Annotated in this window: 95 protein-coding genes and 2 pseudogenes (1 of these 97 cut by a window edge); 67 read left to right on the top strand and 30 right to left on the bottom strand. The window is 50.3% G+C overall.

Annotated features, from left to right (window positions below; all coding sequences use genetic code 11):
* The first annotated feature begins 232 nt into the window (after positions 1-232).
* The 14 genes and pseudogenes from Abor_RS08005 (at position 233) to Abor_RS07940 (ending at position 12,023) form a co-directional block, all read left to right on the top strand.
* Positions 233-1,135 carry a LysR family transcriptional regulator gene (locus Abor_RS08005; RefSeq protein ID WP_048841309.1) on the top strand — a complete coding sequence of 301 codons (903 nt, stop codon included), beginning with the start codon at positions 233-235 and terminating at the stop codon, positions 1,133-1,135.
* Positions 1,136-1,252: 117 nt separating this feature from the next.
* Entirely contained in the window at positions 1,253-2,035 is a 783-nt protein-coding gene (locus Abor_RS08000) for a class I SAM-dependent methyltransferase (protein ID WP_048841308.1), read from the top strand.
* A 17-nt stretch (positions 2,036-2,052) separates the two neighbouring features.
* Positions 2,053-2,799 carry an SDR family oxidoreductase gene (locus tag Abor_RS07995; protein WP_048841307.1) on the top strand — a complete coding sequence of 249 codons (747 nt, stop codon included), beginning with the start codon at positions 2,053-2,055 and terminating at the stop codon, positions 2,797-2,799.
* A 346-nt stretch (positions 2,800-3,145) separates the two neighbouring features.
* Positions 3,146-4,348 carry an MFS transporter gene (locus tag Abor_RS07990; RefSeq protein ID WP_048841306.1) on the top strand — a complete coding sequence of 401 codons (1,203 nt, stop codon included), beginning with the start codon at positions 3,146-3,148 and terminating at the stop codon, positions 4,346-4,348.
* Between the two features lie 72 nt (positions 4,349-4,420).
* A complete protein-coding gene (locus tag Abor_RS07985; RefSeq protein ID WP_048841305.1) occupies positions 4,421-4,816 on the top strand; it encodes a (R)-mandelonitrile lyase in 396 nt (131 codons plus the stop codon).
* Positions 4,817-5,078: 262 nt separating this feature from the next.
* Positions 5,079-5,903 carry an urease accessory protein UreD gene (locus Abor_RS07980; protein ID WP_048841304.1) on the top strand — a complete coding sequence of 275 codons (825 nt, stop codon included), beginning with the start codon at positions 5,079-5,081 and terminating at the stop codon, positions 5,901-5,903.
* Positions 5,904-5,938: 35 nt separating this feature from the next.
* On the top strand, positions 5,939-6,241 hold the full coding sequence (locus Abor_RS07975; protein ID WP_048841303.1) for an urease subunit gamma: 303 nt from the start codon (positions 5,939-5,941) through the stop codon (positions 6,239-6,241).
* Positions 6,225-6,569, top strand: a complete 345-nt coding sequence (locus tag Abor_RS07970; RefSeq protein ID WP_048841302.1) for an urease subunit beta — start codon at positions 6,225-6,227, stop codon at positions 6,567-6,569. Before Abor_RS07975 ends, Abor_RS07970 begins: the two co-directional genes overlap by 17 nt.
* Entirely contained in the window at positions 6,566-8,272 is a 1,707-nt protein-coding gene (gene ureC / locus Abor_RS07965) for an urease subunit alpha (protein WP_048841301.1), read from the top strand. The genes Abor_RS07970 and ureC overlap by 4 nt, the downstream gene beginning before the upstream one ends.
* Positions 8,272-8,778 (top strand): annotated as a pseudogene (locus Abor_RS07960) (urease accessory protein UreE); the annotation flags it as partial. The gene ureC and the pseudogene Abor_RS07960, both read left to right, overlap by 1 nt.
* 73 nt (positions 8,779-8,851) lie before the next feature.
* Complete coding sequence (locus Abor_RS07955; protein WP_084594434.1) at positions 8,852-9,559, top strand: urease accessory protein UreF; 708 nt, start codon at positions 8,852-8,854, stop codon at positions 9,557-9,559.
* Positions 9,556-10,170 carry an urease accessory protein UreG gene (gene ureG / locus Abor_RS07950; RefSeq protein ID WP_048841299.1) on the top strand — a complete coding sequence of 205 codons (615 nt, stop codon included), beginning with the start codon at positions 9,556-9,558 and terminating at the stop codon, positions 10,168-10,170. Before Abor_RS07955 ends, ureG begins: the two co-directional genes overlap by 4 nt.
* Positions 10,171-10,314: 144 nt before the next feature.
* Positions 10,315-11,514 carry a porin gene (locus Abor_RS07945; RefSeq protein ID WP_232015131.1) on the top strand — a complete coding sequence of 400 codons (1,200 nt, stop codon included), beginning with the start codon at positions 10,315-10,317 and terminating at the stop codon, positions 11,512-11,514.
* Between the two features lie 65 nt (positions 11,515-11,579).
* Complete coding sequence (locus tag Abor_RS07940; RefSeq protein WP_048841298.1) at positions 11,580-12,023, top strand: hypothetical protein; 444 nt, start codon at positions 11,580-11,582, stop codon at positions 12,021-12,023.
* Positions 12,024-12,026: 3 nt separating this feature from the next.
* Here Abor_RS07940 and Abor_RS07935 read toward each other — a convergent pair whose 3' ends face one another.
* Together Abor_RS07935 and Abor_RS07930 are read right to left on the bottom strand one after the other, a co-directional pair.
* Complete coding sequence (locus Abor_RS07935; protein WP_048841297.1) at positions 12,027-12,914, bottom strand: response regulator transcription factor; 888 nt, start codon at positions 12,912-12,914, stop codon at positions 12,027-12,029.
* Positions 12,911-16,237, bottom strand: coding sequence for a hybrid sensor histidine kinase/response regulator (locus Abor_RS07930; RefSeq protein ID WP_048841296.1), 3,327 nt, complete (start codon positions 16,235-16,237; stop codon positions 12,911-12,913). The genes Abor_RS07935 and Abor_RS07930 overlap by 4 nt, the downstream gene beginning before the upstream one ends.
* A 140-nt stretch (positions 16,238-16,377) precedes the next feature.
* Between Abor_RS07930 and urtA the strand changes: the two genes are divergently transcribed.
* The 6 genes from urtA to Abor_RS07900 are packed head-to-tail and all read left to right on the top strand — an operon-like array spanning position 16,378 to position 22,973.
* A complete protein-coding gene (gene urtA / locus Abor_RS07925; protein ID WP_048841295.1) occupies positions 16,378-17,718 on the top strand; it encodes an urea ABC transporter substrate-binding protein in 1,341 nt (446 codons plus the stop codon).
* Positions 17,711-19,312, top strand: coding sequence for an urea ABC transporter permease subunit UrtB (urtB, locus tag Abor_RS07920; protein ID WP_048841294.1), 1,602 nt, complete (start codon positions 17,711-17,713; stop codon positions 19,310-19,312). Before urtA ends, urtB begins: the two co-directional genes overlap by 8 nt.
* Complete coding sequence (urtC, locus tag Abor_RS07915) at positions 19,309-20,448, top strand: urea ABC transporter permease subunit UrtC (protein ID WP_048841293.1); 1,140 nt, start codon at positions 19,309-19,311, stop codon at positions 20,446-20,448. The genes urtB and urtC overlap by 4 nt, the downstream gene beginning before the upstream one ends.
* The gene (urtD, locus tag Abor_RS07910; protein ID WP_048841292.1) at positions 20,445-21,185 is read left to right on the top strand and encodes an urea ABC transporter ATP-binding protein UrtD; all 741 of its coding nucleotides are present in this window, start codon (positions 20,445-20,447) and stop codon (positions 21,183-21,185) included. Before urtC ends, urtD begins: the two co-directional genes overlap by 4 nt.
* A 35-nt stretch (positions 21,186-21,220) precedes the next feature.
* Positions 21,221-21,916 carry an urea ABC transporter ATP-binding subunit UrtE gene (gene urtE, locus Abor_RS07905; protein WP_048841291.1) on the top strand — a complete coding sequence of 232 codons (696 nt, stop codon included), beginning with the start codon at positions 21,221-21,223 and terminating at the stop codon, positions 21,914-21,916.
* A gap of 40 nt (positions 21,917-21,956) precedes the next feature.
* Positions 21,957-22,973 carry a HoxN/HupN/NixA family nickel/cobalt transporter gene (locus Abor_RS07900; protein WP_084594433.1) on the top strand — a complete coding sequence of 339 codons (1,017 nt, stop codon included), beginning with the start codon at positions 21,957-21,959 and terminating at the stop codon, positions 22,971-22,973.
* Between the two features lie 49 nt (positions 22,974-23,022).
* On the opposite strand, the gene Abor_RS07895 is transcribed toward Abor_RS07900, so the two are convergent.
* Complete coding sequence (locus Abor_RS07895) at positions 23,023-23,370, bottom strand: metal-sensitive transcriptional regulator (RefSeq protein ID WP_048841290.1); 348 nt, start codon at positions 23,368-23,370, stop codon at positions 23,023-23,025.
* Between the two features lie 224 nt (positions 23,371-23,594).
* Between Abor_RS07895 and Abor_RS07890 the strand changes: the two genes are divergently transcribed.
* The gene (locus Abor_RS07890) at positions 23,595-25,973 is read left to right on the top strand and encodes a heavy metal translocating P-type ATPase (protein ID WP_048841289.1); all 2,379 of its coding nucleotides are present in this window, start codon (positions 23,595-23,597) and stop codon (positions 25,971-25,973) included.
* Positions 25,974-26,578: 605 nt separating this feature from the next.
* A complete protein-coding gene (locus Abor_RS07885) occupies positions 26,579-29,710 on the top strand; it encodes an EAL domain-containing protein (RefSeq protein ID WP_084594432.1) in 3,132 nt (1,043 codons plus the stop codon).
* A gap of 33 nt (positions 29,711-29,743) precedes the next feature.
* Here the strand turns inward: Abor_RS07885 and Abor_RS07880 are convergent, their stop codons facing one another.
* Positions 29,744-31,081, bottom strand: coding sequence for a GGDEF domain-containing protein (locus Abor_RS07880; protein ID WP_048841287.1), 1,338 nt, complete (start codon positions 31,079-31,081; stop codon positions 29,744-29,746).
* A gap of 391 nt (positions 31,082-31,472) precedes the next feature.
* Between Abor_RS07880 and Abor_RS07875 the strand changes: the two genes are divergently transcribed.
* The 3 genes from Abor_RS07875 (at position 31,473) to Abor_RS07865 (ending at position 34,207) form a co-directional block, all read left to right on the top strand.
* Entirely contained in the window at positions 31,473-32,114 is a 642-nt protein-coding gene (locus Abor_RS07875) for an HD-GYP domain-containing protein (protein ID WP_048841286.1), read from the top strand.
* A gap of 139 nt (positions 32,115-32,253) precedes the next feature.
* Positions 32,254-32,667, top strand: a complete 414-nt coding sequence (locus Abor_RS07870; protein WP_084594431.1) for a flagellar biosynthesis regulator FlaF — start codon at positions 32,254-32,256, stop codon at positions 32,665-32,667.
* A gap of 28 nt (positions 32,668-32,695) precedes the next feature.
* Positions 32,696-34,207 (top strand): protoglobin domain-containing protein, encoded by a 1,512-nt coding sequence (locus tag Abor_RS07865; RefSeq protein WP_048841285.1) that lies wholly within the window; start codon positions 32,696-32,698, stop codon positions 34,205-34,207.
* Between the two features lie 88 nt (positions 34,208-34,295).
* Here Abor_RS07865 and Abor_RS07860 read toward each other — a convergent pair whose 3' ends face one another.
* The 6 genes from Abor_RS07860 to Abor_RS07835 form a co-directional block, all read right to left on the bottom strand.
* A complete protein-coding gene (locus Abor_RS07860) occupies positions 34,296-35,642 on the bottom strand; it encodes a flagellar hook-basal body complex protein (protein ID WP_048841284.1) in 1,347 nt (448 codons plus the stop codon).
* A gap of 243 nt (positions 35,643-35,885) precedes the next feature.
* Positions 35,886-36,965 carry an EscU/YscU/HrcU family type III secretion system export apparatus switch protein gene (locus Abor_RS07855; protein ID WP_048841283.1) on the bottom strand — a complete coding sequence of 360 codons (1,080 nt, stop codon included), beginning with the start codon at positions 36,963-36,965 and terminating at the stop codon, positions 35,886-35,888.
* A gap of 15 nt (positions 36,966-36,980) precedes the next feature.
* A complete protein-coding gene (locus Abor_RS07850; protein WP_232015130.1) occupies positions 36,981-37,832 on the bottom strand; it encodes a flagellar biosynthetic protein FliR in 852 nt (283 codons plus the stop codon).
* Complete coding sequence (locus Abor_RS07845) at positions 37,822-38,097, bottom strand: flagellar biosynthetic protein FliQ (protein ID WP_048841281.1); 276 nt, start codon at positions 38,095-38,097, stop codon at positions 37,822-37,824. The genes Abor_RS07850 and Abor_RS07845 overlap by 11 nt, the downstream gene beginning before the upstream one ends.
* 9 nt (positions 38,098-38,106) lie before the next feature.
* On the bottom strand, positions 38,107-38,442 hold the full coding sequence (locus Abor_RS07840; RefSeq protein ID WP_048841280.1) for a flagellar hook-basal body complex protein FliE: 336 nt from the start codon (positions 38,440-38,442) through the stop codon (positions 38,107-38,109).
* Positions 38,443-38,602: 160 nt separating this feature from the next.
* Positions 38,603-39,403 carry a response regulator transcription factor gene (locus Abor_RS07835; protein ID WP_048841279.1) on the bottom strand — a complete coding sequence of 267 codons (801 nt, stop codon included), beginning with the start codon at positions 39,401-39,403 and terminating at the stop codon, positions 38,603-38,605.
* A 207-nt stretch (positions 39,404-39,610) separates the two neighbouring features.
* On the opposite strand from Abor_RS07835, the gene Abor_RS07830 reads away from it, so the two are divergent.
* Together Abor_RS07830 and Abor_RS07825 are read left to right on the top strand one after the other, a co-directional pair.
* The gene (locus tag Abor_RS07830) at positions 39,611-39,859 is read left to right on the top strand and encodes a hypothetical protein (protein WP_048841278.1); all 249 of its coding nucleotides are present in this window, start codon (positions 39,611-39,613) and stop codon (positions 39,857-39,859) included.
* Between the two features lie 291 nt (positions 39,860-40,150).
* Positions 40,151-42,715, top strand: a complete 2,565-nt coding sequence (locus tag Abor_RS07825) for a tetratricopeptide repeat protein (protein ID WP_126621115.1) — start codon at positions 40,151-40,153, stop codon at positions 42,713-42,715.
* A 6-nt stretch (positions 42,716-42,721) separates the two neighbouring features.
* On the opposite strand, the gene Abor_RS07820 is transcribed toward Abor_RS07825, so the two are convergent.
* Positions 42,722-43,393, bottom strand: a complete 672-nt coding sequence (locus Abor_RS07820) for a hypothetical protein (RefSeq protein ID WP_146855160.1) — start codon at positions 43,391-43,393, stop codon at positions 42,722-42,724.
* 365 nt (positions 43,394-43,758) lie between these two features.
* Between Abor_RS07820 and Abor_RS07815 the strand changes: the two genes are divergently transcribed.
* Positions 43,759-44,172: a flagellar basal body rod protein FlgB gene (locus tag Abor_RS07815; protein ID WP_048841274.1), complete on the top strand. Its 414-nt coding sequence runs from the start codon at positions 43,759-43,761 to the stop codon at positions 44,170-44,172.
* 15 nt (positions 44,173-44,187) lie between these two features.
* Positions 44,188-44,595 carry a flagellar basal body rod protein FlgC gene (gene flgC / locus Abor_RS07810; RefSeq protein WP_048841273.1) on the top strand — a complete coding sequence of 136 codons (408 nt, stop codon included), beginning with the start codon at positions 44,188-44,190 and terminating at the stop codon, positions 44,593-44,595.
* 398 nt (positions 44,596-44,993) lie between these two features.
* Here flgC and Abor_RS07805 read toward each other — a convergent pair whose 3' ends face one another.
* The 12 genes from Abor_RS07805 to flgF form a co-directional block, all read right to left on the bottom strand.
* Entirely contained in the window at positions 44,994-45,938 is a 945-nt protein-coding gene (locus Abor_RS07805; protein ID WP_048841272.1) for a flagellin N-terminal helical domain-containing protein, read from the bottom strand.
* 241 nt (positions 45,939-46,179) lie between these two features.
* Complete coding sequence (locus Abor_RS07800) at positions 46,180-46,830, bottom strand: DUF6468 domain-containing protein (RefSeq protein ID WP_052946394.1); 651 nt, start codon at positions 46,828-46,830, stop codon at positions 46,180-46,182.
* Entirely contained in the window at positions 46,802-48,106 is a 1,305-nt protein-coding gene (gene fliM / locus Abor_RS07795; protein ID WP_084594430.1) for a flagellar motor switch protein FliM, read from the bottom strand. Before fliM ends, Abor_RS07800 begins: the two co-directional genes overlap by 29 nt.
* 61 nt (positions 48,107-48,167) lie before the next feature.
* The gene (locus Abor_RS07790) at positions 48,168-48,716 is read right to left on the bottom strand and encodes a flagellar basal body-associated FliL family protein (protein WP_052946393.1); all 549 of its coding nucleotides are present in this window, start codon (positions 48,714-48,716) and stop codon (positions 48,168-48,170) included.
* A 142-nt stretch (positions 48,717-48,858) separates the two neighbouring features.
* Entirely contained in the window at positions 48,859-49,245 is a 387-nt protein-coding gene (locus tag Abor_RS07785; protein WP_048841271.1) for a hypothetical protein, read from the bottom strand.
* Between the two features lie 156 nt (positions 49,246-49,401).
* On the bottom strand, positions 49,402-50,448 hold the full coding sequence (locus tag Abor_RS07780; protein WP_232015127.1) for a flagellar motor switch protein FliG: 1,047 nt from the start codon (positions 50,446-50,448) through the stop codon (positions 49,402-49,404).
* The gene (locus tag Abor_RS07775; RefSeq protein ID WP_052946395.1) at positions 50,441-51,916 is read right to left on the bottom strand and encodes a tetratricopeptide repeat protein; all 1,476 of its coding nucleotides are present in this window, start codon (positions 51,914-51,916) and stop codon (positions 50,441-50,443) included. The genes Abor_RS07780 and Abor_RS07775 overlap by 8 nt, the downstream gene beginning before the upstream one ends.
* Before the next feature lie 93 nt (positions 51,917-52,009).
* The gene (locus Abor_RS07770; protein WP_052946392.1) at positions 52,010-53,056 is read right to left on the bottom strand and encodes a L,D-transpeptidase; all 1,047 of its coding nucleotides are present in this window, start codon (positions 53,054-53,056) and stop codon (positions 52,010-52,012) included.
* Between the two features lie 32 nt (positions 53,057-53,088).
* Complete coding sequence (locus Abor_RS07765) at positions 53,089-53,445, bottom strand: hypothetical protein (RefSeq protein ID WP_126621113.1); 357 nt, start codon at positions 53,443-53,445, stop codon at positions 53,089-53,091.
* Positions 53,446-53,562: 117 nt separating this feature from the next.
* A complete protein-coding gene (locus Abor_RS07760; RefSeq protein ID WP_048841269.1) occupies positions 53,563-54,669 on the bottom strand; it encodes a flagellin in 1,107 nt (368 codons plus the stop codon).
* A gap of 21 nt (positions 54,670-54,690) precedes the next feature.
* Complete coding sequence (flgK, locus tag Abor_RS07755) at positions 54,691-56,268, bottom strand: flagellar hook-associated protein FlgK (RefSeq protein ID WP_306310235.1); 1,578 nt, start codon at positions 56,266-56,268, stop codon at positions 54,691-54,693.
* Between the two features lie 138 nt (positions 56,269-56,406).
* The gene (flgF, locus tag Abor_RS07750) at positions 56,407-57,150 is read right to left on the bottom strand and encodes a flagellar basal-body rod protein FlgF (RefSeq protein WP_048841267.1); all 744 of its coding nucleotides are present in this window, start codon (positions 57,148-57,150) and stop codon (positions 56,407-56,409) included.
* 274 nt (positions 57,151-57,424) lie between these two features.
* Here flgF and flgG point away from each other — a divergent pair, with 274 nt between their 5' ends.
* The 21 genes from flgG to Abor_RS07645 all read left to right on the top strand — a co-directional run bounded on the left by flgG (position 57,425) and on the right by Abor_RS07645 (position 74,893).
* A complete protein-coding gene (gene flgG, locus Abor_RS07745; RefSeq protein WP_179193339.1) occupies positions 57,425-58,210 on the top strand; it encodes a flagellar basal-body rod protein FlgG in 786 nt (261 codons plus the stop codon).
* Between the two features lie 6 nt (positions 58,211-58,216).
* Positions 58,217-59,236: a flagellar basal body P-ring formation chaperone FlgA gene (flgA, locus tag Abor_RS07740; protein ID WP_232015123.1), complete on the top strand. Its 1,020-nt coding sequence runs from the start codon at positions 58,217-58,219 to the stop codon at positions 59,234-59,236.
* A 24-nt stretch (positions 59,237-59,260) separates the two neighbouring features.
* Positions 59,261-59,992: a flagellar basal body L-ring protein FlgH gene (gene flgH / locus Abor_RS07735; protein ID WP_086551529.1), complete on the top strand. Its 732-nt coding sequence runs from the start codon at positions 59,261-59,263 to the stop codon at positions 59,990-59,992.
* A 214-nt stretch (positions 59,993-60,206) separates the two neighbouring features.
* Positions 60,207-60,782, top strand: a complete 576-nt coding sequence (locus Abor_RS07730) for a bactofilin family protein (protein ID WP_126621112.1) — start codon at positions 60,207-60,209, stop codon at positions 60,780-60,782.
* A 129-nt stretch (positions 60,783-60,911) separates the two neighbouring features.
* Entirely contained in the window at positions 60,912-61,901 is a 990-nt protein-coding gene (locus Abor_RS07725; RefSeq protein WP_126621111.1) for a MotE family protein, read from the top strand.
* 20 nt (positions 61,902-61,921) lie between these two features.
* Positions 61,922-62,260 (top strand): hypothetical protein, encoded by a 339-nt coding sequence (locus tag Abor_RS07720; RefSeq protein WP_232015122.1) that lies wholly within the window; start codon positions 61,922-61,924, stop codon positions 62,258-62,260.
* A 198-nt stretch (positions 62,261-62,458) separates the two neighbouring features.
* Entirely contained in the window at positions 62,459-64,111 is a 1,653-nt protein-coding gene (gene fliF / locus Abor_RS07715) for a flagellar basal-body MS-ring/collar protein FliF (protein WP_048841262.1), read from the top strand.
* Between the two features lie 3 nt (positions 64,112-64,114).
* Positions 64,115-64,819 (top strand): FliH/SctL family protein, encoded by a 705-nt coding sequence (locus Abor_RS07710; RefSeq protein ID WP_048841261.1) that lies wholly within the window; start codon positions 64,115-64,117, stop codon positions 64,817-64,819.
* A complete protein-coding gene (gene fliN / locus Abor_RS07705; RefSeq protein WP_048841260.1) occupies positions 64,816-65,190 on the top strand; it encodes a flagellar motor switch protein FliN in 375 nt (124 codons plus the stop codon). The genes Abor_RS07710 and fliN overlap by 4 nt, the downstream gene beginning before the upstream one ends.
* 11 nt (positions 65,191-65,201) lie before the next feature.
* Positions 65,202-65,555 carry a flagellar biosynthetic protein FliO gene (locus Abor_RS07700; protein WP_126621110.1) on the top strand — a complete coding sequence of 118 codons (354 nt, stop codon included), beginning with the start codon at positions 65,202-65,204 and terminating at the stop codon, positions 65,553-65,555.
* A 13-nt stretch (positions 65,556-65,568) separates the two neighbouring features.
* Positions 65,569-66,345 carry a flagellar type III secretion system pore protein FliP gene (gene fliP, locus Abor_RS07695; RefSeq protein WP_048841331.1) on the top strand — a complete coding sequence of 259 codons (777 nt, stop codon included), beginning with the start codon at positions 65,569-65,571 and terminating at the stop codon, positions 66,343-66,345.
* Positions 66,346-66,654: 309 nt separating this feature from the next.
* Positions 66,655-68,085, top strand: a complete 1,431-nt coding sequence (locus Abor_RS07690; RefSeq protein WP_232015121.1) for a methyl-accepting chemotaxis protein — start codon at positions 66,655-66,657, stop codon at positions 68,083-68,085.
* Positions 68,085-68,387: an STAS domain-containing protein gene (locus tag Abor_RS07685; protein WP_048841258.1), complete on the top strand. Its 303-nt coding sequence runs from the start codon at positions 68,085-68,087 to the stop codon at positions 68,385-68,387. Before Abor_RS07690 ends, Abor_RS07685 begins: the two co-directional genes overlap by 1 nt.
* Before the next feature lies 1 nt (position 68,388).
* Complete coding sequence (locus Abor_RS07680) at positions 68,389-68,772, top strand: response regulator (protein ID WP_048841257.1); 384 nt, start codon at positions 68,389-68,391, stop codon at positions 68,770-68,772.
* Positions 68,773-68,787: 15 nt separating this feature from the next.
* Entirely contained in the window at positions 68,788-71,115 is a 2,328-nt protein-coding gene (locus Abor_RS07675) for a chemotaxis protein CheA (protein WP_048841256.1), read from the top strand.
* A 50-nt stretch (positions 71,116-71,165) separates the two neighbouring features.
* Complete coding sequence (locus Abor_RS07670) at positions 71,166-71,627, top strand: chemotaxis protein CheW (protein ID WP_048841255.1); 462 nt, start codon at positions 71,166-71,168, stop codon at positions 71,625-71,627.
* Complete coding sequence (locus tag Abor_RS07665; RefSeq protein WP_048841254.1) at positions 71,624-72,466, top strand: CheR family methyltransferase; 843 nt, start codon at positions 71,624-71,626, stop codon at positions 72,464-72,466. Before Abor_RS07670 ends, Abor_RS07665 begins: the two co-directional genes overlap by 4 nt.
* A 3-nt stretch (positions 72,467-72,469) precedes the next feature.
* Positions 72,470-73,501 carry a protein-glutamate methylesterase/protein-glutamine glutaminase gene (locus tag Abor_RS07660; RefSeq protein WP_048841253.1) on the top strand — a complete coding sequence of 344 codons (1,032 nt, stop codon included), beginning with the start codon at positions 72,470-72,472 and terminating at the stop codon, positions 73,499-73,501.
* An 86-nt stretch (positions 73,502-73,587) separates the two neighbouring features.
* Entirely contained in the window at positions 73,588-73,977 is a 390-nt protein-coding gene (locus Abor_RS07655; protein ID WP_048841252.1) for a response regulator, read from the top strand.
* Positions 73,974-74,501, top strand: coding sequence for a chemotaxis protein CheD (locus Abor_RS07650; RefSeq protein WP_084594428.1), 528 nt, complete (start codon positions 73,974-73,976; stop codon positions 74,499-74,501). Before Abor_RS07655 ends, Abor_RS07650 begins: the two co-directional genes overlap by 4 nt.
* Before the next feature lie 26 nt (positions 74,502-74,527).
* Complete coding sequence (locus Abor_RS07645; protein ID WP_048841251.1) at positions 74,528-74,893, top strand: hypothetical protein; 366 nt, start codon at positions 74,528-74,530, stop codon at positions 74,891-74,893.
* Between the two features lie 9 nt (positions 74,894-74,902).
* On the opposite strand, the gene Abor_RS07640 is transcribed toward Abor_RS07645, so the two are convergent.
* Entirely contained in the window at positions 74,903-75,697 is a 795-nt protein-coding gene (locus Abor_RS07640; protein WP_048841250.1) for a P-loop NTPase family protein, read from the bottom strand.
* Between the two features lie 35 nt (positions 75,698-75,732).
* Positions 75,733-77,807 (bottom strand): annotated as a pseudogene (gene flhA, locus Abor_RS07635) (flagellar biosynthesis protein FlhA).
* A gap of 350 nt (positions 77,808-78,157) precedes the next feature.
* Between flhA and Abor_RS07630 the strand changes: the two are divergent.
* Positions 78,158-79,762 (top strand): tetratricopeptide repeat-containing glycosyltransferase family protein, encoded by a 1,605-nt coding sequence (locus Abor_RS07630; RefSeq protein ID WP_048841249.1) that lies wholly within the window; start codon positions 78,158-78,160, stop codon positions 79,760-79,762.
* 171 nt (positions 79,763-79,933) lie between these two features.
* Here Abor_RS07630 and Abor_RS07625 read toward each other — a convergent pair whose 3' ends face one another.
* A complete protein-coding gene (locus Abor_RS07625) occupies positions 79,934-80,839 on the bottom strand; it encodes a lysozyme family protein (RefSeq protein WP_232015120.1) in 906 nt (301 codons plus the stop codon).
* 49 nt (positions 80,840-80,888) lie between these two features.
* Between Abor_RS07625 and Abor_RS07620 the strand changes: the two genes are divergently transcribed.
* Genes Abor_RS07620 through Abor_RS07605 form a run of 4 tightly spaced genes read left to right on the top strand, consistent with a single transcriptional unit; the run spans position 80,889 to position 83,097 of the window.
* A complete protein-coding gene (locus Abor_RS07620) occupies positions 80,889-81,098 on the top strand; it encodes a hypothetical protein (protein ID WP_126621106.1) in 210 nt (69 codons plus the stop codon).
* Positions 81,099-81,102: 4 nt separating this feature from the next.
* On the top strand, positions 81,103-82,329 hold the full coding sequence (locus tag Abor_RS07615) for a flagellar basal body P-ring protein FlgI (RefSeq protein WP_084594438.1): 1,227 nt from the start codon (positions 81,103-81,105) through the stop codon (positions 82,327-82,329).
* Positions 82,330-82,339: 10 nt separating this feature from the next.
* Positions 82,340-82,702 (top strand): rod-binding protein, encoded by a 363-nt coding sequence (locus Abor_RS07610; protein WP_084594426.1) that lies wholly within the window; start codon positions 82,340-82,342, stop codon positions 82,700-82,702.
* Positions 82,699-83,097, top strand: coding sequence for a hypothetical protein (locus tag Abor_RS07605; RefSeq protein ID WP_048841247.1), 399 nt, complete (start codon positions 82,699-82,701; stop codon positions 83,095-83,097). Before Abor_RS07610 ends, Abor_RS07605 begins: the two co-directional genes overlap by 4 nt.
* A 44-nt stretch (positions 83,098-83,141) precedes the next feature.
* Here the strand turns inward: Abor_RS07605 and Abor_RS07600 are convergent, their stop codons facing one another.
* On the bottom strand, positions 83,142-83,642 hold the full coding sequence (locus Abor_RS07600; RefSeq protein WP_052946389.1) for a hypothetical protein: 501 nt from the start codon (positions 83,640-83,642) through the stop codon (positions 83,142-83,144).
* Between the two features lie 257 nt (positions 83,643-83,899).
* Between Abor_RS07600 and Abor_RS07595 the strand changes: the two genes are divergently transcribed.
* From Abor_RS07595 to Abor_RS07560, 8 genes are all read left to right on the top strand, one after another.
* The gene (locus tag Abor_RS07595) at positions 83,900-84,718 is read left to right on the top strand and encodes a DUF1217 domain-containing protein (protein ID WP_048841245.1); all 819 of its coding nucleotides are present in this window, start codon (positions 83,900-83,902) and stop codon (positions 84,716-84,718) included.
* 102 nt (positions 84,719-84,820) lie between these two features.
* Entirely contained in the window at positions 84,821-86,179 is a 1,359-nt protein-coding gene (gene fliI / locus Abor_RS07590) for a flagellar protein export ATPase FliI (protein WP_126621518.1), read from the top strand.
* Between the two features lie 9 nt (positions 86,180-86,188).
* Entirely contained in the window at positions 86,189-86,626 is a 438-nt protein-coding gene (locus Abor_RS07585) for a flagellar FliJ family protein (RefSeq protein WP_048841244.1), read from the top strand.
* 222 nt (positions 86,627-86,848) lie between these two features.
* Positions 86,849-87,493, top strand: a complete 645-nt coding sequence (locus Abor_RS07580; RefSeq protein WP_232015118.1) for a hypothetical protein — start codon at positions 86,849-86,851, stop codon at positions 87,491-87,493.
* 22 nt (positions 87,494-87,515) lie between these two features.
* The gene (locus Abor_RS07575) at positions 87,516-88,607 is read left to right on the top strand and encodes a flagellar motor protein MotB (protein ID WP_052946388.1); all 1,092 of its coding nucleotides are present in this window, start codon (positions 87,516-87,518) and stop codon (positions 88,605-88,607) included.
* Positions 88,608-88,681: 74 nt separating this feature from the next.
* Positions 88,682-89,554, top strand: coding sequence for a flagellar motor stator protein MotA (gene motA / locus Abor_RS07570; protein ID WP_048841242.1), 873 nt, complete (start codon positions 88,682-88,684; stop codon positions 89,552-89,554).
* A 48-nt stretch (positions 89,555-89,602) separates the two neighbouring features.
* The gene (locus Abor_RS07565) at positions 89,603-91,444 is read left to right on the top strand and encodes a hypothetical protein (protein ID WP_126621103.1); all 1,842 of its coding nucleotides are present in this window, start codon (positions 89,603-89,605) and stop codon (positions 91,442-91,444) included.
* A 39-nt stretch (positions 91,445-91,483) separates the two neighbouring features.
* The gene (locus Abor_RS07560) at positions 91,484-92,239 is read left to right on the top strand and encodes a flagellar hook assembly protein FlgD (protein ID WP_048841240.1); all 756 of its coding nucleotides are present in this window, start codon (positions 91,484-91,486) and stop codon (positions 92,237-92,239) included.
* Positions 92,240-92,427: 188 nt separating this feature from the next.
* Here Abor_RS07560 and Abor_RS07555 read toward each other — a convergent pair whose 3' ends face one another.
* Complete coding sequence (locus tag Abor_RS07555) at positions 92,428-93,807, bottom strand: Nramp family divalent metal transporter (protein WP_048841239.1); 1,380 nt, start codon at positions 93,805-93,807, stop codon at positions 92,428-92,430.
* Between the two features lie 191 nt (positions 93,808-93,998).
* On the bottom strand, positions 93,999-95,096 hold the full coding sequence (locus Abor_RS07550) for a purine-nucleoside phosphorylase (RefSeq protein ID WP_084594425.1): 1,098 nt from the start codon (positions 95,094-95,096) through the stop codon (positions 93,999-94,001).
* A gap of 371 nt (positions 95,097-95,467) precedes the next feature.
* Between Abor_RS07550 and Abor_RS07545 the strand changes: the two genes are divergently transcribed.
* The 4 genes from Abor_RS07545 (at position 95,468) to Abor_RS07530 (ending at position 99,882) form a co-directional block, all read left to right on the top strand.
* Entirely contained in the window at positions 95,468-96,727 is a 1,260-nt protein-coding gene (locus Abor_RS07545) for a dicarboxylate/amino acid:cation symporter (RefSeq protein WP_048841238.1), read from the top strand.
* Between the two features lie 10 nt (positions 96,728-96,737).
* Positions 96,738-97,889: an asparaginase gene (locus tag Abor_RS07540; RefSeq protein ID WP_232015116.1), complete on the top strand. Its 1,152-nt coding sequence runs from the start codon at positions 96,738-96,740 to the stop codon at positions 97,887-97,889.
* A gap of 48 nt (positions 97,890-97,937) precedes the next feature.
* Positions 97,938-99,293, top strand: a complete 1,356-nt coding sequence (locus Abor_RS07535; RefSeq protein ID WP_048841237.1) for an NCS2 family permease — start codon at positions 97,938-97,940, stop codon at positions 99,291-99,293.
* A gap of 121 nt (positions 99,294-99,414) precedes the next feature.
* On the top strand, positions 99,415-99,882 hold the full coding sequence (locus Abor_RS07530; RefSeq protein ID WP_048841236.1) for a c-type cytochrome: 468 nt from the start codon (positions 99,415-99,417) through the stop codon (positions 99,880-99,882).
* Positions 99,883-99,992: 110 nt separating this feature from the next.
* On the opposite strand, the gene Abor_RS07525 is transcribed toward Abor_RS07530, so the two are convergent.
* Positions 99,993-101,703: the 3' portion of an HWE histidine kinase domain-containing protein gene (locus Abor_RS07525; RefSeq protein ID WP_084594423.1), read on the bottom strand. The gene runs 848 nt beyond the window's last position; only the last 1,711 of its 2,559 coding nucleotides appear in the window; its start codon lies off the right edge, out of view; its stop codon occupies positions 99,993-99,995.

Below are 101,703 nucleotides of genomic sequence, written 5' to 3'. Positions count from 1 at the left end.
TCCTCCGAGAGTTTTACTCTCCGGTAAACCCGGGGCAGTTCAGTCAGTCGCTTGCTCTCATATCCTCCAAGACATTGGGGGGAGGCATGGTATGGCTGCGCTATTGCATTGAACGCAGCACGAAAGCTGGATGATACTATGAATGGTAGGAGCGCTGGGGAAAGCTAAATCTCGACGGCGAGCAGAGCTGTGCCTAAAATAATATGAGCATATTTATAAAAAGGGCTCATATATGTCTCGCGAGAATTTTAATGACCTGATCGCGTTTCTGGCTGTGGCGCGTGAGAAGAGCTTTACGCGGGCCGCTGCAAAAATGGGTGTGTCCCAGTCGGCATTGAGCCATACGGTTCGTCTTCTGGAAGAACGTCTGGGCCTACGATTGCTGACACGGACGACGCGGAGTGTGACACCCACAAATGCAGGTGACTATCTTATTCGCAACATTGGACCGCATTTTGATCAGATTGAAAGTCAGATTGCCTCTCTGGGTGAGCTGCGGGATGTGCCGAGTGGGCTGATCCGTGTCACTGCAACGGACGATGTCATTGCCTATATCCTCAGACCGAGGATTGAGCAGTTCCTTAAAAAATATCCTGACGTCAAAGTCGAGATCAATGCGGATCTCAAGCTGGTGGATATCGTAGCCGAGCGTTTCGATGCCGGAGTTAGGCTGGGAGAACAGGTAACCAAGGAGATGACTTCGGTGCCTCTCACGCCAGATATTCGGTTTGTCGTTGTGGGCACGAAATCCTATTTCAGGAAAAATGCCAAACCGAAGGTTCCGCATGACCTTCTGAAGCATCAATGCATCACCATGCGTCTGCCAACACACGGTGGGATTTACGCTTGGGAATTTGAAAAGAACGGTCGAGACGTCAAGGTACGCGTTGATGGCCCTTTGATATTTAACAGCATTTTTCCTGTACGGGATGCCTGTCTGGATGGGCTCGGTCTGGCACATATGCCGGAAATGGTCGCGGAGAAATATATTGCCGATGGTCGTTTGGTCAAAGTTCTTCAAGACTGGTGTCCCTATTGGACTGGATACCATCTCTGCTTTCCTCACCACCACCAGAATACCATGCCTTTTTCGCTTTTTGTCGAGGCAATGCGTTATGAACCGGTAGAATCTTAGCATTCATGAGTAAAATCGAAGATCGTTAGCATCAAAAAGGGACTAATAGAGTCGGTAGGTAGCTCCTACATGAAGAAACATGGTCACATGGCGATCAAATAGGAACGGGAAAGTATCATGAAGGTAATTTATCCAATTGTATGTGCTCTTGCCATGACCGTGGCAGGGCAAGCCATGGCAGCACCAACGCTGGAACAGGCTGTTCACTCCTCCACGCGGGATGCCCGATTTGTTGCGCGTGACCCGATCCGGCACCCTTTGGAGGAATTGCAGTTTTTTGGCTTGCGGCCGGACGCTAGTGTTGTCGAAATCTGGCCGGGTGGGGGCTACTGGACGCAGATTCTTAGTCCATATTTGCGAGACAAAGGCGTCTATACTTTGGCTCTTGGTTCTGAAGATGGAGCGGGTTCAGCCTTCAGCAAGATGGTGGCGTCTCATCCTGAACTCAAGGAAACGTTCAGGACAACACAGTTTGACGGCGATCATCTCGATTTTGCTGCGCCTGACAGTGTCGACTTCGTTCTGACTTTTCGTAACCTGCATAACTGGATGGAAGCCGGTAACGCACCGCAGATGCTTGCGGCCATCCATCGAGTTCTGAAGCCGGGTGGTATATTCGGTGTTGAAGACCATCGTGGCCACACAAATGCCCCGCAGGATCCTCGTGCGGAGAATGGGTATGTCCGTCAGTCTTATGCAATTTCCCTCATTGAAAAAGCAGGCTTCAAGCTTGTTGGTTCATCAGAAATCAACGCCAATCCGCGTGATACGGCCAACTGGCCGAAGGGCGTTTGGACACTGCCTCCGACTTTTGCCTTGGGAGACAAGGATCACGCCAAATATGCGGCAATCGGGGAGGGCGATAACTTCGTCCTTAAATTCCAGAAAATCGACCGTTAAAATTACGGAGACTATCCATGAACAATAATGTTGCGGATAAGATTGTTATCATAACGGGCGCCAGCAGTGGACTGGGGGCGGAAGCTGCGCGACATCTGGCTGCACTGGGTGCGACCGTTGTTCTGGGTGCGCGGCGCGAAGACCGGATCAAGACGCTTGCTGAAAATATTACTGCCAAAGGTGGCAAGGCTTTGGCGATTGAAACGGATGTGACGGATCGCACTTCGGTTCAGAACCTCGTTGATACGGCGGTCAAGACTTATGGCCGCATTGACGTGCTGCTCAACAATGCGGGCGTTATGCCTCTGTCGCCACTTGAAAACCTGCGTGTTGATGAGTGGGATCTGATGATCGACGTCAACATCAAGGGTGTTTTGTATGGTATTGCAGCCGCCCTTCCGCATATGAAAGCGCAGAAAAGCGGTCAGATCATCAACGTGTCTTCCGTTGCGGGTCATCGTGTTCTGGAAAACAGCGCAGTTTACTCGGCCACAAAATTCGCCGTTCGTGCGCTGTCCGAGGGATTACGGGCTGAAGTGAAGCCGTACAACCTGCGCACAACGGTCATTTCGCCAGGGGCAGTTCAGTCGGAACTGCTCAATGGCGTGCATGATGAGGCGACTGCGGAACAGCTCAGGAATTTTGTGCCTGGTATTGCAATCAGTGCAGACTCATTTGCCCGGTGTGTCGCTTTTGCGATCAGCCAGCCTGAAGATGTGGATATCAACGAAATTCTTTTCCGCCCCACAAAGCAGCAGATATAAAAGATAGCGCTGACAGCACGTCTCACAATTCAGATAGGCCGTGTTCTGAAAAGGGCACGGCCCTTTTTATAAGTTTGAGAAAATTACCAGGAGACCAGCCTTTCAGGGAGCAAAGCCTGAACTGAAATGGAACTGCTATTCATGAAAATTATTCATGATCATGCTCGTTTTATAGGGGCTAGTCTGGGTCTTCAACGTTCCCTACCTTCTTTTAAGAACTTTGACAGTCGGCATGAGCAAGATTGGCAGGCGTGAAAATAATAGCACAGATGAAGGTAGTCTGCTGATGCAGCCTGTCGTTTTTGGAAATATCTGTGCCGATGAATACTCGTAATACTGAGGCGTAATGGATACTCTTTCTCAAACATTGTCCGAAGCGAATAAAGACTCTGACAAGCAGGCAGGGTCTTGGGGTGCTGTGCTCGCCATGTCTCTTGGCGCCTTCGCGCTTGTCGCATCGGAGTTTATGCCTGTCAGTCTTCTAACGCCTATCGCGACTGATCTTCATATCAGCGAGGGGCAGGCGGGTCAGGCCATCTCAGTCTCGGGCGCGTTTGCGGTTTTAACCAGCCTTTTCATTTCCTCTTTGGCCAAAGGGATCAATCGCAAAACGCTGCTGTTAGTCCTTATCGGGATGATGATCGTTTCAGGAACAGTTGTTTCTCTGGCACCTAATTACGTTCTCTTCATGCTCGGGCGGGCGATGATTGGTGTTGTGATCGGTGGTTTCTGGTCAATGTCTGCCGCAACGGCGATGCGTCTTGTCGAAGATCATCATGTTCCACGCGCGCTTGCAATCCTGAATGGTGGCAATGCCCTTGCTACAGTTATTGCGGCACCTGCTGGCAGCTTTCTTGGTGGTTTGATCGGCTGGCGTGGTGCATTTTTCTGCGTGGTGCCGGTGGCTGTCATTGTTTTCGTCTGGCAGCTTATCAGCCTCCCATCCATGCCCAGTGAACGCCATCAACAGTCTGCAAGTGTGTTCGCCCTGCTGGCGCGGCCAATTGTGAGAATGGGGATGATTGCAGTTGGCCTCTTTTTTATGGGGCAGTTCACGCTCTTTACCTATGTCAGGCCGTTCCTTGAAGATGTGGCGCATGTCGATGTGTCTACGCTGTCCTTGATCCTGTTGCTGATGGGGATTTCCGGTTTTATTGGCACCGTGCTGATTGGCGCCATGCTGAAGAAAAGTGTCTACCCCGTTCTAATTGTTACTCCTCTCTTGATGGCGCTTTGGGCATTTGGTCTCCTTATGTTGGGAAAATGGATTGTTGTCTCTGCCATAATACTGACTGCATGGGGCCTGTTTGCAACATCCGCTCCTGTTGGTTGGTGGACCTGGCTGGCCAGAACACTCCCACAGGATGCTGAAGCGGGAGGCGGACTAATGGTTGCTGTCGTCCAGCTTGCCATCACGCTGGGGGCAACCTGTGGCGGTATCCTCTTTGACGGAATTGGGTATCAGGCGACCTTTGCTGCCAGCGCGTGTGTGCTTGTGCTCGCAGCTCTGCTGGCTCTGTTAACGATGCGGCTGGGCCACCAGTCATAATTTTTTGCAGGCATTCAAGCTGGGGAACTGGCTAAGCCCAACGTTTTTGAACGACGTGCAGGAGTATTTTTCATGGATATCAAGCGCATTGGATCGCAACCCTCAGTAAAGGGGTCGTCCGACTGGTTTACTGGAACGGTTCGCATTGATCCCTTGTTCAATCCACCCGAACCCGCGCAGGTGACGACGGCACTCGTTACGTTCGAGCCAGGTGCCCGAACCGCGTGGCATACCCATCCGCTCGGGCAGACCCTGATTGTTACGGCGGGATGTGGTTGGGTGCAGCGCGAAGGCGGTCCTGTCGAGGAAATTCGCCCCGGTGATACGATCTGGTTTGCGCCTGGCGAGAAGCACTGGCATGGCGCGGCAGCGACTACGGCGATGAGCCATATTGCCATTCAGGAAAAGCAGAACGGTTCTCCAGTCGACTGGTTGGAACATGTTTCTAATGATGATTACAGAAAATGAAAATTCTTGTGTTCGGTCACTATCAGTTTGGGCGGTAATAATGTGTGATTGTGTCCATGGGCAGGAAGGCAAACTGCCGAAAAATCCTTAGAATCAGGAGCGTAATGCCGCTTATCTGGTAATCTATGGCTCATAGTTAAACCGCAATACATCCGGCACATGACTACCAGTGACCTGCCGTACCCTATGTAATATTACGCAATGACCCACCTAGGGTTGGGTGTTAGGGTAAGGGTATGTGCGTAATGCAAAGGTCAGGTTTGTGGTAGCGTCTCTCCAACGTGCACGTGGGCGGTTTGGGTTGGAGGTTAGGCAACGGGGGCAGGTAACCCGTATGGCCGACCTTGAGCAGGGGGGCTGTTGCCGTTTGCTTTTTCCGCGCATTGCTGGGGCGGGGGTGGAGGCCGCTACGGTTAATATCTCTGGTGGTATTGCCGCAGGTGACAGAATTGAGGGCTGGCTGATATGCCGCCAAGGCTCAGACTTGCTTCTGACCTCCCAAGCTGCAGAAAGAGTGTACCGTGCCCGCCCGCACGATGCCCCGGCCACCATGACCCTTACCTGCCAAATTGAGCCAGACGCCCGTTTGGAATGGCTGCCGCATGGCACTATTTTTTTTGATGGCAGCAGTTTTAACCGGCGTATGCAGGTAGATATGGCTGGCTCGGCTGAGTTTTTGTTTTTGGAAAGCCGTATATTTGGCCGTAAAGGGTCGGGTGAGGTTCTGTCTGGCCTCAATATAATCGACCGTCTTTCTATTAAGCGTGATGGCAAATTAGTGCTTGAAGAAGCCTTGCGTCTAGAAAGCCAGAGTGTGGCCAAATTGTTGGCGCAGGCAGCCGTAAGTGGTGGGCAGTGCAGTGTGGCAACCATTGTGCTGGTAAGCCCAAATGCCGTGAGCTTATTAGAAAAGCTTAGGGTACACTTGCAGGCACCAGAGTATGCCGGTTTTGCCGTTTCAGCATGGAATGGCATGGTGGTGGTAAGAGGGCTGGCTGAGAGCGGGTGGCTTTTAGAAAAAGCCTTGCGGGGGGTTTTAGCGTTGCTACGCCAAAACCGCCCCATGCCCTCTACATGGCGTTCATAAAAAGAGCTTAACTTAGGCAAGGGATTAGCCAGAACATGCATTTAACCCCAAGGGAAAAAGACAAGCTGCTTATTTCTATGGCAGCCATGGTAGCCCGGCGCAGGCTGGAGCGCGGGGTAAAATTGAACTACCCCGAGGCCATAGCCTTGATTACAGACCATGTGGTTGAAGGCGCGCGAGACGGCGTAGATGTAGCTGCTCTTATGGCAAGTGGGGGGCATGTTTTAACGCGTGAACAGGTGATGCACGGTGTTGCTGAAATGATTCATGATGTGCAGGTAGAAGCAACTTTCCCCGATGGTACAAAGCTGGTGACTGTTCATGACCCAATACGCTGACCCTTTGCCACAAGATGCCATACCCGGTGAAATACTGGTTAATGAGGGCGATATTACCCTAAACGAGGGCCAGCCCCGTAAGGTTGTGATGGTAACCAACACGGGTGACCGCCCCGTGCAGGTTGGCAGCCATTACCATTTTTACGAAGTAAACCCTGCTTTGCACTTTGAGCGCGAAAGCGCACGCGGTTGGCGGCTGGACGTGCCATCGGGTGGGGCTGTGCGCTTTGAGCCGGGGCAGGAGCGTGAGGTTACGTTGGTACCATTGCGTGGCCAACGTGTGGTGATTGGTTTTAGAGGTGATGTAATGGGGAGCCTAGACGTATGACCCGCCTGACCCGGCATGATTACGCAGCACAATTTGGCCCCACCACAGGCGACCGTGTGCGGTTGGCAGATACAGTCTTACTGGTAGAGGTTGAGAAAGACCTGACCATTTACGGCGAAGAGGTACGGTTTGGCGGGGGCAAAACCATACGAGACGGTATGGCGCAGTCTCAGGTTACACGTGCCGAAGGGGCTGCTGACACCGTTATTACCAACGCGCTTATTATAGACCACTGGGGCATTGTTAAAGCAGATGTTGCCCTGCGTGATGGGCGTATTGCGGGTATTGGTAAGGCTGGCAACCCTGATATTCAGCCCGGTGTAGATATTATAATTGGCCCAGGTACGGAAATTATTGCAGGCGAAGGCAAAATTCTGACCGCTGGCGGTATAGACAGCCATATTCACTACATTTGCCCGCAGCAAATTGAAGAAGCCCTTTCTTCAGGTGTAACCACCATGCTGGGTGGGGGTACCGGGCCTGCAACGGGTACGGCCGCAACAACCTGCACGCCGGGGCCATGGCATATGGCGCGCATGTTGCAGGCCGCAGAAGCTTTTCCGGTTAATTTGGCGTTTGCGGGTAAAGGCAATGCGTCCCGACCGGATGGGTTGGAAGAAATGGTGCGTGCAGGTGCATGTTGCCTGAAGCTGCATGAAGACTGGGGTTCTACCCCCGCCGCTATTGATTGCTGCCTAAGTGTGGCAGACCGTATGGACGTACAGGTTATGATCCATACTGATACGTTGAACGAGAGTGGCTTTGTAGAAGACACGATCGCTGCGTTCCAAGGCCGCACTATTCATGCCTTTCATACCGAAGGGGCGGGTGGGGGGCATGCGCCAGACATTATTCGGGTAGCGGGGCTGCCTAATGTGTTGCCATCTTCTACCAACCCAACACGGCCCTACACCCGCAATACGCTAGATGAGCATTTGGATATGCTTATGGTCTGCCACCACCTAGACCCCCAAGTGCCAGAAGATATTGCATTTGCTGAAAGCCGTATTCGCCGGGAAACCATAGCTGCAGAAGACATTTTTCATGACATGGGGGTACTCTCCATGATGTCTTCAGACAGTCAGGCTATGGGGCGAGTTGGTGAGGTGCCACTGCGGACGTGGCAAACAGCGCATAAAATGAAATGCCAGCGTGGCGCACTACCCGGAGATGGCCGTGCAGATAATAACCGCGTTAAACGCTACATTGCCAAATATACCATTAACCCCGCTATAGCCCACGGCCTATCGCACGAGGTGGGGTCTATTGAAGTAGGCAAACTGGCAGACCTTGTCTTATGGAGTCCGGCTTTTTTTGGCGTAAAGCCTGATATGGTGGTGAAAGGCGGGGCTATTGTTTACGCCATGATGGGTGACCCCAATGCGTCTATTCCTACCCCGCAGCCGGTGCATGGCCGTATGATGTTTGGGGGCTATGGCGGGGCACTTACACATACCAGCCTAACCTTTGTGTCTAACGCCGCGTTGGAAGATGACATTGGCCGTAAGCTGGGGCTACGCAAACGGCTTTCTGCCGTTGCAAACACACGGGGCGGTATTGGCAAGCGGAGTATGATCCATAATAACGCTATGCCGCATATTGAGGTTGATGCAGAAACCTATGAAGTGCGTGCCGATGGCGTGCTGCTAACCTGCGAACCAGCCGATATTCTCCCTATGGCACAAAGGTATTTTTTGTTCTGATGAAACGTGTTGCAAAAATTTTGCCTGTAGGCAGTTGGGCTGTGGAGCAGGCGACTGATGTCTTTTGTGCAGATTACGAAGGACGGCACCGGCGGCGCATGGTGCTGCCCTTGCAATCTGGTGAAAAAGTGCTGCTTGAGCTTGAGCATGCCCGCCTGTTGCAAGCTGGAGAGGGGCTATGCCTTGAAGATGGCCGTATTATAAAAGTAGAAGCCTTGCCCGAAGAATTAATGGAAGTGCGGGCGCAAAACCCGCTGCATTTGGTGCAGCTTGCATGGCACTTGGGCAACCGGCATTTGCCCGCAGCCATTGAGCCAGAGCGCATTTTAATACGGTATGACCACGTTATTGCAGATATGGTGAAGGGCCTTGGTGGCCACATACACCGGGTGCAGGCTGCCTTTGACCCAGAAAGTGGGGCCTATGCAGCGCGTGAACATGGGCATACCCACCACGACCACGACCACGACCACGACCACGACCTCGACCTCGACCACGACCATCATGACCATGTGCACGAGCACACGCATGAACACGAACATAGGCACAGCCATAGCCACGGGCATGTAGAGCACCACCATGGTGGCCACAGCCATTCCCATGGCTAATGACGGCGCGGGCACACAGGGGCTAGCATTTTTACAGCTGTTGTCTTGGGTTTCTCCCGCTTTTCCCACGGGGGGGTATGCTTATAGCCACGGCTTGGAGTGGGCGGTAGAGCAGGGTTATGTGCATAACGTGGCCGCGCTTATGGCGTGGGTTGAGACACTGCTCCTGCATGGCAGTTTGGGGAATGACCTTATTTTGCTCAATGCTGCGTGGCTGGCAGGCGATGATAACGCACGTTTAGCTGAAATTGCCGAGTTTGCCTGCGCCTGTGCTTCATCACGCGAGCGGTACGAAGAAACGATTTACCAAGGCGAGGCTTTTTTAAAGGCGGCCCATGTTTGGCAAGCAATGCCCCCTAAAGCCGAGTTTGAGGGCACGCGTTGGCCGCTGCCTGTGGCGCAAGGCATGGTTTTTTACAAAGGGGGGGTGGCACAGCGCCAAGCCCTGTTAGCCGGAGGGTATGCTGCCATTGCTGCGTTGGTTTCGGCTGCGGTAAGGCTTGTGCCCCTTGGCCAGACAGACGGCCTACGGGCCTTAGAAGGGCTAGAGTGTGCCTTAATTGCTGCGGCCAACAAAGTACAAAAGCAAACATTGGACGATATAGGCAGCGCCTGTTTTGCCTCTGACCTAGCCGCCATGCACCACGAAACACAAGAAACGAGGTTATTTAGAACATGACAAAAGCAAAACACGGCCCGTTGCGCGTTGGCATTGGTGGCCCGGTTGGTACTGGCAAAACAGCCCTGATGGATGCCTTATGCCGCCGGTTTAGAGAGCATTACAATATTGCGGCCATAACCAACGATATTTACACGCGCGAAGATGCCGAGTTTTTAACCCGTGCAGGCTCTTTGCCGCCAGAGCGTATTATGGGCATTGAAACGGGCGGCTGCCCGCACACCGCCATTCGCGAAGATGCCAGTATTAACCTTGCCGGTATTGCTGAGCTGACAGAGCGGTTTGAAGGGCTTGATTTGGTGCTGGTTGAGAGTGGTGGTGATAATTTGGCCGCAACCTTTAGCCCAGAACTGGCAGACCTGACCATTTACGTTATTGACGTTTCAGCCGGAGATAAAATTCCGCGTAAGGGTGGCCCCGGCATTACCCGGAGTGATTTGCTGGTAATTAACAAAATAGACCTAGCCCCCCATGTAGGGGCAGACCTTGGCGTGATGGACCGCGATAGTAAGCGCATGCGTGGGCAAAGGCCGTTTATTTTTGCCAACATTCGCGCAGGTGAGGGGGTAGAGGGCATTGCCGCGTTTATTATTGAGCAGGGTGGCCTTTAAAAACTGTGTCTTATTTGGGTGTATGAGGCAAAAAATTACAAATAAACCCAATAGTAAGTAATTCTACGCATCCCATCTTTCCAATTCGTTTTCGTAATATTCCCCTTGTCGCCAGCAGGTGACCGCAGCCACAAGGGGGTAGCCATGATTGCGCTTGTGTCCCGGTTTATGACAGGCCGGAAAAAAGAACTGTTGCACTATGGCAGCATTGTATCGGTTGGTGTGGTGCTGGGGGGCATGGTCTCTTCACAAGCGCACGCGGTAGCAACGGTTAACTTGGGTAAAGACCAGTTTTTTACCCTTGGTGTTGGGGTGCGCGCGCAGTATTTAAGCCACGATTCAACTGTGCCGGGTAATAAAGACTCAGCGAGTGCAGATGACCTGCGTATTTATATGGGTGCGCAATTCCATAAATATGTAAAATCTACCCTAAACCTTGAGCGCCTGCGTGATGGTAACTGGAACGTGCTTGACGGTATTTTGCAGGTAGAGCCTTGGAAAGCCTTTAATATTTGGGGCGGCCGTATGCTAACCCCCAGTGACCGTTCTAACCTTGATGGCCCGTATTTTCTTAGCACTTATGCGTTTCCTATGGTTGCGCAGTATCCGGGCGCTTGGTCTGGCCGAGATGACGGTATTGCCATTTGGGGCAAGCTGGCCAAAGACCATTTTAGGTATGTTACTGGTATTTACCGTGGGCATAACTGGGTGCAGGGCGGTTCTAACTATGGTGAGCACCCACTTTTTGCTGGGCGTGTGGAATATAACTTTCTCGACCCCGAGCCATCACCTGCTTATTACACAGCCAGCACCTATTACGGTAAAGCCGATATTTTGGCCATTGGTCTTGCAGGCCAGTACCAAGCAGATGGCGTAGGCAGTGCCGAAGTAAAAGGCACTTACAAAGCCTGGAACGTTGATGGCTTGTTTGAAAAGAAAATAGGTAAAAATGCCAAATATGGTGTGTATACCTTAGAAGGTGCTTATTACCAGTATTATACCGATGGTGTAAAAGATATTCCGGCAGGGTATAAACAGCGCACGCCTTCTTATGGCAATGTGGGTGGTATTAATGCAGGTACGGCCTTTTTGGCCAGCACAGCCTACCTTATTCCTTACAAGCTTGGGTGGGGGCGTGTGCAGCCATTGGTACGCTACCAAGAGTTTCGGTTTAAAGAGGGCTTGTATGGCCCCGGCCACCCCAAAACTACACAGTTTGATGCTGGCGCAAACTACGTGATGGACGCACATAATTTACGGTTTACGTTTGATTACGTGCGCTACAAAGCTGCCAGTGCGCGGGCGCAGGGGGCTTTCCTGCTTGGTATGCAGTTTCAGTACTAAGCATGGTTGGTTTGTTATACCCATTTATCAGGCGGGTTGGAGCTAAAACCACGCAGGGGGTCGCAATGATTGGTTTTAAAAAGATAACGTTTTTTACACTTTTAGCACTTTCCTGCACATTTGGGCACAAAGAGCTGCATGCAGCAGAACCCGCGTTTGACAAGCTAGATTGCCGCCATTTGTTTGCAGAAGATGTGTTACTGTCTGACGAATTAGAGACCTTGAGCAAGCAAGAGCAAAAAAGCATTGCCCAAGATACCGCCCCGGCAGAAAGCCAGTTTTTTGTAAGGCTAGACCCTGTGCCGGGGTTTGGTATTATGAAAGGGGTAACCCTCTCACCCGCTGGGCGGCCTATTAAAGAAGACAGCACTGAGCACAATCTTGACCATGTTAGGCAAGAGTTGGCAGTTGTGCGCCACTACGAGCAAGACAAGGTGTGCTTAAAAGAAGGCAGTTTTACGAGAGACCGCGACCGTTTGTCTGATGACGCACCGCGTGCGGCCCCGTAACGGTTAGTTTTCTTGCAAGAGGCGTGATGCGGTGGCAGCCGCTGCCGCACGCGAGCTTAGGCCGGTTTTGTTGTAAATTTGCTCTATGTGTTTATCGACCGTGCGGTGGCTAACCTCTAAAATATCGGCAATATCGCGGCTGGTTTTGCCGCGTGAAATCCAGAGCAGCACCTCAGCCTCACGCGCGCTGAGGTTGAGCTTGGTGCGCAAGATGTTTTCTGGAAAAATAGCCTGCTTGCCAACGCGCAACAGCAACTCATCAGGCCCGGTGGCCCCCACGAGTGTGAGAGACACGCTGGTGTCTCCAGTCTCTTGTTGCAGCACGACAGTGCCGGGGGGCGGGAGTGGGGTTGGCAGGGCTTTAAGTGCTGCTTGGCTTTGGGGTATGGCATCTAGTATCAGGCTGGCCTGTGGTGTTGCCCATAGTACCTCGCCCATGCGGGTTGTGGCAAACAGGTAGCGGCCTGCACGGTCAAGTGCACCGTGGGCAGAGCGTATGCGGCTTGCGGCTTCAAGCCGTACACCAATACGGGCCATAACTTCTTCTAACCGTAAGGGTTTGGTCACGTAGTCTGCTGCTCCGGCTTCAAAAGCACGGAGCACGTGTTCGGTTTCGGTCAGGCCGGTCATGAAAATAATGGGGACACCTGCTGCCCGGCTGTTAGAGCGCAGGGCCTCGCACACGTCCCATCCGGTCATGCCGGGCATAAGGGCATCAACCAAAATAAGGTCTGGTACGGTGTGGCTAATGACTTCAAGCGCTGCCGCGCCAGATTGTGCAAGCAGCACAATATAGCCGCCCTCCGCCAGTTTTTCGTCCATCAGGCCCAGTACGGCAGGGTCATCATCTATAACCAGAATGGTTTTGCGGTTAGCGGCAGGTGCGGTCATGGTGCAGGCTGTTCCAGATGATGGCGTAAGGCTTCAAGCTGGTAAGAGGATACCAGATCGAACAAAGGAGCAAGGGCAGCTTTAAGGCCCGGTTGCTCTGCCTGCAATATTGTTAATTGTTCTCGTAAGTCCCTGAGGTTGCCACTGTTTAAGAGTGCAAGCAACGCTGCCCTTTGGGTGTCTGACAAAGGCTGGGCTGTGTCTGTGGTTATGCCTTGGGATGTTATAAGGTGTGTTGGTGTTAAATCTGGTTGTGGCAGGTGCCATGTTAGGCAGAGCATTTGCCCTATTTCGGTAACAAGAGCGGATAGGTTTACGGGTTTGCCCAGTACCGGGCAGTCATCTAGCGAGGGCACATGCCGGTTGGTGCTTTCTACCAAATTACCAGTCAAGAAAATAAGGGGTGTTGTGGCATACTCGGTTTGGCGAATGCGCAGCGCAAGGTCACGGCCATCCATACCGGGCATGGAAAGGTCTAGTAGTAACAGGTCTGGCTGCACTATGGGCAGGCGGTCGAGGCATTCGGTGCCGCTTTCGGCTTCCTCAAAGTCAAAACCACAACGCTCTAAAATTTCGCGCATAATCAGGCGGTGTTCTTGGTTGTCATCAACCACCATTACAGTACGGCGTGGGCCGTCATACCCAATAGGGAAGGCGGGCAGTTGGGGCGGCAGTTCAATGTCGCGGTCAGAGAGCATAAGCCGTACCCGAAAGCGCGAACCAACACCTTGTGTGCTGGTAAACGTGAGTTCACCGCCCAAAATTTCTGTAAGCAGCTTGGTTATGGTTAACCCTAAACCAGTGCCGGGCATACCTGCGGTGGTGCTGCCCCGCTCAAAGGGTTCAAAAATGCGGGTATAATCTTCCTCGGCAATGCCGGGGCCGGTGTCGGTAATAACAAATTCTGCAATTTGGCCGTACCATTTGGCAGAAAACGTAACACTGCCACGGTGCGTGAACTTGATAGCATTTGAGAGCAAGTTAAGCAGAATTTGCCGCAGGCGGTGTTCATCACACGTTACTACGGCGGGCAGAAAGCCGGGTTCCCAATTGAGTTTTAGGCCTTTTGCTTGGGCTTGCAGGCGCATCATCTGTGCGACAGATTCTAAAAACGCAGGCAGAGCAATGGTGTCTGTGTGCAGTTCAATACGCCCGGCTTCAATGCGCGAGATATCAAGCAAGCCAGAGAGAATACTGGTAATATGCTCCCCACTTTCGCGCATAATGCCAAGGGTTTTTTGGCGCTCTGTGGGCATGCGTTTATCGTGCTGTAAAAGCTGAATATAGCCCATAATGGCGTTAAGCGGAGAGCGGATTTCGTGGCTGATGCCGCTAATATAACGTGTTTTGGCAAGACTTGCTGATTCTGCTTTTTCACGCGCAAGTTTTAGTGCCTCGTCTGTGCGGCGGCGTGCCCGTATTTCGTTCATGAGGAGACGGGTTTGGTGCAGGGTTTCGCGCGTGGCGGTACGGCGGCCTTCTTGGGTCATGACCAAAAGCCATGCCCCTATAGCGCTGGCCAAAAAGGCCAGCAGCAACACATGGTGCCATGGGCCACCAGCCTGCCATGCCAACCCACCCAGCATAAGCGCTGAGCCTGCAAGCATGCATACAAACCGTCCGGCAGGGGCCAAAAGCCAACGGCGCAAGCGTGCGGGAAAAATGCGCAAAGGGGTAAGGAACTGGGTTTTCATACGCATGGAAACCGGCTTGCATCGGTCGTGGCAGCGGGCATCAAGCGAGCAGCAGAGAGAGCAGATTGTGCCGCCATAAGCCGGGCAGGGTGCCATATCTTGCGCTTCAAAATGATGTTCGCAAATAACGCATTGCATGGCGGGCTTTGTGGCCCAGCCAGCAGGTTGGGTGCGGGCTAGGTATGTGCGCCCACCCGTAAACCATGCCAGCACAGGTGCACTTAAGCATGCGGTAAAAAGCGTTAAAAAGGGGGCATAGGCTGCGGCTAAGGCCCCTAAAAAACCACAGAACGCCACAATGCCCAAGCAGGCAGATATGGCCCAGGCCCCAAGCCCTACGCAATTGAAGTCTGGCAGCAAAGCGCGCTTGAACTCAACAAAGGGAGGGCTAAGGCCAAGGGGTTTGCACAAAACAATATCGCCTAAAATAGCACCTATCCAGGCACAGGCCAAAACCCCATAAACGGTTATGCCGGTTTCAATGGTACTAACCAGCCCGGCTTCCATCAGTAAAAAAGAAATAGTGATATTAAAAACAACATAAAACACCCGGCCGGGGTGAGTATGGGTTAAACGGGAAAAGAAATTTGACCATGCCAGAGAGCCAGCATAGGCATTGGTAATATTTACTTTTATTTGCGCTAAAGCCACCAGTGCCACGGTAAGCATAACGGCAAGGGGGGCAGAAGCAAAACTATGCCATGCGTAATAATACATAAGCCCCGGTTGTACGGCCTGTGCGGCTGAAAAACCGGCTTTGAGCAGTAACCATGCTAAAAATGAGCCAGCAAAGAGTTTAAAGGCATCAAATACCACCCAGCCGGGGCCACCCATAATAAGGGCTACCCACCATTGCTTGCGGTTTTGTGGGGTAGGGCTTGGCAGAAAGCGCAAAAAATCTATTTGCTCAGCGCTTTGGCAAATAAGCACAATAATGAGAGACGCCGCAGCCCCAATAGCTATTGGGTTAAGGGGGCCTGTCTGGCTTAGCAGGCCGCTAAACTGTGTCCATGCAGTAAAATGCGGGTATTGCGTGGCGGCTAATACGGCAAGGGGTATAAAGTTGAGGGCAAACCAGATGGGCTGTGTGGCTATTTGAAAGCGGGCAATAAACGTAATGCCCCACATAACCAGCGGTATAACCACCACAGCACACACCAAGTATGCCAGCCATAGCGGTACGCCCAGCAAGCTGCGTAACGTGCCCGCCAATATGGCGGCCTCTAGCCCAAAGAAAATGAAAGTAAAGCTGGCATAAAGTAGCGATGTAATGGTGGAGCCAATATAGCCAAAGCCGCAACCACGGGTAAGCAGGTCTATATCGAGCCCAGAGCGGGCGGCAGACAGGCACAGGGGCAGGCTTACGCAAAAAATAACAAGGGTTACAAACGCAATGGCTGCCGCGGTATTGGCAAAACCAAAGGCCAGTGTGAGTGTGCCGCCCATAGCCTCTAGGGCCAGAAAGGAGATTGAGCCCAGTGCGGTAAGGGCTGCGCGCATGGGGGTGGCCGTGCGGGCACGCTGCGCGGTAAAGCGCAGGGCGTAATCTTCAAACGTTTGGTTGGCGGCCCAACGGCTATAAGCCCGGCGGGGGCGTACAATACGCAAATGGCGTATGGAATGCGGCACGGTGACTGGCTTCCATGGTGGCGGGTGGGCAAAAAAGAGTTGTGTTACGGCATACCGGATAAGCCGATACGCAGGAATGCGTATGGGAAGATAACGTGCCGCAGAGGACAATGGTCATAGCAGCAAAAGGACCGTTGATCATGCCCCACACCATGCCGAATCTTTCCCGTCGTGCTTTTGGCCGTTTGGCTCTTGCTTCCTCTGCCGCCGCATTCGGTGGTGCTCTGGGGGCTGGTTATGCGCGTGCTGCCACCCCAAAAGGCGAGCCTATTAAGGTTGGTATTCTACATTCGCTCTCTGGCACCATGGCCATTAGCGAAACAACCCTAAAAGACGTCATGTTAATGCTGATTGCCGAACAAAACCGCAAAGGCGGCCTGTTGGGCCGCCCGCTTGAACCTGTTGTGGTAGACCCGGCCTCTAACTGGCCGCTATTTGCGGAAAAAGCGCGCCAGCTTTTGTCTGTCGATAAAGCCTCTGCCGTGTTTGGCTGCTGGACAAGCGTGTCTCGTAAATCTGTGCTGCCAGTGTTTGAGGAACTGAATGGTATTCTGTTTTACCCCGTGCAGTACGAGGGGCAGGAGTGCAGCCGCAATATTTTCTATACCGGTGCGGCACCTAACCAGCAGGCTATTCCCGCGGTAGATTATCTGCTGAGCGAAGATGGCGGCGGTGCCAAACGCTTTGCACTGGTGGGTACAGATTATATTTACCCCCGCACAACCAACCAAATTCTTGTTAGCTACCTTAAGTCCAAAGGCATTGCTGATGAAGATATTATGGTAAACTACACGCCGTTTGGGCAGTCTGACTGGCAGACCATTGTTTCCCAAATTAAAGCCTTTGGGGCTGCGGGTAAAAAAACGGCTGTTGTGTCTACCATTAACGGTGACGCCAACGTGCCATTTTATAAAGAGCTGGGTAACCAAGGTATTTCTGCAACCGACCTGCCGGTTATGGCCTTTAGCGTGGGTGAGGAAGAACTGGCAGGCATGGACACCAAACCGCTGGTTGGCCAGCTTGCGGCATGGAACTACTTTGAAAGCATTGATACCCCAGCAAATGCTGCGTTTATTAAACAATGGCACGCTTATACAAAGCAGCCCAAACGCACCACGAACGACCCCATGGAAGCCCACTATATTGGCTTTAACATGTGGGTGCAGGCTGTAACCAAAGCAGGCACAACCGACCATGATAAGGTGATTGATGCCATGGTTGGTATTCGCCAACCTAACCTGACTGGCGGTGTGGCAGAAATGCTGCCAGACCACCACCTGACCAAGCCTGTGTTTATTGGCGAAATTCAGGATGATGGGCAGTTTTCAGTTGTCTGGAAAACCCCAGCACTGGTACCGGGTCAGGCATGGTCACCTTGGGTGGCGCAAACAAAAGACCTGATAGGCGACTGGCGCCAGCCTATTGCGTGCGGCAATTACAATAGCGCTACCAAAACCTGCCTAAGCCATAAGCATGCGTAAGCTGGGTCTGGCTTGCCTGCTCGCCGCTCTGTGTCTGGGCGGCGGTCTAGGAGGGTCATCTGCACGGGCAGATGATTTCTCTGGCCTTGCAAGCCCGCAATTTGAAGATGTGTCTGCCAGCATTACCGCCCTTGCGGCAAATGGCAGCGCACAGGCAGACGCAGCGTTGCAGGCGCTAGAGGCGCACCATCTTTTTAGCGGTGCAGATGGCGCGTTATTTATTCACGCAGGCGAGGTTTGCCAAAATGCGCGCACGGGTGAGGCCACAACCTGCCCTGAAGAAGGGTTGAAGCCTGTAAGGGTTAATAACCGTATTCGTAAAGTTTTGGCAGGCGTTCAGGCGGTGAGGGAACTGAGTGCTCCGCAGCCTGAAGAACGCATAAAAGCAGCCGAGACATTTTATACACGCCACGATGCAGCCCTTCTCCCGGCGTTAGATAATGCCCTGAGCAGCGAAAAAGTACCCGCTGTGCGTGAAAAACTGATGCAGGCCCATGCTGCGACAGTGCTGGCGCAGCCTCCGGCGGAGGGGGCGCAGGCGGCAAGGCTTAAAGCGGTTGGCTTTTTGGCAGAAGTGGGCGGGCTTGAAGCGCGCGGCCTTTTGGCTGGTGTTGCCGCCAATGTGGGGGAGGCACCAGACGTACGCCATGCGGCACAAAGTGCCGTCTCACGCATTGACTGGCACCTGCGTGTTTGGAGCGTGCTGCAAAATGCGTTTTACGGCCTAAGCTATGGCTCTGTTCTGTTGCTGGCTGCAACGGGGCTTGCCATTACCTTTGGGGTTATGGGCGTTATCAACATGGCGCATGGCGAAATGATGATGATTGGCGCCTATGTAACGTGGCTTGTGCAGCAGGGCATTAAAATGACCGTACCTGCGCTAGAACCCTTTGCCATTCTTATTGCCATACCCGTAGCGTTTGTGGTGTGCGGCGGTATTGGGGTGGTGATAGAGCGCAGTTTGATACGCTTTTTGTATGGCCGCCCGCTTGAAACGCTTTTGGCAACATGGGGCCTTTCTTTGGTGTTGCAGCAGGTTATTCGCTCTCTTTTTGGGCCAACCAATATTGCTGTGCAAACCCCAGCGTGGCTGTCTGGCTCTATCGCCTTAGGCGGGCTGGACATAACGCTGAACCGTTTAGCTATTTTGGTGTTTGCCGGGCTTGTGCTGGGCGGGCTTATGCTTGTGTTGCGCCGCACGCCCTTGGGCCTGCAAATGCGCGCTGTTACGCAAAACCGCCGTATGGCAGCCCTTATGGGTATCCGTACCCCTAAAGTAGATGCTCTGGCATTTGGCCTGGGTGCCGGTTTGGCAGGCTTGGCGGGTGTGGCGGTAAGCCAGATAGATAACGTAAGCCCCAACTTGGGCCAGTCTTATATTATAGACAGCTTTATGGTGGTTGTGTTTGGCGGCGTAGGCAACTTGTGGGGCACATTGGCTGCAGCCATGGCGCTGGGCATGGGCGGCAAAGTACTGGAGCCAACTATTGGCGCTGTGTCTGCTAAAATTGCCATTCTTGTGCTGGTTATTGCCTACATACAGCGGCACCCGCGTGGCATGTTTCCTGTGCGTGGCCGGGGTATTGAATCATGAATGCTTTTTCTTGCCAGTCTGCGCGGTCTTTCAAAAGCGTTGTTTGGACAGCGGGTTTGGTGCTCCTTGCGGCTATAGTGTTGGCAGTGGCCAGCTTACTGCCAGAAAGCAGCCCACTGCACGCTTCTGCCTTTGTTGTGTCTTTGGCCGGTAAGTATCTGGCTTATGCCATGCTGGCCCTTTCGGTTGATCTGGTATGGGGGTTTGCGGGTATTCTTACCCTTGGGCATGCTGCCTTTTTTGGCTTGGGCGGCTACGCCATGGGTATGTATCTCATGCGTGAAATTGGTGCCCGTGGTGCCTATGGTGATGCAAACCTGCCAGACTTTATGGTCTTTCTGTCATGGAAAAGCCTGCCTTGGTATTGGTGTGGCACAGACCATTTTGCATGGGCCATGATGCTGGTTTTGGTTGTGCCAGCCTTGCTGGCCGGGGTTTTTGGCTGGCTTGCCTTCCGCTCCCGCGTGTCTGGTGTGTATCTCTCTATTATTACGCAAGCTCTGACTTATGCGCTTATGCTGGCTTTTTTCCAGAACGGTTTTGGCTTTGGCGGTAATAATGGCCTGACAGACTTTAAAGACATTCTTGGGGCAGACCTGCACGCCCCCGCCACCCGTGCTGCCTTATTGGTTGCAACAGGAGTGGCATTGGCTGCGGCCTTGCTTGCAGCACGCTTTATTGTAGGCAGCCGCTTTGGCAATTTGCTGGTTGCCGTGAGAGATGCTGAAAACCGCACACGGTTTTTAGGCTATCGGCCAGACCAGGTTAAGCTGTTGGTATGGGTTTTTTCTGCCATGCTGGCGGCTGTTGGGGGGGCGCTGTATGTAACCCAGGTTGGTATTATTAACCCCGGAGAATTTGCACCCGCTAACTCTATTGAATCTGTTATCTGGGTGGCAGTTGGCGGCCGTGGTACATTAAGCGGTGCAGTTCTGGGCGCTATATTAGTCAACTTTGGCAAAACGCTGTTTACGGCATGGTTGCCTGAATTCTGGCTATACGGGCTTGGGTTGCTGTTTATTGGCACAACTCTTTTTCTGCCCAACGGCATTATGGGCCTGTGGCGGCCAACCAAGAAAAACGACCCTGAAGAAATTACACCCGAAGTAAGCGCACCAGAAGGGGAGCACCCATGACAGAAGCTTTGTTGCTTGATGTGCGTAATGTGAGTGTAACCTTTGATGGTTTTCGCGCTATTAACTCTTTAAGCTTAGCGCTTAAACCCGGAGAAATGCGGGCTATTGTTGGGCCAAATGGTGCCGGTAAAACCACCATGATGGATATTATTACCGGCAAAACCCGGCCCGATAGCGGTACAGCTACCTTTAAAGGGCACGACTTAACCCGGTTAGATGAGCCAGCCATTGCGCGTTTGGGTATTGGCCGTAAGTTTCAAAAACCCACCGTGTTTGAAGCCCTAACGGTAACAGAAAACCTGTTGCTCTCGCTTAAAGGCATCCGGTCACCTTTTGCGGTATTATTTGCCCGCCAAAGTAGCCGCGAGCGTGAGCGTTTGGCAGAGCTTTTGAGCCTGACCCGTTTGGAGAGTGTTGCAAACTCTACAGCCGGAGACATGAGCCACGGCCAAAAGCAATGGTTGGAAATTGGTATGCTTATGGGCCAAGAACCCGACTTGTTGTTGGTTGATGAGCCTGTAGCAGGCATGACCGATGCAGAAACCATGGCAACGGCCGACCTACTGCGTGAAATTAATAAAACCCGCAGCGTTGTGGTGGTTGAGCACGATATGGACTTTGTGCGTGCCTTGGGTGTGCCCGTTACCGTGCTGCATGAAGGCTCTGTACTGGCAGAAGGCACATTAGACGATGTGAGTGCCGACCCTCGCGTTATTGAGGTCTATCTTGGGCGTTAAAATTTACTCTGCTGGCAGAAAAAGGGGGCGTGTGCATGCTCAAGGTTAAGGACGTGCATTTGCACTATGGTGCAGCAATTGCTCTGCGTGGGGTTTCGTTAGAGGCAAAGCAAGGTGCAGTAACTTGCTTGCTGGGCCGTAACGGGGTGGGCAAAACCAGCCTGATACGTGCTGTTACCGGCATGCATGCAGTGAGTGAGGGGTGTATTGAGTGGGAAGGGGAGGATATTACCAAACTACCCGCCTACGACCGTGCCAAGCGCGGCATAGCAACCGTACCGCAAGGGCGCGATATTTTCCCGCTTTTGAGCGTGCGCGAAAATTTAGAGACTGGGTTTGGGTTGCTGCCCCGTGGCCAGCGCAAAGTACCAGATGAGATATTTGACCTCTTTCCCGTTCTGGCAAAAATGCTTGACCGGCGTGGGGGTGACTTATCTGGCGGGCAGCAGCAGCAATTAGCTATTGCGCGTGCGTTGGTTATTAAGCCGCGCTTGTTGGTGCTTGATGAACCCACAGAGGGTATTCAGCCGAGCATCATCAAAGACATTGGCACCATTATTGCCATGCTACGCGATAAAGGGGACATGGCCATTTTATTGGTTGAGCAATATTTTGATTTTGCGTTTGAACTGGCAGATAGCATTGCCGTGCTTGACCGTGGGCGGGTTGTGCTCAACGGGCAAGCATGTGACTTTGCGGCAGAGGATGTTCGCGCCCATATTACCATTTAATGCGGCCTAAGCCGGGCAACTGGCCGCCAACAGAGTAGCAATGCACCCACCACGCACGTTTTCACAAGCGGCTAGTAGCCACTTTGCCACTAAACCAGAGCAGCTTTTATGTGGCATGGTGGTGCTGGCTAATGTTGGGGCGTGGGTTTGGGCCGCTTGCTTACTGGGTACGTCACCTCTTTTACTGGGCACGGCGGGGCTGGCGTGGGTTTTTGGCCTACGCCACGGGCTAGATGCAGACCATATTGTTGCTATTGATACCGTAACCCGCAAACTTATGCTCTCAGGCCGTCCGGCATCACGGGTAGGGCTGTTTTTCTCACTTGGGCATTCTAGCGTGGTTATAGCGGCCACCTTGCTGCTTGCATTGCTGCCGGTGCGTGGGGTGTTAGAGCAGTGGCACCTTATTGGTGGGGTGTTCGGGACTGTCGTTTCAGGCTCTTTTATGGGTCTTGCCGTTATTGCCAATATTTGGATGGCTGCCCAACAATGGCACGCGCTTAAGCAACACCAACCAGCCCCTGCTTTGGGGCCAGGGGGTAGCGTATGCTCCCCGCTCGGTTGGGTGGTACGTCCGTTTTTTAGCCTTATTGGGCGTGCGTGGCACATGTACCCCTTAGGGTTTATATTTGGGCTAGGTTTTGATACAGCCAGCGAAATTAGCCTACTTGGCATGACAACACTACAGGCTGCACAGGGGGTAGGGGTACTTGGTGTTTTAAGCCTACCGCTTTTATTTACATCTGCCATGGCCTTGGTTGATACGTTAGATACAGTGCTCATGTGCCGTGTGTATGCTTGGCGTGGGCAGGCTGAGGGCAGACGGGCAATTTATAATTTAGTTATTACGCTTATCTCTTTAGGGGCAGCCGCCGCCGTGGCAGTGGTGGAGCTAGGGCCACTTGTATGGGGAGATGGCTCTTTTGGTGCGTTATCTCAGAGTATCAGTTTTATAAGTGAGCATTTCTCAGCCGTAGGTGGCTGTATTTTAGCAGTCTTTTTAACTGTATGGGCAGTGGCGCGGCTTTTACAGAAAAGAGCACCAAGCCAGATCTGACTTTGGGGTGCGTGTAGCAATGCTGGTGGGTAAGCCAGCATTGAATAAGTTAGCGCATAATGCGGCGTATTACGCTTAAGAGTTCGTCTATAGCTTCATCGCCGCCATTTTCCTGCACGGCGTTACGAACGCAGCCGTTGGCATGGTCGGAAAGAATTTGAATGGACACGCCATCAAGCGCTGATTTGATGGCTGAAATTTGCATAATAATATCAACACAATAGCGGTCAGTTTCTACCATATTCAGCACGCCACCAATTTGCCCTTCTATACGGCGTAAGCGGTTGATGAGTGCTTTTTTCTTGGGCTGTTCAACCCGTTTTTCGGTGTTCGGTGCCTCTGTGGTGCAGTGCGTGCAGGTTGTAGCTGGGGCTGTATTTTGCGTTTGAGTAGCCATAATTACGATACCTTCCGCCTACCTAGACCCATATAAATTGGGCGTGAGGATACAAACTCTTCATTCCTGTCCTGTATAGCATCTGCGTCTGTTGCAATAGGGGCAGGCTGAGTAATTGGGTTATTTGGCTAACAAGAGGGAGCTTATACCAAAATAAAAAATGCCCTTGAAAATAGGGGTGGGGGGTATAATATATTGGGCAGAAACTTTTAAGGAGTGAGGTCATGCCCGAAACTATAAGTTTTGCTATTGGTGGCATGACCTGTGCCGCGTGCGCTGCCCGTGTTGAAAAAGTGCTCAACAGGCAGGAGGGTGTGCAGGCAGTAGTCAATTTTGCCACAGAGCGTGCGCAAATTGTTTTAAACTGGCCAGAGACAACGCCTGATATGGTTGTAGCCGCTGTGCGCAAGGCTGGTTTTACGGTAGCGGAGCGCAGCCTTGACCTGGCACTTACCGGTATGAGTTGTGCGGCTTGTGCTGCCCGGATTGAGCGCGTGCTCAATAGAGTGCCGCTTACACAGGCACATGTTAATTTTGCGACAGAGCGCGCACATATTACGTTTGTACCCGGTGTTGTTGAGCCTGAAACCCTTATAAGCTGCATTGAAAAAGCAGGCTTTGGTGCAAAGCCACTAGAAGCCTTAAGCGCGCCAGACCAGAAGGCTATACGTGCGCAAAGCTGGCGGCGTGAGCGCAACCATTTTTTGCTGACATTGGTTCTGGCTCTGCCTTTTTTTGTTGAAATGGGCGCAATGTTTTGTGGCTTTGGGCATGTATTGCCCGGTTGGCTGCAATTTGTGCTTGCCACCCCGGTACAATTTTACTGCGCCCGGCATTTTTATAAACAGGCTTGGAATGCGCTCAGAGCTGGCGCTGCCAATATGGATGTATTGGTCGTTTTAGGCACCAGTATTGCTTATGGGTTTAGTGCCTTTGTTGTTGTGCTGCATGCGCAGCAGCATTTATATTTTGAAGCAAGTGTTTCCATTATTACCCTCATTTCTTTGGGTAAATTGTTAGAGGCCAGAGCCAAAAATAAAACCGGTGCAGGGCTTGAAAGCCTTTTGCATCTTCAACCGCAAATTGCCCATGTTGAAGCCGATGGCGTGGTGCTTGACCGGCCTGTGCAAGCGGTAAAAGTAGGGAATATTTTTGTGGTGCGCCCCGGAGAGAGTGTGCCGGTAGATGGTGTGGTTATAGAAGGTGCTTCTGAAATAAATGAGGCTATGCTGACAGGAGAAAGCCTGCCAGTGCTGAAAACGCTAAAAGCGCAGGTTTACGCTGGTACTCTTAACACGACTGGCTTGCTGCGCGTGCAGGCCACTGGTGTTGGGGCAGATACCGCGCTGGCGCATATTGTTAAAATGGTTGAGCAGGCCCAAGGCTCTAAAGCCAGTGTGCAGCGCTTGGCTGATAAAGTGTCTCAGGTTTTTGTGCCAACTGTGGTGGTGCTTGCTTTACTGACGTTTTTATTAGGCTGGTTTGTAACCGGGCACGTGGTATGGAGCCTTGTTTCGGCAGTGTCTGTATTGGTTATTGCCTGCCCCTGTGCGCTGGGCTTGGCTACCCCTACGGCTATTATGGTCGGCACTGGTTTAGGGGCACGGGCGGGCATTTTGTTCCGTAATGCAGATGCTTTGGAGCATGCCCAAAAGCTCAAAACTATTTTGGTTGATAAAACCGGCACCCTAACGCAAGGGAAGCCAACAGTAAGTGATGTCCTCCCTTTAAAAGAGGTAGACCCAACGCGTTTGTTGAGTGTGGCTTGTGCTTTGGAAAAAGGGTCTGAACACCCTTTAGCACGCGCCGTTGTGGATTACGCACTGCAAAAAAAAGTACCTGAGCAAAGTATTACAGATTTTCAGGCCGTGCCGGGCATGGGTGTTAAGGCAAAGTTTTCTGGGCAAGTGGCTTTACTAGGCTCGCCTCGGTTTTTAACCGATGCAGGCTTGCCTGTTAAGCAAGGCATGGTGGTAGGGCTAGAGCAAGACGGTAAAACTGTTATCGGCGTGGCGCTCGGTACTGAGGTGTTGGGGTATATTGCCTTATTAGACCAGCTAAGGCCCGAGGCAGCGTCTACTGTGGCTGCGTTAAAAGCTGCTGGCATTCAGGTTATTATGCTCACTGGTGATAACGAACGCACAGCGCAGCGCGTTGCACGGCAAGTGGGCGTGAATGCTTATTTGGCTGGTGTTCTACCGAGCCAGAAAGCGGAGAAGGTACAGGCTTACCGGGCAGAGGGGAGCTTGGTTGGCATGGTAGGTGATGGCATTAACGACGCACCTGCTTTAGCCGCCGCAGATGTCGGGTTTGCTATTGGTGCGGGGTCTGACGTGGCGTTGGAAAGTGCAGACATTGTGCTGATGAAAAGTGACCTTAGAAGTGTGCTCGATGCGATCTCACTTTCAAGGGCCACCCTCTCTAAAATTAGGCAAAACCTATTTTTTGCTTTTATTTATAATGTATTGGGGTTGCCTTTGGCGGCATTCGGTTTACTGAACCCCATTGTGGCAGGAGCGGCTATGGCCATGAGTTCGGTTTCTGTTGTGAGCAATTCTTTACTTTTGAACCGCTGGAAGCCTTTGGAGCAAAAACGAGGCTAAGCATGTCATTCATTGATTAATGGAGCGAGTCGGTGTCGCTCTATTCACAGTGTCGTTAGGTGGGGCCATTATTGAGCAACCTGCAACGGTTAGTTGCGCTAATGCTTATGGGTTTGGTTTATTGTAAAGAGGTAGTAAGTGTCGGCTAGCTTCGAGTGAATATTATTTTTTAAAATCAGGTGGATATTTACTATTTTAGAGTTCTTGTGCCCGTTTTTGTGTGTGGGGCTTCTTACGTGCGAGAGAGCAGAAGGTAAGGCTTCAATACAAAACAATTTGTACTTTGTAAAAACTCTTTAAGAGTGATGAATTTGTGGAGTTATTGCGAAGTATAATTTTAACTTATTAAGAATATTTTGTTTATTATTTTCAAACTCAATTTATTTTGCAATGGGCGTTGCGCTATAGCATAATAAAATGGAAGTCCATGTTGTGTCAGTTATAGTCATCAGGTGCGGGTTTGTCGCATACGCTTACGAAGGCATACCCTTAGCCAAGATGAATATTTGGCTATTATGGCCAGCAGGTGAGTAAATAATATTGGATTTCGCAAATATGCGCCATATAAGCTATTCCTCGTTGTAGAGAAGGGTGGGGTCTGTCTTATGCAGGAAGTGAAATATCTAGATCCCGTGCAGAGACTTTATTGCGCCCTTTTGAATACGGCAGATGCTGTTTTGCTTGCAGCAACCGACACAGAAATGTGCGACAAAACATGTGCAGATCTAGTGCGCGATGCGCTATTTCAAGCTGTTTGGATTGGTCGTAAAGAAAGTAAAGGTAGCCGCCTTACGGTACTTGCAAGTGCTGGCCCCGGAACCGATGGTTTAGCCGATTTTGAATGCGGTTATACTCAGCCCACACCATGTTTGCCCGTTGCTGTTAGGGCGTGGGAATGCCAGCAGCTTGTTTACTCCAATGATGAACTAGAGGATCAAAAACAGGCACCTTGGTTCGATTTTCTGGAAAGGAACCAGTGGCGGGCAGTTTTATCGGTTCCAGTTTGGCGTAGTGGAGTTTGCTGGGCCGTTATTTCTTTTGTATTTGCCCAGACCGATATGTTTGATGAGCAATCAATTGGTTTATGCCGCAGGGTTGCCAATCTTTTGGGGCATTCTTTAGATAAATTTGACTCTCAAAAAAGATTACAGCTCCGTCAGGCAGAAGAAGCATGGCTTGCTCGGCATGACCCGCTCACAGCTCTGCCTAACCGTCTGGCGCTCGATGAATATTTGCCGCAGGCATTAGCGCGTGCCAAGCAGAACGGTACTACCCTCGCATTGGGTATGCTTGATCTAGACGATTTTAAGTCTGTTAATGACGGATTTGGCCATAAAGCCGGAGATTGCCTGCTCAAAGAGTTTAGCCAACGTTTGAAAAAAAGTTTGCGCCAGGCAGATTACGTTGCGCGCTTAGGTGGTGATGAGTTTGTTGTTGTTCTGGAAAACCTTGATTCTCTCTTAAGCGTTTCGCAGGTTATGCAAGTTTTGGACAGCTTGCATGTTGCCGTAGAAACGCCATTTAAATTTGGCGAACATGCGAGCGCCATGGTGGGTATGACATTGGGGTTGGCTTTATACCCTGTTGATGGTGAAGAGTTGGATACATTGTTGCGGCGTGCCGATGCCGCCATGTATCAATCTAAACAAAACAAGAGTAATCGTAAAAACTGGTGGTCTTTGGCCAGTAGTTGTATGCCTCTGCAAATTGAAGAAGCATTTCAGCAGGCCTCTTTTGAGGCGTATGGCTTAGAGGCTCAGGACTTACTAACACGTGCTAAGACGTTTTTGTTACGTATTCGTCAGAATTTTATTGATAGTTTTTATGAAAAACTCGCTAAAATTGATGAAGCACGGGAAATTTTAGCAACGCTTTCCGATGATGAAAAAGAGCATCTCAAGCAAAAACAAGCCGACCATCTTGATTTTTTATTGGATCCAAAAACAAAACAATCAGATATTCTGCAGAGAGCCAGTAAATTAGGTGTCATTCATGCACTTTGTGGTATCTCACCTTCTTTGTTGAGTGAGTCTTATAGTATTTATAGGCGCCTACTTATTGATAGTTTGGATAAAGCTCTGCTTCGTGCTTATGACCGCTACCATATTTTATTAACAACCGAGGTTCGTTTACAAGATGACAAAGGAGCACAACTGAAAGCAGCTCAAATTATAGAGCAAAATTATTTTTCTGTTTTATTCGATAGGGTGCCAATTACAGGGCGTATTTGGCCAGATATTAGTAAAAATGGCATGGATGCCTTAGCAAGACTCCCTGGCATTAGGGCTGTTTTGCTGTTTCGTATGAACCCTGCCGGTGAGTTAATTGTAGAGCATAGCGCGGGCAGCAAAGGTACGGCTTTGGCTGACGCTATTCATAAAAATATTGGGCAGCCTACGCTTACCGCAAAGTCACCATTCCAAAATTCAGTTACTGGTTTAGCTTGGCGTACCCGCCGTCAGCATAGTTGTGCTTCTTATATTACAGACCCTCGTGGGGCGCGTTGGCGTAATATGATGGAGCCTCTAGCCATACGTTCTTCTCTGAGTATCCCAATTTCATCTGAAAAAGAGCAGCTTGCGGTCGTTTTGACAGTGTTAGGGGCGTACCCTAACCAATTTGAAACACAGCGTATGAAGCAATTTGCGCGTAGCCTGCAATATCGTTGGGAGCAGTTGTGGGTAAGGTGCAGTTCTCAGCAGGGTATAGCCGTAACCGAAGAAAAATCATGTTATTTGCGTGACCGGTTGTTTAATGGTGGCTTGCGTATGTATGTGCAGCCTATTGTTAATTTGCGTACAGGGGAACTGTTAAAAGTTGAAGCTCTTGCGCGGATTGAAGACGTCGATGGCCGCATTATTGAACCAGCAGGTTTTCTCTCTCTCTTAGGGCAGAGTGAGTTAGATAGACTTTTTCAAATGGGGCTTGAAGAGGGGCTTTCTTCTGTCAAAAAATGGGAAGCCCAAGGCTATTTTATTAAATTGGCAATTAATATGCCCCCAACTTACCTTATTAATAAAGAGGGTCCGGATTGGGTTAGTGGTATATTAAAACGTTATGCTGTGCCTGCTGAGAATTTAACTGTTGAATTACTTGAAACGCCAGGAATAGAGGCAAAATTACAGGATACGGCTATACAGCGTTATAAAGAACTAGGGGTTAAAATTGCGATAGATGACCTTGGTGCTGGGTATAGTAATTTTTCACGTCTGTCTTCATTTGCATTTAATGTTATTAAAATAGACCAAGGTATTTTAAGGAATATTTACATTTCTCCGCTGCAAACTTTTAGTATGGTCAAGTCAGTGCTGGATATGGGGCGTGACTTCCATGAGCAGATTATTGTGGAAGGGCTAGAGAATGATGAGGTTATTGAAGCGGTGTCGCATTTGGGAGCGCAATGCGGGCAGGGCTTTGGTATTGCTCGCCCATTGGCTCCTGAAAATTTCTTGGAGTGGAAAGAGCGTTACAGCGCGTCTGTGAATCTTAAGTCTAACGGAAAACGTTTGGTGAGCGATTTAGGTGCTTTGGCATACCACTGGATGTCAACGCGTGGCGGGCAGACATTAAGTAAATATTCATACCATAGCTGCCTTATGACAGCATGGTTAAATGCTCAGGGTTTGGCGGATACAGAAGTAGCTGAATGGCACAAGGAGTGCTACTATGGGCCAGACCCAATAGCGGCCTCGTATAAATTTACAACATGGCTTGTAAAAAGAATTACTGGAGTATGAAAGCCCTAGTAATTCTTTCAAGCTCTGAAAATTTTAGTTTTTTGCGACTTGGTTTCTGCCGTTTTGCTTAGCTTTATATAAAGCTCTATCCGCGTTTGATATGAGGACATCAGGGTCTGGGTGGCCATCATAGTTTGCAACACCTAGCGATGCCGTAACAGTAAGTTGCGTTTCGTCTGGCATAATAAAAGGCACATTTTCAATAGTTTCTCGTAAACGCTCTGCAATTTTTAAGGCTGCAAGCCCGTCAATTTCAGTGAGAATAATGAGAAATTCTTCTCCACCGTAACGGAAAAGAAAATCTGAGGGTCGCACTGTATTTTGAATACGTTCAGCGACTTGCTTTAAAACTCTATCTCCTCCGGGATGCCCGTATGTATCATTAATTTTTTTGAAATGATCGATGTCGAGCATAACAATTGAGAGTGCTGATTGATCGTGAGAGGCGGCACTTACCTCACGAGACAGAATTGTAGGAAGAAACCGTCTATTCAACAGAGAAGTTAAGGGATCAATACCTCTTTCAAGGCCTTGCACACGTTGGAAGAGGGTAGTGAGTAAATATTTTAATTCCTGCACAGCAGCTTGGAATTTTAAGGTATATGCTTGCTGCGTTATAGCATTAATACGTTTGGCTTCTGGTAAAAGAACTTGATCAAATTCAGAAGACTTTTGTATCAAGCCATCTAGTTCTGGTGTGTTCTCAAAGAGCATTATTGCTCGATGACGTAGCCATAAACCAAAAGCAGAATTGGATAGCGGACAAAACGATTTGTCATGCGCAATGAGCGTGAAAAGAAAATTCTGGCTCCACTCCATAAGGGCAATAAGCTGGCTTTCTCGTTCAACGGTCATGTCTTGACCTAAAGACATGACGCGATAAGCTTCAACTGTTCTTACGTTACGCTTTGTATTTGTAACATAAGCAGCGCTCATTAAAGCTATAGCTTTGTCAATTTTATTGCATGCAAAAAGTAGTGCGTCACCAAGGGGGACAGGGTCGTGCATAATACTAACCAGATTATGGCCGAGTTCATTTTTAAGAAGAATTGCCCCTCTTAAGACTAAATGGATAGGAATGCCCAGTTGTGCATGTATTTTTCCTATTTTGCGTTGTTGTTCGTGGTTAATTTCTGGGTTCCGGGGGTCAAATAAAGAGTGTAGCCATTTTTCCATAGATGGCGCGAGGTGCTTGCGCACATCATCATGAGAGAGAAACGCTGCGGCTTCTTCGTTCTTTAAAAAATAACTATAGAATTTTTCTGTGAGGTTTTTTGCCTCACTCATTATGACATCATGTAAGATTTGCTGTGTCTCTGGGTATAATAGCTTGTAGCGTATGGGGCGGGTGTTCTGTGCCAAATCGTTCATGACGCTTGTTTATACTCTGCTTTGTTGCCAGCGATTAAAAACTTATCCCTTATACACCAAATATCGACAAATACTTCATACAATTGCAAGTATTTAGCTTCATTAACAATAAGGATTAATCTAGAGGTTAGTGATGAAAAATGCATAAATCAATAGGGAGTGATTTTTTACCAAGACTTGGGAAAAGAGAAGTATTTTACACTCTTAAAACATGGAAAAATAATAATAAATCCTTCTGTATATAACTAGTGAATATATGGAATAAGGCAGTTTAGGGTATGTGGGTTACGTCTGCTGCTGTGGATGTTTTTTCTTGTGGAGAGTGAGGTGGGGATTTTATGTTCGAGGCAGTAAGGGGAGCCGTGGGATATAGAAGCAAGGGAACTGGGGCGTGGTGACTCCTAGCCTGAGGCATAAACTGGAGAGTCTGGCTACTCAGGCTGGCGCTGAAAATGATGGTCATGGTAACCGTGTGGCAGCTATGATTCCAACTATTATGGCTGCAGCTGGGTTAGTGGACAGAGATGTATGGCCAATTGTTATTGGTGCACGCTTGCATGATATAGGTAAGCGTATGGTGCCGCCTGATATTCTGTTTGCACAACGCTCTTTGCAGCATTACGAGCGGAAAATTATAGCGAACCACCCTGAAGATGGGCTTGCTATCGTTAAAGAAGCTTTGGGGCATGTGCCGCAGGTTATTGGCACATGTATTAACGACCACCACGAACACTGGGATGGAAGCGGCTACCCAGGGAATTTGCGGGGTGAGGCTATACCTTTGCCTGCACGGCTTGTTGCTATTGCAGATGTAATAGACGCTTTGGCTTCGCCTCGGGCTTATAAGGCTGGCTTGTCTGCGGCAGTTATTCGCAATGTGCTTGTGCGGGGGCGGGGAAAGTTATTTGACCCAGTTTTGCTTGATGCTGTGTTAGAAAATTATAATGCCATTTTAGCTGCGCGTGTAAGTGTGGCCCCACCGCCGCGCATGCCTGCGAGTGTTGTCGGCGGACAGTCTGGCAGCACGCCTTAATGCCGTGATTGTGGTGGAATGAGACTTTATTTCTTTGAGATAATAAGAGGCGGAATTGCAAGATTATCTCTCCCTGCATGTTATGTGATTTGATAGAATAAACTCGCGTGTTTTTGGGGACGTTGGAGCCAAAGAAAGTATGATTAATTCCGCAATGAAGGCCTACCAGCAGGTGGCAGATTCTTCCATGACAGGCAGGCAGGCTGACGCTGCGTGCTTTGCTATTTTAATTGAAAAGTTACAAGCTGCTGCGATGAGCCATAATGTCGAACAGCGTATGGATGCTCTGACAGAGCATCAGCGTTTGTGGTCGCTGATTATTAAAGCGAACGTGCTAGACGCAGGTGTGACAGACTTGGAAGATCGCACCCTGTTTGTACATTTGGGCAATCAGGCCCAAGGCTATGCTATTCGTGCACTGCTAGATAGCTCTCTCTCTCTCGACCCTTTGATTGATATTGCCAACAATATTCTGGATGGGTTGGTTGAAGATGAAAATTCTGTGAGCAACGAAAGTGAAGGCACGCACAACTCTGCTGATGTTGTACTGTAAAATTTGATTAGGCGCGTAAGGATAAAAAATGGGTGTAATAGGGCAGGGGCAGAAGGAGGTGCCGCTTGGGAAAGTGCATTCTATACAAGATAGGTTGCATTTTTTGGAGCTAGATGCTCAGGCTGCAGATATACTTGCTCATTTACGCCCAAGCATGCCTGAAATATTAGAGGAAAGCCTAAGCGAATTTTATGCCCGCTTGGAAACTATGCCAGAAATGGCTAAGTTTTTCCCTAATAAAGAGATGATGCATACTGCCCAGTCGCGGCAATTGGCACATTGGCAAACGATTTTGACAGGCCGTTTTGGGCCTGACTATGTGCAGGATGTTATGCGTATTGGCGCGGTGCATGCGCAGAGGGGCATTGCACCACGGTGGTATATTGGTGGTTATGCCCTTCTTTTGTCTGGCATATTTCATAAATTGATAAAGCGAGAGATTTTAGCATTCTATAAGCAGCATAAAGGCCTCTTGGGAGCTCTTGTCGGGCCAAAGGAGCAAGAAATTGAAGAGGCAGCAGAGCAACTCGCTACGCAAATAGCCACTTTGGCGCGTGCTGCATTGCTTGATATGGATCTTTCAATCTCTATCTATCTCGAGAAATTACAAGAAGAAAAAGCGCGCGCTGATGAAGAAAGATCTGCGCTAGAGCAAATAGCTCGGGCTATCGACCGGGTAGCGGCGGGGGATTTAGAAGCTAGTTTGAGTGCAGATGTTTCTGAGAAATCTCCGCTTTTAGCCAAGGCGTTTCATAATCTTAAAAATGGTTTTGGTGGTATTGTTTCAGAAATACGCCAAGCTTCTGGGCTTGTGCGTGAGTCTGCGGCATCTATCAATAAGGGTAGTAGTAGCATTCTTTATCAAAGCGAAGAGCAGGTTGGTTCTATTCGTAAAATTACAGATGCAACTGCAGCACTTGAGACGTCTATTTCTGATGTGGCCGGAGAAACTGGCGCGGCTGAAAACGCTGTAAGGCAGTGTGTTGTTGCGGCAACCAGAGGAAGTACTAATATTGGCCATGTTCAAGAAACCATGGTTGAAATTAGAGCAGCATGGAACACTATTTCTGAACTCGTTGATACAATACAAAACATTGCAGCTCAGACAAATTTTTTAGCATTGAATGCAAATGTTGAAGCTACTCGCGCAGCAGAAATGGGGCGTGGTTTTTCTGTTGTGGCAACGGCTATTAGAGATTTGTCGGTAAAAACCACAGAGGCGGCACGTCAAATTGCAAGTTGTGCGCGGCAGAGTGAAACCATGATTTGTAACGGAGATAGAGCCGTTAATTTCATGATGTCTGATTTAAAAGAAATTGGCTCGGGTATTACTATAGTAAGTGATGCTATTTCTAAAATTAATGTAGAAATGGGTAAGCAAGAAATCAGTGTAAAAGAAACGCACGGTGAGGCTGAAGCCTTGCGAGATCTGACTGAAAAAACATCCAATATGACCCGTTCTACATCGTTAGATTGTAAAGATTTGACTGAGAGGTCAGATAAGATGGTTGGCTTAGTGAGTAATTTTACGCTTTCGTAAGATACTTTCTGTAATAAAGATTTTTTATTTTACTGTTAAAGTAAGTGAGAGGTCAGGCCTTAAAAAGGATCCTGACCTCTTAAAATTATTACTGTTTCATTGCGATTGTTGTCTGCAACAGTTCGCTTGCTGTTGTCACAATTTTTGTATTCGCTGTGTAGGCCTGCTGAGCAATAATAAGAGCGGAAAGGTCGCTGGTAAGGTCTGTTGTAGAGGATTCCGTATAACCGACAGTGAGTGAGCCTGTACCATTTTCGCCAACAAGACCTGTCTGGGGGGTGCCTGCAGAAGGGGTTGCGAGGTAAGCCTGACCGCTGACTTCTTGTAGATTATTAACCGAGGCAAAGTTGGTTAAAGCGACCTGACCAATTGCTTGCGTATCACCCAAGCTGAACTTTGCCATAATGGTGCCGTCGCTCTGAATTTCAACACCAGTGTAAGACCCAACCTGAGAGCTGCTTTTGCTATCTGTTGTGGGTGTTGTGATTACGGGGCCGGTAGAGGAAGAAAGAGTGGCCCCCGAGGTGCTGCCTTGTAACCCTAAATTAAGTTGGAAAGGCATTGATGCAGATTGAGACTGTAAATCTGTATAGTTGAAAGTGAGAGGGATTGACGAATTGGTGGTTGAAATAAGGCTATTTGTTCCGTCTTCGCTTTTGGAAACGGTTTGAATTGCACCTGTTGTGGAATCAAACTGAACGTAATAGGTGCCGGAAACTGAGCTGTTAGTATCGGGTGTACTAACGTCTAGTTTCCATGTTTGTAGGTTGTTGGTTGTTGTCGAGTCAGACACATATGACCAATCAAGCTTTACATTGTGGGCGTCATTATTTGAATCGTAGATGGTTGTTGTTTGTGAGTTAGTGGCAGTTGATGTCGTTTTGTCGACAGAACTGCCAACGTAACCTTTAACCGAAATAGTAGGGTTACTAATAGGAGAATACTGTACGTTAGCAACATTGACCGACGTGAGTTGGTTGCTCAGAGTGCCAGTGCTTTGGTCTGTTACTTTATACCCGCTCAAATAGTACCCGCTAGTGTTAACCAGATAGCCATTTTTATCTTCATAAAATTCGCCATTACGGGTGTAATACCGGGTCTGGTTTAGGCTGGCGCTTGACGATGTGTCTGAAGGCGATTTTGTTACGTTAAATAGACCTGAGCCATCAATGGACATGGCTAAGCTGTCGTTACTGACTGTGGCTGTGCCTTGCTTGTCAACGTGCTGGATGGTGACGGCGGCAACTGAGTCGGAATTTCCTTCGTTGCGGCTGCTGTTGATCAGTTGGCCTGAAACAAAGTCCTGAAATGCGGTTGAGTCGGCTTTATAACCAACGGTCTGACTGTTGGCGATGTTGTTACTCAGGTTTGAAAAAGCGGTGGATTGGGCGTTAATCCCGCTAACGGCTGTTGAAATCGCATTAAAAACCGACATGAAGGGTTCCTGTCTTGCCTACGCGTTTGAAGGGCGTGTTCGTGAAGGCCCGCATGAGAGTGCGGAAAAGCGAACAGCCGTCAGGGTTGGTGGTGCGTGTACTATGACGTACGGGCGCACCTATGCTTGCTGTCTTGAGTAGCATGCGTGCTCTAAAATACAAGATTTTACCGAGAATAGGAAACTTTGGCTTAATTAAAAAGGAGTAATAAAGCACTGATATGGTAGGGTATATTTAAGACTTTATGAGGCACGTGAGCCGGGTGTTTTGAGTTTCATGATATAAGCGATGACAGCGGCAACGGGTTGGAAATACTCAGCAGGAATTTCACTTTCTAAGGGGAGAGTGTAGAGGGCGCGCGCTAAGGGTGGGTTGGGGACGACCGGCACTTTGGCCTCGGTTGCTGCCTCACGTATGCGGGCCGCGAGTTCGTCTGTGCCTTTGCCAACAATTTTTGGGGCAGCATCTGTTGCGGCGTCGTAAACCAAGGCGACTGCGTAATGTGTGGGGTTGGTAATAACCACCGTGGCTTTGCGAACATCATGCATCATGCGTTGGCGGGAGCGTTTTAGGCGGATTTGGCGCTGTCTGCTCTTAATGTGGGGGTCACCGTCTGTTTGTTTGGTTTCTTCCTTAATGTCTTGAAAGCTCATACGTAAGCCGCGTAGTCGGTTGTAGCGTGTCCAGAGGTCGTCCAGTACTGCAATGAGTGCTTGCAGGGCCAAAATAACCAGTGTGGCATAGATAAACCAGCCAGCAATTTGAGAGGTGAGATAGGGGATAGTCCAGCGCTCAGTGAGTGGGGCAATGGCGAGCGTTTTTTTAGCGACACCATAAAGCAGGGTGCCGAAGGCCGTAAATTTAACAAGGCTTTTGAGTGTTTCGACCAAGTTGTTCACGCTGAACATACGCTTAATGCCCCGCATGGGGGAAAGACGTGAGATGTCTGGTGCTAAAGATTCAGGACGAAACAAAAAAGAGGTTTGTAAAAAACCGATAGTAAGAATGACGGTAAAGCTTGTGCAGGCCAAGGGGGCGGCCAAAAACAAGCCTTCAATAAAGGCTTGTTTAGCAAGGTCGTACACAACGGTCATGTCGTACGGGGTGCTGCCAAAATGCTCCATAATGCCGCGCATATGCAGCAAAAATCGTTTAGCAGAAACGCCCGTTGTGGTTGAAAAAACGAGTAGAAAAATACCCAGAATTAAGAGCATGCCCAGTTCTCTGGACTGAGCAATATTCCCTTCTTCACGCGCGGTTTGAAGGCGCTTCTCTGTTGGGGCTTGACTCCGCTCTCCCCCGCCTGACCCATCTTCTGCCATGGTTGCTCGCTTAGGCTAGGGGTGCGCGTGCAGGCGGTTTATGCCGGGCATATTGAGGAGCATATCTTGCGCGCGTTCCTGCCAGATACCCGTGAGAACTTGAATGAGAATGGCCAATAGTAAAACACCCCCAAGAATTTGGGCTGGCATGGCAATGGAGTAAACTTGGATAGACGGAAGGAGCCGGTTTAAAACCCCCAACATGGCAGGCCATAATGTACCAATAAGCACAAAAGGGGCGGACAACTGCAACGCCAGCATAAAAACATGCGATGATGTTTGCGTAATGCTTTTAGCCATATCGCCTATCATGGGCATATGGCCGGGTGGAAACAGGTTATAAGAGCCGGTGACAGCAGTTAACGGTAAAATATAAAGCCCCGTAGAGAGAAATATAACGGGAATAAGCATTGTGGCCATGTGGCTAAGTGCTGTGCTTGAAGCCCCAAGCTCTGTATCGGGCTGGAGTACGCTGGCTAAGCCGGTAAAGACAGCAATCATTTGCATGGCAATAGCAAAGCTTAATGCGACCAAGCGGGCGAGCCAGCCAAGAAAAATGCCGCATAGCAACTCTATGGCAATAATGCCAAGCGTTTGCGCGGGAGAGTTAAGGGCTGCTTTTGTAATGGGGAGCACATAGGGCTGCACGACAGGTAAAATTGTAACAGACATACACAGGGCAATACCTGCGCGTATCATCATGGGGGAAGTGGTTTCACCTAACCCCGGTGAGACCATAACAACGGCGCTTACCCTGCACATGACGATAAGGAACATGGCGGCTAGAGTGGGGAGCGAGGTGATGGAGAACGTAAAGTCGTTCATTTTAGAGCAAAAGAGAGAGCAGATGCGTGGCTCATGAGCCACCAGCGACAATCATTTGGTCAAAAATGGTCTGAGCGTAGGTGTGCAGAGTGGAATACATAAACGACCCAGTCAGTAAAAGGGCCGCCATGGTTGCCACAAATTTTGGCACGAAAGACAATGTTGCTTCGCTTATCTGGGTCATGGCCTGAAAAAGAGAGACCAATACCCCAACAAGAAGCGAGGCCAGAAGCGATGGTGCGCCCATTTTCACTGTAACAATCAGGGTTTGGCGTAAAATATCCTGAATATCGACAGCGTGGTTCATGGGGCCGACTTAGATCGACATTTTCATGACTTCTTGGTACGCCTGCACAACACGGTCTCTGATGGTGGTGACGGTTTGCAGCGTAATTTTTGCTTCTTCAACAGACGTAGCAATGCTGGTGACATCACCAGAGCCTGAAAGGCCGAGCGCACTTTGCTTTTCAGCTTTTTTACCCGTGCCAATAGCACCTTGCAGAGCACTTTCGAGAGCAGTGCTGAAATCTGACACAGCGTCAGATGAGGCTCCAGTTGCGCTGTCTTGGCTGTTTGCGCCAGCCGTTGTTTTTTGCAACTGCTGGTAAGCGTTCATCGCATCGAAGGAGCGTGTGGTGATGTCGTTTATCATCTTTGTCCATTCCCCCTCAGAGATCCTGCGCTGAGGAGATCTGAAGGGTTAGCCTTGAAAGTAGGTTCTTATTAACTCTATTGGCCCGCACAAAGCCAGTATCTTTTTGTTAGCCTTTAATGAGGGCAAGAGGTTTGTGCCAGAAAAGCAACGCGAGGCTTTAGAGCGTTTCTATCAGCTTTTTCTGGGGGGTAATAATATTAATACCCGAGCGGATAGGTATACTACTCTCGCGAGAGGCGTGGGTTCCTTGGCTTGCGTTCATAATTGCTGCGGTAGGGGTAAAGGCTTCTTCATTAAGGCGGTAGCCTGTGCGCCATAAGGTTAAGAAGGGGTCGCTTATCTCAAAAACCCGCATTTTTTTACGGATTTTGCAGACCATGACATCAATGACCTTGCCATGCGGCTCATCTTCACCGGTATAAAGGCTATCTAGTACGGCTTCTTTGTTTAAAAATTGGTTTTTACGGAGCGCAAGCAGTTCAACAAGGTCGTACTCTTTTGGGGTAAGTGGCACTAGTTTTTGGTCTACGCAAGCTTGGCGGGTGGCAACATCTACCGTAAGGCGGCCTATATGCAGAGTTTGGCTATCGTGCCCTCCTGAGCGGCGTACCACTGCGCGCAAGCGGGCGAGGAGTTCTACTGGCTCTATCGAGGTGAGTACGCATTCATCTGCGCCCAGCACTAAAGCATCTGCTGTTTGGTGTGGGGTGGTCGTGCTTACGATAAAACAAATAGGTGTTGAAAGGCGGCTGTTGCGGATATGGCGTAGCAAGCGCGTTTCTGGTGTTGGGGCTTGAATGACAACAAGGTCATATTGCGAGCGCCGTAATGTTTCAACAACACCATCTGGCTCGGAAAGCGTAATGGCAACCGTGCCATCGGCTGCGGCTTTGGTAAGGGCGGTGCAAGGGCGGCCAAGATCGTGTGCAGTATTGCTGCCTATACAAAGTATGCGCATGCTTCCGTTTCTTGGCTAAATGTTTGCCTGTTGCTCTTTGTTGCCACTCCCTAAAACCCAAGGGCAAGAGCAAATGTAAAAAAAATCTTGGCTAAGTGCGCGCCATCTCATACTCTGCGCACAGCGATGAAGCGGTGTTGGAACTATTCTGGCTCTGTTTTTCGGAGTGGTGTGATAATTTCTACGTCTCTTGGAATGGTGAAAAATATGGCAGACACAACAGCCGCAGCTTCTCTTGCCTCCAGCATGCGTGTGGCAACCACCAACCTTAGCAGTAGTGTGCACCGTGCGCTTAAGCCAGAAAACGTTGCCGCATCTGGCTTCAATGTTATTTCATCTGGTGTTGATGGCTCATCTTCTTCTGTCCAGTTTGATGCGTCTGGCCAGATTGTGCCTTCAGCTCATGGCGAGAAAAAGAATTCCGCCACATCAAGTCTGGTAAATCTGCTGGCCTAAATTTTAACGGCTGACCAAACGACACGTTATGCCTTGTTAACTTAAAAACGCTGCTAGGTGCCTGTTTTGGCAGGCAGCGTTTTGGTTTTTCAGGTGGCCAAGGCTTACGTCTTGGGGTTGCGTGTGGTTTGGAACTGTTTGAGTGAGGCTTTAGGGTGTGGCAGGGCCTCATGTGATGAGGGTGCTGTTTTTCAGGGTTGATGATACGTGCATTTCAGTTCTCTTTTTCGCGCGCACCGTTTGGTTTTGCCGTTCGCGTTTCTTCTTGCATGCACGGCTATAACGCCAGTTATGGCAGAGCCTCCTGCCGATGGGGCCGCAACAACTCAGCCAGATAAGCCCAAGCACCACAAAAAACATAAAAATAAGCATAAGCACAAGAAAACCCCAGCCCAAGATGGAACAGAGGGGCAGGCGGCCGCCGACGGCAAGCCGTTGCCAGCAGATACACAGGTCAAGGCAGACCCGCTGGACATAGGGAAAGATGGCAACGTGGTTATTCACGGGTTGCCGGGGTCGTGGCAGGCTACAGTGCTTGACCGCCCGCCCGCCCCGCCACCGCCTGTTGCGCCGAGTGCGAAGGCTGGAGCGGGTAAACTGGCCCCGGGCGTACCACTACAACCACTTACGGCTGAGCAGGTGGCAGCCGCTGCCAGTGTGGCACCACAAACACCGGTTTCTGTAAGCCGCGTTCTTATTCCTATTTCTGCGCGGGTAGGGTTGGCTGCTTTTCGCAGTGGTAACAGGTTTTTAATTGTTGTTGATAACGTAGAGCCCCTTGATACAAGCGCATTGCGTGGTGATGGTCTGTTTTCAACCTTAACAGTTGATACGCTGCCAGATGCCACGCTTATCCAGGTCTATTTGCCAGACACGCGTAACTTATACTTGTCGCAACAAGCAGAGGGTTGGGTGTTGGGCGATAAACCCCCGCCCGGCAATGCTTACGGTAACCGCCGTATTTTAATACCGCAGACCGATGATGCCGGTGTACTGTACCCCATGCGTAAGCCGGGGCGTGTGCTTGCCATTAAAGACCCGGTTTCGGGCCAGAAGCTGCTAGTAGGCACATCAGCTTTTGATGATGGTGGTGTTCTGTCTTTCCGCAAAGGGCAGGGGTATGATGTTTGGCCCTCGGTTGAGGGGGTTGTCGTCTCTCCCAATGCCCCAGACATCACGATGAAAGCAACGGCACGAGGGGCATTGCTTATGCGTGAAGGCAAGCCTTTATTGGATGAAGGCGTTGCTATTTACGCAAACGATGTCGATTCAGAATGGTTGGGTCTGAATAACCTTTCTGACCTTGCTATGGAAAAACGGTTTCAGGCGGCTCAGTTAGCGGCAGCAGATTCCAGCCCTGCCGATAGGTTTGCGCGTAGGTTAGACGCAGCTCGTGCGGCTTTTAGCAACGGTGATGCATTGCAGGCCCGCGCAATCTTGACCGTTGCGTTACAAGATGACCCCGAAGAATCTGCTCGGCCTGATGTGCGCTTTTTGCTGGCAGCAGCAGAATTGCTGTGTGGCAATATGGATGGGGCTTCTTTGCTGGATGAGCCATGGCCAGAGGCCGAGCGGCGTGCAACGCAGCTTTGGCGCGGCCTTTATGATGCCTCTATTGGGGGCCAAAATGCTGATGCAGCACACACGCTTGCGCTCGATTTTAAACGCATAGAGAGCTACCCCTCTAATATTCGTGCGGTGTTATTGCCCTTTGCGGCTGAGCATATTGGCCGCTATGGCACCCCGCAAGATATGGCGGCGTTAGACGGTTTGCCAGCCGAACCAGTGTATGATTTAGCCAAGGCTTTTAAAGCGCTCCGTACTGGCAAGCGTAAAGAGGCCATTGATACTTTCCAAAAACTTGAAACCAACCGTGACCCGGTTATTGCTGAAAAAGCGCTTGAGCAGACAACGGCTCTTCAGCTTTCTGATGGAAAAATTACACCTGAGAAAGCTGCAGATAAATTTGAAAGCCTTTTGCTTGATGCGCGCCTAGCTGGGCGTGAGGCTATGCTGCGCTTGTTGCAAGCTGATGCGTATATTCGTGCCCGTAAATGGAGCGATGCCCTTACGGCACTTGCCCAAGCCAAAGCTTACGCCCCTAAAGGCATGGATACGGTTATGTCGTCTATGCTCTCCCAGATTTTGTTGAATATTGCGCGCGATTCAACGGGTGAGAGCAACCATGATGCCCTGCTGCATGATGCCGCAATGCTGCGCGCGCATATGGCGGAACTACCGACTGGACCGCAAAAAGCAGAAGTTGTTTTGGCCTATGGCAAATTGCTGATGTCGCTTGACCTGCCAGACCAAGCGCAGCAGGCGTTTTCTGATGCGATTCCGATGTTTGATAAGCCAGATTTACGCGCTTTGGCGGGGAACGCTCTGGCTACGGCGTACTTAGACCAGAAACAGCCGGCATTGGCGGCTAATATCCTTACGCGTACAGATGATCCCGCTCTGTCTGATGATGTAAGAGCTGCGAGGCACCACATACAGGCCAGGGTGGCGCTTGAGAGTGGAGATCAGACAACAGCGCTGGGCCTTCTTGGGGCAGACCAAGCAGCGGTCTCGTTGGATATGAGTGCGCATATTCATGAAAATAAAGGCGAGTGGGCGGCGGCTGTAGCAGATTTGCGGCGCATGGCGGAAACAGATCTTCCCCCCAAAGGGGTCTTAACTCCCGCGCAGCAATTCTTGGCTTTGCGCATTGCCTCTGATGCGTCTCAAGCTGGGGATAAAGAAACGTTAAGCTGGTTGTTGGCCCGCATTGGCAGCCGGTCTCTTGATGGAGATACTGGGCGTGTTTTTGGTTTGCTGACGGCGCAAGAGAGTGCGGCTAAAGTAGAGCCGTAAAACGCTTTAATGCTCAGAGAGAGAAGAAGACCTGACTTTTTGCGCAATCTGTTGCGTGAGTTCTGGGAAAGCATTGGTCAGGTTAGGTAAGTGTTGAAAGAGGAATGTAAAAGCCAAGGCCAGCACGCATGTATTAGTGAAGGGTAAATGGTGGGAGGCAGCGCGTGTATAACGGCGAAACATGCTTCCTACCCACAACAGAAATGCTCCTGTGAGAAGAAAAGTCCAGACGCTGCCAAGCCCTACGCTGGCACCGCAAGCGCCCACAAGTGCCATATAATCTCCAGATACAAAATTGCGTCTTAATGTAATGGAGAGGCATACAAGCCCTGCGGCTGTAATAAGCCACGCAATGGCTGCGCCCAGAATAACAGTTTGGCTTGAACCCAGAAAAATACCAAAAATAAGAGCGGCCAAGAACATTGGGAAAAGAATATAGCTGGGTAGCCAGTTCTCTTTCCAATCAAATAAGGCAAGAAGGCAGGCAAAATTGAGGGCTACAATTTGCCCAATTGCTTGCGGCGCAGGGGTAAAAATAAGCAACGTAATAGAAAAAGAGGCAATAAGAAGACACAATGCGAGTATGCGCCGCCTTTCAATAGTAGGGAGATCGGTAGGGAAGGGGTGCATGCCGCCAATAACAGGTAGCCAGCGTAACAAAGCCGTATAAGAAAGCACAGAGGCCGGCCGGGAACCAGAGCGCTACACCGATAGCTGCAAAGGTAGCGTGTGCATTTTGTGCAAGCAGGCTCCAGACAAGAATAACGGTTGTGGCAGCGGTAAGAAGAATTCGGTCGCTCATTTATAGGGTACTGCATCCTAACGCCGCATGTTTGCGGTTAATGCCAAGATAAAATTGTGAGCGCAAACCATAGCTGTGCGGTAAGCGTCTGTCATGCTGGATATAAGAAAACCCGAAAAATTCCTTGTGTTATGTGTTGAGGAAGAGTTATCAGCCAAAGTAGTCACAGTTTTGGGAGGTTGGCCGCTTGCAACAAGCTTACCAACGCCTCGCAGACCATAGTAGCAAAGGGCCGCAGTGAATGTTGGAAGCCTTGTCATCTCACGCAATGTCGAGTTCTAACGGCACAGACCTGCTTGGGTTGGCTGAGCGCCGGCTAACATGGCTGGAAAAGCGGCAGTCTGTTTTGGCGGGCAATGTAGCGAATGCGGACACCCCCGGTTATGTGGCAAAAGATGTCTCCCCTTTTCAGGGGGTATTGCAAAACCAAATGGCTGTTACCCTTGCGCAAACAGAACCCGGGCATTTGTCTGGTAACAATGGTACTGCGCACGCTGCGGCAACAGGCGGCAATATTTCTATTTCTGGGAATGAAGTAAAGTTGGAAGACCAGCTTGAAAAAGTGGCTGATACAAATGACCAGCAACGCTTGGCTACCACGCTTTATAGCCGCTATACCAGCATGATTTCCACCGTACTAGGCAGCGGTTCTTAAAGGCAGCGTAGAGTTATGGATTTTACAAATACCATCGGTGTTTCCGCAGCGGGAATGGAAGCGCAAGCACAGCGCCTGCGTGTGGCAGCTGAAAACCTTGCGAATAAAGAAACAACGGGCTCTACCCCTGATGCTGACCCATACCGCCGCAAGACTATTACTTTTAAAGAAGCTCTAGACCGCACAACTGGCGTTGCAGGCGTAAAAGTAAAGGAGATAGGGCAAGATCATAGCCAGTTTGAAACCCGCTATGACCCATCCAACCCGGCAGCAGATGCTAAAGGGTATGTAAAAATGCCCAACGTGAACTCTATGGTAGAAATTATGGACACGCATGAGGCACAGCACTCTTACGATGCCAATTTAAACACAATGCAAATTACCCGCTCCATGATGACGCGGACAATTAATTTGATGAAGTAGATTGCCTGTATTTTTTGATTTGGGTAACTATTAAATAGGTATAGAAAAAACTAGATTTAGGCAGATAGGTCGTAAATTTTATCATTTTTGTGGAATGCGATAATATTGATTCCGCAAACAATATGTTTGTAATCATATTTCTCTAGTGAATTATATAATTTCTATCGATTTTTTTATATGCTCGATAAAAGCTATTTTATTAACCGATGCTGAAGCCTCTAATTCTATGATTTGTAATTGCAAGAATAGAAGACTTTGCGGAATTTTTCTTTTATGTGCCAGATAAATTTATAACTTTTATCTAAGGCTACAAGATAGTTTGAAGGCACTAAAACAAAAAGCTCCCCTTGAATGAAGCAAGGGGAGCTCTACACAATTAGCTAAATATATTTAGCTAATTAACCTTGGAACAGAGACAGAATGTTCTGAGACTGGCCGTTAGCAATGGTCAGAGATTTAATTGCCAGAGACTGTTTGGTCTGCAGAGATGTCAGTTTTGCGCTTTCAGCAGACATATCGGCATCCGTCAGGGCGCCAACGCCAGCGGTCAGGTTGTCGGACAGTGTTGAACCGAAAGAGGACAAGCTAGCAATAGTTTTTGCGCTGGCGCCAAGTTTTGAGGTGAAACGTGTTACATCCTGAATGGCTGTCTGAACATCGCTGATCATGCTGGCCAAAGTCATGGTTGGGCTAATACTAGATTGTGTACCGTCAGCTGAAATAAAGGTTGTTGCAGCGATACCGAGCATTTCAGAGAATGTAGTGCCCGTTTTCGCTGTTGTTTTTGACTGTGTACTAAGGTTGTCCATACTTCCAAAACCGTTTAGGGTGGAAGTTTGGCCAGCAAGACCGGTAACATAAACCATGCTTGTGCCGCTTGCACTTAGACCAGCGTATGTTGTCGTGTTGGCAGCGGAGCCTGCGCCTGTAAGTAAGTTTACGCCATTGATGGTCGCGCCACCTGCAATAGAGTCGATCTGATCAAAAAAGCCTTTAAGCTCGTCATTGATCTGAGAAACTGATGTGCTGCTGCTGGAGTTGTTGCCAAGAGACGTGACGGCCTGCTGGATATTATTAAGCACGCTAAGGATGTTGTTTGCAGCGGAGTCAGCGTTGCTTACAACTTTAGCTGCAAAAGTCAGACCATCGTTAACGGCTGATTGGCCAGCGATGTTGCCTTGCATTTGAGCAGCAATACCAAAAGTTGCTGGGCTATCTTCAGCGGTGGCAACTTTTTTGCCGGTGGAGACAGCGTTTTCGGTGGCGCTCAGAGCGGTCTGGGTTGCGTTCAGAGTTTCCAGAGCAACCATTGAAGAGGTGTTGGTGTTAATTGAAAGACTCATTGGTCTTATCTCCACTTTTAAATTCTGTAGGAGCAGCGCTCCTTGCAGGGCTTACTAAACGCGCCAACGGCTAAGAGAAAGTTAACGCGCTCTCTTTTTTTTGTTTTTAAAGTTACATTCAGGACAGAAAAAAACCTTTCCGACTGTTTGAGGGTGGGAAAGGTCGCTTTTAGGACTGTTCAAAAATTCTTAAAAAATCTGACTATTTATGGCTCTTTTAGAAAGGTTCTGTTGAGCGCCTTTAAATACGGGCGTGCGCGTGTGAGAGAGCCTGGTGGTGGGGCTTCAACATGGTCTGCAAATTTACTGCGTTTTGCGGGGGTTGGCGCAGGTGGGTTTGTAGATGCGGTAAGGTGGAAGCTTCGGCTTCTGGTGCAATCCATGAATCGGAAAGACCGTGTTCTGTACTGTCTATGCTTTCTGGAGGAGGAGTTTCCTCCGATATCTGATGCACTTCGGGTGTGGAGTGCAGATTATAAGACTGCAAGGTTGCCAAGTCTTTGGCGAGTTCTTCTTGTGCGTCTTCAACTTCAAGCAGAAGGCGTTCAAGCCTTCTTTCTTGATTAGGCACGCGGGTAAGGACTTCTTGCAGGCGGTCGGCAACGCTATCTGCTTTGCTGGCCATGCTATCTAGTTCAGAGCCGCTCGCTTTGGCCTGCTCAATCATTCTGCTTAAAGGCCGCCCGCTTACTTCACCTGCTACACGGAGCTTCTCAACCCCCTCTTCTGCGCTGGTAACGCTGCTTTGCAGCTTTTCTACCAAAGAAAGCAAACTGGCACGGTCGCGCTTAAGGTGTGACAGCACACGGCTGAGGTAGAAGCTGTAAATAATGCCCAGAAAAAGAAAGAAAGAGAGAATGATCTCAATGATGAGTTGGACCTGTGTCAGCATCTGTTAGATGGCCTCCAGTCTGGCCCGGTTGAGAGGGTGCGGGCGGTTGTTGGGAAGAAGAAGGGGCGTGAGCCTCATCCCCCACTGTTTCAGGGGTAAAGAGGTAATGGGTGTGCGGGTCTGCTGGGGGTACCAAACGTCGTTCTATTTTAACAGCAGTTCTATCGCGCAATCTACCCAGGCGGCCCTCAAAAAGAGGGGTTTGCCCGCATTGGATTTTGACGTGAAAAGGCGTGCCGCTGGTATGTGGAAACAGGATCTGGCTACCGGGGCGTAGGTCGAGAAGGCAGGAGAGGGGAACCACTTTCTCTTCCAAAATGGCGGAAACCTGAGCATCTGTTTCTAAAATTTCAGAAATCAGATGGTCTTCCCAAATCGAGTCACGGCCAAAATGTTCACCCATAAACTGCTGAGATAATTGGTCTCTGACAGGCTCTAGCGTAGCGTAGGGTATAACAAGTACCATACTACCATTTCTATCTTCCATATCGATATGCAGCTTGGTGGCTACAACGGCATTGGAGGCACGAGCAATGGCAGCAAAGCGCGAACTGACCTCTAGGCGCTCGAAGACGAAGTCGATGGCGCAAACGGGGCTGAACGCAGAGGAAAGGTCGTTCAGCGTAAGCGTGATCATTTTTTCTATGAGCGCGCGCTCAATGGCGGTGTGCGGCCGCGTCTCTGTGCCGGAATGGCCATGACCGCGCTGCCCCCCCATCAAGATATCAATGATGGAATAAGAAAGAGAGGGATCAATGGCGATAAGCCCGTAATTTTCCCACTGTGTTGCCTTAAATACGGCAAACAGAGTGGAGGACGGGCTAGTGCTCATGTAGTCGCCAAAGCGTACTGAGCGAATATCTTCTATGGTAATTTCAACGTTGTCGTTGGTGAAGCTACGCAGTGTCGTTGAGAGCAGCCGAACAAGTCGATCGAAAATGATCTCGAGCATGGGCAGGCGTTCATACGCCACAAACCCTGCTTTAATAACGCGCTCCATGCCTGTTTCCTCCCGTGGGGGAGGAGGCGCAAAGGTATTGCCCAGTAAGCTATCTATTTCAGACTGATCCAGCGTTTTACCAAATGCATTTTCTGGTGCGCTGTCTTCAGACTGTGGCTGAGCCTCAGGCTTGGCAGGTGGCTCAACTTCTGTATCTGTTGGCTCTGTGCTGGGCGCAGGTGTGCTCTCTTCAGGCTGGCCGTGCTCTGGGGCAGAGGGGGGGGCGGTGTCCTGAGGTTCTGAGGAGTCGTCGGCTGTGTTGTTCGTGTCCTGCATGCTCTCTCTTGCCATGATCCCGTAGGGGGAGCGAATGGAATACTACGCTGAGGTTGGCAAATTATTGGACGAGAAACTCGACAAGATACAGATTAGTAACCTGTAGAGGGGCCATGTTGGCTCTTAATCGGCGCAACATGGCTTCTCTTAGTCTGTATATGCCATTGCCACGAATGTCTTGCGCCCGGGTTTCGTGCAGGTATGTTTGGAACATATCTTGTATTTCTGGCACTTTATCTTGCAACGATGCCTCGTTTGAAGCCCCTAGAACCTCAACCTTTGCTGTCAGTTTGACGTAAACAGGGTGGCCGTCTCCACTGTCTAGGTTGGAGATGATGGTAGGGATACCAAGAAGGATAGGGGTGTTGAGCGCAGAAAATTTACCTTTTGTGTCGAGGTGGCTTTTGACTGTCGTCTGGAATAGCGAGCTTTTTTTCCATGCCACAAAACCACCACCTGCGAGCAACACGAGAGCTGCTGCCACAATAATAAGTAGTTTCTTCTTACTCTTTTTGGTGCTGTCAGGAGAAACTGACGTATGCTCGGCAGATTCATAGTCTTCGCTCTCAGGTGCGGAAAGCGGTACTCTACCGTTGGCAGTTTCACTCATATCTGAATAGCTCCAGAGTGGTTGGTATTTTGCGCACTCTACCTTGTGGGCATCGGTTTCTCAATGCCTTGCGCGAACCTTGTTCTGTTAGAGGTACAGCTGCTGGAGGTTAGGTGGGTAGGAATGAAGGCAGAAAAGGTGTTCAGTGCAGTTTAAACTGCTCATCTTTACCAATATCTGCTCCTTGGTCTTGTAATAATTCTAGCAATGTGTGGTGCACGGCGTCTTTGTAAGAAGATTGCGGTGAGCGCTGGCAGAATTGGCGAATTTTTTCTTTGTCGTATGAATAATGGAATAAGAAAATGCTAGCATCGACCTCTACACCGTGGGCAGAGCGATCAAAGGCTAAGCCGCTGACATATCCTTCGGCCCAGTTCATGAAGGTGTCTTCAACTTGGTCGTTTAATTCGGTTAATTTTAGAAATTTCTCACAGCGCGTGGTGCCTTGGCCGATAATCTCTGAGGCATGCGCTGTAGTGAGTGGTGCAACCAAAAGGCTGAAAACAAGAAGTTTGCGAAAAAAAGACATAGTGATGGAAAAATCTCGTTATTTATACATGTGCAAAAAATACAGAAAAAATAAAATATGCACAATATTTAACTATAGCGTAATTGATTGGCTGGGTTGTGGTGGTGTCATGAAAGTGGAGGCGTGCCTCTCAGCTTGTGAGAGGCACTAACAGTGCTACATAATCATTTCATCATCGTTGTCGCTTGGGCCAAGGTCAATTTCGCCTGCATTCGCCATATTTTTAATGGTAATAACAATTTCCATTTGAGCCGCGTCTGCATCTCTTACGCGTACAGGGCCGAGGGCAGAAATTTCTTCAATGAGAATTTTACCCGCACGTTTTGACATGCACTCAAGGAACATTTCGCGCACAGTTTGAGACGCACCTTTGAGAGCAAGGGGCAGTTTTTCCATGTCGATTTCTCTGATGATTTTCATCAGGTCTTCATGTTGCAGGCGCTTGATGTCTTCAAAGGTAAACATCAGGGCTTTTACTTTTTCCATGTCATCATGGTTCATATGATCCATGGCTTCAGACAGGCGCGCTTCTGTGTTGCGGTCGAAATTGTTGAAAATATCTGCCAGCAATTGGTAACTGTTGCGCCCGGAAGAGCGGCCGACGGACGTCATAAACTCTGTGCGCAAGGTGGCTTCTACGCTGTCTATAACGCTTTGCTGTACGGTTTCCATGTGTAGAATACGCGTCATGACCTCTGTCGCGTAGTCTTCAGGCAAGAGCACAAATATGCGGGCTGCATAAGCGGGCTGGAGGTGGCTGAGAATAACAGCAGACGTTTGTGGATACTCGTTGCGGAGATAGTTGGCCAGCACACCTTCAGGAATATTGACCAGTTTATCCCACATACTGGTATGGTTGGGGCCACGGATTTCTTCGATAATTTTATCGGCTAGTTCTGTAGGCAGTGCCTTGCGTAGGAAGGTTTCTGTGGTTTCGTAGTTACCAATAAGCCCCTCGGCAGCTTCAAAATTTCTAGAAAATTCGTAGCAGACAGCTTCTACAATCTGGGCGCGTATAAGCCCTAGGCCGCTCATGGCTAAAGAGATATCGCGTACTTCATCTTCATGTAATTGTTTAAGAATTTTAGATGATTTTTCACGCCCTGCCGCCAACATCAAAATGGCAACTTTCTGCCGCCCATTCAGGCTGGCCACAATGCTTTCTACTGGCATGTCTGGGTTTGTGAGCATGGCATTAAGCATTAGAGTGGTTTCTTTCTACAGAATGGGCAGTGGTGTTTAATTTTGCCAGATCAGCGGTGAGCTGTTCAAGGGGCAATGTCCAGTCAAGCGGTTGAGCCTGCTGGTAGAGTTTTAGGCTTTTATACCACGGTGAGTCTGTGCGCTGTGACAGCCAGCGCCAGCATTGGTCGTAACGCGACAAGACCCATGTTGGCTGCCCTAGCCCAGCAGCAAGATGCGCGGTTGATGTATCTACCGCAATGATAAGGTCAAGCTGTTTGGCGAGGGCTGCTGTGTCACTGAAGTCTTTTAGGTGTTTTGTGTGGTCTATTAGCGTCATGCCGGTTGGTGGGTGCTGAGCTTGAGCGCTTTGCTCACCGACTTGCAGGCTGTAAAATAGCGCATTTGGGGCAGCTTGAGCTAAGGGGGCAAGGGTGGCCAAAGAGAGCGAGCGGCGCCCATCAACGACCTCGGCAAATCTTAGGCCTGTATGAGGCGAGCCAGCCCAGACCAACCCAATTTTGAAAGGTTTAGTGGCGGCTAATGGGCTTAGGCTTAAGTCTTGCGAAAGAAGGTTTTGCCAGAAGCTATCCTGCGCTGGAGTGGTTTTGAGATAGCCCTCAGCTAATGGAATTGTGTCCAAAGTAGTGCCCAAAGCCAAGGGAAGGCTCATGATGGGGCACTGAAAATGATAGCGGGGAATATCGTCTTCTACTGTTACAAAGTGCAGATCGGGAAAAGACACCTGCATAAGCCGTAAAAGCTCTTTACGGACGAGTGTAACAGTATGCCCCCCCCGTGCTGCGGCAAACGGAATAAAGCGCGAGAATTGGAGCATGTCTCCAAACCCGCCTTCGGTATGAATGAAGAGCGTTTTGCCTTCAAGTGGTTGCCCGTTCCAGAGGGGGCCATCCATACCATGATGGCTGGTCATGGTTGTTTTCCAGCGCCATTCAAACTCGGCAAACCCTTCGGGGTATTTGCCTTGTGCCAATAGTGAAACCGCGAGGTTAAGGTGGCTCATTGGGTTGTCTGGATCAAGGCGCAAAGCAAAGCGGTGGCCTTTTTCTGCTATGGCATGGTGGCCCTGCCGGTCTAGCGCAACCCCAAGGCTGCTAAGAGCAAGTGGATGATTGGGGGTAAGGCCAAGGCACTGTTTGTAAGCGGTTATTGCGTTTGCATAGTCTTGTAGTTCAACAAGTGTGTTGCCTAAATTGTTCCAAGCATCCGGCATATCTGGAGCAAGGCTGACTGCTTTGGTGAGGAGCGCTTTTGAGGCGTCAAATTGTGCCATTGAACAAAGCAAACCACCAAAATTACTGAGTAACCTTGCATCGTTGGGGGTGAGCGCCAGTTCGCGCATGTAAGCATCAGCAGCTTGAGCAAAATTTCCTGCACGATGCAGCGCCGTTGCATCATCATGTGCATTTTGGGGTGGCGTAGCGTCCCTTGTCTCGGTTGAGCAAAAAGGGGAGCGATCATGCTGCATAAATTTAGAAACCTGCGTAAAAAGCGTCACATTACCCGGCTAAACTGTGTTTTTGCCCGATCGCGCCGCTGGAGGAAAGAAGTTTATACAGCTTTAAAAATGGTGCGTGTGTGTAAAGGGAGATGTTTTGACGGTATTGCTGGTGTCTATAACGATAACAGCGACACCCGAAAGCGGGGAGGGGGTGCGATCTTTGCGTAGGAGCGCCAGAAACCGCTTATCTGTGTGGCTTTTTTGTTCGTAATCAGCATCAAGCAAGCCGTGTCGGTCTAGAAAAATATTAAGAGGTGCAGGAATACGGATGCACCCAGCAGAGGCTGTATGGCCTAGCCTTTTTTCCAGAATATAGGGGTCTGTAGCATGCATTTCCAGGCGCATAGGGCCTTGCTCGTGGTTAGCTAGCCACCCTTTTGTACCTTGCTGCCAGCCAAAGTCCCATACGCGCATACCGTGGGTGCCATTACCCATAATGCCGTGTTCGTTTTTGGTGCCGAGAGCTCTGTACCCCAAGCGATTAGCTGTGTTTGTAAAAACACCTACGGGGGTAATGTAGTAGTCTTTGCGGCCCTTTTTGCCGGTTGAAACACGTGTGCTGCCGATTATGCGCCATGTTTGGTCGTTTAAATTAATAACGACAAGGGAAAGCCTTTGCACTTTTGGGTTGCGGTCAACAAGAACAACGACCTGACTGTTGCCAGGGCGGTATTGACTGCTTTCTAATTGTTGACGGGCAAGGCTAATCCATAACGCTTGGAGTTCGGCCGGTGGTGGCGGAGCGTGAGAAACCTCTTGTTGAAATGCTGCATGCAGGTTCTGACTTTCTTGATCGACTAAAGCGTTAGAAAGTGCAGGCGCGTTAGTAATTGGAGCAGGAAGCGGCAGTGCTGAGGGTGGCGTGGCAAGCGGCTTTGCTGGCAGTGTTGCGGTTGGTTGGGTGGGAGGCGGCAAAATTGTAGCTGGTGGATTGGTGCGCGATAAAAGAGCTGTGCTCCCGACATCTCCATCAGGAAAGAAGGAGGGGGAGGGTGCGTTACTTTGTGCTGAGGCCGCACATGAAAATGCACTTAAAAGGGTGAAAATATAAAGGCCAGCACTATAGGGCAGCCAGCGTTTACTATGACTACAGGTAAAATTAACCATGATTTGATAGAGTTAGAGCGAGGGAAAGAAGCTTACTGACCATCTACCTGCACAGAGCTACGCGCCCCTTGTTGAGCAGCGTTTTTGGACGGGAAGGTTTTGCCATTGATTGTGACATGGCTGCCGGGGTCTTGCATAGGGGCTGGCTGTTGCATGTAGGCTCCGCCCATAGCAGACCACCCGTAATCGTAAGGGTAGGGAGTGACTGGGTAAGGCGGTGGGTACCCATTATAGTCTGGCTGCGGTGGGGGTTGCGGAGGTCTGTGGTGTGGATGGTTATGATGAGAAAGCGTGCTTGGCGCGCTAGGCAGTGAGTTGCCGGGCTGAGCGTGTGCTGTACTGAATAAGGCGCAAGAGACGAGCAATGTGAGCAGGAGGAAGCGTTGCATAATAAGGCTCCTTTTTGCGTATTGGTCTCTCACATGCTCAACATGCAACGTGGTCATATGGTAAACGAGCGGCAGCACAGTAGCTGGCAACTTTAGTACTGTACTGCGTGTTTATGCTCAGATGTAATTAGCTAAAGACATGTCTTTCATGTCGGAAATGAGAATGAAAGAGGCTTTTAGGCTCGTGTTAACGTCTTGAGAATGTATGGCAACCTGAGCCACATCTACCGAGCGTGCGTTTGAAAGCTGTGTTTGCAAAGAGGTTTGCATGCTTGCAAGCAGGCTGGCGCGTGCCGTTAATGTGTTTTGTTGGGTACCAATTGTGGTTTCCATATTGGTGATCTGGGAAACTGTTGTGGTGAGAGATGCATGCAGTTGTTTGACGAGGTCAGCATAACCGCTGGTGTCAGACGACATACCGCTCATGGAAGACACTACCATGAGGTCACGCATTAAGTCTTTAATCGGGGAGCCGGTAGACGTGGAGGACACGTCTGACGCATTACCTTGGGTAGCAACGGCGCCAATTTGCATCGTTTCGCCAGAACTTATGACAGTATATCTTTGGCTACTTGCTGCTTGTTGAAGGTTTTGCGTTGTTGTGGCTGGGTTGCCTGAAGCGTACAGCGTGCTGGCAAAAATGCTTTTGTCATCGTTGGTGGCAGACGTCACACTTTCCATAATGCTGGAAGCATTAGAGGACGTGAGAGACTTTACTGTTGAAGCAATGGTAGACGCTAATGTGCTGTCAGAGAGAGAGGCGTTACCTTGCAGGGGTTTTTCGTTTGAGGCGTTGCCAGCAAAAACGTAGCTTGTGCCATCGGATGTGTTTAGGGCTGAGGTAAGCTCAGTTAAAGCGCTTTGCGCCTGTGCTGCGTAGGCATCGGTCGCGGTAGCAGACGAACCCGATGTGCCTGACATGCTCAGCAGATTTGTGGCCATGTTTTGTGCAAGAGAGGCAATTTGCTGTAACGCACTGGCCGTAATTTTAAGGCTGCTTTGCGCCTGTGTAATATTGTTTTGCCATGACGTAACCTGCGAAATTTTTGGTGCAAGACTTAATGCTGTGGCGCGGTTTGTTCCGAGGTCGGCAAAGGTCTCGCCAATAGTCTGGGTTGAGGTTTGCCATGCAATCTGAGATTGGGCCTGCGTTAATTTTTGAATGCTTGCATTCAGAATGACGGAGGCGCCGCTACTTCCGAATTGGCCAACAGATGTGCTCATGACAGAACCTTCCCCTCATTCCTAATTGATTGCGTTAAGCAGTGCTGAAAACATGGTTTGTACGGTCGAAATAACTTTTGCATTGGCTGTATATGCATTTTGCAGCGCAACAACTTTTGCCATCTCGTTGTTTACGTTAACGCCGGAAACACTACTAACCGCAGTTTGGAGTGTTGTTTGCACAGACGAGGCGTACGTGAAGCCATTGCTTGCTTCGCTTGCAACCGATGCTTGGTCTGATGTGAGAGACGTTGCAAGGGCAAGAATACCTTGTGAGCCTGAAAACCCAAGAGAAATGGAGCCATCTGGGCCTAAGCCAGAGGAAGGGGCCGCTAGGGAGCCTGTTGTGTCAGCGCTGGAGGTACCAAAAGTTTCGTTCAACACATTTGTAATGGCGCTGATATCTCCTTTGGTGGTTGATGTGTCTCCACCAGAAGAGAGTTTGGACGGGTCAGCGGTATATTCTGAATCAACGCTCAAAGCGCTGGACAGGCCAACTAACCCATTAGGGGTGGTGCCTGTGGGGTTGCTGGATGGGGTTGACGTGCTACCATTTGTAAACAAAGAGACGCCAGCGTTACTAAAGCGACTTATGAGCGTGTAAGAAAACGAATCAAGCTGGGCCTGCATTTTGGGGTAAGTTGTGTCCCGCAATGTAATGTTAGCACCCAGTGTGCCGCCAGTGAGGTGGGACTTGATATCACCTGTACCATCAAGGCTAATAAACAGGTCTGGGTTGGCGGTTGATGTGTCGCTTGAATATACCGTAGAGGCAGACAGCGTGGTGTTGCTGGCTGAAAGTGGCCACGTGCTTGTTGGTAATTTGATAGAGTTATACGGTTTGCCCATTTGGTCGGGGCGAGTTGGTAGCTCTGTACCATCTTCTGTACGTACAACCATGTCTCCGTTTGAGCTTTCTGAGAAAGTGACAGAAAGGTTGGAAGATAGGCTGTTCATTGCTTCTAGGCGTTGGTTTTCCAGATCCGCTGAATCTGCACCAGATGCCTTGAGAGACATGATTTGCGCAGAGAGGCTGCCGATTTGGGTCAACTGCGAGTTTACGGTTGAAACCGTGCTGACAATATTGTCTTGCGCAGTCTGCCGTTGTGCTGTGTAGGCATCTGAGAGCGTATGGATGTTGCTTGTGAGCGTTTTTGCGGCAGAAATCACAGCCGTCTGCGCGGAGCTTTCCAGCGGTGTTGCCGCCAAAGACGTTAAGGTAGACTGGATATTGCCCAAGCTATCAGGCAGTGAGTTGCTGCTGCCAGTGCTTGTAGTGGTATCTGTGTCTGTAGAGCCTTGAATGGAAGTAATGGCGGAGAGGGAATTACTAAGTGCGTCAGATTCCGCCACTTTTGCATTTTGGTTATACAAAGAGGCTTGAAGCGCTTTGTTGACATTTAAAACGGTAGAACCCGCAACAACACCTGCCCGCAGGCCGCCTGGTGTTCTGGAGACAACAGTTGCACTTTCACTGACGTAGCCAGACACGCTCTGGTTGGCAACATTTTGCGATACAACAGAGAGTTGGTAGTCAATAGCATGCAGCCCGCTGGTAGCGATAGAAAGCGATGATGAAAGATCCATCTGTGTCCTCATGCGTCTTGACGGCTGACCAACGCCCAGTAGTGCGCGTGCTCAATCGAAAATCGTTTAGTGTTTACCCGGTTAAGGGAACATCGGTTTACGAAAAGTTAAAATGTCCAAAAAGTCATGAAGGGGGAGACGTATTTTTCCTCACGCTTCTGGCTCAGCGGTTATTTTATCTATCGCGCTTGTGCGACGTGTTGATTCGGTTTGTATGAGCTGGAAGTTCAGGTCGTAGTCGCGTTGAATTTCGACCATGCGCGTGGCTTCTGTTACGGCATTGACGTTGCTTGATTCCAGCATGCCTTGACGAATTTCTTTGTGGGCGACGTTATGCGTCAGTGTGGTGGGTTGAAGGAGGTAATTTCCTTCAGGTTTTAAGGTATTGAGATTGTCGACTGTAACCAGATTAATGGTGCCGATTGCGCCTTCCTGCGTTGATATTGTGCCATCAGATGACACGGAGAGAATGTCATCATTCTGCCGAATGGTAATGGGGCGGCGGTAGCGGTCAAGCAGGGGGTTGCCTGCCATGTCAACCAGCACGCCGTCTGCCCTGCGTTGAAACTGACCATTGCGGGTTAGGCGTATGCCTTGGGTGGTGAGGACGGTAAAATACCCCTCACCATTAATGGCGAAATCTGTTGTGTTGCCGGTCTCACGCAAGGGGCCTTGCATATGGTCTTGATAAGTGGCGCGGTCTTGGGTGTAGGTTTCAGTTTTACCGCCGGGCAGTTGGTGAATATCTTTTTGTTTTACAATATAATCTGAAAATACTTCACGCGATGCTTTGAACCCTGCGGTGTTTGTGTTGGCAAGGTTGTTGGCTGTAACATCAAGCGAGCGGGTAAGGGCGTCAATGCGGGATAAGGCGATGTAGGTCGTGTTATCCATAGCAGTGTGCTCCGGTGGCTCAAATTAAAGACCAAAACAGTGCATAATCTGAGTTTTTTATTTCAGCAACCATTTGTGTGATGGTGGTTTGTTTGGGGCGGTTTGTGCGTGAGATTATTCTTGCATTTTCTCTAACAAAAATTTACTCCCTGTTGCTAGCGATTAAGTGATGTGTGGGGCTGGTTGTCTGTTCTGCGCATAAGATTCTGAGCCATAAGGGAAAATTCTTTGTGGCGCGAAGACTAAAGGCTCACCCGGAGGAAATTCCCCTATGATGCGTTCCCTTGATATCGCTGGTACGGGCATGCAGGCGCAGACCACGAACGTGGAAACGATTTCTCACAATATCGCCAACATGACGACCACCGGGTATAAGCGGCGCCGGGCAGAGTTTCAGGATCTGGTTTATCAGGACTTGCGTAGAGCTGGTACCATGAGTTCAGACACTGGTGATCTGGTGCCATCTGGTGCGCAAATCGGTTTGGGCGTGCGTACAGCAGGTATTTACCGCATTAATGAGCAGGGCACGCTAGAGCAGACCAATAACGCGCTTGATATGGCTGTTGAAGGGCGTGGTTATTTTCGTGTCACGCTGCCTTCTGGCGAATATGCTTACACCCGTGATGGTACTTTTTCGCTGTCTGAGGATGGCACGATTGTGACGGCCGACGGGTATATTCTTAACCCCAGCATTTCTCTGCCTAATAACGCTGAAAATATTACCATCGACCAAAGTGGGCAGGTGCAATACACGGTTTCTGGGCAGACCAATGCGCAGGTTGCCGGGCAAATTCAGCTTGTAACCTTCCAAAACGAAAATGGTTTGGCCGCTATGGGGCAGAACCTTTTTACCTCAACCACATCTTCTGGTGACCCGATTGTTGGTACGCCACAAAGCACGGGTTTTGGGTCTATCCGGCAAGGGTTTGTTGAAGAGTCTTCAGTGAACGTGGTGACGGAAATTACCGATCTTATTACAGCGCAGCGTGCGTATGAAATGAACAGTAAGGTTATTACTGCATCTGATGAAATGCTGCAGACGCTTACTAATCTGAAATAACCTGCCATGAAGCATTATGTGGCCAGCATGCTGGCGGTTGCACTCGCTGCCGCCCAGCCCGCGTTTGCGGCCACTTTGCGCCCGGCTACTGTTGTTGTTTCTGACACGGTAAGGTTGTCAGACCTGTTTATTGGTTTAGAGCCGGGGCAGGATAGAGTGTTGGGTGTTGCGCCAGCGCCCGGCAAAACCATTCAGGTTGGTGGCCGTCAATTAATTGCTATTGCTGACCAATATGGTGTGGACTGGACAGACCAGTCCTCTGCTGCGCTGGCACGCATTACGCGGGCAGGGCGAGTGCTCGATAAAGTTTTTTTTGCTGATCTGGTGCGGCGTAGTGTGTCGGGTGCGGCAGATAATGATTCCATAGTGGTGGAATTAGACGATTTTGTACCCATGACTGTGGCAGCTGATGATGCGGCGCCTGTGGTTTTGTCTGATGTGAACTGGGACCAAAAAAGCGGACGGTTTACAGCAACTGTGTATCGGGCGCACCCTTTGGGAGAGGGAGAGCTTGACACCTTTTTGCTGCGCGGAAGTATTCGTGCTGCCCAGTCTATTTTGGTCTTTACGCATATGATGCCCGCTGGGGCAACGCTCTCCACTGCTGATGTGCGGGTGAATGATTCTTATACTGGCCATGTTACAAACCAGATGTTTTCAAATGCAGCAGCTATTGCGGGCATGACGTTGTTGCATAGTGTTGTGGTCGACCAAGTTGTTTTGGATCGGGATTTGCAGAAAACGGTGGTTATGCACAAGGGTGACCCTATTTTGTTGTCTTTCCGCTCGCCTGGCTTACATTTGGCGGTAACGGGGCGTGCGTTAGAAGATGGTTATGATGGGCAGTATGTACGGGCTTTAAACCTCGCGAGCAAAATGATTGTAACTGGCCGAGTGGTTAATGGCTCAGAATTGGATGTGGACGCGACATCTGGCCCGGTGCCGTCTGATTCAGCGACTTTGCGGCGTTTAACGTCTTCATCTAATGCGGCTTTGGGTAGCCAGCGTCGTTCTGCCGGGTGGTAAGGCTATGGTAAAAGGTGAGTTGTGGTGAAGTGTCGAGCATCAGGCTTGGTTCTGCTTAGTCTTATAGGGTTAGCAAATTGCTCTGGCTTGGCGGAGTTGAGCGAAACAGGGCACCCGCCCCGCATGACGCATACATCAGACCCAACTTTGGCGCCTGAATATAGGCCTGTAACAATGCCTATGCCGCCTTTGCAGCCGCCCCCCACAGAAGTGGGTAGTTTGTGGCGGCCGGGTAGCCGCGCTTTCTTTAAAGACCAGCGTGCCTCTCAGGTGGGTGATTTGTTGACCGTTAAGGTTGAAATTGCCGATAATGCCAGCCTGACGAACAACACTACTGCCGTTGGGAGTGGTTCTGAGGATTTTGGGATACCAAGCCTTTTTGGTTTTAAAGGGAAGGCGCTTTCTCATGTTACAGGCTCAGACGCTTTAAACACCAGTAGTGCGAGTGCCAATGCTGCTACGGGTAATATCAGGCGTGTTGAAGCTGTTGCGTTAACGTTGGCAGGTACTATTACGCAAGTCTTGCCAAATGGTAATTTTGTTGTTGTGGCAAGGCAAGAGGTGCGCATTAACGGTGAGTTGCGCCAGCTTATGGTGACTGGCGTTGTGCGCCCGCAAGATATCACGGAAGATAACACCGTTACGCACGATAGGATTGCTGAGGCGCGCATTTCTTACGGTGGGCGTGGTCAGTTGACCAAGCTGCAAACCCCTCGTTATGGGCAGCAGATTTTGGAAAGTGTTTTGCCTTTCTAACTCTGGGGTGCTTGCCTTCTCGCAATGTGGTTGTGGTTTAACTTGACAGTGTTGTCATGTTGGCAGCATGCAGTGTAGAATAATTAAACTTTTTCTGCTGTGAATTTGACGGTTTAGGGTTCTTTACTTTTGCGATGAAGGCAAAGGCGAAATAGCTCTTATGGCATAAGGCGTGGCAGCTATGGCAGGGTTTGAATTGCCCAAGGAGATAAGTGTGAACGACGGCGATAACGTGTTCGGTAAAGGGGCAGAGCCCACGCAGACCATTCTTGCGCCTGGTCTGACCATTATGAATCTGGAGTGCGAAACTGCAACGCCTATTATTGTGGGTGGTACGGTACGCAATGTGCAGCTGACAGCGCCTGTGGTTGATATTCTTGAAACCGGCATGTTGTCTGGCGAAATTACAGCCGACGATGTCATTATTCGCGGCCGCGCAGATTCTCTTACGGTACACGCTAAACGTTTCTACGCTTCAGCTACGGCAAAGTTGCAGAACTGCACAATTTTTATGGAGGGTCGCAATGGGTGCGGCATTCATAAGGATGCAGAATTTACCGGCGAGATTAAAATTGCTGCGGCTAACACCCCAAGCAAGCCCCGCACGGAAGCTCCTAAAGCAGCGACAGCACCTGTGGCTCAAAAAAGCGCGCCTCAGGCCGCGGCTGTAACCTCCACCACTGTGGGTGCACCTTCTTCCGTGTGGGATCATATGGACGAGGCATTGAGCTCTGCTGCTACGGCTGATGGGCACGCAGTGCTGACAGACACAGCAGAAAGACTGCCCTGAAGGTAAAGAGGCTATGCCCGCACTGTGTGGGTACAGCTAGGCTGCGCTGCCCCTGTTTGTGTGTAACGAGTGGGGGCAGGAGTTTGCTTTTTTGACGTTTTTTTCTTTTCGTCTTCGGTGTGGGTGGTGATGCTGATACCCCGTTTGTCCTTTGGCAAACTTGTGAATATGTCTTCCAGCCTTATGGTGCTCTTGCTGGCCATTAACGTGCACTCTATCGTTAGCGCCTTGTGGAGTGATGATGCCAGTGCGGTGTCGCCGGGGTTGGTGTCACCTGCAAAAGCTGCGTCGGCCACGGCGCATGATGTGGCGCCACCGCCGGCGGCTGCGCCAGATTCAACAAATGCCAGCTCCCAAGTGGATAAAAACGCAGCGGAAGGCTGGATGTCTGTACCAACGCCAGATCTTGGCGATAGCAAGGCAGGCTCAGTAAGCGCTGAAAATGCAGCATCTGCTCCAGCCGCCCCAGAAGACTGTGCTAATAATTTGGGGTGTGGTCATGCTGTGGTTTCTGCCACAGGTGAGGTTGACCCGGCGGTTAAGCGGGCAGAAGCAGACCTGATAAAAGACATTTTGGCGCATCAGTCTGAAATGGGTGGGCAGCAGAAAGAAATTGCCGCGCAGCAAAAGGTGCTTGATGCCGCGAAAGCGGCGCTTGATGTGCGGATGAACGACCTTGATGCATCTCTTGCGCAGCTAAAGCAAAAGCAGGAGGCGCAGCGTGCTGTGCTGGACGGCGAAACAGACCGGTTGGTGAAAATTTACGAAGACATGCCACCCAAAGAAGCCGCCGCTGTTTTTAATATTATGGATTTGCATGTTCTGGTTGCGGTCTCTTCTCGCATGAATACCAGAAAAATCTCTGCCATTATGGGCAATATGTCGCCTGAACGCGTAAACCTGATCTCGCAGTATATGGCGGGTATTAGAAGCTTTAAAAATACAGCGCCAGAGACTGAGGTAAAACAGACTGCATCAACGGAGCAAGGGTGGTGGAACGGCCAACCAGCACCTGTTGTACCTGCTCAACCTGCGCATAAAGTGGGGGCACCAACACTGGCTGATGGTAAGCCAGTGCTCATGCCTGCTTTTGTGCCAGCCAAGCCATCGCGCCAATAAAGCGTAATGGGGTGTGGAGAATGGTGATGACTAGTCGTGCGCTTGCAATCTTCCTGCTTTTGGGTGTGGCTGCGTGCTCGCCTGACCATGTTATGCGTCAGCTGACGGGGCGTGAATGTAATGCAGGCTATATTCAAGAGGGCGAAGATTGGTGTGCGCCGCCAGAACGCCCGCCCGCACCGCAGCCTTACTGTACGCAAAGCTGGAATGGGGTAGATTGCTGGGCACGCCCAGACCTTATGCCTAATGTTGCGCGCAATGTGGCGGAAGGGCCGAGTGGCTTGACGCAAGATCAGAACGCACAACGCCTGAATATGCCGATTAATAAAATTCCGCCGACCAATTCTTACCAGCCTTGAGGCTGATTAAGAAAATTTAGGGCAAAGCCGCCGTTTTAGAAAAATGTTTCTGTTAAAGAAGCGGGTTAGCGGTAGGCGTAAGAGGCTCTGTATGATAGGTCGAGAGCGAACGTGTAGTATGGCCGGATGAGGAGGGCAGATGTCAGAATACTCCAGAGGTTGCCCGGCTTTTTACTGTGAAAAAGTGTTTATAGTCTGATGCAAAATTTGCTGGCAGGTCTTAAAGGTCTCGGACGCACGCGCTTACTTGCTTTGGGGGGCGCTGGTGTGGCCCTTATGGCTATGCTTGCTCTGTTTGTGTTTCGTGGCAGCACACAGCCCAATGCTTTGCTGTATAGTGACCTTGAGTTAAATGAATCTGCCGAGATGATGGATCATCTTGCTAAGTCGCATATTTCTGCGACAACAGGGCAGGATGGAACAAGCATTTACGTACCGCGCGATAAAGTTGCCAGTGCACGGTTGTTGCTTGCCAAAGACGGCCTGCCAAGTGGTGGTGCAGTCGGGTACGAATTGTTTGATAAAAGCGGCACGCTGACAAGTACGCAATTTGAACAGTCTATTAACGAAACCCGTGCTATGGAAGGCGAGCTTGAGCGCTCTATTCGCCTGCTGCATGGTGTACGTAATGTGCGTGTGCATTTGGTTTTGCCGCGCCGTGACCTGTTCTCGAGCCAAACCAGCCCCTCTCAGGCAAGCGTTATACTGGATATCGGGCGGTCTGGGCGCATGGGGCCAGATGGCGTGCTGGCTATTCAAAATCTGGTTTCTGCCGCAGTGCCCGGCTTGAAAAGCCAAAATATCTCTATTGTTGATACACGCGGCGATGTGCTGGCTAAACCCGGTGACCCAGATAGTGCTGCCGGGCAAGAAAACACGCTAGAGAAAACGCGTATTGCTGAAGAAGCCCGATTGTCTCAGGCTGTGGAAGATATGCTGATCCCGACTTTGGGGATGGGGCATGTGCGCGCCCGCGCTGCGGTTACAATGAATACGGATGAAATTCATGAAACGCAGGAAAGTTACGACCCGAACGAGCAGGTTTTACGGTCTCAGCAAACCACATCAGACAAGAGTGTGAATACAGAGGCAAACACCAATACCTCTGTTGGCAATAACCTGCCTAATGCTAATGCGAACCAAGACAATAAAACTGGCTCGACCAACGACCGGGAAGAGGAAACCAATAACTACGAGATAGGAAAGCGCACGCGCGTTGTAAGCCAGACACGGCCCCGTGTTTCTCGTGTGAGTTTGGCGGTGATGGTTGATGGAGCCATGGCGCCCGATAAAAACGGCAAACAAGTTTGGCACCCCTTAGATGCAGCTGAAATAGAGCGCATTAGCACCTTAGCTAAAACTGCTATTGGTTATGATAAAACGCGTGGCGACGAAGTGCAGGTTGTCTCTATGCGGTTTATGGCTGATGGCGGCATGAGCTTGGCTTCTGACCATGACAGCCTCTTTAGCCGTGATACTCTCATTTATCTGGCTGAATGGGTTGTGCCGATTGTGCTGGCTCTTGGCGCTATCTTTATTGGTTTGCGGCCAATGTTGCGCCGTGGTGGGGTGCAGGCTTTGGTACAAGCCGGCCAGCAGGCATCTGCGCAGTTGGTTGCCGGTGCGGGTGGTACGGTGTCTGGCGCAAATGGCCAATTGGCCGGTGCTGGTGGTAATGCCGGTTTGCTGGCTGATGATAATGCCACAGTGAACGTGGACGGTATTGAAGGTAAACTGCGGCGCGAAGCTGTGAAGAAAGTTGCAGACCGCTTTGAAGATAACCCTGATGAGAGTGTGCTGATTATTCGCAGTTGGCTTGAAGCTGTGCCAACAAAGAAGAAAGAGGCGTAGGTTGTGGCTGAACCTTTGTCTTCTGCGCAGCGGCTTTCCAGATTGTTTTATGAGTTGGAAGACTTTGGTGCGCCGCCACCCAAGCCTGTTGCGCCGGTAGTTGAGACTGAAGAGGCACCAGAGGAAAAAGAGCCCGAACCAGACCGGGTTTCTCTATTACAGATTGAGTTTGATGCCCACATTGCCGCCGCGCGGCAGGAAGGGATAGCGCAAGGCAGAGCAGAGACAGAAGAGGCTTTGCGTGCGCAGTACGAGGCATATGTGGCCACACTGGTTGATGGGTTGCGCCAAGAAAACCAGCGCCGTTATGCCGTGGTTGAGCAAGCGGCCGATGCCTTTGTGCAAACTGTTGTTGAGAGTGTTACCCAACTCACCCAATTACCCCCTGAAGTGTTGCAAGGGGTGCAACGTAATTTAGTTGCTGATGCGGCAGACTTTGTCAGAGAATGTGAAGGGCGCGTTAGGGTTGTGTGTAGTGCGCACGATGCCCCTTTGCTAAAAGGTATTCTTGGCGAGGATGCGGAGAGTGAGATAGACGTGCAAGAGGACGTTGCGGCGGGTAATATCCATATTGTCACCGCAGGGAATTCTATTTTGATTGATACGCAGCAGTGGCAGCACGCGGTTTTAGAAAAATTGGTTAAGACAGTTACGGCTCTTGCTCAGCAAGGTATGAGCAAAGAAGAAAGCAGGCGAGTAGAACCATGAGCACAGAGAATAACGGTATTGGTTTAGAAGATTTTGCGACAAGTGCTGCGGAGCAGGCTGCCCCTGCCGCCCCGAGTGCAGAGGCGGGTGAGCAGGACGCAAAAGTAAATGCTGCCAGCGAGCAAATGGAAGCGATGTATGAAATACCGGTGAAAATTACCGCTATTATCGGTACAGCTACGATGCCTGTTAACCAGTTGCTCAAACTCGGCCGTGGCGCGGTGGTGGAGCTTGACCGGAAATTGGGTGAAGCGGTTGATATTTACGCTAATAACCGTTTGATTGCGCGTGGTGAGGTTGTGGTGGTTGATGACAACCATATTGGCGTGACCATGACCGAAATTCTGTCTTCTTCTCCGGCAGCTAGCTAAGGGGTTAGCGCGTGTCAGCACATACGGCAGGTATGGCGTATGGGGCAGGGAGCTTTGTTTCGGTTCTGCTCTCTCTTGCCTCTCTCGTTATTGTTGTGGTGCTGATTTTACTAAGCCGCCACGGTTTAAAATTTGCCCAATCTTACCTACAGCGGGGCCATAAAACGCAAGATTTGGCGGTGGTGGAAAGCATTATGCTCGACCAGCGGCGGCGTTTAAGCCTTGTACGCTGTGGGAGTAAGCGCGGTGTTATTTTAACCGGTGGGGGTAATGACCTCTTTTTGGGGTGGTTGGGTGAGGGGGACGTATTCGCTCCGCCCTGCGCTGAAAGTAGCCAAACCGCAGAGCTGGTGCGTAGTGAGTGAGCCAAAAATTAATATGATAATAGCGCGTGACATATGCTCAAGCTGGCGCAAGCATGCGGCTTTGGTTTTTGTGCTGGCACTAGCCGCTTTGCTCTTGCCAGAATGTGGTTATGCGCAGTCTCTTACCTTGGATATGGGGAAAGGGGCAACGGATGTTGGTACAACAAGTCACTTAATTCAGTTAACGGCGCTTATTACCGTTTTGTCTTTGGCGCCTAGCCTGTTGGTTATGGTAACGGCCTTTACCCGTATTATTGTGGTGTTGTCTTTGTTGCGTGGGGCTTTGGGGGCGCAAGGTACCCCCCCTAATACGGTGCTTATTGGTCTGGCGTTGTTTTTGACCTTTTTTGTGATGCAGCCCACGTTTGAGATGTCTTGGGTGCAGGGTATTGCCCCCATGCTTGATGGCCGTGTGGACGAAATGGAAGGCATAAAGGCAGCGATTGAGCCATTTAGAGGGTTTATGTTGGCTAATGTGCGCCCTGTTGATTTAACGACGTTTTACCACCTTGCTAACTTGCAGCCTGCGACTGTGCCCGCTGAAACGCCGTGGCGCGTTCTAATGCCTGCGTTTATGATTGGTGAGTTGAGCCGTGGTTTTGAAATGGGCTTTTTGCTGTATTTGCCCTTTTTGGTGATAGATATTGTGACCTCAAGCGTTTTGATGAGCTTGGGTATGATGATGTTGCCGCCTGCGACTATTTCTCTGCCTTTCAAACTTATTTTCTTTGTTATGGTTGATGGGTGGCAAATGGTGGCCGGTGGTTTGGTGCGCAGTTTTGGCAGTTAGCGGAAGCAGGTAAGGTCTGTTTCATTCATAATTTTTATGAATATTGCTGTATAATTTGAGTTTGATTTTAGATTGCGCTGTAAAACTTCAAAATATTTACATGAACTATCCTAATTTTAAATTTAGTTAAGAGACGGATTGTATTTTGAGGAGTATTAAAGGCTGCATAATAGCAGCCAGTGTCATTGCGTGGCTCGCGGTCTTGGACAACGAAGGGACATCGCACTTCACATGCTTAAGTGGCTGTATAGAGACGCACCATTTCGCGTAAAAATTAGGTTTGTGATGATGTTTCTGGAGATCTATCTGATGCTCCAGATTGTTATCGAAGCCATTGGGTATTGGGTGCACGAACCCATACAGCACATGTTCCTTATGAATATGGGTGCGCTTGGGTTTGGGCAGATTGTTGTCTTTTTTATATGGCGAATGTTGACTAGCGTTTTGGCCGCTCCGGTTGAAAGGTTGGCCGATGTTGGTGACCAGCTTGCCCGAGGTGAGCGCATAGAGCAGCAAAAGCTGCTGGCGACAGTGCCATTTCTGGAAAGCAAAGACTGCGTTGGCCGCTTGTCCCGTGTTATGCTCAAATTTGCTGAAGGTCTGCGTGAGCAGATGGAAGCGCAGGCACGTTTGCAAACAATGGCAGGAGAAATTCAGCAGTCATTGGAGCGCAGCCAAGAACGCGATAAGCAAACACATGCTGTTATTGATGTTTTGCGTAATTCTCTTTCTGAAATGGCGCAGGGTGATTTGCGGCAGCGCATTGATTCCCCCATGTTTGATGGCGAGTTTGCGCCCTTGCGTGAAGCCTTTAATGAGTCCGTTACGCGTTTGAGCGAGGCTTTGCAGGCGGTTACCAGTAACTCGCAATTAATTGCGACAGGTGCCAGCGAAATTTCGACAGCGTCTGACGACTTGGCAAAACGTACAGAAAAGCAGGCCGCTAATTTGGGGCAGGCAACAGCCACGGTGCGTACGATTACAGAAGGCGTGCAGCGTAATGCGAAAGCGTGTGGTGAGGCCTCGGTAGAAACGCAGCAAGCGTTAGAGAAAGCCTCAGCCGCGACTGGGGTTATGGCTGACACAACCAAAGCTATGGACGGAATTAAACATTCCTCTGATGCAATTGGCGAAATTATTTCTGTTATTGATGGGATTGCGTTCCAAACCAACGTTCTGGCTCTGAATGCTGGCGTAGAGGCCGCACGTGCAGGTGATGCTGGGCGGGGCTTTGCGGTTGTGGCGCAAGAGGTACGCTCGCTTGCTGAGCAGTCAGCTAAATCTGCTAACGAAATTAAACGCCTTATTTCTGTTTCTGCCGAGCAGGTGCGCAAAGGGGTGGATCTGGTTATTCAGACCGACCATTATTTGCACGAAGTAGCCGGGAGCACCCAAAATATTGCACGCCGTGTGTCTGAAATTTCGGTTTCTACACAAGAGCAAGCTAAGCGTTTGTCTGAAATGTCGTCTTCCATCAGTGATATGGACCAAGTGACACAGCAAAATGCAGCCATGGTTGAGCAAACAACGGCGGCCAGCCACAATCTGACAATTGAGACCAGAACGCTGGCGCAAACTCTGAGCACGTTTAGAATTGGTGGTATGTCGCAGCGTACTATGAGCCAACCTGCGCCTTATGATTTTGCGCCATTGGCAAAACCACAAAAACACCCTGTTATGCCTGCCTTGGCCGCAGCTTTACCCACCAGTTCTTCTGATGAAGGGTGGGAGGAGTTCTAATGGCGGGAGATTTTTCTGCCATTGAAGGGGCAAGTCTTTGCCTGCTGCCTGAAAGGTTAGATACTGCTGCCGCGCCTGCGCTTAAAGCCTTGCTAGAGCAAAGTAAGGCTCAAGCCGAGGGGGGGGTGTTACAGCTTGATGCAACGCAGGTAACCTATGTAGGCGGCTTGTGTTTGCAAATATTACTGGCCAGCCAGTGTTCTTTTGTTGGGGTTTCTGAGGCAGTGCGGGAGGCTTATGGTCTTTTTGGTGTTAATGCCTATTTGACTGCCCCTTGTGCCGTGTTGGAGAAGAAAGCCTAAAATGACCACCCAACAGGAAATTCGTGTTCTTACTGTAGATGACTCCCCCACAATCCAGATTATGCTGCGTAAAGCGCTTGAAGAGGCGGGGTATAATGTCATTCAAGGCTGTGACGGGGTAGAGGGCTTGGAAAAGCTGCAAGAAGCGGCCCCCCCACCAGCGGTTATTATTACAGATATTAATATGCCACGCCTTGATGGCTTTGGCCTTATTGAAGCTGTGCGCAAGCAAGAAGCCTATAAGCATATTCCTATTTTGGTATTAACAACAGAAAGCGACCCAGAGAAAAAACAGCGGGCAAGGCAAGCTGGGGCAACAGGGTGGATTGTAAAACCATTTAGTGCTGAGGCATTGGTTGCTGCTATCCGCCGTGTAACAGCCTGAACCGGGAGGGGCGGGATGAGCGATAGTATGGACGAAATTCTTCTCGTCTTTTTTCAGGAATGTGACGAACAGCTTCAGGAGTTAGAGCGTGGCCTTTCTGCCCTTGAAGGGGGCGAGACAGACCATGACACGATTAATGCTATTTTCCGTGCGGTGCATTCGATCAAAGGCGGTGCGGCCTCATTCGGCTTAGAAAACCTTGTACGGTTTGCACATATTTTTGAAACGTCTCTTGATGCACTGCGCTCTGGTCGTGTGCAACCCACGCATGATGTGATCAAGATTTTACTTAAAGCGATGGACGTTTTGAGTGACTTGGTGACAGAGGCTAAAGGGGGTGCTGGTGTTGACGCCGCGCGTGTGGCGGAAAGTCAGACATCGCTTGAAACATTGCATGCCAAAGAAGACGCACCAGACAGCGCGGACAGCCTGATACCCGCTGATTTTGAGCCTGTAGCGTTTGATTTTACCCCTGTGCCGATCGATTTTGAGCCAGTACCAGTCAGTTTTGACTTTGGTGATGAGCCGACGACAGAGGGAGGCGATGGTGCTGATACCGCGCTGCCCATACAGGTAACGTTTTGCCCCCATAAAGCACTTTATGAGCGGGGTGATGATGCAAGAAACCTGCTTATTGGCCTAAGAGACCTTGCGGCTGATGCCCAAGGCGAGGCTGAGATCAGGTGTGATGTCTCGCACCTTCCGGTATTAACAGAGATAGAGGCCAGTGAGCCTTGCCTGTCTTGGTGTGTGGTTTTACCCGCAACGGTAAGTGAAGACAGTATTCATGCTGTGTTTGATTGGGTGAGTGATGTTTGTGACATTACCATAAGCCGTGGCACAGGCTCTGGCCCAGATGATGGGGGCGGGGCAGGTAAACCGCAACCAGAACACAGCACACCAGAAGATGCGGTCGAACCTGAAACTGACGTTAACGGCGTTGTTGCTCCAGAGGTTGAGCCTGTTGCGGCGGTAGGAAGCCCTGCGTCTTTTAGTGCACCTCTGGTCGTTACAGAGGTGCAGCCCCCAAAAATTGAGCCTGCTGGTGTTAAGGTTAATCTGGCTGCCCCTCCTGCGGTCTCGGGCCAGAAAGGGGAGCGGGGAGCGGTTAAAAAGCGGGTTGAGCAAGCTTCTATTCGTGTTGATTTGCAGCGCGTTGACGAACTGATGGACTTGGTGGGGGAACTGGTTATTGCGCAGGCCACGCTCGAAACTGTCGGCTTGCAACATGATGCCAACAGCGAGCAGGAAATGGCACGCCGTATTAACAGCATGCGAACGCTGACGCGGGATATTCAAAATGCAGTTATGGCGGTGCGTGCGCAGCCGGTTGGCAGCGTGTTTCAACGCATGCAGCGGGTGGTGCGAGAGGCCTGTTCTTTAGCGCATAAAGATGTGGCATTGGTGGTGGAAGGGGAGGATACCGAGGTTGACCGTACCTTGGTCGAAAAACTTTCTGACCCCCTTACGCACATGCTGCGTAATGCGGTTGACCATGGTGTAGAAGCGCCAGAAGCGCGTTTGGCAGCAGGTAAGCTAGAGCAGGGGCGTATTTTACTTTCAGCCAGCCATCGGTCTGGCCGTATTTTAATAACAATACAAGATGATGGCGCTGGCATTAACCAAGCCCGAGTGCTCGAAATTGCGGTTAAGCGTGGCATAGTGGCCCCAGATGCCACTTTGAGCGAAGATGAAATTAACAATCTGATTTTTGCCCCTGGTTTCTCAACCGCGTCTAGCGTGTCTGACCTTTCTGGCCGTGGGGTGGGCATGGACGTGGTTAAGCAGGCCATATTGGGCCTTGGTGGGCGTATTAGCATTACAAGTGTGCCCGGAAAGGGCACCACGTTTTGCTTGAGTTTGCCCCTTACCCTAGCCGTGCTGGACGGCATGCTGGTTATGGTTGCGGGTACAACTATGGTGGTGCCGGTTTCCTCGGTTGTGGAAACGCTGATGGTGCATAAGCGCGATATGTACACCATGCCAGATGGGCGTGTTGTTATTTCTATACGCGGTGTATGCATGCCATTGCTGGTGCTGGCAACAGAGCTTGGTTTGCAAGAGGCCAAAGGTTACAGCATTCCCGAAAAAGCCGTTATTCTTGTTGTTGAAAGTGAAACCGGCGCACGGGTTGCTTTGGTTGTTGAAGACATAAAAGACCAAGCGCAAGTTGTTATAAAAAGCATGGAAAAAAATTACCGCCAGATACCCGGTGTTTCTGCCGCGACTATTTTGGGGGATGGTAGTGTGTCTCTCATTTTAGATGTGCCTGCCTTGGTGGCCTCAACCACAGAACGGGCAGATGGGCGCTTGGCGGAGCCTGCTTCAGGTATCGCGGCTTAACTTACGCACAACACGCATTCAAAAAACAAACCAGACAGGCCAGTTGCAGCATGGATAAAGACGTGAATACAGGTGAGACTCAACTGGTAAAAATGATTGTTTTTGCCGTAGGTGAGCAGGAATATTGCATTCCTATTTTAAGTGTACGTGAAATTAGGGGCTTGGAGAAAACAACCCCCCTGCCATTTGCGCCCCCTTATGTGTGTGGTGCCATTAATTTACGCGGTATTATTCTGACCGTTATTAACCTTGCGACTTACCTTAATGTAGCCCCAGAGCCAGAAAACCCGCGGCGTGTTGTGGTTATTATTGAAGCCAGTGACGGTACCGTATGCGGCCTGCTGGTTGATAGGGTTATTGATATGGCAGACATTAAACCCAGTGATATTCAGGTTGTTGCTGAAAAAGGCCATAGCCTGAGCGGCCTTGTCATGATTGGTGAGCGCATGATTGGCGTTTTGAAGCTAGACGTTATTGCGCACGAACTCATTAACGGCATGCAAGCAGAATGAGCGCGACAGATGCACTGCTAGAAGAAAACTTTACGACGGCTGATTTTGAAGTTGTAAGACGGATAGCGCATGAAAAAGCTGGAATTTATTTTCCGGAATCACGCAGTACGCTTGTTTTTTCACGTCTTTCACGTTTGGTGCGTGAGAGTGGCTTAGTGTCGTTTTCTGCTTATCTGGATTTTGTGCAAAGCCCGGCTGGGCTTGTTGCAATGGATGAAATGATATGCGCGCTTACAACCAACGTGACAGGCTTTTTTAGAGAACGAAAACATTTTGTGCACCTGGAAGAGGAGGTGCTGCCACGCCTTGCTGAGGGTGTAAGGCAGGGCAGGCGGGGGCGTATATGGTCGGCTGCGTGCTCAACCGGGCAGGAACCTTGGAGCATTGCTATGTCTGTGCTCTCTGTTTTTCCTGAGGCACCGCAGCATGATGTGCGTATTCTGGCAACAGACATAAACTCTCAGGTGGTGGCGCAAGCCCGTGCAGGTGTTTACCCAGACGAAGAAACATCGGCTATTTCTGCAGCGCAAAAAGCCCGGTTTATGCGCACTGAAGGTGCTGCTTCTGTGCAGTTTGCCGGGCCTATTACACGGCTACCCGTCTTTAAGGTGCTCAATTTGAATGCTGAGTGGCCAATGCGGGGCCTGTTTGATGCTATTTTTTGCCGTAACGTTGTGATCTATTTTGACGAGCAAACCCGGAACAGGTTGTGGCAGAGGTTGGCAGATAAGCTGGAATATGGCGGCTTTTTATATATTGGCCATTCAGAAAAAATAGCGTGTGCGCGGCAATGCGGTTTGGAGCAAGTACTGCCCACAATTTACGAAAAAAGGCATTAAGGGATGGAGCGCCCGGTTAAAGTTTTAATTGTTGATGACTCTCGTACCATGCGCGCTCTTATTCGGCGCACGCTTGAGAAAGAGCCGGGGCTTGTGGTGTGTGCAGAAGCCGCAAACCCGATTGAAGCGCGTGACCTGATTATACGCGACCAGCCTGATGTTATTACCCTTGATGTTGAAATGCCGTGTATGAACGGGTTGCAATTTCTTGATAAAATTATGCGCCTGCGGCCCATACCGGTTGTTATGGTTTCTAGCTTAACCACTAAAGGGGCAGAAACTGCGATTGCTGCTTTGCAGATGGGGGCTTTTGACTGTTTTCCCAAACCAGAATGCAGCTTTGGCGGAGAGGCCTTTGCTGGGCTGGCACGGCTGGTAAAGCAGGCCGCACAGTCACGCCCTAGCCGTGCACAGGCGCACTGTACGGCCGCGCCACACCCGCCTTCTGCATGGGGTAACGACTTTGCTCTGGTTGCTATTGGTGCTTCTACGGGTGGGGTAGAGGCAATAGAAAAAGTTCTTTCTGGTTTTCCGGCGGGTGGGCCGCCTATTGTTATATGCCAACATATGCCCAAGCTCTTTACCGCGAGTTTTGCGAAAAGGCTTGACCACACGCTTAGCGCACTTTCGGTTGCGGAATCTGAAAATGGTGAGAGGTTGGCCCCCGGTATGGTGCGTATTGCCGCCGGAGGGGAGCAGCATACTGTTGTTGAGCGTTATGCTGATGGGTTGCGCACCCGCTTGGTAAAAGCACCACCGGTCAATGGGCATTCGCCTTCTGTTGATGTGTTGTTTGACTCAGTTGCAGCCCAAGTGGGGCCTAATGCTTTGGGTATTTTGTTAACTGGCATGGGCCAAGATGGTGCCAAAGGCTTGTTGGCTATGCGGCAGGCTGGCGCTATGACCATTGCGCAAGACCATGATAGCTCGGTTGTTTACGGTATGCCGCGCGTAGCAGCCGAAATTGGGGCTGCCTGCCAAATTGTACCACTTAACCAGATAAGCCGAGCCGCTTTGTCTGCCTGCAAGAAATAACTGCGGCTTAACAGAAAAGCCGGTTGTCGTTTAAAAGCGTTTTGACTTGGCCCCTACGGGCCACATAGGGAAAGAGAAGAAAGACCATGCCCGCAGCCTCTCAGATTAGGGCTCTTATTGTTGATGACCAGTCTTCTATCCGGCAGATTTTGGCAAACAGTATGGCTGAAATTGGGTTTGTTAATGTTGCCCAGCGTAAAGACGGTAAAGAAGCCCTGCAATATTTGGCACAGAACCCGACGCATTTGGTTATTTCAGACTTTAACATGCCAGAAATGGACGGCTTGCAGCTTTTAAAGGCAGTGCGCGCTAACGCTGCAACGCAGAAAGTTGCGTTTATTATTTTAACAAGTGAAGCCAGCAAAGATTTGGTACAGGAAGCGATTAAGTCTGGCGTTAATAATTTTCTGGCCAAACCTTATACTGTTGCCAAATTGAGAGAGGTGCTTGAAAAGGTTTTTGGCCCTATCAAGTGATTGAGCCGTCTGACATAAGGCCAGTATTACTAAGTGAGGTTGTGGTAACGGCAGCCCCACAGACCGTGCTGGTAACGGGCTTGGGGTCTTGTGTTGCGGCGTGCCTTTATGACCCCATAGCCCGTGTAGGGGGCATGAACCATTTTTTGTTACCGTCTGGCACGGCAAAAAAGGGCGCAGGTTTGCAATTTGGTGAGCAAGCTATGCCAGCCCTTGTTAAGGCTGTTTTACAAGCCGGTGGGCAGCAGAGAAATTTGGTTTGCAAAGTGTTTGGGGGTGGTGCAGTGGTGCCGCTGCTTGACCAAATAGGCGAGGCCAATAGCCGCTATGTTATGCAGTATCTTGCGGATGCAGGTATTGCGTGCGTGGCAAAAAGCTTAGGGGGCCAGTCTGCACGGCGTATTCGTTTTTGGCCTGCGACAGGGCGTGTGCAGCATAGTTTTATAACAGACCATGTTGAAATGAAGGATATTCTGGAAACAGAAAAGTCAATTTCTGCTGTGTCTGGCGCTGTAAAATTTTAAGATCTCTTTAATGGAAAGAATATGACATGAAGCATAGCGATGAAACGATAGCAGTCCAGGATGTGGTTGTAAGAGTTGCCGCTTTGCTGGATACGGTTTTTGCTGATTTATCTGAGGCGCAGCAGGTTGTTTCTGTTTGCATAAGCAACCCCGGCAAAGCGCAAGAGGTGGATGTACAAGGCCTGCAAAAGCTTGATATTGCAACGCAAACTGTGCAGGCGGCGAGTGGTATTTTAAAAGACTTAGCGGCCCATACTCAACTGAACGCAGCGGGTACAATAACGCTGAAAGAGCTCTATGGCTCTGCTGCACTTGGGCATGTGGTGCAGGTTTTGCATAATGGGGCCGCTCGCTCTGAAACAGAAGCAGCCGGAGACGTTGAGCTCTTTTAAAACGTGTTGTTACGTTGGTAAGGTCAGTAACCGCCGTGCCAACACTGTAGGGTTAAGAGAGACAAGCCCGCCCACAATATTAGACGAGCAGCTGCCGTAGGTTAGGCTTAGCCCGCATGCTGCTGCAGCAATAATGCCGCCAACACGACCTGCTTGATCCATTTTGCTGGCCACCATAGTTGTGGCACCGCATTCGGCAAACATTTCACCAATATCAGCTGATTCTTCAGCATCTAGCCCAGCGGGCAGCACCAGAGAAAGGTCAGCCCCTAATATATCGACCATTTGCATCATTTTAGACATGCTGAGCGCAGAATAAACGCAAATGCCGGGTAGGTCACACAGTACGGGTTGGCCTTCGGGGCGTGCATTAAGGGCGGCTGCTACGTTTTCTGGCGTTCTGGCTACGACAACCTCAATGTTAAAGGGTTGCACCAACGCGCTGAGTTTGGCCAAGCTGCCTGCGTTATGGTCACAGGCTATAATAAGGGGGGGGGTGCCATTAAGGGCGTTTTGCGCAGCAAGTTTTGCTAAAACTAACGTTTTGCCAGAACCAGAGGCACCGCCAAAAGCCAAAGGTGCAGAAACAGCATCTTGCAATGGAGTAAAATTAAGAACTTGCTCCAGACCTTCTGCTAAAGATGCACCAGCTAAAGCGTCTATCAAAGGGTAAGGGACAGAGTGCCAGCGCAAAATGTCTTCTACTGTTAGGTGAGCAACAGGAAGATCTATGCCATGAGCAGGAGCGCTCTCTGTTTCTTGAGGTGCCGATGAAGCCGTAAGGTCGTGTGGCATATCTTGCATCGGAGTAGGGTTCCCGTTCTGGCTCTTGTCCTGCATTAGCTGATTGTCGCTACGGTTTTAATACGTGCGCGTGGGTATATCTCAGATTGAGACAGAACCGAAATGGAAGGGCGAACACGTTCTACAATAGCGCGCATGGAATCCCGTACTGGTGTGGACACAACAATGACCGGAATTTCGCCATTGCTGGATAACGCGTTAAATGTATCGCGCAGTTTACCCACAAAACTGTTGAGCATTGAAGGGGGCATGGCAAGACGTTTCTCTTCTGCGGGGCCAACTATATGTTTAATAAAATCAGCCTCCCATTCTGAAGACAGGGTGATGATGGGAATGCTGCCATCTTGCCCGGTAAGCGCATTACAAATTTGGCGGGCCAAGCGTACCCGCACATGCCCTGTTATGGCGGGTATGCCTTTAAGGCCCAGACTGTTCGCTTCCTGAATACTTTCAAGAATGGTTGGCAGGTCTCTGATGGAAACACGCTCGCTGAGCAGGGCTTGCAGTACACGCTGCACAGTATGAGCGAGACCTGAGAGGGAATAAGGTCGTTAACCAGTTTCTGTTGCTCACGCGGTAGGTCATCAAGCAGTGACTGCGTGGCAACGTAAGTCAGCAGATCTGGTAGGTTCTGGCGGATACATTCGCTTAAATGCGTAATAATGACGCTTGCAGGGTCTACCACGGTGCATTTGAGTGCTGTGGCCCGGTTTTTCTGTGCAGGAGTTATCCAGACAGCGGGTAGGCCAAAGGCTGGCTCTGTTGTGGCATCACCTTGCAATGCAGGGGCACCGCCAGAGGGGCTCATGGCAAGTAGTTTGCCCGGTTTTACCTGACCGGAGCCAATCTCAATTTCTTTAATTTTAATAACGTAGGTTTCAGACGGAAGGTGAATATTGTCCTGAATACGGACTGGTGGCGTGATAAAGCCCATTTCTGTAGCAACATTCCGCCTGAGTGCTTTGATTTGCTCAGCGAGTTGTGGGTTGTCCTCACTGGTGAGAGAAAGCAGGCCAAAGCCGAGTTCGAGCCGTAGCAGGTCGAGGCGCAAAATGTCAGAAATAGGAGCACTTGCGGGTTTGGGAGGAGCTTCAGTGATATCGCCATCGCTATCTTGAATTGGGGTTTTGTGGCGTATCCAAGCTCCAAAACCCGCGGCGGCTGAAATTGCGAGAAACGGAAAAGCAGGCAAACCCGGCATAATGGCAAAAAGGGCAGAGAGTACTGCGGCCACAGCTAGGGGTTTAGGGTTGCCGCCAAGCTGACGTACCAGTGCTACGTCTGCCGAGCCAGCAGTGCCGCCTTTGGTTACCACAATACCGGCAGCAGTAGAGACAAGAAGCGCGGGAATTTGTGATACCAGACCATCACCCACAGTGAGGGTGGTAAAGGTACTGGCGGCTTCGTTAATAGGCATGCCATGGCGTAAAACACCAATAGCCAAGCCGCCAACAATATTAATGGCGGTAATAATAATGCCTGCTATGGCATCGCCTCGGACAAATTTTGCAGCACCGTCCATGGAGCCATAGAAGGCGCTTTCTTCTTCTAATTCGCTCCGTTTTTTGCGGGCAATGCGGTCATTAATAGCGCCGGATGAGAGGTCGGCATCAATTGCCATTTGTTTGCCGGGCATTGAGTCGAGAAAGAAGCGAGCCGCAACTTCGGCAATACGGCCAGACCCTTTGGTGATGACCATAAAATTGACGACAAGCAAAATGGAGAAGACGATACCGCCAATAACGACGTCTCCTCCCATCAAGAAACCACCAAAGGCAGCAACGACATGCCCTGCGGCGTAGGTACCCTCGCTCCCGTGGCTTAAAATAAGACGGGTTGTGGCAATTTCGAGCGAAAGACGCAAAAGCGTTGTGAGCAAAAGCAGGGTTGGAAACGACGTAAAATCTAGCGGGCGCTCAAGAAAGAGTGCCACCATGAGAATAAGCACGGAGGAGGTAATAGAAAGTGAGAGACCAATATCGAGAATAAATGTGGGAAGCGGAATAATAAGAATAGACAGCAGGAGCACAACCCCCAAGGCCAGCCCAATGTCTGTGCCGGGTATGAGGGTGCGCCAAGGGAGTTCTTTCCAGCCACCTTGGCGGAGCATAGACGCAGAAAGAGTTAAATTGCGCGAAGTGGAAGCAAATTTCTGTCGTGCAAGAGCAACGCGGTTGGCTAAAGTGCCACCGGTGGTCTTGTTACCTGTCTTGCCGTCAGCGTTGTCCAAAAAAAGCGTTTCCTGTGCTCTCTCTTTTATTAAAGAGAAGTAATTTTTCTAACGGCAGAGGTTGGTTCTGCTGCCAACCTTGGTATGCTGGGCGCGAAAGTAATGTTATCATTTGGCAAGCGCAAGGTCATAGTCGTGTTTCGCGCGTGTGTAGGCGTAATTGCTGGCGATAAAGGTACAATGCTCTCGGGTAATGGTTTGAAGCCGGGGTAAGTTAGGAAGACGTTAAAATGCAGGGCGTAGAGATTAAAAGCACAAGCTTAGCAGACCTGATTGCCGCACAAGAGGAGCACGGAGACGCTTTTGCGCCAATGAATTATGCTGTGTGGCGTGCTGCATTACAGCAAGACCTAACCCCAGAAAATTTGGCTAAAGTGGGAGAGGCGTTCTTTGATAAATGGCAGGAAATAGAAGGGATTAAGCTGGTGCTTGAGACCGTTTCTGCCAACCCCAATGATTTTGTACTGACGATGGCAGCCGCGATCCTGCTCTTTCATCGGACGACACGTTACGATATAGTGGTAACCCTCCTTCGGAAGGCAGTGTTGCTGCGGCCAGAGATTTACCCGGCACAATTAATGCTGGCAGATGCCCTGCTTGTAAAAGACGATGTGAATGCGGCATGTGAGCAATTTGCAAAAACGCTTAAATTATTTCCCGAGCACAAAAAAGAAACCAACCGTAATCTAATTGTGCATTTGGTTGATTGTGGCTACCCAAGAGAGGCGCTGGATATAGCCAATACAGTGCTGACTGAAGATGGGCCAACCTCTACTTTGTTAAACGACATTGCGTGTGCAATGCAGCGCCTTAACCACTCCGACACGGCTCTTTCAGTTTATAAACAGGCGCTAGAGCTTGACCCTAATTGTGCAGCCAGTAAATTTGGGCATGCCGCAACTGCGCTGAAAAATGGTCAGTACGCGACAGGGTTTGTGGAATATGCAGGCCGCTCTCTGAAAATTACGCCAGCAACAAAAAAAATAGCAGACTTGCCACGCCTGATGCCCGGGCAGAATGTGGCGGGCAAAAAAATTATTTGCTACCAAGAGCAAGGTATGGGCGATACGCTCAATTTTTGCCGCTTTGCTCTTGTGCTGCGCGAGCGTGGGGCGGATGTTGCGTTGGCGGTTCCGCCTGCGTTAATCCGTTTATTTGAGCGTTCTTTTCCGGGTATCACGTTTTTCTCGACACTTGGTGAGATTGCGCTTGAGGGATTTGATTATAGCTCGCCCATTCCCGACCTGCCGGGGCTTGCTGGTGTTAAAAATGCTGCTGACCTGTTGGTCGCTAGCCCGTATTTAAAAGCTGACCCAGGAGAGGTCGAGAAATTTGGTGCCCTTTTGCCTGCGCGCAGACCGAGGGTGGGGCTAATTTGGGCTGGCGAGTGTCGTGCTAATGTTGCGGATTATTTGGCTGACCAACGGCGCTCTACAAAATTAAAAGAGATAGAAGAAGCCTTTGGGCCTATAGATGCGACATTGGTGTCTTTGCAGCTAGGAAAGCCGCGCGAGGAGCTGGCCGCATGGCAGGGGCAGCCTATTTTTGACCCGATGGGTGAGGTGCATGATATGGCTGATACCGCAGCCATTATGGAAAACCTTGATCTGATTATTTCGGTTGATACATCAACTGCGCATCTTGCTGGTGGGTTGGCGCGGCCTGTGTGGATGGTAAGCCGGTGGGATGCGTGCTGGCGGTGGGGCGATGACGGTGAAAGCACACCGTGGTACCCAACAATGCGCATTTTTCGGTCGCAAGAGCGGTCGTTTAAGCCTGTGTTGGCGCAGGTTGGAGCAGCTTTGCGTGAGTGGTGTAAAAACTGGCGTGCTTAAGTTGTTGGGGCTTGGACGCTTTTTTAAACTTAGGGTTAAGGCTGGTTTTGCCGCCTAATGGGTGGTGGCGTAGCTTTGTTTCTAGTGTGGTGCGCAGAAACGTTAGTGGGCAGTATAGCAAAAGCCTGACCGTTTAAGGTGGCTTTTGTGTCTGCTCTTGCTAAGGGCGGGTTAGTCTAGTGTGGGAGCGATGCTGTTAAGGGCATTAGCCCGTGCGATAGGAGAGGCGCGGTAGGAGGCTAAGGAGCGGCCTCTGACATTGCTGTTCATGCGCCGCGTTGGGGTGGGTTCTGTAAAATGTCTCCCGCCTTCAAAAGGGTGGAAGATATGTGGTGACCCAGAGGGCGTTGTGCCATCTGGGTTGCTTGGTGATGCGACCAAGATGGGGGTGTGCCTTACCTGCGGAATAACGGTGTGGAGTTGACTGGTCTGCCCGAAAGGGGCGTGTGCGTTAAGGCCGCTGGCGTCTTGCCGCCCATCTTGTGGAGTGGCCCAAGCTTCTAGCACTTTCCACTGGTAGGGGGTGCCAATACCCGGTGTTTGGGAATGGTAGGCTGCTGCGGCATGCGGCCAACTGCCAGTTTTTGTATAAAGCTGTAATAAAAATTGTCCTGCATAGTATGCATTGCGCACGGGGTCGAAGGCCATTTCTAGGTTTGCAAAGGCATCTGGGTGTTGTTGCAGGTTAACCTGCATGCAGCCTACATCAATGGAAACAATGCCTTGTTGGCGAAACAGTCCTACTGCTTCAATGGCTTCTGCTTTGCTGGCGTAATGGTGGCCAATGCCAGCGGCGTTCACAGTCCATGGCCATGCGAGAATGGAGCCGTCAGTGTCTATTTTGCCGCTTTCAACACGGCTCATGGCAGAAAGAAAGCCTTCGGGAATATGTTGGCCACGCTCAACCTGCTGCGTGGCACTGATGCATAAGTCGCTTTCGGGAGAGTGAGCGAAGGCTGTAGGGGCAGTAACCAGACTTAAAGCAAGGCTGAAAAAACAGAAACAAAGAGTCGTTTTTAAGAGCGGCGTAAGGCATGGCGGAGGGGCGGGCTGTTTCATCCGTGCTGCCTCGGTCATGAGTGGTAACCCTCTGGTTTCGTTGTAAAATAAACCCATGATAGGCGCTATGATTTGCCTAAGGGTTGCTCTTTCTTTTGTAAGGTTTCTGGTAGCATTTATTCTGGCTTTTGCTGTAACGCAAGCTGTGTGTGCTTATGTGCCGCCCATTATTGCGCTGGCATTGCAATTAGGCGGGGTGTTTTGTTATTCTACACACCTGCAACGTTACAGCTCTACCTCTGTGGTAAAAGGTGTGGCAAACGTGGAAGATGAGTGAATTCATGGCACACCGCCTTCAGGCGACCATTTCAGGCTCTTGTGTACCTGCTGATGGTAATTTCCCTAAACGTCAAGTCTGCTCTGTGCGTAAGGGGAGTGCCGCCTTATGGGCAGGGCGTGTTGTGCGTGGGGTGCTTGCCTTTGTGGTACTGCTGACGAGTATTCCGCTTGCGCGCCCGGCGCATGCCATTTCTGTCCGTATTAAAGATATTGTGGACTACGAAGGCGTGCGAGACAACCAATTGGTCGGTTACGGGCTGGTTGTAGGGTTGCATGGTACTGGGGATCGTCTGACAAATACGATCTTTACCCGTGAAACGCTGATTGGCATGCTAAACCGGTTGGGCGTTAATATTCGAGACCGCGAAATTCAGCTTCAAACACATGACGTAGCTGCTGTTATGGTAACGGCCACTTTGCCTCCGTTCTCTCATGGCGGGGGGCGTATTGACGTAACAGTCTCTGCTGTGGGTGACGCGCAAGACCTGACCGGTGGCACGCTACTGGTAACGCCTTTGCAAGCTGCTGATGGTGAGGTCTATGCGGTTGCGCAAGGGGCGCTGGTAACCAACGCGTTTACGGCAGGTGGGGCAGCGGCTTCGGTAACCCGTAATATCCCTACCAGTGCGCATATTGCCAATGGTGCGGTGGTTGAGCGTGAAGTGCCGGTTGTGTTGGGTATGAAAGGGGCAGTACACCTGTCTTTGCATAACCCTAATTTTACAACGGCTAACCGTATAGCTGACGCTATTAACCGGCATTTGGGCCGTAATTTGGCGCGTGTAGATGACCCGCGTACCATTATGGTTGACCTGACAGGACGAGATGCGGCCAGCACATTATACCGCATTGGTGACCTGACTGTGCAGCCTGATACTATGGCCAAAGTGATTGTGGACGAAGCAAGCGGCACAATTGTTATGGGTGATAATGTGCGCATTAGTACGGTGGCCGTAGCGCAGGGTAACTTGACCATTCAGGTAACCGAAACCCCCCAGATTTCTCAGCCCGGGCCGTTTTCAAATGGCACGACTGCTGTGGCGCCACGAACGGATATTGGTGTTTCAACCGACAACAATAAACGTTTGGGCATGCTGCGCGAGGGGCCAACGCTTGCCAGCCTTGTGGCGGGTATGAACGCACTGGGTATGGGGCCGCGTGATATGATTGGCATTTTGCAGGCCATTAAAGCAGACGGTGCTTTACAGGCAGATTTGGAAGTAAGGTGAGGAGCGCGACATGAGTGTAACGGGTGTAACGAGTTCCTCTTCTTCTTTTACGCAAATGACGCGTGAGGCGCAGGTGCAGAGTAAGGCCGCGACGACCAAGAGCTTTCAGTCTGAAGTTGATGGCAATTTGGCAGATAAAACTCGCCAAGCTGCCGTTGAGTTTGAGGGTGTAACCATAGGTGAGTTGCTGCAACCTATGTTTGATACCATTGACACTTCTGAAGGCATGTTTGGTGGTGGCGCAGCCGAGACGCAGTTTCGCTCTTTGCAAGTGCTGGAAATGGGTAAGCAGATTGCGAACTCAGGCGGTATTGGTATTGCAGATAGTGTCTATAAGCAGATGCTTAAAATGCAGGAAAAGGCACAGTCATGACGCAGGCTGCCCAGCTTTTGGCGTGCTTTGAAAAAGTGTGCAGTTGCCTGAAAGAAGAGAACAGCTTTTTGCAGGCCGATGACCTGACGCGCGTTGTTGAGGTTGTGCCGCGTAAGCAGGTGGCTATGCAAGAGCTTGAAGAACGGCTTGTAGCAGCGCGAGAAACCCCCGAAATATTGCAAAATGCAGAGGTTGAGCAAGCTGTAAGCCAGTTTAATGCTCTGGCCCAGATTAACCATCAATTGCTAAAAAAAGCGGTGGAAGTGCAGTCTGAAATTGTATCGCTTATTTTGGAAAATGTTGCGCAAGACCAGCGTTCTGGTTACGGCGCGTCTGGGCATTATGCCGTAAATAAAGATGTATCTGGGGCGTTTACGCTCTCTAGTGACGTTTGATAGGGCAGTGCGCCCGCTTTAACGTGCGGGTGCAGAGCATTATTTTACCATTCAGCGCCAATAACGTGTCTTGGCTGGTTGCCGCCGGGGTCTGCATTTGCAGACCAAGCGCTCCAGTCCCACCATGCTGTATCGCGCCTGTTTTCGGCTTCCATGCTGTGGAGCTCATCTAGCGCAGAGACGGGCTGTTTTTTCTTGTTTTGGGCCCGCGCATTATTGGTTTCACGCAAGTTCTGGTAAGCTGCCTCTGACCCCATATAAACACAGCCACACCCTATAGGGTCTGCATATAGATAGACCGGGCCAGAGGTTGAGGGGCGAAAGGTAAGTTGCCCAGGAGGGAGGGTATTCATCATAGCGTAACGGGCTGTGGTATCTGCCGGGCGAGCAATAAAGCCAGCTTGAGAGAGCAGAATGCCCTTGTTTAAATAGGGCTCAGCAGGTTGTGTGCAGGCCGTGAGCGTAAAGCCGGTTACAGCAAGGGCTGCCAGTTTTATGGCGTGGCCCCGTACTGTTGCTGTGCGTGGCTTGCGATGCTGCACCATCAGTGACTTCCTGCTTTGACTGTGGTCTGCACAGGGCAGCAAGAGCTGTGTGCCGGTAGCAGACAAAAAACCATGTGTATGGATACGCGTGCTGGGTGTGCTTGCCAAGGTGGAGAGCAAAGCTTTTTGTGCCTCTCCGCTCTTGGTGTTGGCGGCAGAATTGTTTGTGGCAATGCAACACCGAACTGTATATGCTTGTGCAACAATAGGGCTTAAGTGCTGTAAACCATGACGGCTATGTGGAGAAGGTGAAAGAGATGAGCATCAGTGGTATTTCCCCAGTGACGCAGTTTCTACAAGCGCAGAAAGATGAAGCAACATCTGCTGCCACTTATGCCAAAACAGATACGCTTACCCGGCGTGAAGTTACCTCTTTTGAGCAAGATGCGGCCTCTATTACCTCTGCCGATGGTTTAATGAAAAATTATTCTGCCTTGCAGGTGGTACTGGGTGCGTATGGCTTGGGCTCGATTGGTAACCAGACCGCCCTTATTAAAAAGCTGCTGACACAAGACCCGTCTTCTTCTACCTCTTTGGCAAAATCATCTGGTAATGCGCAATGGCTTGCATTTGCTGATGCATTTAAAACCATGGGTGAAAATGGTGGCACAGCAACGACCACGCCTTTTACCTCTGACGTTATTAGTTCGGTTGTGACCAAATTTCAGGAAACACAATACGAGGAATCGAAAGCCAACACTAAGTCTGGCGTTGGAAACGCGCTCTATTTTGTTCGTAGCATGACCAGCGACACAACACTTTCTGGCATTATGTCTAACTCTAAACTCTTGAACGTTGTTGAAACTGTTGAAGGGTTTGACCCAGACACTTTTGGAGCGTTGGATTACGACCAGCAGGTACGTATGCTGGGTGCAAAAATTGATCTAAAAGATTTCTCCTCTCCAGAAAAAATTCAGAAATACGCAGAAAAATACCTGCTTATGCTGCAAATTAACCCGCAAACACCAGATGAGCCAGCAAGCCTGCTTGACCTGTTTGGGGGTGATGATAGCGATGATGGGATCTTGGCACTATTTGGCGGCAGCAGCGATACAAGTACGTCTAGCCTGTTTTGATGCCTGCTTATTTAGTGTGGTTACTGCGGGGGCAATGTGCCTGAGACCGATGGGCAAGACAGCCTAACTTTTGCGGCGCGTGTACCGCAGGTTTTGCGTGCTTTGGGGCAGGCTGTTGCCGCCCCTCGCCATGATGTGCCTGTGGGTATGCTTGAAGGGCGTGTAACTGGCCTGTCGGGATTGTCTGTTTCTATTAGTGGCATGAAAGATTTTACCGGTCTTGGAGACCGGGTGGTCATTTTTGGCCTTGATGGCCGCGAAACTGATGCTGAGATTGTGGCGTTCCGGCAGGATATTGCCATTGCAATGCCGTTTAATTCGCTTGAAGGCATAGGTTCTGGCTGCCGGGTTATTTTTAAGCTGTTTGATAAAGAGCGCCGTAAAATGATGGCAGGCGGTGCTTTGGCAGTTAATGCGGGCTGGCAGGGCCGGGTTATAGACCCTATGGGCCAACCTATGGACGGTAAAGGCTTACTACCATCTGGCGGGCTGCCACAAAAAATTCACGCAACGCCGCCGGATGCGGCTTTGAGAGCGCGCCTTGGCCCGCGCATAGATTTAGGAGTGCGCGCCCTTAACCTGTTTACAACCTGCCGAGAAGGGCAACGGTTGGGGCTGTTTGCAGGCTCTGGTGTTGGGAAATCTACCCTTATTGGTATGCTTGCACGCAATACAGCGTGTGATGTGGCCGTAATTGCCCTTGTTGGTGAACGAGGGCGCGAAGTGCGTGAGTTTGTGGAAGATGACTTGGGGCCGGAAGGTCTGGCCAAGTCGGTGCTTGTTGTTGCTACCTCAGACACATCACCCCTTATGCGCCGAGAGGCCGCGTATGCGGCTATGAGTGTTGCTGAGTATTTTCGTGACCAAGGTAAGTCCGTGCTGTTGCTGATGGATAGTGTCACGCGCTTTTGCCAAGCCTTGCGGGAAATTGGCTTATCTTCGGGGGAGCCGCCAGCAACGCGAGGTTACCCGCCGAGTGTATTTGCTGAATTACCCCGTTTGCTTGAGCGTGCCGGGCCTGGGGTGCCTGATGCACAGGGGAATGCTGGGCAAATTACCGCCATGTTCTCGGTTTTGGTAGAAGGGGATGACCAGAACGAGCCGATAGCAGATGCCGTGCGAGGCATTTTAGATGGGCATGTTGTGCTGGAGCGCCGTATTGCGGAAGCAGGGCGTTACCCCGCTATTAATGTGCTGCGGTCTTTATCGAGAACGGTGCCGGGGTGTAATTCTGATGAAGAAAACCAGTTGGTACGCCGTGCCAGAGCTATTCTTTCAACATGGGAAGATATGCAAGATATGGTGCGTTTGGGCGCCTACCGTGCCGGGAGTGACCCCAAAGTAGATGAAGCGGTACGCCTTGCGCCAGCGTTGGAGGAGGTTCTTAAGCAATCTCGTAACGAGGCAGCCACGCTGGCGGAAAGTTTTCAAGCATTGCGAGCTGTTTTTGCAGCCGGGTAAGACAGTTTTATGAATGCGAGGCTGCGTGCTTTGCAGGCGTTGATCCGTTTGCGTAAAATGGATTTGGACGAAGCGCGGAGTAGGCTGTCTTATGCGATGGCGCAGGAAACTGCGGCGCAGCAGGAGGTGCAAAGACTGCGCACAGAAATGCAACAGGAGCGAGAACAGCTTGATGTAAGCCCAGCTAGTGCGGAAGCTTTTAGAAATTGGCTGCCTTTGGCTGAAAATATTTTGGAAAAAGCCTGTCAGGACTTGCATGATGCGCATTTGGTTTCGGAGCAGGCGGGAGCATTTGTTGTGCATGCAAAAGCTGCATTACAGGCCGCAGAAAAATTGCTTGAGAAACAGCTAGAGCAAGAAAAAATAGAAGCTGACCGGCGCACGCAAGCTGAAATGGACGATCTTTCAGTGCGGTGTCGGTCTGCCTTTTTAGAGCTTGGCCCTTGAGAAAGTTGCCTCTGAGGGGTATCGCAGTGAGAGTGGAAAACAAAAGCACTGAGTTTTTGTGTGCGTACTTGTTTTTCTGCGTTTGAGAAGTTGGGAATACTTATGCAGCAAACTGAGCAGTTACCTACAAAAATATTCGTTGCTACACCCTGCTATGGTGGTTTGGTAACTCAGGAATACATGGAATCTGTGGTGGCATGCGCTGGGGTGTTGCAAGTGCCCATGACTCTCTCCCTTTTGGGAGATGACGCTCTGGTGTGCCGTGCACGCAATACTTTATTGAACAAGTTTTTAAATTTATCAGATGCATCCCATTTACTTTTTATTGATGCAGACATCGGTTTTCCAAGTGAGGCACCGGCACAGCTTCTGGCTTCGGGCAAAGATGTTATTGCGGGCATGTATCCGATCCGTGACCGTTTTTGGGACAAGCAAACGCAGCAAAACGTATTAAGAGGAGAGCCGCAGGAAACGGCCTCTTTACGGTATGTTGGCGAAACTGATGCAATGCACGAAACATGGGAAAAAGGGCCATTAGTTAAAACCCATTATGCAGGCACAGGGTTTATGATGATAAGCCGTAAAGCTGTGCAGCGTATGGTTAAAAGCTACCCAGAAACCAAATACCGCCGTATTGACGTTGCTGGCGGCGAAGAGGCCGAGCCAAGCTACGCTTTGTTTGATAGCAGCATTGACCCAGAAACCGGCACATATTTAAGCGAAGACTTTACCTTTTGCCGCCGCTGGCGCGAGATTGGCGGCGAAGTCTGGCTGGATACGTCTATTGAGTTAGCCCATGTTGGCAGGGCGTCTTTCCCGGGTAACCCGGCTTGCCGTGTTGGTATGGCGCATAGCAAAACCTTATAAGCGCAGGCCATAGTAGTAGCTCATGCCAAAGAATGAAAAAAATCGCCCTATCATTATAAAACGTGGGGGCGATTCAGGCGAAGGCGGTCATCACGGTGGCGCATGGAAAATTGCGTACGCTGACTTTATGACCGCCATGATGGCGTTCTTTCTGGTTATGTGGCTGCTGAATGCGACAACAGAAGAACAGCGTAAGGGTATTGCGCAGTTCTTTAACCCTATGGCGGAAAAAGAAACGCGGCCCGGGCCTACCAACTCCTTGCTTGAAACGGAGCCCTCTCCTTTAACAGGTGGCACTTCGGTGCAGCGCGTTAAAGATGGTGAGCATGAGGAAGATACCTCTCAGGGTAATCCGGGCGGAAAAAAGCTTTACCCTCGCAATAATAACGAGCCGCAGCCTGATAGCGATATTACAGAAGGGTTGCGTGCGCATAAGTTGTCTGCCGCACCGGCCATTATTCCCATAGGGGGGGCAGAAAGTGGTGGAACGCAAAACCTTGGTTATGTAGGCACGCCACGGGCCAAAGAAACGGCTCAGCTCTCTCAAATGTTGGATGATATGAAAACTGCCATTCAACAAAATCCGCAACTGAGTGGTGCCGCAGGCAATATGTCTGTGCGGGCAGAGCGTGATGATATTCGTATTGAACTGCGCGATGCTGAAAACAAACCGATGTTTGACTCAGCCTCTGCCGTGCCAAATGCGATGGGCCGTAAAATGCTGACAGAAATTGCAGCATGGCTTGCCCCAATGCCTGAAAAACTCTCCATTGTTGGCTATACCGATGCAGCACCATATAAAAATACCAAAAAATGGGGCATGTCTAACTGGACACTCTCAACCATGCGTGCAGACCGCGCGCGAGAGGTGTTGGTAAAAGCGGGTTACCCTGATGGTAAAATACTGGACGTAAAAGGGTGTGCAGATAGAGATTTGGCGCTGCCTGATGCGCCATCTGCCGCAGGCAACCGGCGTGTGGTGTTGGTATTGCACAGGCGCTACCCTGATACGCAGCCCCCGGCAGAGGCTGCCAATGCACCAGCGCCCGACCAAACAACTGCGTTGGTGCCCCTAAGCAGCGAAAAGGGCCGTGACACGCAGCCCTCAAAGTGACAAAAGACTACCAATGATAGGTCACGCAACTGCGAGGTTGTGCGACATAAGCCGATGAAAGTGGAGAATATCGGATGCTTTTCCTCGGGGGGCTTGTCTTTTCACTGCTCTGCGTTTTTGGCGCATTTGCTGCATCTGGCGGCGCGCTAGCACCACTGATTGCCTCAATGCCCTTTGAGCTTGTGACTATTTTGGGTGCTGCTATTGGCATTTTTGTTATGTCTCATAGCAAAGACGACCTGAAACATTTTGTAGGCTATTTAATGCGTGCCCTTAAGGGGCCACGTTATAATAAAGCAGCGTACCTTGAACTGCTTTTAACGTTGTTCCGTTTTTTGCGTCTGGCCCATGCTAAAGGCAATATGGCGTTGGAGGAGCATATCGAAAACCCGCAAGATAGCAGCATTTTTGCGCAGGCCCCGATTGTGAAAGACGATCTGGTGACGCGCAACATGATTTGTGACTATTTGCGTCTTGTAAGTTTGAATATGGACGATGCCTATCAACTCGATGACGTTATGTCTCGTGAGTTGAAGAAAAATTTGACCGAAGAATTGCATATTTCTGAGGGCTTACAAACCACAGCAGATGCGTTGCCTGCTCTGGGTATTGTTGCTGCGGTGCTTGGTGTTATTAAAACAATGGCCTCTATTAGTAAGCCCCCGGTCATTTTGGGCGAAATGATTGCAGGCGCACTTGTTGGTACCTTTCTTGGGGTTTTGTTATCTTATGGTGTTGTGGCCCCATTGGCGGCTAAAATGCGCGATGTGGTAATGCAAGATGCGCGCTACCAAGATATTATAAGAATTGTGTTGGTTGCCCATTTGCAGGGCAATGCACCGCAGGTGTGTGCAGAAATTGGGCGTAAAGATATTCCGCTGCCGTTTATGCCGTCTTTTGCTGAACTGGACACAGCGTTGTCTGATGTTTCTGTACCAACGGCCTGATGAGCGTTTATACCTAAGCCAGACCCCTTATAGAAAAGGCGAGACGCGATGAAACTCAGAACGGAAGCCGGGAATACGGCATCGGGCACGGCCAGTGTTTCATCGAGTCTGATTTCATCGCTTTCTAGCCCAAATGGTACGCAAAAGACGAATGGGGTGAGTGGGGGTACGTCTTTTAGAAAAACTCTGGAAAAACTTGCCAAGCAGAAACAAGCTTTAAAGCAAGAAACCTCAGAGACGAACGAGACAGCACAAGAAAAAACAGACGATACAGATAAGACGGCGAGCCAGACTGGAGAGGTGCCGCAAACTGCGCAGGGAGATGAGCCAAGTGCTCAGACAAACAGCGCGCAGGGGCAGGAGGCACAAAGCGTCCAAGCTGAAGACTTAGCTCACACTGCCCAGCCCAAGTCTGTGGCCGTGCAAAAAACTGAGCCAGACACCACAGCTAAAGTAAAGAACCAAGAAAATAGCAGTTCAGCCCAAGATGCTGACGTGGCAGGCACTGAGAGTGCCGTGGGTGTTAGTGCGGCCTCTCTCGACGCTGTGCTGGCCATGTTGCTTGGGCAAATGGAGGGGCAGCAACAGGCGCAGACAGTTTCTGCTGCGGCTACGGGTGAACCTTCAACCACTGGTGTTGCTGTGTCTGGTGCTACAGCCTCTGCCGATATTGGAGGCAAGGCTGCGGTATCAGCGGCAATAGGCCAAGGGGCTTCTGCCGCAATGGCAGTGGGGGGCACTAAGGGGGAGGGTGCTGCAAAGGATAATACGGTGCTTGCCGCATTCTCTAATGCGCTGGCGGCAGAGGATAAATCTACCCAAAGCCCAATAGATACTACCGCTCTTACAGAGCCGGGCGTGCAGACGCAGGCTGCTGAAAGCACCGTAAAAAATGCTGCGGTGCAAGTGTTAAAAGGGACTGCTGTTATACCTGTTACGGTTGATGGTGCGCGTGTTCAATTTTCCCGTGCGGCACAAGAGCAAGATAGCCAGCAGAGCAATGCTACAGTGCCCGTGGCCTCGGCTACTGCTGAGGTGAGTAGCATTACCTTAAATTTACAGCACTTTGAGGCTGGCCAAAATACACCAACTCTGGGGCAGGGGGGTACAAGCCAAGGCTCTACAGAGGCGGCGCTTGCTGCCGGAACCGCAGCGTTGGAACATGCTCAAGCGCACCTAGGACAAAATGCGGGCCAAATGGGCGAGCAGTCTGAGGATACGCCACAGAATGGTATGGCGCAGGAAAATGCACAAAATATACTTGCTGTGACTGCGCAAGCTGTTGTTGGGCAGTTTTCGTCTTTGCTGGAGGCACACACAGAGCAAGTGGACAATGCCGAGCAACAGCAAGCGACCAATACTTTGCAGGCAGGAAGTGCGGGTGCAGCGGTTAAGGCGGCAATTACACAGCCAAGTGGAAGCAATGATAGCCTTGCCATGACTGTCACCATGGCGGATTCAACACCTGTAACGGTACGCTTTGGCAATAGTGCTGGGATAACAACCAGTATTGTGCTTGAATCTGGTAATGCTGATGTTTTGAAGCATCTTTCTAATAATAAACATGATTTAATACAGGCTTTGGGGGCTGCCGGGCTGGATACAAGCACCATGAAAATTGATGTGGTGGCCCCAACGCAAAGCGCAGATAATAGTGGTAACCAAAATTTAGAGAACAGTAGCCAGAATACAGCCTTTGGCGGTAATAATGCAGGCGGTATGTTTGGAGGCATGGCCGAGCATGGGGGCGGCCAAAATGGCAACGGGCAGACGTGGCAAACGGGTAGTGTTTTTGCAGCGCATGATGTAAAAGAAACAGACACAACTGAAAGCGGCACGCAGCGCTCACGCTCGAACCGTGATGGACGAGTGGTTAATATTACCGCCTAAACTTTGGCGTGTGTCGTGTAAGTGTAAGGAAGGCAAGTTATGGCGGTCTCATCTGTTAGCTCAGAAAGCTCTCTTCTTCAGGCTGCTGAAACGTCTGCTAAAACTGCCGCTAATACCAATGCGGCTGGCACATCTGGCACAAGTTCTAGCTCGACCTCGGCTTCTGCCCTGTCTTCCTTGGCGCAAAATTACACCACGTTTCTGACATTGCTGACTACGCAGTTAAAAAATCAGGATCCGAGCAGCCCAATGAGCACGGATACCTTTACTTCTGAACTGGCGCAGTTTGCAGGTGTTGAGCAGCAGGTTGAAACGAATACCAAGCTTTCCTCCCTTATTTCCTTGAATGAGGAAGGGCAGATGAGCTCGGATATGTCTATGGTGGGGCAGACAGCAACGGCAACAACATCTATCTTGCCCTTGCAGAATGGCTCCGCGTCTCTGAACTTTACTGGCTCTTCGGGGCAGACGGTTGCTATTTCTGTTACGAACTCGGCCGGGACAGTTGTGAAAGATGACCTTGTGACTGCGGATAGCGGCACAAATACGTGGACATGGGACGGTAAAGACAGCAGCGGTAACCAGCTTTCTGATGGTGGTTATAACGTTGCCGTTAAAACACTCTCTTCTTCTGGTACCATTTCTGACCAAGCCTTTACGGTTAGAGGCACTATTACGGGCATTAAAAAGACAACCTCTGGCCTTGAGGCCGAGATGGGGAGTACCAGCATCCCGATGTCTGCTATTAATAAAGTGTCTAATACCAGCACGGGTAGCAGTACGACTGGGTCATAACTGTTTAGAAAAAATATATTATGACGAAGCCATAGGCAGATACTGCTTATGGCTTTTTTATTGGCAGAAAGCGCTGTTGTTGAGCCTGTTTTTTGATGCGTTTTTATCTGCTTTTGTAAGTATAGCTATGGCTATTGTGCGTAAGGGGGTGAAACTTATTGCCTTACCTGCATGAAGAGATTGGCAAATTAGGATAGTGTATCAAAAAGCAGTTTAAAGTTGAGGAGCAAGATAATGCCCGCAACACTCCATGCAAGCACTGTCGTTTTGCGGGAAATAACGAATTCTCCCATTTTTTTGCGGTCAGAAACAAAAAGCACCAGAGGCACGACCGCAAACGGCAACTGCATTGATAAAATAACCTGACTAAAAAGCAGTAATTTACCAACGCCAGCGCTGCCATAGAGTGCGGTGACAAAAATAACGGGTAAAATGGCCAACCCACGGGTGAGGAGCCTTCTGGCCCAATGGGGAATATGAAGGTGCAGGAAGCCTTCCATAATAATTTGGCCAGCGAGTGTGCCGGTAACGGTGGAGTTGGTGCCAGCAGCTAATAACGCCACAGCAAAAAGAGTAGACGCAACGCCCAGCCCCAAAATGGGGGAGAGAAGGCGGTAGGCATCTTCAATTTCGGCAACATCTTGATGGCCGGTAGTATGGAAGGCCGCTGCCGCAACAATAAGAATGGCCGCGTTAATAAATAAGGCCAGCATCAGCGCTATGCTACTGTCCCATGTTGCCCAGCGAATGGCTTCTTTTTTGCCATTAGGTGTGCGGTCAAAGGCGCGGGTTTGTACGATAGAAGAATGAAGGTACAAATTATGCGGCATAACCGTGGCCCCAATAATGCCAATAGCAATATAGAGCATTTGGTTATGCGTAAGAATTTGTGGGGCAGGTATAAAGCCTTTTAGGACAGCCCCTACCGGAGGAGCCGCGGCAACGACCTGAATGGCAAAACAGGCGGCAATAATGCTGAGTAGGCCAATAATAAAGGCCTCAAGGTAACGGAAGCCTCGGTTCATGAGAAACAAGACAACAAATGCGTCTAGCACGGATAAAGCGGCACCCAGAATAAGCGGTAAGCCAAATAGCAATTGCAGGGCAACAGCGGTGCCAATAACCTCGGCAAGGTCGCAGGCTATAATGGCTAACTCGCAGGCTAACCAAAGCAGTATGTTAACGATGGGGGGGAAGTGGTCTCGGCAGGCTTGGGCGAGGTCTCGGCCGGTTGCAATGCCCAACCGTGCGGAAAGCGCTTGTAGCAAAATAGCCATAAGGTTGGACAGCATAATGACTGACAAAAGCGTATAGCCAAACTGAGCCCCGCCTTGTAGGTCTGTTGCCCAATTGCCGGGGTCCATATACCCAACAGACACCATATAACCCGGCCCAACAAAGGCTAAAAAACGCCGCCACCATGCTGCGTTAGCTGCCGGTAGGCGTACGCTTGCAAATACTTCTGGCAGGCTGTGTGCCCCATCTTGGGTGGGGCGTGTAAAGCGCCAAGCACTCTGTTTTTGGGGCAGCGGTGGGGTGGTAGGGTGCGTGGGTGCAGGGTCTGGCATTATGATACTAGAGGGTATCCTGCCCTGATATGCAATAAGCGATCATGCACAGTGTAGTGAAAAGATAACGTAAAAAATGACGCTGATTTTGCACTGATAAAAGCGGTAAGAGAGGAAAGGCCGCACACGTGGCGTGTGCTTTTTTACGGTGCGGCCTAGGTTTGCGCTTAGACGGTTATTAAAAAGGCTGCTTAGGGCGCCTGTGTGCCGGGAATATGCTCGCGGTAAAGGGGCCACTGTTTGACGAGCGCCTTGACTACGGGTTCTCCTGCGCGCTCGTTATTGTCAAAAGCAACAACTTGGCCCGGCTCTTCATCGCCGATTGAATGGGTTATGTCTTGGTTACGCGGGGGCATGCTAAAGTTGCTACCAGAACGCAGAACCATAATGCGGTCTGGGTCAATATAGCCTTGCTGGGCCAGAACGCGCATTTCACGCTGGTTAATCTGGCTTTCTTCGTTGGTCATAACAAAGACACCACGGTTTTTGGTCCAAAGTTTAACCCAGTCTTCTGCCCATTGGTTACGTTGGGCCCCATGCCAGTAGCGGTAAGCGCCCAATGTTTCGCCTTCAAGAATAAAAGGCTTTTTTTGTGCATTGGGGTAGCCTTTCCAGTTTTGCCGTTGTGCGGCAATGGCGGGGGCGTCGTGCAGGGTTACGGTGCGGCTTAGGGTGTAGGCCCAGTGTTCTAACTGTTGATTAAGGGGGTAGGCTTTTGTGAGTTCGGCTACATCTGTAACAGAGCCATAATGGTTGGGGTCGCTGGGGAGCGTGTTGGGAGCATTGGCACCAATGGCGTAAAGGCCGTAGGGCCAATGACTGGGTATAGTGCGGTCATCAATTTCACGCAGGGCGTCTGCATCGACCACCCATCTGGCCCAGGCAACGCTACCGGCTGAGGCAACATTGGGGTTTACGCCAGAAATGCCGGTAAACAGCCAATAAGTGTGGTGTAAGTCAAACGCCGGGTCTAGGGCGAGTGCAATCAGGTCTGTTACACCATCTTTAAGCACAATACCGTAAATGCCATCTGTGTTGCGGCGTAGCACCTGTGTTTTAATACCTGCCAGCGGTACGGTTTGGTTAAGATGCAGGCGTTCAACCCAGAATTGATATTCTCCGGGGGCATCACCCATATCGGCCCCATTTTCCCAACCGGTTACAATAATCACTTTTGGCTCTATTTTAGCCGGCGGTGTTTGGGGAGAAGCGGCCTGTGCGGTGTGCGTGCTGGCGACACTTAAAACAAGTGCTAGACCGAAAACTGAGTGTTTGAAAAAAGACAGCATAAGCTCCCCAACCTTGGTGGTGTAGATAGTGCAAAATAGGGCATAGAAAGAAAGTTGTGTGCCCGAACTTGTTGCAGTCTCGTAAAAATAGAGCGCTAAAGGGGCAAGGTATTTTTTGCGCGAGTGCAGAAAAACCTAAAGGCATGTTGCGTCTATGTATGGCTTATAGCGCAAATAGGCGCTTTTGGCTGGCGAGCCGGAGGCTACGGTTAGCTGAGTGTGTGAGCGGAGGGCATTGTTTTGTGGCTGTATGCAAAGATTACGGCATATTAAGGGTAAAACTCTTTCAATTTTGACCTGCTAGATATTTCACTCTATACGCTCGATGTATATTCGGAACATTCCGCACTGATCGGCAAGAGGAACTGCGTATGGGCGCTGCGATACACCCCGGCAATACACGCAAAAGAACCATGGCTATTCTTACAGGGCTGGTTTTGGGTATTGTGGTTGGCCTTGCGGTTCATTCGTTTTTTCCGGCGTATATTCATGCGGCTGAGCAGTTTGCCTCTTTGCTGACGGGGCTGTTTTTACGCCTTATTCGTATGGTGATAGCGCCTTTGGTTTTTGCCACGCTGGTGTGCGGTATTGGCAAAATGGGCGACCAAAGCCTTGTTGTACGGGTGGGCGGCAAGGTACTGCTCTGGTTTATTGGTATGTCCTTTTTGTCGCTCAGTATTGGGCTTTTAGGGGCAAACCTGTTGCAGCCGGGGGTTGGTTTTACACCACCACAAGTGGCGGATGTTTCTTCTCTTAAGCACCCTTTTCAACCCATTGATTTTATTTTGCATATTGTTCCGACCAGCGTGCTGGATGCGATGGGCCGTAACGACATTTTGCAAATTGTTGTTTTTTCGGTCTTGTTTGGGGTTGCTCTGCCCGCAGCAGGAGATGCCGGTAAAACCATGCTGGCATGGTCGGAAGAACTGGCCAAAATTATGCTCCGCATGACCGACTTGGTGATGGTTACGGCCCCATTGGCTGTTTTTGGCTCTATTATGGGCAGCCTGGCCCATAGTGGCTTGGGCATGCTGTTGCAGTATGGGCGGTTTTTGGCCGAATTTTACGGCACCATTCTGTTTCAGTGGGGCGTACTTACCGGTGCTACCATTTTTATGTTGGGCTTTGGGCGGGTAAGAGCGCTGATTAAGGCGCTTGTGCAGCCGGTATTGCTTGGGTTTTCAACTGCCAGTAGCGAGGCCGCATACCCGCTTTTGCTAGAAAAGCTAGAAGAATTTGGCGTGCCTGCGCGTATTGGTGGGTTTGTGCTGCCATTAGGCTATAGCTTTAACCTAGATGGCTCTATCTTGTTCCAGTCTTTTGGGGCCATGTTTATTGCACAAGCCTACGGTATTCACCTTGAGTGGAGCCAGCAAATGCTCATGGTGCTGGTTATGATGCTGAGCAGCAAAGGTATTGCCGGTGTGCCCCGTGCGTCTTTGGTGACGCTGGTTGCGGTTTTGCCGCAATTTGGCCTGCCAGAAGCCGGTATGGCGCTTATTCTGGGCATTGACCATTTTCTGGACATGGCCCGTACGGCAACAAACGTGCTGGGCAATGGGTATGCTGCCGCGGTTTCTGCCAAGTGGGAAGGCGTGCTTGAAGACGGGCCAGCAGAAGATGCAATTTAAAGCTAAAGTCGTGCCATTTACTTCGGCCAACTTGCACCGTTCTGTTAAGCGGCATGCCTTGCTAGGGGCTGCTTTGGCCACGTTGTGTCTGGTGTCTGGGTTTGTGGCACCAGTTTTTGCTCATTCCACCAAGCCAGAGGTTTCTATGCCCCAAACAGCACCACACCATTTGCCGCATGTTTTGGTTTTGGCAACCGGTGGTACTATTGCGGGTAAGGCAGACCAACGCTCGGCTATTGGCTACGATGCGGGCGGCGTGGGGGGCAAGCAGCTTATTGATGGGGTGCCCGGTATAGAGCAGCTTGCTGACATTACTGTTGAGCAAGTGGCTAATATTGGCTCGCAGAATATGAATGATGCTGTGTGGTTTGCTTTGGCGCACCGTATCCAGCATGCCTTTGAAACGCACGAGGCTGATGCCGTTGTGGTAACCCATGGTACAGACACCATGGAAGAAACAGCGTTTTTTCTGCAAAATGTTATTAAGAGTAAGCTCCCCGTTGTGCTGACTGGCGCCATGCGGCCTAGCACAGCAATAAGTGCAGATGGCCCTGCAAATATGTACGAGGCCGTCAAGGTTGCAACGTCTGAGCAGGCGCAGGGGCGGGGGGTGATGGTGGTGCTTAATGACACCATTCATGCTGCCCGGTGGGTGAGTAAAACCAGCACAACAGATTTACAAACCTTTGTGTCTGTCAATGCTGGGCCTATTGGCTATGTTGACCCGGCTTCTGTGCGTTTTCTTGCGCCAGCACCGCAGGCTAGTGGCCCAGTGTTTGATTTAACGCGCCTGCACGATAACCTGCCGCGTGTTGAAATTATTTATGGCCATAGCAATATGGACGCCCGCCAAATTGATAACGCAGTACGCGATGGCGCAAAGGGTATTGTGCTTGCCGGTATAGGAGATGGCAATGCCTCAACCGAGGCACTGGCCGGGCTAGACAGGGCGGTTGCTAAGGGTGTTGCCGTTGTCCGTGCCAGCCGTGTTGGTACGGGGCTGGTTAACCGTAATGTTGAGGTTTCTGATGACCAGCATGGTTATGTGGCCTCTTACGACCTTAACCCACAGAAAGCCCGTATTTTGCTCCAGCTTTTGCTGGCAACTGGCGTAACGTCAGCTACGCAAATTCAGGCTGCGTTTGGTAACGGGCTGTATTAAAGCCCGTTCTTTTAAACCAGTTGTTTGGTTGTAACGCCCGAGGAAAAAATGCCCGGACTCCCCGCACGCATTGGTCAGGTTTTTGACCGGTATTTTCAGGTTTCTGCTCGGGGTTCCAGCTTTGGCCGGGAGATTGTTGCTGGTATAACCACATTTGGCGCCATGGCGTATATTATGGCGGTTAACCCAGATATTCTTTCAGCCGCGGGGCTAGATAAAAATGCAATGGTGATGACCACCATTGCCGCTGCGGTGTGTGGGTCTTTGCTTATGGCGTTGTGGGCTAATTTGCCCATTGCTTTAGCCCCCGCCATGAGCAGCAACGTTATTTTTGCCCAAGTTGTTGTGGTGCGTATGGGTGTGCCACCCGGCGTTGCGTTTACAATGGTGCTTTTGGGGGGCGCTGCGTTTTTACTACTGTCTTTAACGCAGTGGCGGCAGAAAATTATAACGGCCTTTCCCGTACCCGTGCGGCTGGGCATACATTTTGCCATTGGGGCCTTTATTGCGCACGTTGGTATGATAACCGGCGGCTTGGCCGTTAAAAGCAAATCTGGTTTGGCGTTTGGCGCTCTGACAGACCCCGCAGTGTTGTTAACAATTGCCGGGCTGTTTTTGGCTATTATTTTGCGTTGGTCGCGTGTGCCTGCGGCCATGTTGATAGCCATAGGGGCCGTAACTGTAGCTGGGTGTTTTATACCCCATGCCAATGGGCAACTGGTTACGGCCTTGCCCAGCCACTGGGCCGAGTTGCCCCATTACCCGTGGTACATGCTGTTTCCCTACGATTTTAAAGGATTTTTTGCACAGTTTTTTATGGTGTTGCCCGTTACTTTATATTTTTTTCTAGGTGACTTTTTTGATGCCACCGGCACCATGATGGCTGTAACCCAGCGCTCTGGCCTTAAAGACAAGCAGGGGCAACCACTACTTGGCCGTGCTGCGTTTGCGTCTGATGCAACAGCGAGTGTTGTGGGCTCTGCTTTAGGGACATCTACTGTTTCTGCCTATCTTGAATCCTTAGTTGGAGTAGAAGAAGGGGGGCGTACAGGTATTGTAGGGCTTACGGTAGCGGTACTATTTGCGCTGTCGTCTTTCTTTTGGCCGCTTATTACAGCGGTGCCTGCGGTGGCCACGGCACCTGTGCTTATTTTGGTGGGGCTGGGCATGTTGGGTGGCCTGACAGACCTTGCGGATATGCCCGCCCAAGATAAAGCAGTGCCGTTGCTGATGGTGTTGGTAACCGTCATGACAGGCGATTTTATGATTAGCCTTGCACTAGGGCTTTTACTTTACACCCTACTGTTAGTGGTACGGCGTGAGTGGAGCAGGCTGAGTGTTATGCTGCTCGGGTTAGATGCTGTGTTTGTTGTCTATCTGTTTATTGCAGCGCGTATGGTCTGATGTGGCGTATGTGTCTCTTGTGCGAAAGCTATTTTTAACTTTAAGCATAGGCAGCACTTGTTTTTGACGTTTGAACGTTAATCTGCAATTATTCCGGTATCGACACATTTAGGGTGATCTTATGCGTAAGGCTGGTCTTTCTTTTCTTTTGGGTGGTTTGGTAGCGTGCTCTGCGCTGGCGGGGTCAGCTTTGGCTGCCTCTGATGGGGCTGCGGTATACGGCACAAACTGCGCTGTGTGTCATCAGGCAGGTGGCGTTGGCATGCCCGGCCAGTTTCCCGTGCTGAAAGGGCGCATTGATAAAATTGCAGCAACGCCAGAAGGGAAAGCGTATCTGATGGATGTGGTACTGAATGGCTTGCACGGGCCTATTCAGGCTGGTGGCATGAGCTACGCTGGGTTTATGCCCACCTTTAAAGGCTTGTCAGACGATGATCTGGCAGCGGTGCTTTCTTACCTAACAACATTAGGCGCAACGCCACAGACCTTTAGTGCAGATGACATGAAAGCTGCACGCGCTAAACCCAAGAAAGGCTCTGAACTTATTGCTGAGCGTAATGCTTTGAATGCAGCGCACCCTATTCCGTAAGGCAGGTTTAAAACTGTTTGGGTTGTAGAAAAGCCCTGCTGACAGCAACTGTTAGCAGGGCTTTTTTATAAGCTAGGCAGAGCGTTGAAGACGGTTTAGTGCCAGCGGGCCTATAGGAGCATGTTTTCTAGCTCACGCAGCACTGCCGGAGTGGCGTAAGGCTTACGGATAACGGGCACATCTTCAAACCCGGCAGGGATCATGGAACGGTCGGCGTAGCCTGTGGCAAAGAGGAACGGCACGTTTTTCTGGCGGAGTAAAAGGGCAATCTCTGCCGAGGTTTCGTTGCCTAGATTGAGGTCAAGCAGGGCAACATCTGGCGTTTTTTGGCGAATAGCCTGCATGCCCTCGTAAACAGAGGCCACAGTGCGCACGTTGGTAACGCCGTGGTCTGCCAAGGCTTGCTCAATATCCATAGCAATAAGCAGTTGGTCTTCAACAATCAAAACAGAGGCATTGGCCAAGACGTCTGTTTTGTCACCACTTTTTGCTGCGGCTTCCAAAATGTCAGGCATGGACTTTTGCTCCTGAGACACGAGAGTTGCATGGCGCTTCGGTAAATTGAAACGAAGGAAAAGCCCTTCGGTTCGAAATTCTTTTATGGTTGTGCCACCAAGTTCGTGCGGGAAAGCACGGTCTACAAGTATGGAGCCAAAGCCTTTACGGTCTGATGGTGTGGTTGGTTTGGGTTGAGGCCCACCGCTTTCTTGCCACGTCAGTACCCAGTTCTGGCTCTCTGTATCAAACCACCAAGAAACATGCAGTTTGCCTTCTCGGCGTGAGAGAGAGCCGTATTTGGCGGCATTTGTTGCAAGCTCATGCAGCACAAGGGCGCATACAGAAAGAGCGCGCCCTGTTAGCCAAATTTCTGGGCCTTGTAGTGTTATCGTGCCGTGTTCTAGGCGGTAGGGGTCTAGTTCAGCTTCTAGCAACGGGCGTAGAAGACCCCCACCATCGGCACGGACAACTTGGTCATGTGCGCGGGCGAGAGCATTGACGCGGGCTTTTAAAATTTGAAAATGCTCGGGCATGCTCCGGTTTTCTGGCACAGGGCGCGCCATAAGAGATTGCACAACTGCCAGAATATTTTTAACCCGGTGGCTTAGCTCTTCGTTAAGCATGCGCTGGCGGGTATCGGCTTCGGCGCGTTGCGTAAGTTGCTGCTGGTGGTATGCCCCCATAACTTCGATCAAGGCAGAACGGAGCAAGCCCGCGGCTTCAATGTCGTTACTTGTCCAGGGGTAGGCGCGCTCCTTGACCTGCTCTTTCCAGATAGCAAAGCTGCTACGCGGGGTTAGGCGTGGGCCATGGGGGCCTGTTGTGTAAGTTTTATTGGGGTCTCCGCCCCAATTAAGTGTGCGGACAATTTCTTTACGGAACAGAAAGAGATAGTCAGCCGGTTGGGGGGATATGGGAATAACCATAACGCCAGCAACATCTGGCAGCAGGTTTTTTGCCCACTCAAACGTTTCACTTAATTGGGTGGTGTGCCAGATTTGGTTTGCAGCCAAAGCATTTGCCGCACGTACCAGATGCAAAACAATTTCTGGGGTGTCTGGGGCCAAGCCGTGGGTTGTCCAGTCTTGGTTTACCCATAGCCCAATGCCGTCGCACGGTACAAGCGGCTCAAGATCTGCAATTTTGCTACGCAGGTACGATGGCATGTCTGCCATAGAGACAGCATCGCGCAGAAAATTCTCAATGAGGGCGTGTGTACGTTGTGTTACCAGCAGGCGGCCTGTGCGAAGCAGCACGACAATGCGCAGTGCGACAAACTCGCCAAACATTTTTACAACGGCGCGCTCGGCCAGTGTCAAAACT

It is taken from the genome of Acetobacter orientalis (assembly GCF_000963965.1).
In the GTDB taxonomy this organism is placed as follows: domain Bacteria; phylum Pseudomonadota; class Alphaproteobacteria; order Acetobacterales; family Acetobacteraceae; genus Acetobacter; species Acetobacter orientalis.
Note: the sequence above shows the minus strand (reverse complement) of the source record. Positions and strands in the feature narration are given on the sequence as shown.

Coding starts and splice junctions, on each gene's coding strand:
- Abor_RS08005 (WP_048841309.1), top strand. CDS start 233: ATGTCTCGCGAGAATTTTAATGACCTGATCGCGTTTCTGGCTGTGGCG.
- Abor_RS08000 (WP_048841308.1), top strand. CDS start 1,253: ATGAAGGTAATTTATCCAATTGTATGTGCTCTTGCCATGACCGTGGCA.
- Abor_RS07995 (WP_048841307.1), top strand. CDS start 2,053: ATGAACAATAATGTTGCGGATAAGATTGTTATCATAACGGGCGCCAGC.
- Abor_RS07990 (WP_048841306.1), top strand. CDS start 3,146: ATGGATACTCTTTCTCAAACATTGTCCGAAGCGAATAAAGACTCTGAC.
- Abor_RS07985 (WP_048841305.1), top strand. CDS start 4,421: ATGGATATCAAGCGCATTGGATCGCAACCCTCAGTAAAGGGGTCGTCC.
- Abor_RS07975 (WP_048841303.1), top strand. CDS start 5,939: ATGCATTTAACCCCAAGGGAAAAAGACAAGCTGCTTATTTCTATGGCA.
- Abor_RS07970 (WP_048841302.1), top strand. CDS start 6,225: ATGACCCAATACGCTGACCCTTTGCCACAAGATGCCATACCCGGTGAA.
- ureC (WP_048841301.1), top strand. CDS start 6,566: ATGACCCGCCTGACCCGGCATGATTACGCAGCACAATTTGGCCCCACC.
- Abor_RS07955 (WP_084594434.1), top strand. CDS start 8,852: ATGGTGGCCACAGCCATTCCCATGGCTAATGACGGCGCGGGCACACAG.
- ureG (WP_048841299.1), top strand. CDS start 9,556: ATGACAAAAGCAAAACACGGCCCGTTGCGCGTTGGCATTGGTGGCCCG.
- Abor_RS07945 (WP_232015131.1), top strand. CDS start 10,315: ATGATTGCGCTTGTGTCCCGGTTTATGACAGGCCGGAAAAAAGAACTG.
- Abor_RS07940 (WP_048841298.1), top strand. CDS start 11,580: ATGATTGGTTTTAAAAAGATAACGTTTTTTACACTTTTAGCACTTTCC.
- Abor_RS07935 (WP_048841297.1), bottom strand. CDS start 12,914: ATGACCGCACCTGCCGCTAACCGCAAAACCATTCTGGTTATAGATGAT.
- urtA (WP_048841295.1), top strand. CDS start 16,378: ATGCCCCACACCATGCCGAATCTTTCCCGTCGTGCTTTTGGCCGTTTG.
- urtB (WP_048841294.1), top strand. CDS start 17,711: ATGCGTAAGCTGGGTCTGGCTTGCCTGCTCGCCGCTCTGTGTCTGGGC.
- urtC (WP_048841293.1), top strand. CDS start 19,309: ATGAATGCTTTTTCTTGCCAGTCTGCGCGGTCTTTCAAAAGCGTTGTT.
- urtD (WP_048841292.1), top strand. CDS start 20,445: ATGACAGAAGCTTTGTTGCTTGATGTGCGTAATGTGAGTGTAACCTTT.
- urtE (WP_048841291.1), top strand. CDS start 21,221: ATGCTCAAGGTTAAGGACGTGCATTTGCACTATGGTGCAGCAATTGCT.
- Abor_RS07900 (WP_084594433.1), top strand. CDS start 21,957: ATGCACCCACCACGCACGTTTTCACAAGCGGCTAGTAGCCACTTTGCC.
- Abor_RS07895 (WP_048841290.1), bottom strand. CDS start 23,370: ATGGCTACTCAAACGCAAAATACAGCCCCAGCTACAACCTGCACGCAC.
- Abor_RS07890 (WP_048841289.1), top strand. CDS start 23,595: ATGCCCGAAACTATAAGTTTTGCTATTGGTGGCATGACCTGTGCCGCG.
- Abor_RS07885 (WP_084594432.1), top strand. CDS start 26,579: ATGCAGGAAGTGAAATATCTAGATCCCGTGCAGAGACTTTATTGCGCC.
- Abor_RS07880 (WP_048841287.1), bottom strand. CDS start 31,081: ATGAACGATTTGGCACAGAACACCCGCCCCATACGCTACAAGCTATTA.
- Abor_RS07870 (WP_084594431.1), top strand. CDS start 32,254: ATGATTAATTCCGCAATGAAGGCCTACCAGCAGGTGGCAGATTCTTCC.
- Abor_RS07865 (WP_048841285.1), top strand. CDS start 32,696: ATGGGTGTAATAGGGCAGGGGCAGAAGGAGGTGCCGCTTGGGAAAGTG.
- Abor_RS07860 (WP_048841284.1), bottom strand. CDS start 35,642: ATGTCGGTTTTTAATGCGATTTCAACAGCCGTTAGCGGGATTAACGCC.
- Abor_RS07855 (WP_048841283.1), bottom strand. CDS start 36,965: ATGGCAGAAGATGGGTCAGGCGGGGGAGAGCGGAGTCAAGCCCCAACA.
- Abor_RS07845 (WP_048841281.1), bottom strand. CDS start 38,097: ATGAACCACGCTGTCGATATTCAGGATATTTTACGCCAAACCCTGATT.
- Abor_RS07840 (WP_048841280.1), bottom strand. CDS start 38,442: ATGATAAACGACATCACCACACGCTCCTTCGATGCGATGAACGCTTAC.
- Abor_RS07835 (WP_048841279.1), bottom strand. CDS start 39,403: ATGCGCATACTTTGTATAGGCAGCAATACTGCACACGATCTTGGCCGC.
- Abor_RS07830 (WP_048841278.1), top strand. CDS start 39,611: ATGGCAGACACAACAGCCGCAGCTTCTCTTGCCTCCAGCATGCGTGTG.
- Abor_RS07825 (WP_126621115.1), top strand. CDS start 40,151: ATGGCAGAGCCTCCTGCCGATGGGGCCGCAACAACTCAGCCAGATAAG.
- Abor_RS07815 (WP_048841274.1), top strand. CDS start 43,759: ATGTTGGAAGCCTTGTCATCTCACGCAATGTCGAGTTCTAACGGCACA.
- flgC (WP_048841273.1), top strand. CDS start 44,188: ATGGATTTTACAAATACCATCGGTGTTTCCGCAGCGGGAATGGAAGCG.
- Abor_RS07805 (WP_048841272.1), bottom strand. CDS start 45,938: ATGAGTCTTTCAATTAACACCAACACCTCTTCAATGGTTGCTCTGGAA.
- Abor_RS07800 (WP_052946394.1), bottom strand. CDS start 46,830: ATGCTGACACAGGTCCAACTCATCATTGAGATCATTCTCTCTTTCTTT.
- fliM (WP_084594430.1), bottom strand. CDS start 48,106: ATGCAGGACACGAACAACACAGCCGACGACTCCTCAGAACCTCAGGAC.
- Abor_RS07790 (WP_052946393.1), bottom strand. CDS start 48,716: ATGAGTGAAACTGCCAACGGTAGAGTACCGCTTTCCGCACCTGAGAGC.
- Abor_RS07785 (WP_048841271.1), bottom strand. CDS start 49,245: ATGTCTTTTTTTCGCAAACTTCTTGTTTTCAGCCTTTTGGTTGCACCA.
- Abor_RS07780 (WP_232015127.1), bottom strand. CDS start 50,448: ATGCTTAATGCCATGCTCACAAACCCAGACATGCCAGTAGAAAGCATT.
- Abor_RS07775 (WP_052946395.1), bottom strand. CDS start 51,916: ATGCAGCATGATCGCTCCCCTTTTTGCTCAACCGAGACAAGGGACGCT.
- Abor_RS07770 (WP_052946392.1), bottom strand. CDS start 53,056: ATGGTTAATTTTACCTGTAGTCATAGTAAACGCTGGCTGCCCTATAGT.
- Abor_RS07765 (WP_126621113.1), bottom strand. CDS start 53,445: ATGCAACGCTTCCTCCTGCTCACATTGCTCGTCTCTTGCGCCTTATTC.
- Abor_RS07760 (WP_048841269.1), bottom strand. CDS start 54,669: ATGAGCACATCTGTTGGCCAATTCGGAAGTAGCGGCGCCTCCGTCATT.
- flgK (WP_306310235.1), bottom strand. CDS start 56,268: ATGAGGACACAGATGGATCTTTCATCATCGCTTTCTATCGCTACCAGC.
- flgF (WP_048841267.1), bottom strand. CDS start 57,150: ATGGATAACACGACCTACATCGCCTTATCCCGCATTGACGCCCTTACC.
- flgG (WP_179193339.1), top strand. CDS start 57,425: ATGCGTTCCCTTGATATCGCTGGTACGGGCATGCAGGCGCAGACCACG.
- flgA (WP_232015123.1), top strand. CDS start 58,217: ATGAAGCATTATGTGGCCAGCATGCTGGCGGTTGCACTCGCTGCCGCC.
- Abor_RS07725 (WP_126621111.1), top strand. CDS start 60,912: ATGCTGATACCCCGTTTGTCCTTTGGCAAACTTGTGAATATGTCTTCC.
- Abor_RS07720 (WP_232015122.1), top strand. CDS start 61,922: ATGGTGATGACTAGTCGTGCGCTTGCAATCTTCCTGCTTTTGGGTGTG.
- fliF (WP_048841262.1), top strand. CDS start 62,459: ATGCAAAATTTGCTGGCAGGTCTTAAAGGTCTCGGACGCACGCGCTTA.
- fliN (WP_048841260.1), top strand. CDS start 64,816: ATGAGCACAGAGAATAACGGTATTGGTTTAGAAGATTTTGCGACAAGT.
- fliP (WP_048841331.1), top strand. CDS start 65,569: ATGATAATAGCGCGTGACATATGCTCAAGCTGGCGCAAGCATGCGGCT.
- Abor_RS07690 (WP_232015121.1), top strand. CDS start 66,655: ATGCTCCAGATTGTTATCGAAGCCATTGGGTATTGGGTGCACGAACCC.
- Abor_RS07685 (WP_048841258.1), top strand. CDS start 68,085: ATGGCGGGAGATTTTTCTGCCATTGAAGGGGCAAGTCTTTGCCTGCTG.
- Abor_RS07680 (WP_048841257.1), top strand. CDS start 68,389: ATGACCACCCAACAGGAAATTCGTGTTCTTACTGTAGATGACTCCCCC.
- Abor_RS07675 (WP_048841256.1), top strand. CDS start 68,788: ATGAGCGATAGTATGGACGAAATTCTTCTCGTCTTTTTTCAGGAATGT.
- Abor_RS07670 (WP_048841255.1), top strand. CDS start 71,166: ATGGATAAAGACGTGAATACAGGTGAGACTCAACTGGTAAAAATGATT.
- Abor_RS07665 (WP_048841254.1), top strand. CDS start 71,624: ATGAGCGCGACAGATGCACTGCTAGAAGAAAACTTTACGACGGCTGAT.
- Abor_RS07660 (WP_048841253.1), top strand. CDS start 72,470: ATGGAGCGCCCGGTTAAAGTTTTAATTGTTGATGACTCTCGTACCATG.
- Abor_RS07655 (WP_048841252.1), top strand. CDS start 73,588: ATGCCCGCAGCCTCTCAGATTAGGGCTCTTATTGTTGATGACCAGTCT.
- Abor_RS07645 (WP_048841251.1), top strand. CDS start 74,528: ATGAAGCATAGCGATGAAACGATAGCAGTCCAGGATGTGGTTGTAAGA.
- Abor_RS07640 (WP_048841250.1), bottom strand. CDS start 75,697: ATGCAAGATATGCCACACGACCTTACGGCTTCATCGGCACCTCAAGAA.
- Abor_RS07630 (WP_048841249.1), top strand. CDS start 78,158: ATGCAGGGCGTAGAGATTAAAAGCACAAGCTTAGCAGACCTGATTGCC.
- Abor_RS07625 (WP_232015120.1), bottom strand. CDS start 80,839: ATGACCGAGGCAGCACGGATGAAACAGCCCGCCCCTCCGCCATGCCTT.
- Abor_RS07620 (WP_126621106.1), top strand. CDS start 80,889: ATGATTTGCCTAAGGGTTGCTCTTTCTTTTGTAAGGTTTCTGGTAGCA.
- Abor_RS07615 (WP_084594438.1), top strand. CDS start 81,103: ATGGCACACCGCCTTCAGGCGACCATTTCAGGCTCTTGTGTACCTGCT.
- Abor_RS07610 (WP_084594426.1), top strand. CDS start 82,340: ATGAGTGTAACGGGTGTAACGAGTTCCTCTTCTTCTTTTACGCAAATG.
- Abor_RS07605 (WP_048841247.1), top strand. CDS start 82,699: ATGACGCAGGCTGCCCAGCTTTTGGCGTGCTTTGAAAAAGTGTGCAGT.
- Abor_RS07600 (WP_052946389.1), bottom strand. CDS start 83,642: ATGGTGCAGCATCGCAAGCCACGCACAGCAACAGTACGGGGCCACGCC.
- Abor_RS07595 (WP_048841245.1), top strand. CDS start 83,900: ATGAGCATCAGTGGTATTTCCCCAGTGACGCAGTTTCTACAAGCGCAG.
- Abor_RS07585 (WP_048841244.1), top strand. CDS start 86,189: ATGAATGCGAGGCTGCGTGCTTTGCAGGCGTTGATCCGTTTGCGTAAA.
- Abor_RS07580 (WP_232015118.1), top strand. CDS start 86,849: ATGACTCTCTCCCTTTTGGGAGATGACGCTCTGGTGTGCCGTGCACGC.
- Abor_RS07575 (WP_052946388.1), top strand. CDS start 87,516: ATGCCAAAGAATGAAAAAAATCGCCCTATCATTATAAAACGTGGGGGC.
- motA (WP_048841242.1), top strand. CDS start 88,682: ATGCTTTTCCTCGGGGGGCTTGTCTTTTCACTGCTCTGCGTTTTTGGC.
- Abor_RS07565 (WP_126621103.1), top strand. CDS start 89,603: ATGAAACTCAGAACGGAAGCCGGGAATACGGCATCGGGCACGGCCAGT.
- Abor_RS07560 (WP_048841240.1), top strand. CDS start 91,484: ATGGCGGTCTCATCTGTTAGCTCAGAAAGCTCTCTTCTTCAGGCTGCT.
- Abor_RS07555 (WP_048841239.1), bottom strand. CDS start 93,807: ATGCCAGACCCTGCACCCACGCACCCTACCACCCCACCGCTGCCCCAA.
- Abor_RS07550 (WP_084594425.1), bottom strand. CDS start 95,096: ATGCTGTCTTTTTTCAAACACTCAGTTTTCGGTCTAGCACTTGTTTTA.
- Abor_RS07545 (WP_048841238.1), top strand. CDS start 95,468: ATGGGCGCTGCGATACACCCCGGCAATACACGCAAAAGAACCATGGCT.
- Abor_RS07535 (WP_048841237.1), top strand. CDS start 97,938: ATGCCCGGACTCCCCGCACGCATTGGTCAGGTTTTTGACCGGTATTTT.
- Abor_RS07530 (WP_048841236.1), top strand. CDS start 99,415: ATGCGTAAGGCTGGTCTTTCTTTTCTTTTGGGTGGTTTGGTAGCGTGC.